We start from the raw sequence: 110,054 nt of genomic DNA on the forward strand, positions 1-110,054 counted from the left end.
CTCACTACGTTAACCGATTTTCCCGGCGACTCATAATCGAGTCCTTCGGGAATAAATTCCGGACATGCCGAAACCCGAACCCGTTGGGGAAGATCGATCGGTGGTGAGTGGATGGCCGCTCCGGGGTGCCTCGAACAGCAGGCCCGGCTCTTGCGGCTCGGTCGAGATTAGGCGCATCAGTCCCCGGAGTCAAGTCCTCCTCCGGCGCGGCGTGTGAGCCCGGTAGGGGCTCACCGTGGGATCGCCGTCGACCCAGAAGCGCCATGGGTGCTGGGCTCCGTCACCCCCCACTCCGGTGCGCGGGCCGCTGCGTACCTGGTCGGCGGGGACGGGGATGCCGGTGAGTACGGACAGAGGGGACTCGGGGCCGGCGCAGGCGTCGGTGCCGTCGAGAGTCCGGTCGACATCGAGCGCGGTGGCCAGGCGGGCGGGACCCTTGGCCAGTTCCTTGTCGTACCGGGCCGAGATTCGGCGTTTGCGGGCCAGATCCCGGCCCACTCGGATTTCGCCCGCTCGGAGCAGTACACCGCCGGCGGAGCCCTCGGGCCCGCAGACCAGGTTCAGGCAGTGCCACATGCCGTAGGTGAAGTAGACGTACGCATGGCCCGGGGGTCCGAACATGACCGCGTTGCGTGCCGTGCGGCCCCGGTAGGCGTGGGAGCCCGGGTCGGCTTCACCCGCGTAGGCCTCCACCTCGGTGAGGCGGAGTTCGATGGGGCCGTCGTCCGTCATACGTACCAGGGTGCGGCCGAGCAGGTCCGGGGCGACCTCCAGTACGGGGCGGTCGAAAAAGTCCCGCGGCAGCGGCGTACGGTCGGGGCTCTCGATCATGTCGTACGAGCGTAGTGGGGAACCGGTTACGGTCGTCGCGCGTATGCGCGTATGTATGGGGTCAGGATCCGAAAAGGAGTGATCATGGGGTTCAAGAAGCTGCTCGCGAGCCTGGGCGCCGGTGGGGCGTCCGTGGAGACGGTGCTCATCGAGGCGAACGTGGTGCCCGGTGGGGTCGTACAGGGTGAGGTGCGGATCCAGGGCGGTTCGGTGGACCAGCAGATCGAGGGGCTTTCGGTCGGTCTGCAGGCGCGCGTCGAGGTCGAGGGCGGCGACCAGGAGGTGAAGCAGGACATCGAGTTCACGAAGGTGCGGCTCGGTGGAGCCTTCCAGGTGAAGGCCGGGGCGGTGCACGCGGTGCCGTTCGGGCTGGAGATCCCGTGGGAGACGCCGGTCACGAACATCGCGGGTCAGCACCTGCACGGCATGGACATCGGTGTGAGGACGGAGCTGGAGATCGCCCGGGCGGTGGACTCCGGGGACCTGGACCCGATCAATGTGCACCCGCTGCCGGCGCAGCAGGCCATTCTGGACGCCTTCATCCAGCTCGGCTTCCGATTCAAGAGCGCGGACATGGAGCGAGGGCACATCCGCGGGACGCGGCAGCGGCTGCCGTTCTACCAGGAGATCGAGTTCCTGCCGCCGCAGCAGTACCGGGGGCTGAACCAGGTCGAGCTGACGTTCGTCGCCGACGAGCGCGAGATGGACGTCGTGCTGGAGATGGACAAGAAGCCGGGCCTGTTCAGTGAGAGCAGCGACTCCTACCGGGCGTTCAAGGTGGGGCTGAACGACTTCCAGAACACCGACTGGGCCGCCTACCTCAACCAGTGGCTCGCCGATGTCGGTGGCCGCCGTAACTGGTTCTAGTCTCGGGAGACCCGGGTCGACCGGGTAGGACACAGGACAGGCGAAATCGGAGGTTCACAAGTGGCCGAGGGGAAGAGGGCGCCGCTCCCTCACGACTTTCATCCGCCGGTGCAGTCGTTCACGGTGGTGAGTGAAGATGTGGCGCCGGGGGCTGTGCTGTCGGACGCACAGGTGTACGCGGAGGGGAACACGTCGCCGCATCTGCGGTGGGAGGGGTTCCCGGCCGGGACGAAGAGCTTCGCCGTCACGTGCTTCGATCCGGACGCTCCGACCGGGAGCGGGTTCTGGCACTGGGTGCTGTTCGACATCCCGGCGTCGGTCACCGAGTTGCCGGCGGGTGCGGGCAGCGGGAAGTTCGAGGGGCTGCCCGCGGGTGCGGTGCACGTCCGCAACGACTACGGGTCGAAGGACTTCGGTGGGGCGGCTCCGCCCGCGGGTGAGAACCACCGGTATGTGTTCACCGTGTACGCGGTGGACACGGAGAAGCTGGGGCCCGACGCGGACGCTTCGCCGGCCGCGATCGGGTTCAATCTGCGGTTCCACACGCTGGGTCGGGCGCAGCTGATCGGGGAGTACGAGTCCCCGGCGTAGGGCTGCCGTTCGCTTTTTGTTTGCCCGCTTCTGGTCTTGGAGAGATCAGGAGCGGGCATTTTTATTGCGTTGTCCAACCCGGCGCGCCCGGCCAGAGTTGATCCAAGCCCGCCAGGGGGGTGGGCCGGCACACGGGAGGTGGGCACAAATGCGGGACACGCTGGTACTGAACGCGAGCTTCGAGCCGCTGTCGACGGTGACACTCAACCGTGCGGTGGTGCTTGTGCTGCAGGACAAGGCTGTGGTGGAGCAGGAGCATCCCGAGCTGCGTGTGCGGGCCGCCCGGGTGGAGCTGCCGGTACCGCGGGTGATCAGGTTGTGCAGGTATGTCCGGGTGCCGTTCCGAAGACAGGCCCCGTGGTCGAGGCGGGGTGTGCTGGTACGGGACCAGCACCGGTGCGCGTACTGCGGTGGGCGCGCGACGACCGTGGACCATGTGGTGCCGCGGGCGCAGGGTGGTGGCGACAGCTGGCTGAATACGGTGGCGTCCTGCGCGGAGGACAATCACCGCAAAGCGGACCGTACGCCGGAGCAGGCGGGGATGCCGTTGCTGCATGAGCCGTTCGTGCCGTCGCCGGCGGACGCGATGCTGCTGGCGATGCGGGCCGGTGAGCGGTCCGCGTTGCCGGAGTGGCTCGCGCAGTCGGCGGCCGCGTAGTCGCCGCCGGAAGCAAGGCCCCCGTGGGTCCGGAAGCCCGTCTCAGGTCGAGGCGGGCTTCTTGCGCGTGGGGCGCGGGACGAGGTCGCCACCGCAGTTGGGGCAGATGTTCCGCATGGCCGTCGTACAGGTCTGGCAGAAGGTGCATTCGTAGCTGCAGATGTAGGCGGCCGCGGTCGGGGGTGTGGCCGCCTCGCACCGCTCGCAGATCTCGCGCATCTCCAGTGCCATGGGTCAGTCCCTCGTGAGAAGTTGAATGATCGCGAGGATACCAACGGTGATGATCACTGCGCGCAGGAGCGTCGGGGGCAGTCGGCGGCCGACTTTCGCGCCGATCTGGCCGCCGATGGTGGAGCCGACCGCGATGAGGAGTACGGCCGTCCAGTTGAAGTGGGCGACGAAGAGGAAGAAGAGCGCGGCGATGGTGTTGACGACTGCCGCGAGGATGTTCTTGACGGCGTTGAGGCGCTGCAGGGTGTCGTTGAGCAGCATGCCCATGAGGGAGAGGTAGATGATCCCCTGGGCCGCGGTGAAGTAGCCGCCGTAGACGCTGGCGAGGAGGAGGCCGGCGAAGAGGAGAGGGCCGCCGTCGGGGTCCGTGGGGGCGCCTTCGCGCTCGCGGCGGCGCTGAACGGCCCGCGAGATGCGGGGCTGCAGGAGGACCAGCGTGAGCGCGAGGGCGACGAGCACCGGGACGATGGTCTCGAAGGCGGTGGAGGGCAGGAGCAGGAGCAGTATGGCTCCGGCGAGTCCCCCCGTGGCGGCCGCGATGCTCAGGCGCAGGACGCGGCGGCGCTGGCCGGTGAGTTCGGCGCGGTAGCCGATGGCGCCGCTGATGGAGCCGGGGATGAGACCGAGGGCGTTGGAGACGGTGGCGGTGACCGGTGGGAGGCCGGTGGCGAGCAGGACCGGGAACGTGATCAGCGTTCCCGAACCCACGATGGTGTTGATGGTGCCGGCGCCGATGCCCGCGGCGAAGACGGCGAGCATCTCCCAGGTCGTCACGGTGTGCCCCTTGCCTCGTGCATGATGCGTGCGTACAGGATCGGTGCTTGATGCACTGATCATGCACGAAGGCGGGGTGCGTCAGTCGACGGGGGGTTCCTCGCGTCGCTGCGCCGGGGGGCGCTCCTTGCCGTTGCCGGAGGTGTTGAAGCCGGGGGCACCGCTGCCGAGGTTGCCGAAGGCGCCGGAGAGGCCCTTGAGGGCGTCGCCGATCTCGCTGGGGACGATCCAGAGTTTGTTGGCGTCGCCTTCGGCGATCTTCGGGAGCATCTGGAGGTACTGGTAGGAGAGCAGCTTCTGGTCGGGGTCGCCGGCGTGGATGGATTCGAAGACCGTGCGGATGGCCTGGGCTTCACCTTCGGCGCGCAGGGCGGCGGCCTTGGCCTCGCCTTCGGCGCGGAGGATCGCGGACTGCTTCTCGCCTTCGGCGGTGAGGATCTGCGACTGGCGGATGCCTTCCGCGGTGAGGATGGCGGCGCGCTTGTCGCGGTCGGCGCGCATCTGCTTCTCCATCGAGTCCTGGATGGACGTCGGGGGCTCGATGGCCTTCAGTTCCACGCGGTTGACGCGGATGCCCCACTTGCCGGTGGCCTCGTCGAGGACGCCGCGGAGGGCGGCGTTGATCTCCTCGCGGGAGGTGAGGGTGCGCTCCAGGTCCATGCCGCCGATGATGTTGCGGAGGGTGGTGACGGTGAGCTGCTCGATCGCCTGGATGTAGCTGGCGACTTCGTAGGTCGCGGCGCGCGCGTCGGTCACCTGGTAGTAGATGACGGTGTCGATGTTGACGACCAGGTTGTCCTGGGTGATCACCGGCTGGGGCGGGAAGGGCACGACCTGTTCGCGGAGGTCGATGCGGTTGCGGATCGAGTCGATGAACGGGACGACGATGTTCAGGCCCGCGTTGAGGGTGCGGGTGTAGCGGCCGAAGCGCTCGACGATGGCGGCGCTGGCCTGCGGGATGACCTGGATCGTCTTGATCAGGGCGATGAAGACCAGCACCACCAGGATGACCAGGACGATAATGACTGATGGCATCGTGTTCCCCGTGCCCTTCGCTGCCGGTTGTTTTCGATGATCGAGTTTCCCAGACGGCGGAGTGTCGTGTGCGCCGTTCCGTGGGGTTGACCGGGTTCCGTCACTAGCGGTGCGTCACATGACGACGGCGGTCGCTCCGTCGATCTCGACGACGTCGACCCGGGTTCCCGGTTCGAAGGCCAGGTCCTCGTCGAGGGCGCGGGCCGACCAGACCTCGCCGGCGAGCTTGATCCGGCCGCCGCTGCCGTCGACCCGTTCCAGTACCACGGCTTGGCGCCCTTTCAGGGCGTCGACGTTGGTGGCGAGTTGGGGGCGTGCGTCGCGGTGGCGTGCGGCGATGGGGCGTACCACGGCGATGAGGGCGACGGAGACAGCGGCGAAGACGACGACTTGGGCCACCACGCCCAGGCCGAGAGCCGCGGTGAGGGCTCCGGCGATCGCTCCGACGGACAGCATTCCGAATTCCGGCATCGCGGTCAGGACGAGGGGGATGCCGAGTCCCACCGCGCCGATCAGCCACCAGACCCATGCGTCGATGTCCACATGGTCATGGTAGGACCGGGGGTCCGTTCGCCGACAGGGCGCGGTGGGGGTGGTTGTGGGTCAGCCGAGGGGGAGGCCCTGGGCGGTGTAGCGGTCGCCGACGTGCTCGACGACCAGCGGCAGGCCGAAGCAGTGGGAGAGGTTGCGGGAGCTGAGTTCCATCTCGATGGGGCCTGCGGCGAGGACCTTGCCCTGACGGATCATCAGGACGTGGGTGAAGCCCGGCGGGATCTCCTCGACGTGGTGGGTCACCATGATCATGGAGGGGGCGTAGGCGTCGCGTGCGAGGCGGCCGAGGCGGCGGACGAGGTCCTCGCGGCCGCCGAGGTCGAGGCCGGCGGCGGGCTCGTCGAGGAGGAGGAGCTCGGGGTCGGTCATGAGCGCGCGGGCGATCAGGGTGCGCTTGCGCTCTCCCTCGGAGAGGGTGCCGAACTTGCGGTTCAGGTATTCGGTCATGCCGAGACGGTCGAGGAAGGCGCGGGCGCGCTGCTCGTCGACCTCGTCGTAGTCCTCGTGCCAGGTGGCGGTCATGCCGTACGCGGCGGTGAGGACGGTCTGCAGGACGGTCTGGCCCTTGGGCAGCTTCTCGGCCATGGCGATGCCGGCCATGCCGATGCGCGGGCGCATCTCGAAGACGTCGACCTTGCCGAGCTGGTCGCCGAGGATGCGGGCGGTGCCGCGGCTCGGGAAGAGGTAGCTGGACGCGACGTTGAGGAGGGTCGTCTTGCCGGCGCCGTTGGGGCCGAGGATGACCCAGCGCTCGCCCTCCTTGACCGACCAGGAGACCTCGTCCACCAGAGCGCGTCCGTCGCGGACCACGGATACGTCCACCAGCTCCAGTACATCGCTCATGAGCGTTGTGTCTCCCCTTGCGGTCGAGTCTCGTCGTCGCTCGCGCCTGTGGGCGCGGCTCCCAGGGGAAAACCTACGCCACCGGTGGGGCGGACCGGCCACCTAGGGTGGGGGCATGCTTGTCGAACCACGTTCAGGACGGTTGGCCGCATGGGGGAACGCCCTGCTGGCCGGGTTGGTGTCACCGGATGAGGCCGTGCTCGCGATCGTCGCGGACGACGCGGTGCACCGGGTGGAGGGGCTGCCGGGCGAGGCGGGGCCGGTCGGGCTGACGCTGGCGCTGGGGCGGTTGCGGTCGCTGGGGGTGACGGGATGGCGGGTGGCGCTGCCGGCACCGGGTCACCCGCTGGGGCTGAGCGGACCGCCGGAGTTCAACGCGCGGGCGCTGGAGGCCGAGGAGGCGGTCGTCGGGTACGGGGCGGCGTTCGGCCTGGTGCCGGAGGTGTACGAGGCGGGGCCGGCCGGGGACGTGCACGTGGAGGTCGTCTGGCACTGCCTTCCGGTGCGGGAGGCGCCGCCGGCGGACGTGCCGGCGCTGGGTGAGGCGGAGCGGGAGCTCGCGGAGGCGCTGCGGGAGGCGACGTCGGTGCTGACGAAGCTGGACGTGGCGGCCTCGGGGCCGGTGGCGGAGGCGGCGCTGGACGCCTATCGGGCGCGGGCGCACGCGGGCCGTGAACTCCTGGCGCCGGGATACCCGCCGCGTGCGGTGCGGGTGCTGGAGCTCGCTCAGCGGGTGGGTCTGCTGATCTCGCTGGCGTACGAGAACGGGCACGGTGGGGCGGTGAGCTCGTCGGAGATCGCGGCGCGGGCGGAGGCGCTGCGGCCGGTGGAGCGGGTGGCGCGGCGGGCGCAGGTGGCGGCATTCAACGCGTATGTGGAGGAGCGGGAGCGGGAGGCGTAGGGGGCGAAAGGGGCGCGGGTCCGGGTCCGGGCGGAAAACGGACCGGCCCCCAGGAGCGCTGGGGGCCGGGCGGTTCGGTGGGCGTCAGTGGTTGACGCCTTCGTTCCCGAAGGCCGGGTTGGCGACGCCGATCACGCTGACGGTGTTGCCCACGACGTTCACCGGGACGTGGACCGGGGCCTGGATCAGGTTGCCGGAGCCGACACCGGGGGAGCCGATGGCCTGGCCGTCCGCGTGCGCGCTGGTCGCGGACGCGGCACCCGCGGCCGCGGCCACAAGCCCACCGGCGACCATGGTGACAGCAGCGGCCTTCTTCAGGGTCTTCACTTCAGGATCCTCCGTTGGCTATCGCTGCGGCGATCACCGCAGCACGCCATGGAGAACGGCGTCGCCCCGTCCAGGTTGCGCCGGACGGGTGACATACACACGACGGTATGAATCTCAGATCGGCAGACGACATTCCGGTTGACCGGCCGACGCGCCCGGCCGGCGGCTGCCGTGGGACCTCAGCCGGTCAGGCCGTGGCGCACGGCCCACAGCGCCGCCTGGGTGCGGTCGGCGAGGTCCAGCTTCATGAGGATGTTGGAGACGTGGGTCTTCACCGTCTTCTCGGAGAGGACCAGCGCGCGGGCGATCTCCCGGTTGGACCTGCCGTCGGCGATCAGGCCGAGGACCTCCCGCTCCCGGTCGGTCAGGGTGCCGCCGCGGCCGTTGCCGCCGTTCGCCTCGTCCTGTGAGAGCAGCGCCCCGGCCACCTCCGGCTGGAGCAGGACGTGTCCCGCGTGGACGGAGCGGATGGCACCGGCCAGCGCGTCCGGGTCGACGTCCTTGTACACGTATCCGGAGGCGCCCGCGCGGAGGGCGGGCACGACCGTACGCTGCTCGGTGAAGCTGGTGACGATGAGCACCTTGGCCGGGTTGGCCAGCTCGCGGAGCTTGCGGAGCGCCTCGATGCCGTCCATGCCGGGCATCTTCACGTCCATCAGGACGACGTCGGGCCGGAGCTCCTCCGCCCGGGCCACGCCCTCGGCGCCGTCACCCGCCTCCCCCACGACCTCTATGTCGTCCTGGACCTCCAGGAAGGTGCGCAGGCCACGGCGAACCACCTGGTGGTCGTCGACGAGCAGGACGCGGATCGTCTTGTCAGCCACCGGGGACCTCCATCTCGATCGTGGTGCCCTTGCCGGGCTCGGACTGCACGGTGAGGCTGCCGCCGACGCCACCGGCCCGGTCCCTCATCGAGACGAGACCCAGATGGCGGCCGGCCCGGCGGACGGCGTTCGGTTCGAAGCCCTTGCCGTCGTCGGTGACGCTCAGGTGCGCGCCCTGGCCGCGGCGAACCAGGGAGACGGCCACATGATCCGCCCCGGAGTGACGCAGCGCATTGTGCAGAGCTTCCTGCGCGACGCGCAGCATGGCCTCCTCCTGGGCGGCGGGCAGGGCCCGTATGCCGGAGCTGTGGAAGGTGACCCGCGCGCTGTGGGCCCGGTCGAGGACCTGGATCTGCGTACGGAGGGTGTTGACCAGGCCGTCCTCGTCGAGCGCGGCGGGGCGCAGCTCGACGACGGCGGCGCGCAGCTCGTCCGCGGCCTCGGCGGCGAGTACGGCGACCTGCTGGAGCTCACCCTTGGCGCGGGCCGGGTCCCGGTCGACGAGCGCGGCGGCGGCCTGGGCCGTGAGACGGAGGGAGAACAGCTTCTGGCTGACGGCGTCGTGCAGCTCGTGGGCGAGCCGGGAGCGCTCCTCGGCGATGGTCAGCTCACGGCTGCGCTCGTAGAGCCGGGCGTTGGTGAGGGCGATCGCGGCGTGCTGGGCGAGGATGCCGAGCAGTTCCTCGTCCTCGGCGGTGAAGCCGCAGCCGCTGTCCGGCCGGGCGCAGCGCTTGTTGGCGAGGAAGAGGGCGCCGATCGTCTCGTCGCCGTCCCGGACGGGCAGGCCCAGGAAGTCCGACATCTCGGGGTGGGCGGACGGCCAGCCCTCGAAGCGGGGGTCCTTGCGCACGTCGGCGAGGCGCTCCGGCTTCGCGTCGTGGAGCATCGCGGCGAGGATGCCGTGCTGCCGGGGCAGGGGGCCGATCGCCTTCCACTGTTCCTCGCTGACACCGTCGACCACGAACTGGGCGAAGCCGCCGTGGTCGTCGGGCACGCCCAGCGCGGCGTACTCCGCGTCGAGCAGCTCGCGGGCCGAGGCGACGATCGTCTTGAGGACGTCGCGCACCTCCAGGTGCCTGCTCATCGCCAGCAGGGCGGTGCTGACGGCGGAGAGGCCGGAGCGGGGTGGTCGATCGGTCATGCGTTCACGTTACCGGTGGGGGGTGACCGTCCGTATCCGACCGGGGACGGCCGGGCCCGGGACCGCGGACCTAGGTCCAAGTTCCCTGGTCGTCGGGGCGCTGGGACGAGGCGGCGGGGCGGTGCGCGGGCCGAGGCTGGGGACATCCGCAGAGAGGGGATGGAGTCATGGCTGTCGCGATCGTCACGGGTGCGTCCAAGGGGCTGGGGCGTGCGCTCGCCTCGGCGCTGGCCCGGGAGGGCTGGGACCTGGTGCTGGACGCCCGGTCGGGTGACGTGTTGAAGGAGAGCGCGCGGGAGGTGGAGGCGTACGGCACGCGCGTGGTGGCACTGCCGGGGGATGTCACGGACGCCGGGCACCGCGCGGAGCTGGTGGGTGCCGCGAGGGAACTGGGCGGGCTGGATTTGCTGGTGAGCAACGCCAGTGCGCTGGGCGCGCAGCCGCTGGTGCGGCTGGAGGCGCTGCCGGTGGCCGGGCTGCGGGCGGCGCTGGAGACGAATGTGGTGGCGGCGCTCGGCCTGGTGCAGGAGGCGCTGCCGCTGCTCCGGGCGAGTGCGGCCGGTGCGGTGATCACGGTCAGTTCGGACGCGGCCTCGGAGGCGTACGGCACGTGGGGCGGGTACGGGGCGTCGAAGGCGGCGCTCGACCAGCTGGCGGCGGTGCTGGGGGTCGAGGAGCCGGGGCTGCGGGTGTGGGCGGTGGACCCCGGCGACATGCAGACCGATCTGTACGCGGCCGCCGTCCCGGACGACGACGAACCGCGACCGGCTCCCGAGTCGGTGGTACCGGGGTTCCTGAGGTTGCTGGCGCGGCGGCCGGTGAGCGGGCGGTACGCGGCGACGTCGGCGGGGGTGGACGAGTGACCGCCGTGTGGGAGGCGCTGCGTGTGCCGGAGGAACTGTCCGCGCGGTTGCCCGCCGAGCAGCGCGGTACGGGGCGGGACGACGTGCGGCTGATGGTGTCGCGCGGGTCGGCCGTGTCGCACCACGCCTTCCGGGACCTGCCGGAGCGGTTGCGGGCCGGGGACGTGCTGGTGGTCAACACGTCGGCGACGCTGGCGGCGGCGGTCACCGGGCGGCTCGGGGAGGGTGCGGGTGGGGATCCGGTGGTCGTGCACTTCTCGACGCGCGGGGACGACGGGCGCTGGGCGGTGGAGCTGCGCGATCCGGACGGGCGGGGCAGCACACGCCCGCGTGCCGGTGGCCCGGCGGGCCTTGTCGTACGGCTGCCGGGCGGTGGCCGGCTCGTGCTGGAGGAGTCGCTGAGCACCGGGTCCGCGCGACTGTGGTGGGGGTCGGTGTCGGTGCAGGTGCCGGGGCTTCTGGCGCGGTACGGGCGGCCGATCCGCTACGGGTACACCGACCGGGACCAGCCGCTGTCGGCGTACCAGACGGTGTTCGCGGTGCCGTCGCCCGACGGGGCGGGTTCGGCGGAGATGCCGAGTGCCGCGCGGCCCTTCACCGCCCCGATGGTGGCGCGCCTGGTGAGCCGGGGGGTGCAGTTCGCGCCGATCACCCTGCACACGGGGGTGGCGTCGGCCGAGGCGCACGAGCCGCCGTACCCGGAGCGCTTCGAGGTGCCGGCGTCGACGGCGTGGCTCGTGAACGCGGCCCGCGCGGGTGGGGGCCGGGTGGTCGCGGTGGGGACGACCGCGGTGCGGGCGCTGGAGTCGGCGGCCGACGGGCGGGGGCTCGTGCGGGCGGCTTCCGGGTGGACGGACCTGGTGGTGACGCCGAAGCGGGGTGTGCGCGCCGTGGACGGTCTGCTGACGGGACTGCACGAGCCGGCCGCGTCGCATCTGCTGATGCTGGCGGCGATCGCCGGGACCGAGGCGCTGACCTGCGCCTATACCGAGGCACTACGCCGTCTCTACCTGTGGCACGAGTTCGGCGACGTCCATCTCCTGCTCCCGGAGGACAGCCCTCACAGTGCGCATTGCTGACGCAACTGGCGGTGAGACTGTTACACGCCTGATGTGAGCCCGCGCATAGGACCCAGATCACTTACGAAGCGGATTAGTGCTGGGACAAAAGCCGCATGAGTGCTGGTCGAGGGGGTGCGGGAGGGGTTTTGGGGGGCTTCGCCCACCCTCCTGATCCACTATGCGGCTTCGTACGTCACACCTTTGCCACAGGATTTTGCGGCCGCTAAGAATTGCAGCCGTTGCCCGCCGAGCAGGCGCAGCGCCACCCGGCCTGGCAACTCCCGCGATTCGAAGAGGTACGACTGCATGTCCGCGTTCAGCCGTCTCAAGAAGAACCACAAGATCTCCCTCGCCGGCGTTGCCACGCTCAGCGCCGCCGCCCTCGCCTTCTCCGTCGTTCCCGGCAACGACGCCGCCGCGGAGACCGAGCCGCAGGCTGTTGCCGCCGCCGCGCCGGTCGCCTTCGGCAGCACCCAGAACAAGCCGCTGCACCTCGGCCTGAACGAGCAGCAGACGGCCATCGAGCTGAAGGCCAAGGCCGACGCCGCCGCCAAGGCCCAGGCCGCCGCCAAGGCGAAGGCCGCCGCGGCCGCCAAGGCCAAGGCCCAGGCCGCCGCCAAGGCGAAGGCCGCCGCGGCCGCCAAGGCCAAGGCCGAGGCCGCCGCGAAGAAGCGCGCCGCCGCCAAGGCCGCCGCCAGCCGCGCCGCCGCCCGCAAGCCGGTCTACGCCAACAACCTGGACGGCTGGATCCGCGAGGCGCTCGACATCATGAAGAAGCACAACATCCCGGGTACCTACGAGGGCATCCACCGCAACATCATGCGGGAGTCCAGCGGTAACCCGAACGCCATCAACAACTGGGACATCAACGCCATCAACGGTGTTCCGTCGATCGGTCTGCTGCAGGTCATCAAGCCGACCTTCGACGCCTACCACGTCCCGGGCACCAAGCACAGCCAGTGGGACCCGGTCGCCAACATCGTCGCCGCCTGCAACTACGCGGCCGACCGCTACGGCTCCATGGACAACGTGAACAGCGCCTACTGAGGCATCCGGGCAACCTGACGGCCCAGCGCCTCAGGAGCTTCGAAACGCGGAAGGGCGGCACCCCGAACGGGGTGCCGCCCTCCGCGTCGTCCGCGTTACCGGCTCACTTGCGCATGACCTCGGGCTCGTGCCGGCGGAGCAGGCGCGCCACCGCGAAGCCGCAGGCGATGCCGATGAGCAGCAGGATGGTGATGTTCATGCCCCACTGGCCGGCCGTGTGCTCCCACAGCGGGTCCAGGTTGGTCGGGTCCTTCGGGTCCCACGGCGGCATGAGGTGGGCCAGGTCGAGCGTCGCGCCCGCGCCGGCGATGGCCCAGCGCGAGGGCATCAGCCAGGCGAACTGCTCCAGGCCGGGCGAGCCGTACACCTGGAACAGGATGCCGGTGAAGACGACCTGGACGATGGCGAACATGACCAGCAGCGGCATGGTCTTCTCGGCGGTCTTCACCAGCGAGGAGATGACCAGGCCGAACATCATCGAGGTGAAGCCGAGCGCGATGATCGTGACGCAGAGCTCGACGGCCGGCGGCATGATCAGGCCCTCTTCGGGCAGCTCGCGGGTGGCGAAGCCGATGGCGCAGATGATGACGCCCTGGATGGCCGTGATCACGCCGAGGACGATCACCTTGGACATCAGGTACGCCGAGCGGGACAGGCCGGTGGCCCGCTCCCGTTCGTAGATGACCCGTTCCTTGATCAGCTCTCGTACGGAGTTGGCGGCGCCGGAGAAGCACATGCCGACCGCGAGGATCAGCATGATCGTGCCGGCGTCACCGTTGAACCGGGACGGCGGCTTGGGCGGCGCGAGACCGAAGTCGGCGGGAATGACGACGGAGACCACGCCGAGGACGGCGGGCAGGATCACCATCAGGCCCATGAAGCCCTTGTCGGACGCGATGACCGACACGTAGCGGCGGATCAGGGTCCACAGCTGGGAACCCCAGCCCTGCGGCTTGGGCGGGCGGGCCATCGCCTGCTGCGGCATCTGGACCGGCTGCGCGGCGACGGCGTCGATGTCCGCGGCGTACATCTGGTAGTGCTGCGAGCCCTTCCAGCGGCCCGCCCAGTCGTAGTCGCGGTAGTTCTCGAAGGCGGAGAAGACGTCGGCCCAGGTGCTGTAGCCGAAGAAGTTGAGCGCCTCCTCCGGCGGGCCGAAGTAGGCCACCGACCCACCGGGCGCCATGACGAGCAGCTTGTCGCACAGGCCCAGCTCGGCCACCGAGTGGGTGACGACGAGGACCGTGCGGCCGTCGTCGGCGAGGCCGCGCAGCAGCTGCATGACGTCGCGGTCCATGCCCGGGTCGAGACCGGAGGTGGGCTCGTCCAGGAAGATCAGCGACGGCTTGGTGAGGAGCTCCAGGGCCACCGAGACACGCTTGCGCTGGCCGCCGGAGAGGGAGGTGACCTTCTTCTCCTTGTGGATGTCGAGCTTCAGCTCGCGCAGCACCTCGTCGATGCGGGCCTCGCGCTCGGCCTCGGCGGTGTCACCGGGGAAGCGGAGCTTGGCCGCGTAGCGGAGCGCCTTCTGGACGGTCAGCTCCTTGTGCAGGATGTCGTCCTGCGGAACCAGACCGATGCGCTGGCGCAGCTCGGCGAACTGCTTGTAGAGGCTGCGGTTGTCGTAGAGGACGTCACCCTCGTTGGCCGGGCGATATCCGGTCAGCGCCTTCAGGAGCGTGGACTTGCCGGAGCCGGAGGGGCCGATGACGCCGATCAGTGACTTCTCGGGGACGCCGAAGGTGACGTCCTTGAGGATCTGCTTGCCGCCGTCGACCGTGACGGTGAGGTGGCGGGCGGAGAAGGAGACCTCGCCGGTGTCGACGAACTCCTCGAGCTGCCCGCCGACGATCCGGAAGGTCGAGTGACCCACACCCACGATGTCGTTGGGGCCGATGAGGACGGAGCCGCCCTTGGCGATCGGCTGACCGTTGACGTACGTGCCGTTGTGGGAGCCGAGGTCGCGGATCTCGAAGCGGCCGTCGGGCGTGGCGTGGAACTCGGCGTGGTGGCGGGAGACCTGGAGGTCAGAGACGACCAGCTCGTTCTCCAGGGCACGGCCGATGCGCATGACGCGGCCGAGGGCGACCTGGTGGAACGTCGTGGGGCTGCGGTCGCCGTAGACCGGCGGAGCCCCCGCGGCACCGCCGTGGCCCGGGGCCTTCTGGGCGTACTGCTCGGCAGGGGCCGACTGCTGGTGCGGCACCTGCGGCTGGGCCTGCGGCACCTGGTGCGGTGCCTGAGGCTGCTGTTGCTGCTGCCAGCCCTGCTGCTGCGGGGCGGGCGCCTGCTGCTGTTGCTGCCAGGCCTGCTGCGGCTGCTGGGGCGGACCCTGGTGGGACTGCGCCTGCGGTGCGGCGGCCTGGGCGCTGTACGCACCGGCCTCGGCACTCGTGAGGCTCAGCCGGGGCCCGTCCGTGGCGTTGCCGAGGTGCACGGCGGAGCCGGGGCCGATCTCCATCTGGTGGATCCGCTGGCCCTGCACGTACGTGCCGTTGGTGGAGCCGTGGTCCTCGATGACCCAACTGCGGCCGCCCCAGGTGATCGTGGCATGGCGCCACGACACCCTGGCATCGTCGATCACCAGGTCCCCCTGCGGATCGCGTCCCAGGGTGTACGACCTGGACGGATCGAGAGTCCAGGTCCTTCCATTCAATTCCAGTACGAGTTCCGGCACTCCATGCCCCACTAGTTGTCCCCCGAGTGACTCCCGTCGCGGGGAGTCTAGGGATGGTGAACATCGGGGGGAACTATTTCAGGCCCGGTCCCGGAACGGAAAGTCGGGCGGTGCGAAGACAGCGCGCCGGCGAACGGGCGCCCTCACTTCGCCGTGCTTCCGCGTGCCGTTGACGGAGGAGAAATGCGCCCGGAGAGTGGTAAGGGCCCATGAGTGCGTACGGATCATGCGCGAACAGGGCAACTCGGTATGGATCGGGGGGTCCTTGTGTACGCGAGTGGCGACGGCGTGAGCATTCGGTGGGGGGATGTGATCCTGGCCTCGATTGCCGCCGTGAGCTGGGCGCTGGTGGGCATGGCCGGTGCGGCGGCGCTCGGACTGCACCTTCTCGGGGCCGATACGGTGGGCGCGCTCGGGCCGATGACGGCCGCGGTGGTCGTGCTGGGCGTGGGCGGTTCGGTGACGCCGTCGGGCGATGTGTCCGCGTTCGGGCTGGAAGGTGCGGCGGCCGAAACGGCCGTCGACATCGCGCCACTGGGCGTGGGCCTGGTGGGGGCGTTGCTGCTGGCGTACTTCTTCCTGCGGTCGCTGCGGGGCGCGGGGCCGTTCATTTCGGGGAGTGAACTCGCCGCGCGCATGGCTGTTTTGGTGGTCCTGTTCGTGGGAGCGGTCGGCGGGCTGGCGTGGGCGGGTCACGACGTCATCACGATTGACGGGGCGTCGCTCGGACTGGAGGGGGTTTCCCGGGACGGGAGCGGCAGCGGTGGGGGCGGGGGCGGATCCGCGGACGGGTCGGGGGGCGGGGGGATCGAGATCCCGGGGTTCGGGGAGATACCGGGAATCGGGATTCCCGGGACCGGCGTTCCGGGCGTCGAGATCCCCGGGCTCGGTGACATCGGAGGACTCCTGCCGGACCGGATCGCGGACGTGGTGGACGCCAAGGCGTCGGTCGGTTTCACCGTGGACCTGGCGGACTCGCTCGCCGGGTCGCTGTACTGGGTGCTGGGTGTGCTCGTGATCGCGCTGCTGGTGTCCCGGCGCGCGCCGCTGCCCCCGGGGCGGGGATGGGACGCCGTACGGCGGCTGGTGCGTCCCGGCGTCTCGGCCCTTGTGACGGTGCTGGTGGTGGCCGTCGTCGCGGGGTACGCGGCGGCGGGGTACGCGGCCGTGGGCGACGAGCATCCCCGGCGGGTACTGGGCGCGGCGCTGCTGGGGGCGCCGAACGGAGTGTGGCTGGCGGTACAGCTGGGGCTGTTCGTGCCCTGGGAGGGCCGGGCGTCGGGAGCGCCGGCGCGGATGCTGCCCGATCCGATGGACGATCTGCTGAGCGTGTCCGCCACCGGACCGGTGACGGTGGCGAGGCTGGCCGAACTGGACCGCGCGGTGTGGCTGTTGGTGGTCGCGGCGGGCGTGATGATGCTGTGCGCGGGTGTCCTGACCGCGGCGCGAACACCGCGGGGCGGGGTGGGGGCGGTGGTGTTCGCGGGCCGGTGCGCGGTACGGCTGGGGGTGGTGACGGCGCTCGCGCTTCCGCTGCTCGTCCTCCTGACGAGGGTGTCGGTGGGGGCGTCGTTGTCCGTCCTGGGGGTCAACGCGTTCGACGCGGCCGTCGAGCTGCGCGGGGACGCGGCCATGGCGCTGCTGGTGGGCGCGGTGTGGGGCGGCGCGGCGGGCGGGGTGGGGGCGTTGCTGGCGTGCGGGGCGGGAGCGGCGGGCGAGTCGGCGCCGGAGCCGCTGCCCGCCGCGGCCGGTGCGGCGGTGTCCTGGGGGCCGGGCCCGTACACGCCGTCGATGCCGTACCGGCCGCCGAACCCGGACACGAACCCCTATCTGCGGGCACCCGACGGTATCCACGGGGCGCCCACGGTGGCCCGCCCCTGGGTCCCGCCGCCCCCGGCGCCACTGCCACCGCCGCGCGGTCCCGGACCCCGCCCGGAAGACGTCCCTCCGGACGGCCCGCCGCCACCCGGCCGCCCCCGCGGCTGGTAGCCCGCGCCCGTGCCCGGCGCGCGGGGGCTGACGCCCACGGTCACGCGGCCTCCTGGCGCACGTCCCCGCTCCCCCGCTCCCGGCGGCTCCGCGGAGCGAGGGCCGCAGAGTCGGACGGGTGAGGGCGCGAGCTCCGCTTCGGGGCCGGACAGGCCGGACAGGGAAGCGCCCGGGCCCCGGGTCCACCGCCTGCCGCCGTCCGCCGCTTGCCCGCCGGCCGGGACCGCCTCCCGGGGGCTGTCGGCCGGTCAAGGCCGGAGGTGGGCGACCGACGCAAGGCCGGCGGTGGGCGACCGACGCCACGGTCCGGCAGGCACGGGGCCGGTCAAAGCGCCCGCCGGCGCCCGGCCACGAGGCCGGCGCCACGGCGCGCGCTCGCCGGTGGACCCCGGCTCCGCGCGTACGGCCGCTACGCGCCGTGGGGCTCCCCCGTACCGGACGCCCAAGCGGGGGCCCGCCGGGGACCGCGCGGCCGTCGGGCCGGGCGGGCCGTGGGGCGGCAGCGCGGTCCCCCGCCGGTCAGGGGCGGGCACCCCGGGCCGGGGAGCGTCACCCGGCCCGGAGTGCCCGGAAGGGGGGCCGGGGAGCCCGCAGGCTTCGGCCGGCCCGGCAAGGGGGCGGCAGCGCGGTCCTCGGCTCTTCACGGCCGGGGCCGTGCAACCGGAACGGGGCCGCGCGCTGTTCGGCCGGCCGCCGCGAGGGGTCGTCTCAGCCGTCACCGCCGGGGGCTTGGGGCCATCACCCGACCCCGGAGAATCCGCAAGCCTGCACGGAGCCGCACCCCCTTCCGCCGATCCCGACGAGGGGCCACCAGCAGCGCCCTCAGCCCGTCACCGCAGAGGCCTGGAACCTCGCCCGACCCCGAAATATCCCCAAGACGGAACGGAGCCGCGCGCCCCTCCGCCGGTCGCGGCGAGCGGCCAGTGGCACGGCACTCAGCCGTCACCGCCGGGGGATTGGGGCCATCACCCCGCCTTGGAGTATCCGCAAGCCGGAACGGGGCCGCACGCCGTGCGGCCGGTCGCGGCGCGTGGCCGGCAGCACGCCCCCTCAACCGCCACCGCAGGGGCCTTGTGGCCATCGCCCCTCCCCGGGGAATCCGCAAGCCGTAACGGGGCAGCGCGCCCCTCCGCCGGTCGCGGCGAGCGGCCGGTGGTACGGCACTCGGCCGTCACGGCCGGGTCGTCGGGCATCGCCCGGCCCCGGAGTGTCCGGAAGGCGGGACGGGGGGCGCTGGTGGCGGGTGGGGCCGATACGGTGGGGGGACCATGAGCGCATCGCTGAACTCCGACGTTCCCACCCTTCTCGTCAAGATCTTCGGGAAGGACCGCCCCGGAATCACCGCCGGGCTGTTCGACACCCTCGCCGCCTACTCCGTCGATGTGGTCGACATCGAGCAGGTCGTCACCCGGGGCCGTATCGTCCTGTGCGCGCTCGTCACCGAGCCGGTGGGGGGTACCGAGGGTGAGCTGCGGGCCACCGTGCACAGCTGGGCCGAATCGCTGAAGCTGCAGGCGGAGATCATCTCGGGCACGGGTGACAACCGGCCGCGCGGTCTCGGGCGCTCGCACGTCACGGTGCTGGGGCACCCCCTCACCGCGGAAAACACGGCGGCCATAGCGGCCACGATCACCTCGACCGGCGGCAACATCGACCGTATCTTCCGGCTGGCGAAGTACCCGGTGACGGCCGTGGAATTCGCCGTGTCCGGTGCCGAGACGGCGCCCCTGCGCACCGCGCTCGCCACGCAGGCCCACGAGATCGGTGTGGATGTGGCGGTCGTGTCGGCCGGTCTGCACCGCAGGGCCCAGCGGCTGGTCGTCATGGACGTCGACTCGACCCTCATCCAGGACGAGGTGATCGAGCTCTTCGCGGCACACGCGGGCTGCGAGGACAAGGTCGCCGAGGTGACCGAGGCGGCGATGCGCGGGGAGCTGGACTTCGAGCAGTCGCTGCACGCGCGTGTGGCGCTGCTCGCGGGGCTTGACGCGTCGGTCGTGGAGAAGGTGCGGGCGGAGGTCAGGCTGACGCCCGGGGCGCGGACGCTGATCCGTACGCTCAAGCGGCTCGGCTACCAAGTCGGCGTCGTGTCGGGCGGCTTCACTCAGGTCACGGACGAACTCAAGATCCGGCTGGGGCTTGATTTCGCGTCGGCCAACACGCTGGAGATCGTGGACGGCAAGCTGACCGGCCGGGTCACCGGCGAGATCGTCGACCGGGCCGGCAAGGCGCGGCTGCTGCGCCGTTTCGCGGCCGAGGCCGGCGTCCCGCTCGCCCAGACCGTCGCGATCGGTGACGGCGCCAACGATCTGGACATGCTGAACGCGGCCGGGCTGGGCGTGGCCTTCAACGCCAAGCCGGTGGTGCGCAAGGCGGCCGACACCGCCGTGAACGTCCCGTTCCTGGACACGGTGCTGTATCTGCTGGGGATCACCCGCGAAGAGGTCGAGGCGGCGGACATCTCCGAGGTCTGACCCCGTCGACACGAAGGGCCCGGACACCGTGCGGTGTCCGGGCCCCGTCCGTGCGGCCGGTTCCGTGGGTCTCAGTCGTGCGGCGCCCAGTACGCCATCAGCCTGCCGACGCCGTGCTCCACCGATTTCCACGAACCGTTGAAGCCGACGACGGCGAACGCGGCCGCGGGGAACCCGCCGCGGTTCATCCGGGCCAGCGTGTCGCCCTCGGCCCCGCCCGCGAGCGCGTCGGCCAAGGCGTGCATGCCCGGGTTGTGGCCGATCACGAGGAGGTCGTTCACCTCGTCGGAGGTCTCGTTGAGCAGTGCGAGGAGCTCGCCGAGGGAGGCTTCGTACAGCCTCTCCTCGTACACGGTCTTCGGGCGCTTCGGCAGTTCCTGGACCGCCAGCTTCCACGTCTCGCGGGTCCTGACCGCGGTCGAGCACAGGGCCAGATCGAAGGTGATCCCGGTCTCGGCGAGTCGCCGGCCGGCCACGGGGGCGTCCATGCGGCCTCGGTCGGCGAGGGGCCGCTCGTGGTCGGACACCTGGGGCCAGTCGGCCTTCGCATGCCGCAGTAGCACGATCCTTCGGGGTGTATCGACGCTCATGCCCACCAGCTTCGCATGAAACGCGCCACGGGGCGCAGGGTGTTGACCAGCCGGACTTCAGCGGGAAAGGGCCTGCTGGACCTGTTCCAGGAGGCGGCCGACCGCCGGGTCGCCGCCTGTCGCATGCGCCTCACCCGGTCCGGTGATCAGGGCGAAGAGGGTGACGAAGGCGGCCACGGGCAGGGCGACGGCCCACCACGGCAGCCGTGCGCCGACGCCGGCGGTGCGGCCGGCACGGGTCCGGGTGTGCGTACGGGCCGCCATGGCCGCCTCCGTGGTCCGTCGGTGTGCTGTCGGGATGTCTCACACGCTACGGATCACATCCGGCCAGGCCCATCCGGCGGCCCACCCAGTTCACCCTGAGCCTGACCCCCTAAGGGATGGTGGGGTCTGCCCCACCCCCCGGCCGTCAGGGTGAGGCGATGGACGCGATGACTCCGATGACGACGCCGATCAGCAGCATCGCGCCGAGCACGCCGAGGAGCTTCTTCTGGCCGTTCTGGGGATTGGGTTCGAGCACAGGCATGGGGTCAGTGTCGCACCCCGGCCTCGTCCTCGACGGTCCGGTCCCGTCCCGCGAGTGTGCCGACCAGCATCTGCGGCACCATCAGCCCGGCCATGAGGGCGAGCGGAGTGCCCCAGCCCCCACTGTGCTGGTAGAGGACGCCGACCAGGAGCGGTCCGGGGATGGAGATGAGGTAGCCGACGCTCTGGGCGAAGGCGGAGAGGCGGACGACACCCGCGCCGGTGCGCGAGCGCATGCCGATCATGGTGAGGGCGAGGGGGAAGGCGCAGTTGGAGACGCCCAGCAGCAGCGCCCAGACCCAGGCCGCGGCGGCGGGCGCGAACCAGAGGCCGGCGTATCCGGTCAGCCCGCACAGGCCGAGGGCGACGACGATCGGCCCCTGGTTCCTCATCCGGGTGGCGAGCCGCGGGATGACGAACGCGAGGGGTACGCCCATGACCATGGTGACCGCGAGCAGCACGCCCGCGGTGCCCGCGGAGACCCCCGCGTCGCGGAAGATCTGCGGCATCCAGCCCATGGTGATGTAGGCGCCGGTGGCCTGGAGGCCGAAGAAGCAGGCGAGGGCCCAGGCGGTGCGGCTGCGGGTGATGCGGAGCGGCGCGGCCTCCGCGCCGCTGCCGGTCCCGGCCTCGCTCCCGGTACCGGTGCGGGTCCGCGTCCCGGCGCCACGGCCGGCGGCGGCCGCGGTGGTGCCGGTGCTCTTGCCGGCCCGCGTGGTGCCGGTTCCGGCGGGGACGCCGTCACCTTGGTCGCGGTTGCGGACGAGCGCGATCCAGGGCAGCAGGGCGAGCGCGGCGAGGACCGCCCACACGCCCAGGCCGGTGCGCCAACTGCCGCCGAGCGCCTCGGTCATGGGCACGGTGGCGGCGGCCGCCAGAGAGGTGCCGAGGGCGAGCGCCATGGAGTAGAGCCCGGTCATGCTGCCGACGCGGTCGGGGAAGTACCTCTTGACGATCACCGGCATCAGGACGTTGCTGACGGCTATGCCCATGAGCGCGAGCGCGCTGGCGGCGAGGAAGCCGGCCGTGCCGCCGGCGAAGGGGCGGACGAGCAGGCCGGTCGTGATCGCCGCGAGGCCGGCACAGACGACGGTGCCGGGGCCGAAGCGGCGGGCGAGGCGCGGCGCGGTGATGCCGAAGACGGCGAAGCAGAGCGGCGGTACGGAGGTCAGCAGGCCGGCCACGCTGCCGCTCATGTGGAGCCCGGCCCTGACCTCTTCGAGGAGCGCGCCGAGGCTCGTGATGGCGGGGCGGAGGTTGAGGGCCGCGAGGACGAGGCCGACGATCAGGAGCCGGGTGAGCCAGGCGGCCGGTTTCCGCGCCGGAGCCGGGGCATGAGTCGGTGCGTGGGCGGGGGCGTGGCTGAGGACCTGGGTCTGGGGCTCGTCGGACATGGGCCCCATCATAGAATCATGGGATGATTGGTTGTCCAATCTCGTACCATTGAACCGGCAGGTCTCGGACAAGGAGCACCATGGCGCTCAGCTCTCCCCGACGTTCCGCGCTCTCCGACCAGGTGATCGCCGAGCTGCGGAACCAGATCACCTCGGGCGAGTGGCCGGTCGGTTCACGCATCCCCACGGAACCGGAGCTGGTCGAGCAGCTGGGCGTGGCCCGGAACACGGTCCGCGAGGCGGTCCGCGCACTGGCCCACAACGGCCTGCTGGACATCCGGCAGGGCTCGGGCACCTATGTGATCGCCACCAGCGAGCTGGCGGGGGTGATGCACCGGCGCTTCGCGGGCGCCGACCCCCGGCACATCGCCGAGCTGCGTTCGACGCTCGAGTCGTCGGCCGCCCGGCTGGCCGCCGAGCGCCGCACCGAGCGCGATCTGCGGCAGCTGGACACGCTCCTCGCGCGGCGCGAGGAGGCGTGGGAGGGGGGCGACGCCGAGCTGTTCGTCACCGCCGACGCCACCTTCCACCTGGCCGTCGTGGCCGCCTCGCACAACGACGTGATGACCGAGGTGTACGCGGACCTGGGACATCTGCTGCGGGACTGGCTCCGCGACGACGTGGGCGGGGACCTGAGGCCGGAGAACCACATGGACCACGCGCGGCTGGTGGAGGCGATCCGCGCGGGTGACGCGGACGCGGCCGCCGCCGAGGCGGCCGGCTATCCGTTCATGTGTCTCAGGAAGCCCTCAGGGGCTGGTGACTGATCCAGGCCTTCCCGACCTCTTTCCAGCAGCGGCCGGTGAGCTCGGCGTAGGCGGTGGGGCCGATCGCCACGGGGGCGCTGTCGGAGTCGATGTCCCACCAGCGGGCGCACTCGACGTGCAGCCGGACGCGGTCCGTGTCCGGGTAGGGGTTGTGACAGTACGCGGTGACCCGGGATCCCTCGACCGACGTGCGGCACGAGGCCACCCGCTCACGCTCGTCGTGCCGGTCCTCGCCGGTGGCCCGGGCCGCCGCCCGGGCCTGCACTCCGGCGGTGGCGGCGGCTGCCGCCAGGAGGACCGAGGTGGCGACCAGGGCCGCCGTTCGGTGGTGCTTCGTACGCACAGCCACACCTCCTCCCCGACAACGGACACAAATATCCGTTCTGACCCAGTCTGCCGTGATCTCGCGGAGTCGACGACTCGGAGCGGTTCACCGGCCGCGGGGCCGGAACGCGCGGCCGGCGGGCACGACACCGGGCCCGGACGCACGAAAGCCGCGCACCCGTCCCCCGGACGGTGCGCGGCCTCGCGTCAGTGAAGGGCTCAGGCGCCCATGATGTGCACGCCGCCGTCGACGTGCACGATCTCACCGGTGGTCTTCGGGAAGAAGTCCGACAGCAGCGCGACGACACCACGGCCGGCCGGCTCCGGGTCGCTCATGTCCCACTCCAGCGGGGAGCGCTCGTCCCACACCTTCGCCAGGTCCGAGAAGCCCGGGATGGACTTGGCGGCCATCGAGCCCAGCGGGCCGGCGGAGATCAGGTTGCAGCGGACGTTCCGCGAGCCCAGGTCGCGGGCGAGGTAACGGCTGGTGGCCTCCAGCGCGGCCTTGGCCGGGCCCATCCAGTCGTACTGCGGCCAGGCGAACTGCGCGTCGAAGGTCAGACCGACGACCGAGCCGCCGTTCTGCATCAGCGGCAGGCAGGCCATGGTCAGCGACTTCAGCGAGAACGCCGAGACGTGCATCGCGGTCGACACGGACTCGAACGGCGTGTTGAGGAAGTTGCCGCCGAGCGCGTCCTGCGGCGCGAAGCCGATGGAGTGGACGACGCCGTCGAGGCCGCCGAGCTCCTCGCGCACCACGTCCTCGACGCGGGCCAGGTGCTCGTCGTTGGTGACGTCGAGCTCGATGACCTTGGCCGGCTTCGGCAGCTTCTTGGCGATGCGCTCGGTCAGGGTGGGCCGCGGGAAGGCCGTGAGGATGACCTCGGCGCCCTGCTCCTGTGCCACCTTCGCGGTGTGGAAGGCGATGGAGGACTCCATCAGCACACCGGTGATCAGGACGCGCTTGCCCTCGAGAATTCCGCTCATGTGAATCAGTGACCCATGCCCAATCCGCCGTCAACCGGGATGACGGCTCCAGTGATGTACGAGGCGTCGTCCGAGGCGAGGAAGCGGACCGCGGCCGCGATCTCCTCCGGCTTCGCGTACCGGGCGAGCGGCACCTGGGCGACGATGCCCGCGCGCTGCTCCTCGCTGAGCACCTTGGTCATGTCGGTGTCGACGAAACCGGGTGCGACGACATTGAACGTGATGTTGCGGGAGCCGAGCTCACGGGCGAGGGAGCGGGCGAAGCCCACCAGCCCGGCCTTGGAGGCGGCGTAGTTCGCCTGGCCCGCGGACCCGAGCAGACCCACCACCGACGAGATCAGCACGACGCGGCCCTTCTTGGCGCGCAGCATGCCGCGGTTGGCGCGCTTGACGACCCGGAAGGTGCCGGTGAGGTTGGTGTCGAGGACGGACGTGAAGTCCTCCTCGGACATCCGCATGAGCAGCTGGTCCTTGGTGACGCCGGCGTTGGCCACCAGCACCTCCACGGGACCGTGCTTCTCCTCGATCTCCTTGTAGGCCTGCTCCACCTGCTCGGCATCGGTGATGTCGCACTTGACGGCCAGGCAGCCCAGCTGCTCCAGCGCCTCCGGCGGCTCACCCGACCGGTATGTGAACGCGACCTTGTCGCCGGCCTCGGCGAAAGCGCGGGCGATGGCGAGGCCGATGCCCCGGTTACCTCCGGTGACGAGAACCGAGCGGCTCAACGGATCACCCTTTCCCATAGCGGTGTGGTACCTCGAAAACCTATCTGCCCGGTCCGTCGTACGGGGACGCGACCCCTGACAGTGGCGTAGGAGAGTCACTGTCGGGTCCCTACAGAAAGGGCTGGGCATTCACCCCCGCGGCGCGTCATGATCGGGGGCGACCGGTCTCATACGACAGGAGACAGCTGTGCCATCTGGGATCCATTCCCTCGACGAAGCCTTCACGGCGCTGCCGCTGCGGGCCCTCGCCGACGCGGCGCTCGCCCGGGCCCGGGCGCTCGGCGCCGAGCACGCCGATTTCCGCTTCGAACGGGTCCGCAGCGCCTCCTGGCGGCTGCGGGACGCCAAGCCCGCGGGCTCTTCGGACATCACCGACCTCGGATACGCGGTGCGGGTCGTGCACGGCGGGGCCTGGGGATTCGCGTCCGGCGTCGATCTGTCCATGGACGCCGCGGCCAGGGTCGCCTCGCAGGCCGTGGCGATGGCCAAGCTGTCGGCCCGGGTCATCGCCGCGGCCGGGTCGGACGAGCGCGTGGAGCTCGCCGACGAGCCGGTGCACGCCGACAAGACGTGGATCTCCTCGTACGAGATCGACCCGTTCACCGTGCCGGACGCCGAGAAGACCGGGCTGCTGACGGAGTGGAGCGAGCGGCTGCTGCGCGCGGACGGCGTGGCGCACGTCGACGCGTCGCTGCTCACCGTGCACGAGAACAAGTTCTACGCGGACACGGCGGGCACCGTCACCACCCAGCAGCGGGTCCGGCTGCACCCGCAGCTCACCGCGGTCGCCGTCGACGGGACGACCGGCGAGTTCGACTCGATGCGGACGATCGCCCCGCCGGTCGGGCGCGGCTGGGAGTACCTGACCGGCACCGGCTGGGACTGGGACACCGAGCTGGAGCAGATCCCTGAGCTGCTGGCCGAGAAGATGCGCGCGCCGAGCGTGGAGGCCGGGACGTACGACCTGGTGGTGGACCCGTCGAACCTGTGGCTGACCATCCACGAGTCGATCGGCCACGCCACCGAGCTGGACCGCGCGCTGGGCTACGAGGCGGCCTACGCCGGGACCTCGTTCGCCACCTTCGACCAGCTGGGGAAGCTGGAGTACGGCTCGTCGGTGATGAACGTGACCGGTGACCGGACCGCCGAGCACGGCCTCGCGACGATCGGGTACGACGACGAGGGCGTCCAGGCGCAGAGCTGGGACCTGGTGCGCAACGGCACCCTGGTCGGCTACCAGCTGGACCGGCGGATCGCGAAGCTGACCGGTCTCGGCCGGTCGAACGGCTGCGCCTACGCGGACTCGCCGGGACACGTGCCGGTGCAGCGCATGGCGAACGTCTCGCTCCAGCCGGAGCCGGGCGGGCTGTCGACGGAGGACCTGATCGGCGGCGTGGAGCGGGGCATCTACGTGGTCGGTGACCGGTCGTGGTCGATCGACATGCAGCGGTACAACTTCCAGTTCACCGGGCAGCGGTTCTTCCGCATCGAGAACGGCCGGCTGGCCGGTCAGCTGCGCGACGTGGCGTACCAGGCGACGACGACGGACTTCTGGGGCTCGATGGAGAAGGTCGGCGGCCCGCAGACGTACGTCCTGGGCGGCGCCTTCAACTGCGGCAAGGCCCAGCCCGGCCAGGTCGCGTCGGTCTCCCACGGCTGCCCCTCCGCCCTGTTCCGGGGCGTCAACATCCTGAACACGACGCAGGAGGCCGGCCGGTGATCGCCCGCCTCGACATCCACCGGGGGCCCGGGGGGCGCACCCCGGGCAAGCACTGTCTCAACACCACGCAGGAGGCGGGCCGATGAGCCCTGTGACCAAGCCGCACGAGATCGTCGAGCGTGCCCTGGAGCTGTCCCGTGCGGACGGCTGTGTGGTGATCGCGGACGAGCAGTCCTCCGCGAACCTGCGCTGGGCGGGCAATGCCCTGACGACCAACGGCGTCACCCGCGGCCGCACGCTCACCGTGATCGCGACCGTGGACGGGGCCCAGGGCACCGCGTCCGGTGTGGTGACCCGCTCGGCCGTCACGGCCGAGGAGCTGGAGCCGCTGGTGCGGGCGGCCGAGGAGGCCGCGCGGGGGGCCGGCCCGGCGGAGGACGCCCAGCCGCTGGTCGAGGGCGTGCCTGCGTCGCCCGACTTCGAGGACGCGCCGGCCGAGACCTCCTCGGCGGTCTTCGGCGACTTCGCGCCGGCGCTGGGCGAGGCGTTCGCCCGGGCCCGCGCGGGCGGCCGGGAGCTGTACGGGTTCGCGAACCACGAGCTGACGACGACGTACCTCGGTACGTCGACGGGGCTGCGGCTGCGGCACGACCAGCCGAACGGGACGCTGGAGCTCAACGCCAAGTCCCCGGACCGGTCGCTCTCGGCGTGGGCGGGGCGTTCCACCCGGGACTTCAAGGACGTGGACCCGGCGGCGCTGGACGGGGAGCTGGCACAGCGCCTCGGCTGGGCGGAGCGCCGTCTGGAGCTGCCCGCCGGCCGGTACGAGACGCTGCTGCCGCCGACCGCGGTGGCCGATCTGCTGATCTACCAGATGTGGTCGGCGGCGGCCCGGGACGCCGCGGAGGGGCGGACCGTCTTCTCCAAGCCGGGCGGCGGCACCCGGATCGGCGAGACGCTGTCGCCGCTGCCGCTGACGCTGCGCAGCGACCCGAACGAGCCGGGGCTGGAGGCCGCGCCGTTCGTGATCGCCCATTCGTCGGGCGACGACTCCTCGGTCTTCGACAACGGGCTGCCGCTCAGGCCGACGGACTGGATGCGGGAGGGCAGGCTGGAGCATCTGCTCACCACGCGGCACAGCGCGGGCCTGACCGGGCTGCCGGTGTCCCCGGGCATCAGCAACCTGGTGCTGGACGCCGGCGGCGAGCGGTCGCTGGAGGAGATGGTCGCCTCGACCGAGCGCGGGCTGCTGCTGACCTGCCTGTGGTACATCCGCGAGGTCGACCCGGCGACGCTGCTGCTGACCGGTCTGACCAGGGACGGTGTGTACCTGGTCGAGAACGGCGAGGTCGTCGGCGCGGTGAACAACTTCCGGTTCAACGAGTCGCCGGTGGACCTGCTGTCGCGGGCCGTCGAGGCGGGCCGTACGGAGCGGACCCTGCCGCGGGAGTGGAGCGACTGGTTCACCCGCGCGGCGATGCCGGCTCTGCGAGTGCCGGACTTCAACATGAGTTCGGTCAGTCGCGGGGTGTGACGCCCATAGACTGACCGGGCACGACCACATCGTTCAAGAAATCGTTCAAGGAGACACGACACCGTGACGGACATCGTCGACGAGCTGAAGTGGCGCGGGCTGTTCGCCCAGTCCACCGACGAGGACGCATTGCGCAAGGCTCTCGCGGACGGTCCCGTCACGTTCTATTGCGGCTTCGACCCGACCGCGGCGAGCCTGCACGTCGGGCACCTGGTGCAGGTGCTCACCGTCCGCCGGCTCCAGCAGGCCGGGCACCGGCCGCTGGCGCTGGTGGGCGGGGCGACGGGTCAGATCGGTGACCCGCGCCCGACCGCGGAGCGCACCCTGAACGATCCGCAGACCGTCGCGAACTGGGTGACGCGGCTGCGCTCGCAGATCGAGCCGTTCCTGTCCTTCGAGGGCGAGAACGCCGCGATCATGGTGAACAACCTGGACTGGACCGCGGGCATGAGCGCGATCGAGTTCCTGCGGGACATCGGCAAGCACTTCCGGGTGAACAAGATGCTCACCAAGGACTCGGTCGCCCGGCGGCTGGAGTCCGAGCAGGGAATCAGCTACACCGAGTTCAGCTACCAGCTGCTCCAGGGCATGGACTTCCTGGAGCTGTACCGGCGGTACGGCTGTGTGCTCCAGCAGGGCGGCAGCGACCAGTGGGGCAACCTGACCGCGGGGCTGGACCTCATCCACCGGCTGGAGCCGGACGCCACCGTGCACGCGCTGGCGACCCCGCTGATGACGAAGGCGGACGGCACCAAGTTCGGCAAGACCGAGGGCGGCGCCGTCTGGCTGGACCCGGAGATGACCACGCCGTACGCGTTCTACCAGTTCTGGCTGAACGTGGACGACCGGGACATCTCGAAGTACATGCGCATTCTCAGCTTCAGAAGCCGGGAGGAGCTCGAGGAGCTGGAGAAGCTCACCGCGGAGCGCCCGCAGGCCCGTACCGCGCAGCGTGCGCTGGCGGAGGAGCTGACGACGCTGGTGCACGGCGCCGACCAGTGCGCGGCCGTGATCGCCGCGTCGAAGGCGCTGTTCGGTCAGGGCGAGCTGGCGGAGCTGGACGGGGCCACGCTGGCCGCGGCGCTCTCCGAGCTGCCGCGCGCCGAGGTCACCGAGCTGGGCCAGGTCGTGGACCTGTTCGTGGAGGTCGGCCTGGCGCCGAGCAAGTCAGGGGCCCGTCGCACGGTGAAGGAGGGCGGCGCGTACGTGAACAACGTGAAGGTGACCGCCGAGGACGCGGTGGTGTCCGCCGGCGATCTGCTGCACGGGCGGTGGCTGGTACTGCGCCGGGGCAAGAAGAACCTGGCGGCGATCGAGGTCGTCGAGGGCTGATCCACTACGCACGGCGGCGGCCCGGGTGCATCGCACCCGGGCCGCCGCCGTGCGTAGTGGGCTCGAACAGGGGCCGCGCGCCGGGACCGGCCCGTCAGGCTCTGCGTCTACTGCCCCGCATCGACATGTACAGCCTGTCACCGACGGCGACGATCACGATCGCCGCCGCGAGCTGGAGCGCGTGCCTCCCCCAGTCGATCCCCTTGGTCTCGTCGATACCGAAGCCCGCGGCCATCGCGTTGCCCGCGACGCCGCCGATGATGCCGAATATGGTGACCAACCACAGGGGACTGTGCTGCCTGCCCGGCAGGATCGCCTTGGCGATCAGCCCCAGCACGAATCCCACGACAATCGCCCACAACCAGCTCATGGCTGCCTCCTCGGTACGGGTCGACATGAGCCGTCGCGTCAAGTCTCGGCCCATACCCCGTACGGCGCATGTCGGAGCGCCCGGTAGGCGCTGTACCCGGTGCGCGTATGCCCTGGTGGGAAGGGCCCCGCTCTCGAATGCGGCGGAGGGCGGGCGTACGGTGGAAGGAGGTCCGGGCCGGGGAGGGCCCGGCGCGGAGGTCGGACGGTGGAATGCGATGCGGAAGCGGCACGAAAACGAAGTCTTCCGGATCACCGGGGCCCGGCAGGGCCTGGCGGAGGACGTCCGCGGCCGGCAGCGGCGCTATGTGATCTCGATGTCGGTGCGCACCGTGGCGGTCATCGCGGCCGCGTCATTGTGGAACGTGGAGCGGCATGTGGCGATCGTGGCGCTCGTGCTGGGTGCCGTCCTGCCGTACGTGGCGGTGGTGATCGCCAACGCGGGCCGGGAGAGCGCGCCTTCGGCGCCGTCCACGCTCGTGCCGACGCCCCCGCCGATGCATCCCTTGCTTGATCCCGCGCCGCCCGCGGCGGAGGACGGTACGGAACGGGAGTCCGGGCCGCGGCCGGGCGGCAGACAGGAGCCGAGCTGATCCCCCGGACCGGTGCGGACAGCGGGGGCGGTTCGGGCCACCTCAAGAAAAGCTCAGATCAATCATGAAGTTCCGGTGCACCGTACCCCGTTACCCGTGACATACTTCGTAGCGCGCTCCGCATCCCCCGTCGGAGCGACGGACCGACGCCGGGCAGCTCCCCCCGTGGCTGCTCGGCGTCGCCTTTGTTGGGACATGTTGTGAGCGACGAGAACCACCCCACCTGTTCCGCCAAGGGCTGCCGTGCCGCGGCGGTGTGGGTGCTGGCCTGGAACAACCCCAAGCTGCACACGCCGGAGCGCCGCAAGACCTGGCTGGCGTGCGAGGAGCACCGCGCGCACCTGTCCCAATTCCTGGGCGTGCGCGGGTTCTTGAAGGATGTGGTGACGCTGGAGGCGTGGGAGTCCGCCGAGGGCGGGGCTCCGGGGCCGGCCGGGCGCTGACGCCCGGCCTCGCTCAGCCTCCGATGGCGGACATCGGGCGGTCGGGCTGGAGGAAGCTGGGGTCGTCCAGGCCCGATCCGGCCTTCTTGCCCCACATGGCCACCTTCCAGATCCGGGCGATCTCCTCGTCCGGGGCGTCGGAGCGCAGGGCGGCTCGCAGGTCGGTCTCCTCGCGGGCGAACAGACAGGTGCGCACCTGGCCGTCGGCGGTGAGGCGGGTGCGGTCGCAGGCCCGGCAGAAGGGCCGGGTGACGGAGGCGATGACACCGACGCGGTGCGGTCCGCCGTCGACGATCCAGCGCTCGGCGGGAGCGGAGCCGCGGGCCTCGTCGGGCTCGGGGGTGAGGGTGAAGCGGGTGCGCAGGGATTCCAGGATGTCCCCGGCGGTGATCATGCCGTCGCGCTTCCAGCCGTGCTGGGCGTCCAGCGGCATCTGCTCGATGAAGCGCAGTTCGTAGTCCTGGGCGACGGCCCAGGCCAGCAGGTCGGGCGCCTCGTCGTCGTTGAGGCCGGGCATGAGGACCGAGTTGACCTTGACGGGCGTGAGGCCGGCGTCCCGGGCCGCGGCCATGCCGTCCAGGACGTCCTGGTGGCGGTCGCGGCGGGTCAGGGTCTTGAAGACGTCGGGGCGCAGGGTGTCCAGCGAGACGTTGACCCGGTCCAGGCCGGCCGCCCGGAGGGCGGTGGCGGTGCGCTTGAGACCGATGCCGTTGGTCGTCAGGGACATCTTGGGGCGGGGCTCCAGGGCCGCGCAGCGCTCGACGATGCCGACGAGGCCGGGGCGCAGCAGGGGCTCCCCGCCGGTGAAGCGGACCTCGGTGACGCCGAGGTCGGTGACGGCGATGCGTATCAGCCGGACGATCTCGTCGTCGGTGAGCAGGTCCGGCTTGGCCAGCCACTGCAGGCCTTCTTCCGGCATGCAGTACGTACAGCGCAGATTGCACCGGTCGGTCAATGAAACACGCAGGTCAGTGGCGACCCGGCCGTAGGTGTCGATGAGCACTGTGGGCCCCCTCCCGCGGTTGTCCCGATCCGTACACCATGGAGCCTACGCGACACGTACGACGACGTCAGGGGCCATTGTGTCCAGGAGCGGCGCGGCCGCGTCGTAGGGAACTACAACGCGGCCGCCATCCGGTTTCGTAGGGTGATCCGGTCAGTGCGCTCCGACACCGGTGAGTGACTTGACCTCGAGCTCGGCGTACTTGCCCTTGTCGGGCTCCTCCTTGGAGAGCAGGGAGCCGAGCCAGCCGAGCAGGAATCCCAGCGGGATGGAGATCAGGCCCGGGTTCTCCAGCGGGAACCAGGCGAAGTCCAGCTCGGGGAACATCGAGCTGGGCTTGGAGGAGACGACCGGTGAGAACAGGACGAGCGTCACGGACGCGACGAGGCCGCCGTAGATGGACCACAGGGCGCCCTGGGTGGTGAACCTCTTCCAGAACAGGCTGTAGAGGATGGTCGGCAGGTTGGCCGAGGCTGCGACCGCGAAGGCCAGGGCCACGAGGCCGGCGACATTGAGGTCACGGGCCATCGCGCCGAGGGCGATGGAGACGACGCCGATGAGGACGGTGGCCCAGCGGGCCGCGCGGACTTCCTCCTTCTCGGTCGCCTGCCCCTTGCGGATCACATTGGCGTAGATGTCGTGGGCGAAGGACGACGAGGACGCCAGGGTGAGGCCGGCGACGACGGCGAGGATGGTCGCGAAGGCGACCGCGGAGATCACGGCGAGGAGGATCGCGCCGCCCGGCGAGTCGGCTCCGCCGCCGATCTCCAGGGCGGCGAGCGGGGCGGCGGTGTTGCCGGCCTTGTTGGAGGCGATGATGTCGCCCGGCTTCAGCAGGGCGGCGGCGCCGAAGCCGAGGACGATCGTCATCAGGTAGAAGGCCCCGATGATGCCGATGGCCCAGTTGACGGACTTACGGGCGGCCTTGGCGGTGGGCACGGTGTAGAAGCGGATCAGGATGTGCGGGAGGCCCGCGGTGCCGAGGACCAGGGCGATGCCGAGCGAGATGAAGTCCAGCTTCGAGGTGCCGGTGGCGCCGTACTTGAGGCCCGGCTCCAGGAAGGCGGAGCCCTTGCCGCTGTTGGACGCGGCGGTGCCGAGCAGGTCCGAGAGGTTGAAGTTGAACTTCAGCAGGATCAGGAAGGTGATGAGCAGGGTGCCCGCGATGAGCAGGACGGCCTTGACCATCTGCACCCACGTGGTGCCCTTCATGCCGCCGATGGTGACGTAGACGATCATCAGTACGCCGACCAGGGCGACGATCGCGATCTTGCCGGCGTCGCTGGTGATGCCGAGGAGCAGGGAGACGAGGACGCCGGCGCCCGCCATCTGGGCGAGCAGGTAGAAGATCGACACGACGATCGTGGAGGTTCCGGCCGCGGTCCGGACGGGCCGCTGGCGCATCCGGTACGCGAGGACGTCGCCCATGGTGTAGCGGCCGGAGTTGCGCAGGGGCTCGGCGACGAGCAGGAGGGCGACGAGCCAGGCGACCAGGAAGCCGATGGAGTAGAGGAAGCCGTCGTAACCGAACAGGGCGATCGCGCCGGCGATGCCGAGGAAGGACGCGGCGGACATGTAGTCGCCGGAGATGGCGAGACCGTTCTGGAAGCCGGTGAACTGGCGTCCGCCCGCGTAGAAGTCGGAGGCGCTCCTGGTCTGGCGGCCGGCCCAGACGGTGATGCACAGGGTGGCGACGACGAAGGCACCGAAGAGGGTGATGATCAGCGGGCGGTGTTCCGAGGCGCCGGATCCGGCGGCCAGCAGGGCGGTGGTGTGGACGGCGGTCATGCGTCGGCCTCCATACGGGACTTGATGGCTTCCGCCTTGGGGTCGAGCTTCCCGGCCGCGTGCCGTGAGTAGAACCAGGCGATGAGGAACGTAGTGGCGAACTGGCCGAGGCCGAGGACCAGGGCCACGTTGATGTTGCCGAAGACCTTGGTGCCCATGAAGCCGCCCGCGTAGTTCGACAGCAGGACGTACAGCAGGTACCAGGAGATGAAGGCGAGGGTCAGCGGGAAGGCGAAGGTGCGGTGGGCGCGGCGCAGTTCGCCGAATTCCGGACTCTCCTGGACCTCCACGTACGACTCGGTCGTGGGCTGGGGGCGGGCGTCCGGACCGCCCGGGGGCGGCGGTGCATCGGTAGTCACGGCAACTCCTCGCGACGCGGGTGCGCTGGGCTTGGACATGGGGGACCTCATGGGTGGGGGCGGCGGTGCTTCTCCCCTGACAACGTCACGGAGTGCGGGGCGAAGCGGTTCACCACCGGCGCTTTCTCCTTACGACGTGTCCTTCGGCGTTCCCTCGTCCTCGCTGAAGTGCCGCCAACTCATTGATGAGCCGGGATGATCGGCGATAGCTTCGCTCGTCATGTACCCGCCCGCGCACGCCCTGTGTGCGGGCGGCCGTCACGGATGATGTGGAGACCCCATGGCTCATCTGGTGTCCGGACGCGGGCGCATACGCGCGCTGCCCGCCGGTCTGGCGCTCACGGCGTCGCTCGGTCTGTTCCCGGCGGGGGCGGCGTCGGCCGCCCCGGTGGACGAGGCCCCGGCCGTGGTCACGGCGAACGGCCCGAAGATGACGTACGTCGTGAACGTGCGGGGCGGCCGGTCCACGGCCGCTTCGGTGAAGGAGGCGATAGCCGAGGCCGGCGGCACGATCGTCATCGCGTACGACCAGATAGGCGTGATCGTCGTCCACTCGCGGAATCCGGGCTTCGCGCAGCGCATCCGCGAGGCGCGGGGCGTGGAGTCGGCCGGTGCGACACGGACCGCTCCCCTGGCGGCGCAGAGCAGTGCCGACCTGGAGGCGGAGCAGCCGCTGACCGCCGCGGAGGCGCGGGCCGCGACGGCGAGGGCGGCGGTGTCGTCCGCGGACGACGATCCGCTGCAGCCGCTGCAGTGGGACCTGCCCGCCATCAAGGCGGACCAGGCGCACCGGCGCACGCTGGGCAGCCGCGATGTCACGGTGGCCGTGCTGGACTCGGGGATCGACGACACCCACCCGGACATCGCGCCGAACTTCGACCGGGGCGCGTCGGCCAGCTGCGTGGGCGGTGCGCCCGTGCAGAACAACGCGTGGCGGCCGGAGGCCAAGGAGAGCGACCACGGTATGCACGTCGCGGGCACGATCGCGGCGGCGAAGAACGGGGTCGGTGTCACGGGTGTCGCCCCGGGTGTGAAGGTCGCCAGTCTGAAGGTGGCCGAGCCGGCGACCGCCCTGTACTACACGGAGGCCGTCGTCTGCGGCTTCGTGTGGGCGGCCGAGCACGGCGTGGATGTGACCAACAACAGCTATTACACCGACCCCTGGCTGTTCAACTGCAAGACCGACGACGACCAGAAGGCCTTGGTGGAGGCCGTGACCCGGGCTTCGCGGTACGCGGAGCGCAAGGGGGTCGTGAACATCGCCGCGGCGGGCAACTCCCGGATGGACCTCGCCGCCGAGACGATCGTCGACAGGACCAGCCCCAACGACACCACCCCGGTCGAGCGGGTGATCAACACCCGTGACTGCGTGGATCTGCCGTCGCAGTTGCCGGGGGTCGTGACGGTTTCGGCGACGGGCGCGAAGGGCTGGAAGGCCTCGTACTCGAACTACGGGCTCGGGGTCGTGGACATCACGGCGCCGGGCGGCGACTCGACGGCGTACCAGCCGCCGGAGGCCCCGGCGACCAGTGGGCTGATCCTGTCGACGACGTTCCGCGGCGGGCACACCTACGTCTACAAGGGCGGGACGTCCATGGCGGCGCCGCACGTCGCCGGTGTCGCGGCGCTCATCAGGTCCGCCCGTCCGTCCGCTTCGCCCGCGCAGGTGAAGGCGCTGCTGTACGCCCGCGCCGACGACATGGCGTGCACCGACCCGTACGACATCAACAAGGACGGCACGGTGGACGCGGTGTGCGAGGGCACGACGGGTGACAACGGGTTCTACGGCCGGGGCATGGTCGACGCCCTGGACGCGGTGCGCAGGTAGCGATCCGGCGGATGCCCGCATGAACGGACCGGTGGGGGTCCCGGGCGCGCGTGACGTCCGGGACCCTTCCCGCGAGTGGCACTCAGTGCCATAGTGCGGGTATGACATCTCCACTCGCCTCCGGCACCGCCCAGGCATGGGCGGCACTGGGTGCCAATCCCGCTCTGCTCGACCTGGTGTCCTACGGCGGTCCGTCCGGCGGGCTGCCGGCCCGGCTGCCCGTGATGGAGCTGGCGCGGGCCACCGTCGCGGTGTGCTCCCTCGCGGCCGCCGAGCTCCTCGCCGTGCGGACGGGGCGGGCCGTGCCGCGGGTGCGGGTCGACGACGAGGCCGTCGCGACGGCGTTCCTCAGCGACCGGCTGGTGCGGGTGGACGATCGGGCGTGGTCGACGTTCGCGCCGCTGTCCCGGTTCTGGCGGGCGTCCGACGGCTGGGTCCGTACGCACGCCAACTACCCGCACCACCGGGCCAGGTTGCTCGCCGCGCTCGGGGTGTCCGAGGACGCCGGTGACAAGGCGGTGGACGCGGTGGGCCGGGCGATCGCGGGGCGTACCGCACGGGAGGTGGAGGAGACCGTGTACGCGGCGGGCGGCCTGGCCGTGGCGGCGCGCGGCCCCGGGGAGTGGGCCAGGAGCGAGCAGGGCGGCCTGGTCGCCGGGCAGCCGTTGCTGACGACGGCCCGCGTCGGCGACGCCGCGGACCGGGTGCTCGGTGACGCCGCGCTGCCGTGCGCGGGGCTGCGGGTGCTCGATCTGACCCGGGTGCTCGCCGGGCCGGTCGCCACCAGGACCCTCGCGCTGCTGGGCGCGGACGTGCTGCGGATCGACGCCCCGCAGCTGCCGGAGAGTCAGGAGGCCCACAACGACACGGGGATGGGCAAGCGCTCGACCACCCTGGACCTGGCCGGCACCGCCGGGCGCCGGACGTTCGAGGAGCTGCTCGACGAGGCGGACGTCGTCGTCACCGGTTACCGGCCCGGCGCCCTGGACCGGTTCGGGCTGACGCCGGAGGCGCTCGCCGGGCGCCGCCCCGGTCTCGTGGTCGCCCAGCTGTCCGCGTGGGGCCGCTACGGGCCGTGGCACGAACGGCGCGGTTTCGACAGCCTGGTGCAGGTGGCCACCGGGATCGCGGAGCTGGAGGGCTCGCCCGGCGCGCCCGGCGCGCTGCCCGCCCAGGCACTCGACCACGGCACCGGCTATCTGCTGGCGGCCGGGGTGCTGCGCGCCCTGACCGAGCAGCACCGCGCGGGCGGCACCCGGCTGGTCCGCCTGGCCCTGACGCAGACCGCGCACTGGCTGGTCAACGACCTGGCTCCCGCCCCGGGCGAGGACGGCGGCTTCGACGCCGGGCGCCGGCTGACCGAGACCGGCAGCCCCATGGGCCGGCTGCGGCACGCACTGCCGCCGGTGTCGTACGAGGGAGGCCCGGTGAACTGGGCGCGCCCGCCGGGCCTGTGGGGCACGGACGCCCCGGTCTGGACCGGGGCCTGACGGGGCCGGGGGCGCCGTGCGTCAGGCCGACGCCGCCGCTCCACGGACCGCCCGGGGGCGGACGGCCGTGGCAGCGAGCACACCAGTGGCCAGCAGGTACTGGGCAGCGGCGTACGTCAGCATGATCCAGAAGTCGGGCACGGGCGGCTGCGGCCAGTCGGCCACTCCGGTGGCGATGAGGGTGTCGGAGATCAGGAACAGCGCGCCGCCCACGCCCGCGACGAGGCCCGGGGCGCTCGACCGGTACGCCATGGCGGTCAGTAGCGCCGCGTAGCCGGCGACGGGGACGCGCAGGTCGGCGGGGAGGTCGGGCCACAGGAGGACGACGGTGCCGACGAGAGCGGCGCCGTAGACCGCGGCGAGGACCGGCGGCGTACGGGCCCGCCCGAACAGCACCAGGTAGCAGACGTGACCGGCGGCGAAGGAGCCCATGCCGACGAGGAAGGCCCACTCCGCGTCGGACAGCAGGAAGACGTCGCCGCCCCAGCCGAAGAGCAGCGCCGCGATCAGCGGCCCCGGGGCGCCACGCACGGCCGCGTACGCCGCGAGGAGCGGCATCAGCAGCGGCTTGGCGATCAGGTGTCCGGTCTCCGAGCCGGCGAGGAGCGAGCCGAGGTCGGCGGTGACGGCCACGGCGAACGCGGCGATCAGCCCGCGGGCGAGCCGCCCGTGCGGGGCGGTGGCGTCCGGGCTCACGCGGCGCTCTCCGGGGCGGCCGGGCCGGGGCCCGTCTTCGGGGGCCCGGGCTGCCAGCCGGGGCCGCGGAAGATCCGGCCGGCGCGTTCCCGCCAGCTGTCGGCCGCGGCGATGTCGCGGGCGATGGCGACGTACTCGTGGGTGGCGACGCGCAGCGGGTTGTAGGTGTCGATGTTCTTGGTGAGGCCGAACACGGGCCGCTCGGTCTCCGGAGTGAAGGATCCGAACATCCGGTCCCAGATGATCAGGATGCCGCCGAAGTTGCGGTCGAGGTAGCCGCCCTGCGAGGCGTGGTGCACACGGTGGTGCGAGGGGGTGTTCAGGACGTACTCGAAGGGCCGTGGCAGCTTGTCGATCCGCTCGGTGTGCACCCAGAACTGGTAGACGAGGTTGGCCGACGAACAGAAGGCGAGGGCCGCCGGGTGCACGCCGCAGGCGATCAGCGGCACGTAGAACGGCCAGACCGTGAGCGACGTCCAGGGCTGGCGCAGCGCGGTGCTGAGGTTGAACTTGCGGCTGGAGTGGTGGACGACGTGGCAGGCCCACAGGATCCGGATGACGTGGTGGCCGCGGTGGGACCAGTAGTAGAAGAAGTCCTGGGCGAGCAGCATCAGCGGGATCGTCCACCACAGGACGGGCACACGCGCGGGGGTGAGCTCGTAGATCGCGGTGTAGATCGCGACGATCGGGATCTTCCACAGGAAGTCGAAGACGAGGCTGCCGAGTCCCATACCGATGCTGGTGGCGGCGTCCCTGGTCTCGTAGCCGGCGGCGTCCTCGTCGGGATGCAGTCGGTAGCTGACCACTTCGAGGACGGTGAGCAGGACGAACGCGGGTATGGACCAGAGCACGACATCGGGCAGGTTCGGCGGCATGCGAGCACCGTAGAGGGGTCCTTCGGGGCTCGGCTAGGGGTTGTTACCCACAAGTATGCGAGACGAGTTGTCAGCGGCTTTTGGTGACTTCCGCCAACCGCGTCGTCGCACATACGCTTCATGCTCCGCCCCAGGCGCCCCCCGGGAGGCACACGTGCAGGGAATCGAGATCGTCCTCGCCCGCCTCGCGGGCACCGTGGCCGGCGCGGTCGCCAAGTCGCTGCTGAAGCCGCCTACCGGTGCCGGAGAGGTCGAGGGCAGGGTGCGCGCGCTCGGGCGGCCCACGACACCGGACCGGCTGGCCCGGGTGCTGGGCGGGCGCCTCGCGGAGGCCTACCCCGCGCTGCCGGAGCACGAACGGCTGGCGGCGGTCGAGGCCGTGCGGGACACGTTCGCCCGGGCGGGCGAGATCGACGCCCGGCGGTTGTTCGCGCTCGGGCTCGACCCGGCCCGATTACAGAGCGAGTTGCTCCGGCCGCCGGCCGGACTGAGCCAGGGCGCGCTGGCCCTGTACGAGGAGTTGCTCGGGCTGTGCTGTGCCCATGTGGTCGAGCAGTTCACCGCGCAGCCCACGTTCGCCGCGCGGGCGGCGGTGGAGAACACGCGGCGGAGCACCCTCACCCATGAGGCGGTCGAGGAACTGCGGGACCGGCAGGAGGTCCGTCCCGAGGCCGCGGCGCTCGCGTTCGAGCAGCGGTACGCCGACTACGTGGCCGAGACGCACTCCCGGCTGGAGCTGTTCGGGCTGACCCTGGGCCACGTCCACAACGAATGGCCCCTCGACACCGCCTACATCAGCCTCAGCATGAGCGGTGAGCGCTCCCCCGCGCACCGGGAGGGCACCCGGCTGCCCCGTACCGGCCAGACCTCCGTCAAGGCCGAGCAGGCGCTCGCCGGGGCGGACCGGCTCCTGTTCCGGGGCCCCGCCGGCTCCGGCAAGAGCACGCTCGTCCAGTGGATCGCCCTCAACGCCGCCCGCCGCAGTTTCGGCTGGGAACTCGCCGACTGGAACCAGTGCGTGCCCTTCGTCCTGCGGCTGCGGGCCTTCACCTCCTCGGGAGCGCTGCCCATGCCCGAGGACTTCCTGCGGGCGACGGGCGTGCCGCTGCACGGTTCGGCGCCCGACGGCTGGGTGGAGTCGCTCCTCGCGAGCGGCCGCGCGCTGGTCCTGGTCGACGGTGTCGACGAGGTGCCGATGCGGCTGCGCCGCCGCACCGAGCAGTGGCTGCGCTCCCTCATCACCGCCTTCCCCGAAGCGCGTTACGTGGTGACGACCCGGCCGTCCGCCGTGCCCGAGGACTGGCTGTCGGGGCAGGACTTCGTCGCGCACTCCCTGTTGCCCATGGCACGCGACGTGATCCGTGCCTTCATCACCCACTGGCACGACTCGGCCCGCCAGGAGTGCGACACCGACGAGGAGCGGGAGCTGCTCGACACCTACGAACGCTCGCTGAACCAGGCCGTCACCACCCGGCGCGACCTGGGCCGGCTGGCCACCAGCCCGCTGATGTGCGCGCTGCTGTGCGCCCTCAACCGGGACCGCAGGATGCAGCTGCCGCGGGCCCGCAAGGAGCTGTACGACGCGGCGCTGGAAATGCTGCTGGTGCGGCGGGACACCGAGCGCGAGATCACCGGCGTGGAGGGTGTCCGGCTCACCCGCGACGAGCAGACGGTGCTGCTGCAGCGGCTGGCGTACTGGCTGATCCGCAACGGGCAGGTGGAGGCGGACCGGGCGGACGCCGTCGCCATGATCGACGAGTGGCTGGCGGCCATGCCCCAGGTGCGGGAGCAGGGGGACGCCTCGCAGGTGTACTTCCACCTGTTGATCCGCAGCGGGCTGCTGCGGGAGGCGGTGCCGGGTGCGGTGGGCTTCGTCCACCGCACGTTCCAGGACTACCTCGGCGCCAAGGCGGCCGTCGAGCAGCGGGACTTCGGGGTGCTGGTCCGCCACGGCCACGACGACCAGTGGGACGACGTCGTGCGGATGGCGGTGGGGCACGCGCGCGTGGACGAGCGTTCGTCGCTGCTGCGCAGGCTGCTGAGCCGCGCCGACCGCACCCAGCGCCACCGCCACCGGCTGGTGCTGCTGGCGGCGGCGTGCCTGGAGCACGCGCCGGAGCTGGACCCCGCCGTACGGGCCGAGGTGCAGGCGAGAACCACCGGTCTGCTGCCGCCGCGCTCGCTGGAGGAGGCGGAGGAGCTGGCCAAGGTGGGCGAGCTCGTCCTGGAACTGCTGCCGGAGCCGGGAGGCCTGGGCGACGAGACGGCGGCCGCCGTGGTCCGCACGGCGGCGCTGGTCGGGGGCGACGCGGCGATGGAGGTGATCGCGCGGTTCCGGGAGGACACCCGGACGCCGGTCGCCCTCCAGGTGTCCCACGCCTGGGGGGCGTTCGACACCGAGCGGTACGCCCAAGTCGTCCTGGCGGACCGGGCGTGGACCTCGTCGTACCTCCACGTCCGTACCGCCGAGCAGCTGCGGGCGCTGAGCTTCACCCCGCGCGAGCGGCGGGTGCATCTGACCGGCGCGTTCCCCGACCTCACCCCGCTGCACGCGCTCGACGGCCCGGAGTGGCTGTTCTTCCACAGCAATCCGGCGCTCGACGACCTGACGCCGCTCGGCGGCTTCGCTGGGCTGACGACGGTCGGTTTCGAGCAGTGCCGCACGCTGCGCGACCTGTCGCCGCTGCCGACCGCGCTGCTGGAACGGCTCTATCTGCACGACATGGCGCAGGAGCTGCCCCTGGAGCCGCTGGCCGCCATGCCGGCCCTGCAGCACCTCTCGCTCAACTACCGGCTGCCGGTGGGCGGGATCGGCGAGCTGCCCGTGGGGCCCGGTCTCACCACGCTGATCCTCCAGCGGAACACGGGCGCCGTCCCGCTGGACGGCATCGAGAGGTGGGAGCGGTTGCGGCATCTGTCGCTGTCGGGTGAGCGGCAGGCGGCCGGACTGCCCCGCCTGGGCGGCATGTCCCACCTGCGGAACCTGCACATCCAGTGGCAGGAGCGGCTGGACCTGAAGCTGGTCGCCCCACTGCGGGAGCTGCACCATCTGAACATCTCGCACTGCCGGGTCGTGGAGGGACTGGAACATCTGCGGGAGCTGCCGTACCTGACGTCGCTGGACCTGTGGCGGTGCGGTTCGGCCGACCGGCCCGTCGACCTCGGTCCGCTGAGCGGTCTGAGCACGCTGACGGTGATCCTCAACGACGATCTGCCCGTCACGGGCGACTTCCCGCCGGACCGGATCATGCGGCGCAGCTCCAGTTTCTGAGCCGGCCGGCGCCGCCGGGGGCCGCCGGGAACCGGCCCGGGACGGGCCGTCACACGCCGACGGCTCCGAGGAGCGATCCAGCGGCGTGGGTCACGCCCATGGCCAGCGCCCCGCCTCCCATGTTCCGCAGGACCGCCGGCCCGGCGGGCGCCGCGCCGAGGCGGGCGCTCCACCAGCCGGTGAGGGACAGGGCGGCGAGGACGGACAGGACGGTGACGTAGAGCCGCACCGACGCGGGCGGCAGGACGATCGCCAGCAGCGGCAGCAGGGCGCCCACGGTGAAGGCGAGGAAGCTCGCGCCCGCCGCGTGCCAGGGGTTGGTGAGCTCGTCGGGGTCGATACCCAGCTCCACGCGCGCGTGGGCGCGCAGGGCGTCCCGCGCGGTGAGCTGCTCGGCGGCCTCGCGGGCGACGTCCGGGCTGAGGCCGCGCTCCGCCAGCAGGTCGCTGAGCTCCTCGAGTTCGGTCTCGGGCTGTTCGCGCAGCTCCCGCTTCTCCTCGGCGAGCGCGGCCTTCTCCGAGTCCCGCTGGGTGGACACCGAGACGTACTCGCCCGCGGCCATCGACAGGGACCCGGCGAGCAGCCCGGCGAGGCCCGCCGTGAACAGCGTCGAGCGGGAGTCGGTCGCACCGGCGACGCCGACGACGAGGCCGGCGGTGGAGACGACCCCGTCGTTGGCGCCGAGCACCGCGGCCCGCAGCCAGTTCAGGCGGGCTCCGAGGGCACCGCCGTGGGTCTCGTCGTGGTCCGGCTGCCGGGCTGCGTCAGTCACCCGGGGAGGGTCTCACCCCTTCCGTCACCACACACGGACCGACCCGCCCGGGGCGAACGCCGGGCCGGCGGCGCCCGCGGGGCCTCCTTCAGCGGTGCGGCGATCTCGGCGGCGGTGGGGCCGTGGACGGCCGGGAGCCGGTCGAGGACACCGGGTTCGAAGCCGTGGGCACGGGCCGGTTGCCGCCGGTCGTCACCGCGACCTCCTGACGCGGCAGGCCCCCTGTGCCGGCGATGCGGAGAGCTCCGCGGGAGTACGGCGTCGCGCCCTCGTCGTGCGGGTAGCGGCAGGCCCCCGTGACGTACGGGCGCTCGGGGGCGGTCTGTTGGCGCCCCGGAAGCCCCCGGCCCCGGCCCCGGCACCGGCACCGGCACCGGCACCGGCACCGGCCGCGAATAATCCGGTGGCCCGCCGTACGGACGTTCCCTAGAGTCGTTCGCACGCGGGGACGGCTCCGCAGGCGTGCTTCCTTCTCCCTTTCTTCCGATGACAGCTGTAGCGCGCTCACTCTCCGTCCCCGCCTCACTCTTCCCACCGTCGCCGGGTTCCCAGGGGGATCTGTTTGTCCGTGTCGTCGCCGCTGTCGTCCGTGCTGCTCCGCCGCCTCCGCAAGGTCTACGTCGACGGGGCCGGGCCCCGCCCCGGCGACGCGCCGACCGGCCCCGGGCTCGTCGCCCTCGAAGCCGAGCTGCTGGACCGCGGGTTCGCCCCGACGGCACGGCTGCGCGCCGCACTCGCCTGGCAGGGACCGGCCGGACTCGCCGACACGGGCAAGGACCTGCTGCGCCGGATCGACGCCGAACTGGGCGCCGACCGCACCCACATGCCGCTCTTCCGCAGCTTCCCGGCCTCCGTCCCCGACGACACCCTCCAGCTCTTCGTGGACCGTGTCTTCACCCTGCTTCTCCAGTGGCCCGCCCAGCCGTGCGTGCTGTGCGGCACGGTCGGCAGCGTCCACGCCGTCTCGCCCTGCGCCCATCTGGTGTGCCGCACCTGCTGGGACGGTGCCGACTACGCGGGCTGCCCGATCTGTCACCGCCGTATCGACCCGGCGGACCCCTTCCTGCGTCCGGCCCGGGTCCGCAACTCGCCCGGGACGACCGGCGGTCCGCTGCGCCTGCTGGACCTCGGCACCGACCGGTCCGCCGATGCCGCCGATGCGCTGCGCTCCCTGCTCGCCCGGCGTACGCCCCTGCCCCCGCGGGACCGCGACGACCTGAAGATCCTGCTGGCGCACGGGCCCGCGGCGCTGGACCGGCTGCCCGACGAGATTCCGGTGCGGGAGACGAAGGCGCTGCTCCTGGGCACCCTGCTGCTCGACGCGCGTACCCGGGAGGCGGTGCTCCCGCTGCTCGACAGCCGGCTGACCACCGCCACCGACGTGCTGCGGCTGATGGTCGTCTGGTCGGGCGGCGAGCCGGACCTGCTGGACCCGCGCCGCTTCCGTTCGCTGCCGCGCGTTCTGCGCCGCCGGCTCCTCGCCGTGCTGGACGGGCTGCCCGCCGAGTCGCTCGTCGAGGACGTGCTGCGGCACCCGGTCCGCTGGAAGCGGGCCGCGGAGGTCCTCCATCCTTACGAGCGGCCGGGCGACCACCCGAAGGCGGCGCTCGCGTTCGCGGTGCTGCGGGCCACCGACACCTCGGCGGTCCCGTTCGGCAAGATGCTGCTGCGCACGGCGGCCGAGCACTCCGGGGCGGTACGGATCGACGGCACCCGTGTCCGGGCCCACACCTGGTCCGGCCGGGTCGAGGAGGCGCTGCGGGCCGGGGACACCTCCGCCGCGCTCGACCTGCTCGTGGAGCGCCCGGGCGAACTGCTGCGCCGCCTGGACCACCTGCTGCGGCTGCACGGCCCGAAGGGCTTCGACGGGGCGCTGTCCGCGCGGTTCGCCACGGCGCTGTGGGGGGCACTGCCCGGAGCCGGGCCGGGCCCGCTGCTGGCCGCGCTCGGCCGGCTGAGGGAGCGCCACCTCCCCGGGGAGCGGCGGGTGTTCTTTCCGCGCGGCCGGGTGACCCACTCGTACACGATCGACGACACGCGCGCGCCCCTGCCGGCCGCGCTCACCGAGCGCATCTGCGGACTGCTGGAGGCCGAGGCGCTGCGCCGGCTGTCCACCGCTCCCCGCCACCGGACGGCCGTGCTCGACGCGCGTCTCGCGGGGCTGGCCGTCCCCTCCGCGGAGGGTGCCACGGCCACGTCGCTGGTGTCGGTGCCGCGCGGCAGCAGCCAGCCGCTGCCCCGGGGTGAGGTCCTGCGGATGTTCCTGCACTGGACGGAGCCGCCGAGGACCCGGGTGGACCTGGACCTGTCGGTCGCCCTGTACGACGCCGACTGGCGGTTCCTGGGGCTGTGCGACTACACGCACCTGGTGTTCGGGAGGCGGGCCGCCGTCCACTCCGGCGACCTGACGTCCGCGCCCGCCCCGGACGGGGCGACCGAGTACGTGGACCTGGACCTGGTCGCGCTCGCCGACTCGGGTGTGCGGTTCGCCATGCCCGTCGTTTTCAGCTTCAACGACATCCCCTTCGACCGGCTCGTCGACGCGTTCGCCGGTTTCATGGCGCTGGACTCCCGGGACGGCAGGACCTCGGCCTACCACCCGAGGACCGTGCGCCAGCGGTACGACCTGGCCGACGAGTCCCGTGTCCACGTGCCGATGCTGATGGACCTGAAGGAGGGCACGTTCCTGTGGACGGACCTGCACCTTCCGCCCTCCGTGTCCTCGGGGGGACACCACAGCGTGGGCCGGCACAGCGCGGATCTGGGGAGGATCGGCAGGGACGTGTTCCAGTACTTCACGGCGGGGCGCGCCACACTGTGGGACCTCGCGGTGTGGCACGCGGCGGCGCGGGCGGAGGAGACCGTCGTCGTCCGCAGCGACGAGCTCTGGTACTACACGCGCCGGCTCGGTGAGACGACCGACGGCTATGCCCGGCGTATCCGTACGAATCGGTCGCCGGACGCACGGCGGCGGGCCGCGGACCCGGCGGCGCTCGCCTCCGCCGCCGCGAGCGGGAGGCATGTGCTGCTCGCTCTGGTGGACGGGACGGTCGCGCCGGAGGGCGCGTCGGGCAGCGTCTACCGGCTGCTGCCCGGGCCGGTCGACGGCTGCGGACTGGAGCAGTTGTCCGCGGGCGACCTGGTCGCCCTGCTCGGCTGACGCCCCAACTCGCCCGCCGGGCGGGGCCGTCGGGAGCGCCGCGTCAACACGCGGCCCCCGTGGGGGGATGCCCGGGGGCGGCGATGTCAGTGGCGGCCTCTATTCTCAGTGACCATGCTCGACGACCGTACGACAGCAGCACCGTGGCCGACCGCCTACCCGCAGGGGTACGCGGTCGTCGACGTGGAGACCACCGGCCTCGCCCGCGACGACCGGATAGTGTCGGCTGCCGTCTACCGGCTGGACGCCCAGGGGAATGTGGAGGACCACTGGTACACGCTGGTCAATCCCGAGCGTGATCCGGGTCCGGTCTGGATCCACGGACTGACCAGTGACGTGCTGGAGGGTGCGCCGCTCTTCCCGGACGTGGCCGAGGAGTTCTCCGCGCGACTCGACGGCCGGGTGCTCGTCGCGCACAACGCCCTCTTCGACTGGTCGATGATCTCCCGGGAGTACGCGCGGGCGAAGCAGGCGGCGCCCGTGCGGCAGCGGCTGTGCACGATCGCGCTCGCCAAGGAACTGGCGCTGCCGCTGCCCAATCACAAGCTGGAGTCACTGGCGGCGCACTTCGGCGTGGTGCAGCAGCGCGCGCACAACGCGCTGGACGACGCGCGGGTACTGGCGGAGGCGTTCCGGCCGAGCCTCCACGCGGCGGCCGAGCGGGGTGTCCGGCTGCCGCTGCTGGAGTGCCGGCAGCTCACCGAATGGGTGTCCGCGCCGGCGGCGCCGCGCATCGGGTACCAGGCGCCGTACGGGCGGAACAGCTGGCGCCCGTCGCGCAAGCGGCCCGCGTGCCCGTATCCGAACCCCGGGCGCTACGAAGCGGACAAACCGCTCAAACAGGGCATGCGGGTGGCGTTTTCGGGTGACACCTCGGTCGACCGTGAGCTGCTGGAGGACCGGGCCGTCGAAGCGGGGCTGCACGTCGCCTCCAGTGTGTCCCGGCTGACGAGCCTGCTGGTCACCAACGACCCCGGGGCGTCGACGTCGAAGACGGTCAAGGCCAAGTCGTTCGGCACCCCGATCGTGGACGAGGCCGCGTTCACCCAACTGCTGCGGGACGTGGCCCCGGCAGCCGAGTCAGCAGACGGGTGACGGGCACGCCCCCGCCGGGCGTTTCGCCACCCGTTCCTCCCCCGCGCACCGCACCCTGTGGCGCATGGCACGTTGTGAGGTCTGCGGAAACGACTACGGCATGTCCTTCGAGGTGCACGCGCAGGGCGCGGTGCACGTCTTCGACTGCTTCGCCTGCGCCATCCACCGCATGGCGCCCATCTGCGAACACTGCCGGGTCCAGATCATCGGCCAGGGCGTCGAGGTCGACGGCCAGTGGTTCTGCGGCGGGCACTGCGCCCGCGCGGAGAAGGGCCAGGTGGGCATCGTCGACAAAGTGTGATCCGCGGCCCGCACCCGCCCCCCGCCCCGAACACCCCATGGCCCGAGTTGTACGGTCATGGGGTGTACCGCTTCCTGTTGTCCCGGCAGTGGGTGATCCTCACCCTCATCGCCCTCGTCCTCATCCCCGTGATGATCGAGCTGGGCTTCTGGCAGTTCCACCGGCACGAGCACCGGGTCGCGCAGAACGGCCTGATCGCGGACAACCTGCGGGCGGAGCCGGTTCCGGTGGCGGAGCTCACCTCCCCGGGGCACACCGTCCCCCGCTCGGACTACTGGCGCCGGGCCACCGCGACCGGCACGTTCGATCCCGCCCACGAGGTCGTCGTACGCCGCCGCACCAACGCCGACGACAAGGTCGGCTTCTTCGTCCTGACCCCGCTGGTCCTCGCCGACCAGAGGGTGGTCCTGGTCAACCGGGGCTGGGTGCCGGCCGCCGCCGACCAGATGTCCTTCCCCGAGGTGCCGCCCGCGCCGAAGGGCACGGTCACCGTCACCGGCCGCCTCAAGGCCGACGAGACCACCGGCGCGAGCGGCATCAAGGACCTCAGCGGCCTGCCGCCGCGCCAGGTCATGCTGATCAACGGCGAGCAGCAGGCCAGGATCCTTGGCCGGCAGGTGCTCGGCGGCTATCTGGAGCAGACGGCTCCCGAGCCCGCCGGGGGCACCCCGGAGCTGATCCCCGAGCCCGACCACGACTCCATCGGCCCGCACATGGCCTACGCGGTGCAGTGGTGGCTCTTCGCGGCCGGTGTCCCGGTCGGCTGGGTGGTGCTCGTCCGGCGGGAGAAGCGCGACCGCGAGGCCGCGGCCGCCGAGGCGGCGGGTTCCCCGGCGGAGCCCGAGCCCGCCTCGGCCTGACCGCACTGCTTAGCGGCCCGCCGGTGCGGGAACACGCCAGAGCGTGACCCAACGCATCGACGACTACGCTCTCATCGGCGATCTGCAGACCGCGGCCCTGGTGGGCAAGAACGGCTCGATCGACTGGCTCTGCCTGCCGCGCTTCGACTCGGCGGCCTGTTTCGCCGCGCTGCTCGGCGACGAGGACAACGGTCACTGGCGGATCGCCCCGGCCGGCGCGAAGAACTGCACCCGCCGCGGGTACCTGGGCGACTCCCTCGTTCTGGAGACCGTGTGGGAGACCCGCACCGGCACGGTCAGGGTCCTGGACTTCATGCCGCAGCGCGACCAGGCCCCCGACGTCATGCGGATCGTGGAGGGTGTCACCGGCAGCGTGGAGATGGCGTCGGTGCTGCGGCTGCGCTTCGACTTCGGCTCGATCGTGCCGTGGATGCGCCGCTCGGACGGCCACCGGGTGGCCGTCGCGGGGCCCGACTCCGCGTGGCTTCGCAGTGAGCCGGAGGTCAAGACGTGGGGTCAGCAGTTCAGCACCTGCTCGTCGTTCACCGTGGGGGCGGGCGAGAAGGTGGCGTTCGTCCTCACCTGGCACCCGTCGCACCACCCCCGTCCGGCGCTGGTCGATCCGCACGAGGCGCTGGAGCACACGCTGGAGGACTGGAAGTCGTGGGCGGCGCAGTGCACCTATGAGGGGCCGTACCGCGAGGCGGTGCTGCGGTCGCTGATCACGCTGAAGGCACTGACGTACGGCCCGACGGGCGGGATCGTCGCCGCGCCGACGACCTCGCTGCCGGAGGACATCGGCGGCGTGCGGAACTGGGACTACCGGTACTGCTGGCTGCGCGACTCGACGCTGACACTGGGCGCGCTGCTGTCGGCCGGCTACCTGGAGGAGGCGGAGGCCTGGCGGAACTGGCTGCTGCGGGCGGTCGCCGGTGACCCCGCCGACCTCCAGATCATGTACGGGCTGGCCGGTGAGCGGCGGCTCCCGGAGACGGAGCTGCCCTGGCTGCGCGGGTACGCCGGGTCGCGTCCGGTGCGCACGGGGAACGCGGCGGTGCACCAGCTGCAGCTCGATGTGTACGGGGAGGTCATCGACTCCCTCTACCTGGCCCGCGAGGCGGGGCTGGCGGGCGAGAAGCACGTGTGGAACCTGCAGCTGAGTCTGCTGGGCTTCCTGGAGTCGACCTGGCGGCAGCCCGACGAGGGGCTGTGGGAGGTGCGCGGACCGCGCCGTCACTTCGTCCACTCCAAGGTGATGGCGTGGGTGGCGGCCGACCGGGCGGTGCGGATCCTGGAGGAGGACCCGTCGCTGCGCGGGGATGTGTCGCGCTGGCGGCGGATGCGGGACGAGGTGCACCGCGATGTGTGCGAGAAGGGTTACGACCCGGAGCGGAACACCTTCACACAGGCGTACGGCTCCAAGGACCTGGACGCGGCGACGCTGCTGATCCCGCGCGTCGGCTTCCTGCCGCCGGACGACCCACGGGTGGTGGGAACGGTGGACGCGGTGCGCCGTGAGCTGAGCCACGACGGCTTCATCCGCCGGTACAGCACGGCAGGAGCGTCCGTCGACGGCCTGCCGGGGGACGAAGGAACGTTTCTCGTCTGCTCCTTCTGGCTGGCCGACGCCCTGCGGATGACCGGCCGCCCCCAGGAGGCGAGAGAGCTGTTCGAACGGCTGCTGCCGCTGCGCAACGACGTGGGTCTGCTGGCGGAGGAGTACGACCCGGTCGGCGGCCGGCAGCTGGGCAACTTCCCGCAGGCGTTCAGCCACATCGGCCTGGTGGGGACCGCCCTCGCGCTCGCGCGGGACGAGGCGGCAGGATAGGCCCATGGATCTTGGACTGAAGGACCGTGTGTATGTCGTGACCGGCGCCTCCCGCGGACTGGGCAACGCGACGGCCCGGGCGCTGGTGGACGAGGGCGCGAAGGTCGTCGTGGCGTCGAGGGACGAGAAGTCCGTCGCCCGGGCCGCCGCCGCGCTGGGACCGGACGCCGTGGGGGTCGCCGCGGACAACGCCGACCCGGCGACCGCGGGGCGTCTCGTCGAGGAGGCCCGGTCCCGCTTCGGCCGCTTCGACGGCATCCTGATCAGTGTGGGCGGCCCGGCGGCGGGGTCCGCGGCGGACAACACCGACGAGCAGTGGCGGGCGGCGTTCGAGTCGGTGTTCCTGGGTGCCGTGCGGATGGCCCGGACCGCGGCGGCCGAGCTGTCCGAGGGCGGCGTCATCGGCTTCGTGCTCTCAGGTTCGGTGTACGAGCCGATCCCTGGCCTGACGATCTCCAACGGCCTGCGCCCCGGCCTCGCGGGCTTCGCCAAGTCGCTCGCCAACGAGGTGGGGCCGCGCGGCATCCGGGTCGTCGGACTGCTCCCGGGCCGTATCGACACGGACCGGGTGCGCGAGCTGGACGGGCTGTCCGGCGACCCGGAGGCGGCGCGCGCGACGAGCTCGGCCCGCATCCCGCTGCGCCGGTACGGCACCCCGGAGGAGTTCGGCACCACGGCCGCGTTCGTGCTCTCGCCGGCGGCGTCCTATCTGACGGGCGTGATGATCCCCGTCGACGGCGGCAGCCGGCACGGCTTCTGACGGCCTTTCTCAGGAGACGCGGTGCGGCTGCCGGCGCGTCGGGCGGAGGCGGGCCTCGGTGGGGAGCGCCGCCAGCCCGGCCGACTCACGGGCGTGCACCAGCGCCCCGTCGGTCAGACGTGTCAGTGCCTCCCGCGGTGAGGCGTGGGCCTCCAGCGTCAGCAGGATCCGCGCGGCCGGCGCCATACGGCGGCCGGTCAGCCGGACACGGGCGCGCGAGACGCCCTCCACCGCCGCGGCCTCGTCCTCCACGGCCCCTTCGAGCGCCCGCCCGCGCAGCACCGCTTCCTCGCCGTCACCACTGTCGACGAGCACTTCGGCCAGCCGGTGCCGGCGGAACTGGGCGAACAACCACCCCAGGGCGAACAGCACCAGCAGCGCGAGCACGGCGATGACGACGGGCCACCACCAGCCCTCGTCGCGCCAGCGCTGCCGGCCCGAGTCCGTGAGCAGAACGGCGTCGGGGCCCTGCCACGGCCACCACGACGGCACGTCCAGGTCCAGCCCCGCGGCGGCGACGGCGCCGCCGACACAGATCAGCACCAGTCCCGCCAGGGCGAGCAGTACCCGGTTGACGCTCCTCAGCACTCCGCTCATGCCCTTACCTCTTCTTCGCCGGGCGGAAGACGTGCAGGGACACCGTGGGCGGCGCGGCGAGGCCGAGCTCCCGGACGGCGCCGGCCAGAGCACGGTCCAGGTCCGCCCGGACGTCGTCGAGTTCGCGGAAGTGGGCCACGGCCCGGACCGTGGCCTTGGTGCGCCTCGCCCGTACGCGCGCGGACTGCACTCCCGACACCTCCAGGGCCCGGTCGCGCAGGACGACCTCCACCGCCTCACGGCCGAGACCCGCGCGCACCGGGGAGGAGTCGCGCCGCATCGGGAGGAGGGAGCGCAGTCCGGGCGTGGCGGCCAGCACGACCAGCCACACCCCCAGCAGGACCGCGACACCGGCGCCCACCAGCACCCACACGTCGTCGAGCGGCCGGGTGGCCAGTTCGCCGGCGAGGGAGCGGCGCCAGCGCATACCGGGCCGGCCGGCCCGGACCGCGGCGACGTCGTAGAGCAGCAGCCCCGCGCCGGCGAGCACCACGAGAGCGAGAAGCGCGGCCGGGACGCGCCGTACCGACCAGAAGCGCCGGGCCTGTCCGGGCGGCTCTTCGGGCGGCGGCTCGGTCTCCCCGTCGGGCACGGGAGCGGGTCCGCGAACCGGCCCGCCCTCACCCTCGTCCCTGTCCTTGGCCCCGTCCTCGCTCATCGCACCCTCCCCCGGCCCTCGGCGGACGCGTACGGCGAGTGCAGCCGTTCCACGTGGACCGCCACCTCCGGTACCTCCATGCCTGCCAGCGATTCGACGCGCCGGACGACCCGGGCGCGTACCGCACGGCACTGGCCGCCGATGTCGGAGGGGTAGCCGAGTTCGACGGTGACCCGTACGCGGGCGGTGTCCCGGTGGACCACGACGGAGGCGTGCGGCGCCCCGCGACCGGCGGGGGCACCGTGGAGCGCCTCCCGTGCCGCCTGTACGGCGATCTTGGCCACGACCCGGTCGGCGACGGTGGTCGCCCCGCGTTCCGCCGGCGCGATCCGGCCCGCGTCCCCCACCGCCGTCACCGCCGCCGGTCGTCGCGCTGGCGGCTCCGGAAGAAGTCTCCGGGCTCCAGATCACCATCGGCGAACCGGCCCACCACGAGGCCGACCGCGCCCAGGGCGGCGACCAGCAAGAACGCCCCGAAGCCGCCGAAGTACCCGGCGAAGCCGAGACCCATCCCGGCCCACAGGCCGACCATCGCCATGCTCATCGTCCGCTCCTCTCGCAGCCTCACCCGTCGTCAGCGCAGCCGTACGGCTGCTACTGCAGACGGGTCTCCTGCTCCTCGTCCTCTTCCTCGGGCAGCTTCACATCGCTCACCGCGATGTTGGCCTCGACGACCTCGAGGCCCGTCATGCGCTCCACGGCGGAGATGACGTTCTCGCGGACCGCGCCGGCGACATCGGCGATGGAGACGCCGTAATCGACGACGATCTCCAGGTCGAGCGCCGTCTGCACTTCTCCGACCTCGGCCTTCACACCGCGCGAGACGCTGGGGCGGCCGCCCGGGACACGGTCGCGCACGGCGCCGAAGGTGCGGGACAGACCGCTGCCCATGGCGTGGACGCCGACGACGTCGCGGGCGGCCAGGCCGGCGATCTTCTCGACCACGCCGTCGGCGATGGTGGTGCGGCCGCGCGTGGCCGGGTCTCCGCCACCGCCGGTCCGCTTGGTCACGGAGGTCTTACCGGTCTCCTCGGCCCTGGGGCCCTTGCTCTGTGCGGTGTCGCTCATCGCCGTTTGCACCTTCCGGGCGGGTTTGGACTCCGATGGCCACATTAGGCGGGGTTGCGCGGTCCTGCGCCGGGGATACGGCAGGCTGGAGCAATGACGACGGCTGACGGATGGGCCACCGAAGTACGGCGCCGGCTCGGCCTGGGCCGGCTGCTTCCCCTGGGTGGTGCGGCGGACGGGGCCTGGCTGGCGGAGCGGGCGGCGCAGGCGGTGCTGCGCCGGGCGGCGGCACGGGTACCGGGGGTGTCACCGGGGCGGCTGCGGGTCGGCCCGGCCGGTGTGGAGCCGGAGCAGGAGCCCGTGGAGCCGGTGTTCCCGCCGCCTCCGGGGGCGCTGCCGCCCGGCGCGCTGCGTGTGGAGGCGGAGTTCGCGGCCGAGGTCGCGGCGGCGGCGGACGCGCCGCTGCCGGATCTGGCGCAGCGGCTGCGTACGGCGCTGCTGGCCGCGTCGGAGGAACGACTGGGCCTGGTGGTGGGCGAGGTCGACCTGCGGGTGACGGCCCTGCTGGAGGGCGCCGCGGAGACCGCCGCGGAGACCGCTCCCCCGCTCGCGGATTCGCCGGAGCCGGCTCGTCCACCCGGGGGAACCGCCCCGGCCGCGACGGACCGGGTGGCGCGGGCGGCGGCGTCCGCGCCGGGGGTCGCCCATCTCACCGCGGCCCTGGGCGCGCCGGTCCACCGGGCCGCCGGTCATCTCCGGATCGAGCTGGCCACGGCACCCGGCCACCGTGCCCTGGACGTCGCTCTCGCGGTCCGTACCGCCGTCGGTGGCACGCTCCCGGTGACGGTCCTGGTCACCGATGTGCTCGAGGAGCCGCCCGGACAGCGGTGAGGGGGCCTTGCCGTCAGTCGGCGAGGCCCGCGAGGTCGCGCAGGCGACGGGCCTGGGCGGCGCGCTCGGCGACGCGCTGCTCCTCGTAGCCGCGGTCCTGGGCGCCACGCAGCAGCGCCTTGGTCTCGATGACGGCGTCGCGGGGGGCGGACAGCAGGGCGCCCGCGAGGTCACGCACGGCCGCGTCGAGTTCCTCGACGGGCACCACGAGGTTGGCCAGGCCGATGCGCTCGGCCTCCTCGGCATGGACGAACCGGCCCGTGGCGCAGATCTCCAGCGCGCGGGCGTATCCGACGGCCGCGACGAGCGGATGCGTGCCGGTCAGGTCGGGGACGAGGCCCAGGCTGGTCTCACGCATGGCGAACTGCACGTCCTGCGCGACGACCCTGAGGTCGCAGGCGAGGGCGAGCTGGAAGCCCGCGCCGATCGCGTGTCCCTGGACAGCGGCGATCGACACGACGTCATTGCGCCGCCACCAGGTGAATGCCTCCTGGTACTCGGCGATGACCGCGTCGAGCTCCTCGTCGGAGCCGCGCGCCAGATCGAGGAACGACGGCTCACCGTCGAAGCCTTCCGGCGTGAACGCCTGCCGGTCGAGACCCGCGGAGAAGGACTTGCCCTCACCGCGCAGCACCACGACCCGCACGTTGCCCGGCAGCGACTGCCCGGCCTCCACGAGTGCCCGCCACAGAGCGGGCGACTGCGCGTTGCGCTTGGCCGGGTTGGCCAGGGTCACCGTGGCAACGGCGTCCTCTACGGTCAGCCGTACGCCGTCCTTGTCGAACACGTCGAGGACAGAGTCGATCGAGGTCATGGGGCGCCTCCGGGTCCGGTGCACTGAGACGTGCGACGAGGTCGCACGACCTGGTAAGTGACTGCACAGTAACCACCCGGCCGACCTGACGTCCCCCCGGGCCCCATGTAAGAGCCCGGGGAGAGATCGACCGGGTGGCCCCTGCCGGAACCGGTGGGCCAAACGAGTCGCGCTCGGTATCAGGCCGAAGCGGCCTTCTTCCCTCGCGTCGCTCCGCCACGTCCACGCAGCGTGACTCCGGACTCGCTGAGCATCCGGTGGACGAATCCATAGGATCGGCCCGTTTCCTCGGCCAATGCCCGGATGCTCGCACCGGAGTCGTACTTCTTCTTCAGGTCTGCCGCGAGCTTGTCGCGCGCGGCGCCGGTCACCCGGCTGCCCTTCTTCAGAGTCTCGGCCACCCGTGCCTCCTCATGGGAAGTGCGCTCTGGACTCTCATGATCACCCCTCTGGGGCTTCATGGCCACCCATTCGACAAGGTCTGTGCCACAAGGTTTCGCCGCGGCGCCGCCGGCGCTCGGGCTCCGGCCATCGGCGCGGCGCGAGCGCGGGCGCGAAGTACCAGGTCAGCGCGGGGCAGGGAACGACGGCGCGGCGCGGCCCCGGAAGGCGGGAATCCGCCCGGTGCCACGCCGCGATATGAGACGCGCTCACTCAGATGATGGATCACACGTAAGCCGAATGATCCATGGGGAGATGATCAGGCGAGGGCGACCAGGTCCGCGTAGTCCGCGCCCCACAGGTCCTCGACCCCGTCCGGCAGCAGGATGATGCGCTCCGGCTGGAGGGCGTCGACCGCCCCCTCGTCGTGCGTGACGAGGACGACCGCGCCCTTGTAGGTGCGCAGTGCGCCGAGGATCTCCTCGCGGCTGGCCGGGTCGAGGTTGTTCGTCGGCTCGTCGAGGAGCAGCACGTTCGCCGAGGACACCACGAGGGTCGCGAGCGCCAGACGGGTCTTCTCGCCGCCGGAGAGGACACCGGCCGGCTTGTCGACGTCGTCACCGGAGAAGAGGAAGGAACCGAGCACCTTGCGGACCTCGACGAGGTCCATGTCCGGCGCGGCGGAGCGCATGTTCTCCAGGACGGTGCGGTCCGGGTCGAGGGTCTCGTGCTCCTGGGCGTAGTACCCGAGCTTGAGGCCGTGACCGGGGGTGACCTCGCCCGTGTCCGGCTGCTCGACGCCGGCGAGGAGCCGCAGCAGGGTGGTCTTGCCCGCACCGTTGAGGCCGAGGATGACGACCCTGGAGCCCTTGTCGATGGCGAGGTCGACGTCGGTGAAGATCTCCAGGGAGCCGTACGACTTGGACAGGCCCTCGGCGGTCAGCGGGGTCTTGCCGCAGGGCGCGGGGTCCGGGAAGCGGAGCTTGGCGACCTTGTCGGAGACCCGGACCTCTTCGAGGCCGGCCAGCAGCCGCTCGGCGCGACGGGCCATGTTCTGCGCGGCGACGGTCTTGGTGGCCTTGGCCCGCATCTTGTCGGCCTGCGAGTTGAGGGCGGCGGCCTTCTTCTCGGCATTGGCGCGCTCGCGCTTGCGGCGCTTCTCGTCGGCCTCGCGCTGCTGCTGGTAGAGCTTCCAGCCCATGTTGTAGACGTCGATCGTCGACCGGTTGGCGTCCAGGTAGAAGACCTTGTTGACGACCGTCTCGACGAGGTCGACGTCGTGGGAGATGACGATGAAGCCACCGCGGTACGTCTTGAGGTAGTCGCGCAGCCAGACGATCGAGTCGGCGTCGAGGTGGTTGGTCGGCTCGTCGAGGAGCAGGGTGTCGGCGTCCGAGAAGAGGATGCGCGCGAGTTCGACGCGGCGGCGCTGACCGCCGGAGAGCGTGTGCAGCGGCTGGCCGAGGACGCGGTCGGGCAGACCGAGTGCGGCGGCGATGGTGGCGGCCTCGGCCTCGGCGGCGTACCCGCCCTTGGTGAGGAACTCGGTCTCCTGGCGCTCGTACTGCTTGAGCGCCTTCTCGCGGGTGGCGCCCTGGCCGTTGGCGATCCGGTCCTCGTTCTGCCGCATCTTGCGGATCAGCACGTCGAGGCCGCGGGCGGAGAGGATGCGGTCGCGGGCGAGCACGTCGAGGTCGCCGGTGCGCGGGTCCTGCGGGAGATAGCCGACCTCACCGGAGCGGGCGATGTTGCCGGCGGCGGGGATGCCTTCGCCCGCGAGGCACTTGGTGAGCGTGGTCTTGCCGGCACCGTTGCGGCCGACCAGACCGATGCGGTCACCCTTGGCGACGCGGAAGGAAGCGGACTCGATGAGAACGCGGGCGCCGGCGCGCAGCTCGATGCCGGAAGCGGTGATCACGGACAGACTCCAGGGCGATATGGACGGCGGAAGGACGGCTGGTGCGGTGGCTTCGACGCCGGTCTATTGCGCGGGGAGAATGGCCATGCGGCCAGTCTAACGGGCACCTGCAACTGCTTTTCGGCCACGATCGGCCCTCGGCGGGCCCGGCGGGGGCTCCCGTCCCCTCCGCCTTGCCGGGTTCCGAACAGGCGATGTGGCCCGTCGCAACACGTTCCGCCGAAGTTCCGCCCGGACGAGTGCTTGCGGGGCCGTTGTCGGTGGGCGGTGCCAGACTGGGAGCCAACTGAGAGCCGGATCACAATCGTGGAAGGGCGATCGGCATGGCGGACGTACCGAGCATCTACCCGACGATTCTGTACGACGACGCGAAGGCGGCCATCAGGACGCTGAAGGAAGCCTTCGGGTTCACCGAGGTGAGTGTGTACGAGGGGGAGGACGGCAGCGTCGTCCACTCCGAGCTGGCCTGTGGGAACGGCATGGTGATGCTGGGCTCCAAGGGCGGCGAGGGGGTCTTCGCCAAGGCCATGGCGGGGGCCGGTCCGGTCGGTGTCTATGTGGTCGTCGAGGACGTGGACGGGCACCATGCTCGCGCGGTGGAGCACGGGGTGGAGATCCTGATGCCGCCCACGGACCAGGACTACGGCTCGCGGGACTACATGGCGCGGGACGCCGAGGGGAACGTCTGGAGCTTCGGGACGTACGCCCCCGGCGCCTCGGGGTAGCCGTCGGCGGCTGCCACCGCACGCGGTGGGCGGTCAGGCGCCTCCGGTGTGCACCTGGAAGGCGGCCCGGCGCACCGCCTTGGCGAGGGCGGGGTCGGGGTGCGCGGCCGCGAGGGCGACCAGGACCTGCACGGTGCGGGGGTGGCCGATCGCCCGGACCTCGTCGAGCAGAGCGGGCACGGTGCCCTGGACGGCGGATTCCAGGTGGCGGACGAGCAGGCTCGCCTCACCGTGGTCGGCCACGGCCGCCGCGGTGTCGACCCACAGCCATGTGGCCTCTTCGCGGGTGAGCACGTCAGGGGCCTCGTCGGGGTCCGCGCCCTCGTGCTCGGCGAGCCAGAGCAGGGCGTAGGGGCGCAGTGAGGCTTCCCGCGCGGCGGCGCGCACCTCGGCCTCGGCCGCGGCGCCGACGACCCGGAGGGCCTCGAAGGCCAGGCCGCGCAGCAGCGCGTCCTCGCCCCTGGCGACGGCGAGCAGTTCGGCGACGGCCCTGCCGACGGGTCGGGCGGCGAGCCAGGCGCGGTACTCGACGCGGGCCGGGCCGGGGGTGAGGCGGGCGCAGCCGCGCAGCATGTCCTCGGCGGACTGCTCGATGTTGCCCGCGGGGCTCTGCGCGGCGACGCAGATCTGCTCCAGCTTGACCCACACCGCCCAGTTGCCGAGCGGGGTGAGGGTGGCGTGGCGGCCGTCCAGGGTGAGCGCACCGACGTCGGCCAGGCCCTCCAGGGCCCAGTCGAGCAGAAGGGAGACGGAGACCGGGTCGGGCAGCGGGTGGGGCTGGGGGCCGGTGGGCACCTCGCAGCGCTCCTCGCGCAGTTCCGCGACGCGCTGCTGCAGCAGGTCGAGGAGGGCCGGGACGGGCACAGGACCGGCCGACAGCTGGAGGAGGGAGAGCACCTGGGGGACGGCCTCCACGACCTCGGCGACCGCCGCGGGCGCGACGTCCCCGGGCGCAGGGTGGACCAGCGACCAGGCGTCGAAGAGGGCCACCCAGCCGCGCAGGACGGCCGAGTCGTCACGGTCCCAGGCACGCAGCCGCCAGCCGGGGCGGGCGGTGTCGCCGTGGAGTTCGACGAGACCGGCGAGACGTGCCCTGTCCCAGCCGGCACGCACCTGCTGCGGTGTCAGCTCCAGTGCGGCGGCCGCCCGTTCCTGGGCGGAGGTGGCGTCGGGGGCGCGGTCGACGGCCGCCCAGCGGGCGATCCGGACGGCGTCCGCGAGGACGGTCCTCGCCTGGCGGGCCAGCTCCGCGGGGGGCGGTGTGCCCTCCGGCGGCCGCGGCGCCGGCCTGGTACGCCGGGTCGTCACAGCCCGTCGGGCCGTGGTCAGGGGCCTCGGACGGACGAGTCGGAGTCTGGAGTTGCGCGCCAATTGCTCATCAGGCTTTCGAGACGTCACGGGGGCAGTCTTCCCGCTGACGGCCCGAAAGCCCAAACGGAATGCGGTTTGCCGGACGCGGAGGACGGTCCGTGGGCTACATGAGGGGGGTGAGGAAGCGCCGGAGGGCCTCTTCGTACCGGTGGGGGTCCGCGTTCCACATGGCCGCGTGCGGGGCGCCCCGGACGGTGTGAAGGGTGACCAGGTCGGGACGGCGTGCGGCGAGTTCGCGTGAACCGTCCCAGGAGGCGATGTGGTCGTCGGGACCGTGGAAGATCAGGGTCGGGACGCGTACCCCGTCCGGGTCGGCGGCCTCGGCGAGGCGGTCGGCGTGCGGACCGGTCCTGCCCTGGGCGGCGCGGACGGCGAGCGGCAGCAGGGCGCCGGGGACGCGCCGGGCGGAGGCCAGGGCGCGCAGGGTGGCTTCCCAGTCCAGGACCGGCGAGTCGAGCACGAGCCCGCCGATGCGGTCGCGCAGGCCGCTGTTGGCGGCGGCGTGCAGGGCCATCGAGGCGCCGGTGGACCAGCCGTGCAGGATGACGCGTTCGGCGCCGGACCGCACGGCGTGACGGATCGCGGCGTCCAGGTCGCGCCATTCGGAGTCGCCGAGGTGGCCGAGGCCGTCGGGCGAGCGGGGCGCTCCCTCGTCGCCGCGGTACGCGAGGGCGAGCACCGGGAGCCGCCGGCCGTGCAGGAACCGCATGAGGTTCATGGTGTGCTCGCGGCCGGTGCCGATGCCGTGCACGACGATCACCCAGGTGGTGCGGGGCGCCGGGAGGAACCAGGCGGGCAGGGTGCCCAGTTCGCCGGTGATCTCGATGTCGTGGTGTTCGAGGCCCAGCGCTTCGAGGGGGGTTCCGGTGTAGAGCTGGGGGGTGAGCCGGACGCGGTCGCCGGCTTCCATGCTCCCCCGGTCGACCAGGCGGCGCACGACGGTGTCGACGGAGTGCGGCACATCCGTGAGGACGGGGCCGACGACGGCGTGGGCGTCGGGGCCCTCCAGGCCGTAGAGCCCCGGGCGCAGGGCGGCCAGGCAGCGGGTCAGGGCGACCCGGCCGTCTCCCACGGAGTGCACGGTCAGCCGTGGCTCCCCGGGCAGCGGATGGCCGGGCGGCACGTTGAGCGCGGTGCTGCTGGCGTATCGGCCGGCCGCGATCGTGGCCGCGCCGACACCGATCAGGGTGGTGACGGCCGCTGCCGTCGCTGTAGCCGGGCGCACCGTTCCAGTGTCGTCGCGGCGGCGCGGCCGTGCCAGTGGACGCCCGGCCGCCGGGTGACCGGGCGGAAGACCGCCGGTGTGCTCCGGCGGCCTCCGGGCGCTCCCGGCGCCCCGGGGCGCCATGGGGCTCAGGGGCGGGGGCCGTAGCCGCGCAGCTTCTCCGCGGCGGCGTCGAGCTCTGCCGGGGACAGCAGGCTGGGGGTGCGGCCGGGGACGGAGGTGGCCGTGAGCCAGACCTTGCACATCCATTCGAGCTGGGCGGTGCGGTCGTAGGCCTGGTCGAGCGAGTCCCCGTAGGTGACCGTCCCGTGGTTGCGGAGCAGACAGCCCGTGCGGCCGTCGAGCGCGTGCAGCATGTTCTCCGCCAACTCGTGTGTGCCGTAGAGCGCGTAAGGGGCGACACGGACGGGACCGCCGAGGATCGCGGTCATGTAGTGGACCGGCGGGAGCTCGGTGACGAGCGTGGAGACGGCGGTGGCGTGAATCGCGTGGGTGTGCACGACGGCCCGGGCCCCGGTGCGGCGGTAGATCGCCAGGTGCATGGGCAGTTCGCTGGTGGGGGCCAGCTCGCCGCGCACCCGCCGTCCGCCGAGGTCGACGGCCACGGTGTCGGCGGGGGTGAGCCGGTCGTAGGGCACGCCGCTCGGGGTGACGAGGACGAGATCGTCCACGCGAACCGACACGTTTCCCGAGGTCCCGACGACGAGGCCGTCCGTCACAGTCCGGCGGGCGGTGGCGACCAGCTCGTCCCACGCCTGTTCGATCGCGTCCTGCTTCATGCCCCGATCATGTCAGGCCGGGCCCGCGCTGCCGTGGCCGGGAACGACGGACATGACAGGACCTTCCCGTAGCCCCAGGGATATTTGTCATGCACGTCGCCATCAGGGGGAAACAGTGGCTCGTCATCACAAACCGCCCTGCCGTCGTGCGCGGAACCGGGCCGCCGGCCGTGCCCGCGTCCGGGCCCGTCTGCCGGCGGGCTCCGTCGCCGCCCTGACCATCGGGACCCTGATGACCGCGCCGACCGGTGCGTCCGTGTCGGTCGCCGGTCCGGTTCGCCGGGGAGTCCGCCCGCCGGCTGGTCGTACTGGACCTGCTGGCAGTGCGACGACGGGGGCGGGGAGCTGCCGGGTGACCAAAATCTCTTCAACGGCTCGATGAGCCGCCTCAGAGGGTTCGCGGGCCGCCGCCGAGGCGGCCCGCGGGCCCGCGGGGAGACGAAGCGGAATGCCCGGACCCTGTTGGTGACACCGCCCCGCCCGACCCAGTTCACCTTCCGTTCACTCAGGTTGCCTACGTTCGGCGAACCACTGACGTCGAACGATTGCCTGGGTAAATGGAACACATCACGCTGCTGCTCGCCATTGTGGTCGTGACAGCTCTCGTGTTCGATTTCACGAACGGTTTCCATGACACGGCCAACGCGATGGCGACGACCATCTCGACCGGCGCGATGAAGCCCAAGACGGCGGTGGCCATGTCCGCCGTTCTCAACCTTGTCGGCGCGTTCCTGTCCGTCGAGGTCGCCAAGACGATCTCCGGCGGGATCATCAACGAAGAAGGCATCAGAACCGAGGTCATCTTCGCGGCGCTCGTCGGCGCCATCCTGTGGAACCTCCTGACCTGGCTGCTGGGCCTGCCGTCCAGTTCCTCCCACGCCCTGTTCGGCGGCCTGATCGGCGCCGCGGTGATGTCGGCCGGCTTCTCGGCCGTCAACGGCGGGACGATCGTCACCAAGGTCCTCATCCCGGCCGTGGCCGCACCCGTGGTCGCCGGCGTCGCCGCGCTCTTCGCCACGAAGCTGACCTACCGGATCGGCAGCAAGGCCGACGACAAGGCCACCTCCAAGGGCTACCGCGCCGGCCAGATCGCCTCCGCCGGCCTGGTCTCGCTCGCCCACGGCACGAACGACGCGCAGAAGACGATGGGTGTCATCACCCTGGCCCTGGTCACCGGCGGTGTCCTGGCCCCCGGCTCGAACCCCCCGATGTGGGTCATCGTCTCCGCCGGCGTGGCCATCGCGCTCGGCACGTACCTGGGCGGCTGGCGCATCATCCGCACCATGGGCAAGGGCCTGACCGACCTCCGGCCGCAGCAGGGCTTCGCCGCCCAGACCAGCGCCGCGACCGTCATCCTGGCCTCGTCGAACCTCGGCTTCTCGCTCTCCACCACCCAGTCCTGCTCCGGCGCCGTGATGGGCGCGGGCCTCGGCCGCAAGGGCGGCGTGGTGCGCTGGTCGACCGCGACCCGCATGTTCGTCGCCTGGGGCCTGACCCTGCCGGCCGCGGGCCTGGTCGCCGCCGGCGCCGAATTCCTCACCCAGCAGGGCCCCTGGGGCGTCGCCGCCGTCGCCGTGCTCCTGGTCGCGGGCTCCGCCGCCATCTGGGTCGCGTCGCGCCGCAAGCCGGTCGACCACACCAACGTGACCGACGACGAGATCGCCGAGCCGGCCGGTGTCGTGACCGCCGCCATCGCGGCCGTCACCCCGCCGCCCACCGCCGCCGCCACCGCCGAGGCGCCGGACCTGAAGACCACCATCCCGGCACCGGCCCCGGCCACCGCCGCGACCGACCCGGCCCCGACCGCCGCGGTGTAAGGAAAGAATCCAGCATGAAGATCGACTGGGCAGCTCTCGGCTCCGTCTTCGGCGTGAGCCTCGTCGTCACCGTCGCCCTGGTGGGCCTGTTCACCCTCGGCATCGTCGGCCTCTCCAAGCAGGAGGCGGCCACCGCCCAGGGCGGCTCGGCCACCCTGGCGCGCACCGGCGCCTACGCCTGCTTCGCTCTCTGCGCGGCCGCCGTGGCGTTCGGGATCTACTTGATCGTCGTCTGACGCCGCGCGCCCCGGCGCGCCCCGTTTCACCCGCGCCCCCGGAACGCTCCAGTCGTTCCGGGGGCGCCCTTGTGTCCCCGGCCCGGCCCGCACCGCACCGCGCTGATCACCTTGCTATGGTCTGCGTCACACAGGGACCACTCTCGAAAAGACATGTGTCATACTGGCGTACTTCAGAATAGATAGCGTCCGCACTACCTATGCCTGTTCCGCGCCTGGCGAATCGACAGCACCCCTGGCCGCCGACGAACAGCGAGGAAGAAGGAACGCCACCATGACCAGGGACGTCGACCCGAGCCTGAACCGCCGCAAGCTCCGCATCGAGCTGCGCAAGGCCCGCGAGGCGGCCTCCCTCACCCAGCGCGACGCCGCCCAGGGCCTGGAATGGTCCCTTTCCAAACTGATCAGGATCGAAGCCGGCACGGTCAGCGTCTCCGTCACGGACCTGCGGGCCCTGCTCCAGCAGTACGGCGTCACGGAGCCCGCACTGGTCGCCGACCTGGAGCAGGCCGCGCGCGGCTCCAAGGGCCAGTCCTGGTGGGCGGAGTACAGCGACTTCCTCAACCCGCAGTTCGCGCAGTACCTCGGGTACGAGAGCGCGGCCACCACCCTGCGCTCCTTCCAGCCCGTCACCTTCCCCGCGCTCCTCCAGACCGAGGACTACGCGACGGCGCTGCTCACCGACCGGGCCGAAGGCAGCGAGCTGCGCCGCGCGGTCGAACTGCGCACCACCCGCCAGGAGCGGATCTTCGACGCGGTGGACGGCCCCGAGACGTACTTCGTCGTCGACGAGTCCGCCTTCCACCGGCACATCGGCGGCCCCGCCGTCCTGCGCCGCCAGCTGCAGCACGTCAAGGAACTGGCGGCACACCCGCGGGTGACCCTGCAGATGCTGCCGTTCACCGCCGGCGCCCGCTTCGGCACGTCGACCCCGTTCACGCTCCTCACCTTCAAGGACGACGACGATCTGCTCTATCTGGAGAGCCCGGCCGGCAGTCTCGCCAACCGCGACGACCTCGCCCTCATCGCGCGCTACCAGGAGACCTTCGCCGACCTGAACAACATCGCGTACGACGGCGATCGCTTGACGGCACTGATCGACGAGCTCATCGCAGGGCTGAGCACCGGCTGATCCCGGGGCGGACGGCTCCGGGCGGGACCAGGGAGGGCCGAAGGTGGTCTTCGAGTGGCGTGAATGGTGGGGAAGGCTCCGTACGGCCAGGTCGGTCGAGGTGAGAGACGCCGCGGACGGTTCCGGCTGGGCAGCCGGGGACGGTTCCGCCGGGGCAGCCGCGGACGGTCCCGCCGGGCCACCCGCGCCCTCCGGCCCGGCCGGACCGGATCAGCCCGCGGACGAGGGCGTCGACGACGCCCTGCTGAAGGCGTACGGCCTGCGGGACCCGGAGTGGACGGACGCGCTCGTCCGGCTGGAGACGGCACGCCGGGACGGGGAGATACGGCTGCGGAAGGTGCCCCTGCTGATGGGGGCCGCCTGCGGCAGCCTGCTCTTCCTCTCCCTGGCCCTGGCCGTCCACACCGCGTCGACGCTGCGCGTCGCGTTCGCCGGCTCGCCGGTGTGGACGGCCGCCGTCGGCATCGCCGGGGCGTCACTGATCAGCGTGGTCGCCGCGCACGTCGGCCGGTCCCTCGGCACGGGCGCCGCGCAGGTCCCCGCTCCGGCGGCGGCTGACGACGGGGCTAGGAGTGCCGCTTCCCGGCCACCGGGAGAACCCGGTCCAGGGCCCGGGAGCGGACCGTGACCGGGGTGAAGCCCCACCAGAATCCGGCGGCCACCGCCAGCAGGGCGCTGACCGCCAGCCAGACCACCAGACGTGTCTCGGGCTCGGGCACGAGCAGGGCGAAGAGGGCACCCACGCCCACGGCGACGGTGCCCGACACCATGCCGTACAGCCCGAGCGCACCGGCCGCCGTCCACCGTGATCCGCCGGCCCCGGCCGCTCCGGGCCCCTCCGTGACGGACCTCCTGGGCGCGTCGCCCATCTGCCCACCTCCCGTACGCGGGGCGGAACATCACGCACCGCCGTCGGGCGGTGACACGATCCCCGTCAGGAAACCACGCCAGGTCGCGGCGGGGAAGACCAGTACGGGCCCCCACGGGCGCACGGAATCGCGCACGGCGACCCGGTGTTCCCCGCGCGCCACCTCGACGCATGTGCTCCCGGTCTCGTCGGAATAGCTGCTCTTGCGCCACATCGGCGACTTGCGCGCCAGGGACTCCGGCGCCCTCCCCGCGGACGGCTCGCCGTCGACCACACCGACCTCCTCCTGCTCGAGTGTCAGCGCCCCGACGTCGACTCATCTCGACACACCCCAGCGCACCACATCAGGGTCGTGTATCCCCGCACGAAACACCCGATGTCGCCCGTCGGCGCTCTGTTGTTCGGTTTTCGTAGGACAGTGTTCCCACCTTAGGAAGGCGGAAGCGCGCGCCGTAGGCGCAAACCGGCCCCGGTGTGGGCCTCGGCACACCGTCCCGTCGCAGGTCAAGGGCGAGTTGACGGGCATTCGCGGGGCGTGGTGGACTGCCGGGGCCATTTACGGCGGCAGAAGAGGAAGCCGGTGAGAATCCGGCGCGGTCCCGCCACTGTCACCGGACGTGCGGAGCACGCATGTCCGGGAGCCAGGAACTCTCGCCGCCGGTCACGTCGAGCCAGGGCGCGGACCCTGAGTGAGGACATCGCACCATGCCCGGCTGCGCCCATGCCGCTGCTTCCTGCGCGTTCGCCCATGCCCTTCCCTGCCCACCGGTGGGGCGAACCGATGCGCGGTGACTCCGTCTTCGCCTGCGGCGCGGCCACCGGGCTCGCCGTCGACCTGCTTCTCGGTGATCCCCGCCGCGGACACCCGGTGGCCGCTTTCGGCCGGGCTGCGGGTGGTGTGGAGAGCGTGTTGTGGCGCGACCACCGCGGCTGGGGTGCGCTGCATGCCCTGGTGTGCGCCGGTGGCGCGGCGGGGGCGGCCGCACTGGCCGCGCGCGCGGTGCGCGGCCGGGCCGGGGGCGCCGCATCCGTCGCGCTGACCGCCGCGTCCGTCTGGGCCGTCGTGGGCGGTACGACGCTGGGGCGGGAGGCCCGCGCGATCGGCGGGGCCCTGGCAGCCGGCGACGCGGAGGTGGCGCGTGAGCGGCTGCCGCATCTGTGCGGGCGCGATCCGCAGGCGCTGGACGAGGCCGGGATCGCGCGTGCGGTCGTGGAGTCGGTCGCCGAGAACACCTCGGACGCAGTGGTCGGTGCGCTGGTGTGGGGTGCGCTCGCCGGAGTACCGGGCCTGGTCGGCTTCCGGGCGGTCAACACCCTGGACGCGATGGTGGGCCACAAGTCGCCGCGCTACCGCCGGTTCGGCTGGGCGTCGGCCCGGCTGGACGATGTGGCGGGCTGGCCGGGTGCCCGCCTGACGGCCGCGCTCGCGGCGGTCGCGGGCGGTGACCCGCGCGGGGCGGTACGCGCCTGGCGCGCGGACGCCGCCGGGCACCCGAGCCCCAACGCGGGCCCGGTGGAGGCGTCGTTCGCGGGCGCGCTGGGGGTACGACTCGGGGGGACCCTGTCGTACGGCGGCCGGGTCGAGCACCGGCCCGTGCTCAACGGGGTCGGCCGGGACGTGGAGGTCGGGGACATCGAACGGGCGGTGCGGCTATCGCGCCGGGTGAGTGCCCTCGCGCTGGCCGTGTGCGTGGGCGGGCGGCTGGCCTTCGGGGCCATGAAGCGGAGGCGTACATGAGTGGGGGGCTGCTCGTCGCGGGCACCACGTCCGACGCGGGCAAGAGCGTCGTCACGGCGGGCATCTGCCGGTGGCTGGTCCGCAGGGGCGTGAAGGTCGCCCCGTTCAAGGGGCAGAACATGTCCCTCAATTCGTTCGTCACGCGCGAGGGCGCGGAGATCGGGCGCGCCCAGGCCATGCAGGCACAGGCGGCCCGCGTCGAGCCGACGGCGCTGATGAACCCGGTCCTGCTGAAGCCGGGCAGCGACCGCTCCAGCCAGGTCGTGCTGATGGGCAAGCCGGTGGGTGAGCTGAGCGCCCGGGGGTTCTTCGGGGGGCCGAGTGGGTCGTCCCCAGGGAAGATGCTGCACGGTGGCCGGCAGCGTGAGCTGTTCGAGCCGGTGATGGCCTGCCTGGAGGAGCTGCGGCGCTCGTACGACGCGGTGATCTGCGAGGGCGCGGGCAGCCCGGCGGAGATCAATCTGCGCCGCACCGACATCGTGAACATGGGCATAGCGCGTGCCGCGCGCTTCCCCGTCGTCGTGGTCGGCGACATCGACCGGGGCGGGGTCTTCGCGCAGTTCTTCGGTACGACGGCGCTGCTGGCACCCGAGGACCAGGAACTGGTCGCGGGCTACCTTGTCAACAAGTTCCGCGGCGACGTGACCCTGCTGGAGCCGGGTCTGGACATGCTGCACGGGCTCACCGGGCGCCGCACGTTCGGCGTCCTGCCGTACGCGCACGGTCTCGGGATCGACGAGGAGGACGGACTGCGGGTGTCCCTGCGGGGAACCGTGCGCGAGTCCGTGGTCGCGGCGCCCGTGGGCGAGGACGTGCTGCGCGTCGCCGTCTGCGCCGTACCGCTGATGTCGAATTTCACCGACGTGGACGCGCTGGCCGCGGAGCCGGGTGTGGTCGTGCGGTTCGTCGACCGGCCCGAGGAGCTCGTCGACGCGGATCTGGTGGTCGTGCCGGGCACCCGCGGCACGGTCGGGGCGCTGGAGTGGCTGCGCGAGCGGGGCCTGGCCGGCGCGCTCGCGCGGCGCGCGGCCGAGGGCCGCCCGGTCCTCGGCATCTGCGGCGGTTTCCAGGCGCTGGGCGAACACATCGAGGACGAGGTGGAGTCCCGGGCCGGTGAGGTCGCGGGGCTCGGACTGCTGCCGGTGCGGGTGCGGTTCGCCCGCGAGAAGACCCTGGCGCGCCCGGTCGGCGAGGCACTCGGCGAGCGGGTCGAGGGGTACGAGATCCACCACGGCGTCGCCGAGGTGCTGGGCGGCGAGCCGTTCCTGGACGGCTGCCGGGTCGGGGCCGTGTGGGGCACCCACTGGCACGGGTCGCTGGAGAGCGACGGCTTCCGCCGCGCCTTCCTGCGCGTCGTGGCCGCTGAGGCCGGCCGCCGCTTCGTCCCGGCGCCGGACACGGCGTTCGGCGCGCTGCGCGAGGAGCAGCTGGACCGGCTCGGCGACCTGATCGAGGAACACGCGGACACCGACGCGCTCCTGAGGCTCGTCGAACAGGGCCCGCCGGCCGGCCTTCCCTTCATCGCACCCGGAGCACCCGAACACCCCGGAGCACCTTCATGAGCACTGCACCCCACTATCCCTTCACCGCGATCGTCGGTATGGACGATCTGCGGCTCGGGCTGCTGCTGAACGCGGTGTCCCCGGCCGTCGGCGGTGTGCTCGTCCGCGGGGAGAAGGGCACCGCGAAGTCGACGGCCGTGCGGGCCCTCGCGGCGCTGATGCCGGACGTCGAGGTGGTCGCCGGCTGCCGCTTCTCCTGTGCGCCCGCCTCCCCCGACCCGGCGTGCCCGGACGGGCCGCACGAGGTCGCGCCGGGCGTGGCGCGACCCGCCCGGATGGTGGAGCTGCCCGTCGGCGCCTCGGAGGACCGGCTCGTGGGCGCCCTCGACATCGAGCGTGCCCTGGCGGACGGGGTGAAGGCCTTCGAGCCCGGCCTGCTGGCGGACGCGCACCGCGGTGTGCTCTACGTCGACGAGGTCAACCTCCTCCACGACCACCTCGTGGACCTGCTGCTCGACGCGGCCGCCATGGGCGCGTCGTACGTGGAGCGCGAGGGCGTCTCGGTGCGGCACGCGGCCCGCTTCCTGCTCGTCGGGACGATGAACCCCGAGGAGGGGGAGCTGCGGCCGCAGTTGCTCGACCGGTTCGGGCTGACCGTCGAGGTGGCCGCGTCGCGCGAGCCGGACCAGCGGGTCGAGGTGGTACGGCGGCGGCTCGCCTACGACGACGACCCGGCCGCGTTCGCCGCGCGCTGGGCGGACGAGGAGGCGGCGCTGCGGGCGCGGATCGTGGCCGCCCGGGAACTGCTGCCCGCCGTGAACCTGGGTGACGCGGCGTTGCGCCAGATCGCGGCGACGTGCGCCGCGTTCGAGGTGGACGGCATGCGGGCGGACATCGTCATGGCCCGTACCGCGACGGCTCTGGCCGCCTGGGCCGGGCGCACGGACGTCACGTCGGACGACGTCCGGCAGGCGGCGCTGCTGGCGCTGCCGCACCGGCGCCGGCGCAACCCGTTCGACGCGCCGGGCCTGGACGAGGACAAGCTGGACGAGACGCTGGAGGAGTTCGGCGGCGGGGACGACGAGCCGGACCCCGACCCGGGCCCGGACGGCGGTGGGGACGGCGGTGGGGATGGCGGTGGCGGCGGTGTGCCGCCGCAGAGTGGTGCTCCGGAGGACTCCGCCGCGCCACAGGCCCCTGACACGCAGGCCGCGCCGGAGGCGCCGGCCGACGCGGAGCAGGCGCCCGCCCCCGCCGGCGGCGCGTCCGCCTCCCCCGCCGGACAGGCCGCCGTGGCGGCCGCCGAGCCGTTCCGTACGAAGGTGCTGAGCGTGCCCGGCCTCGGCGAGGGCGCGGCCGGGCGCCGTTCGCGCGCGCGTACCGAGCACGGCCGGACGACCGGTGCGCGCCGGCCGCGGGGTGCGCTGACCAAGCTGCACCTGGCGGCGACCGTGCGGGCGGCCGCGCCGCACCAGCGCGCCCGGGGCCGGTCCGGGCCCGGTCTCGTCGTCCGGCGTGATGATCTGCGCCAGGCGACCCGGGAGGGCCGGGAGGGCAATCTGGTGCTGTTCGCGGTGGACGCCTCGGGTTCGATGGCGGCCCGGCAGCGGATGAGTGCCGTGAAGGGAGCCGTGCTGTCGCTGCTGCTGGACGCCTACCAGCGGCGCGACAAGGTCGGGCTGGTCACCTTCCGCGGCTCCGCCGCCGAGGTGGCTCTGCCGCCGACGTCGTCGGTGGACGCCGCGGCGACGCGGCTGGAACAGCTGCCGACGGGCGGCCGGACGCCGCTGTCGGCGGGTCTGCTCAAGGCCCACGACGTACTGCGGGTGGAGCGGCTGCGCGATCCGTCGCGCCGGCCGCTGCTGGTGGTCGTCACGGACGGCCGGGCGACCGGCGGCCCCGAGCCGCTGAAGCTGGCCGCCCGCGCGGCCGGACTGCACGCCGCCGAGGGCACCGCGTCGGTGGTGCTCGACTGCGAGACGGGGCCGGTACGGCTGGGGCTGGCCGCGGAGCTGGCCCGTCAGCTCGGCGGCACCGTCGTCACACTCGACGAACTGCGCGCGGACTCCATCGCGGGTCTGGTCAGGGACGTCCAAGCAACGAGGAGGGCCGCATAATGCCGCAGGGACAGCCGACCGTCGTACCGCAGGACGGTCTGACCACCCGCCAGCGCCGCAACCGGCCGCTGGTGATGGTGCACACGGGCGTGGGCAAGGGGAAGTCGACCGCCGCGTTCGGGATGGCGCTGCGCGCCTGGAACCAGGGCTGGCCGGTCGGGGTGTTCCAGTTCGTCAAGTCGGCGAAGTGGAGGGTCGGCGAGGAGAACGCGCTCAAGGCGCTGGGCGAGACCGGCAAGGGCGGCACGGTCGACTGGCACAAGATGGGAGAGGGCTGGTCCTGGATCCAGCGGCCGCCGGCCGAGGGCGAGCAGTCGCACGAGGACAAGGCCCGCGAGGGCTGGGAGCAGGTCAAGCGGGACCTCGCCGCGGAGAAGTACACGTTCTACGTCCTGGACGAGTTCGCCTATCTGCTGCACTGGGGCTGGATCGACACCGCCGAGGTGGTCGAGGTGCTGAGGAACCGGCCGGGCACCCAGCACGTGGTGATCACCGGCCGCAACGCGCCGGCCGAGCTGTGCGAGTTCGCCGACCTCGTCACCGACATGTCCAAGGTGAAGCACCCGATGGACGCCGGTCAGAAGGGCCAGCGGGGCATCGAGTGGTAGCACGTCTCGTCATCGCGGCACCGTCGTCCGGCGCGGGCAAGACCACCGTGGCGACCGGCCTGATGGCCGCGTTCGCCTCGCGGGGGCTCGCGGTGTCCCCGCACAAGGTGGGGCCGGACTACATCGATCCGGGCTACCACGCGCTCGCCACCGGCCGGCCGGGCCGCAACCTCGACGCGTACATGTGCGGCACGGAGCTGATCGCGCCGCTCTTCGCACACGGCGCGCGCGGCTGCGAACTGGCCGTGGTCGAAGGGGTGATGGGCCTCTACGACGGTGCCGCCGACCAGGGTGAGCTGGCCTCGACGGCGCAGGTCGCCAAGTTGCTGAAGGCACCGGTGGTGCTGGTGGTGGACGCCTCGTCGCAGTCCCGGTCGGTGGCGGCGCTGGTGCACGGCTTCGCGTCGTGGGACCCGGAGGTGCGGATCGGCGGGGTGATCCTCAACAAGGTCGCCACCGACCGGCACGAGCATCTGCTGCGGGAGGCGCTCGGGGAGTCGGGCGTGCCGGTGCTGGGGGTGCTGCGGCGGGCCCCCGCGGTCGCCACGCCGTCCCGGCACCTGGGTCTGGTGCCGGTCGCCGAGCGGCAGGCCGCGGCGGTGGAGGCGGTGGCGGCGCAGGCCGAGCAGGTGCGGCAGGGCTGCGACCTGGACGCCCTGCTGGCGCTGGCGCGCAGCGCACCGGAGTTGCGCACCGAGGCGTGGGGCGCCCTGGGGGCCGCTGCGGCCGGGCACACCCCGGCCGCCGGCCCGCGGTGGCGGGACGAGGCCGGCCGGGGGCCGGTCGTCGCCGTCGCGGGCGGGGCCGCGTTCACGTTCTCCTACGCCGAGCACGCGGAGCTCCTGGCGGCGGCGGGCGCCGAGGTCGTCACCTTCGATCCGCTCCGGGACGAGACGCTGCCCGAGGGGACCTCGGGGCTGGTCGTCGGCGGCGGGTTCCCCGAGATGTACGGGGAGGCGCTGTCGGCCAACGAGCCGCTGCGCAAAGCGGTCGCCGAACTCGCCGCGTCGGGCGCGCCGATCGCCGCGGAGTGCGCCGGGCTGCTCTATCTCGCGCGCTCGCTGGACGGGAGGCCCATGTGCGGGGTTCTCGACGCCGACGCGCGCATGTCGGAGCGGCTCACGCTGGGGTACCGCGACGCGGTCGCGGTGAGCGACAGTCCGCTGGCGGCGGCGGGTACGCGCGTGCGCGGCCACGAGTTCCACCGCACGGTCGTCGAGCCGGGCGCGGGCTCGCTGCCCGCGTGGGGGCTGCGGCAGCCGGAGCGGCGCGTGGAGGGCTTCGTCCAGGGCGGTGTGCACGCGAGTTATGTGCACACCCACTGGGCGGCGGTGCCGGAAACGGCGCGGCGGTTCGTGGAGTTCTGCGCACGGTGATGCTGGTCGTCGGGGTCGGAGCCGGGCGGGGGGTGTCGGCGGACGAGGTGCTCGGGCTGGTCGAGGAGACCCTCCGGGATGCCGGGCTGACGGCGGCCGACGTCGTGGCACTGGCGACCGTCGACACCAAGGCAGACGAACCCGGCATCGTGGCGGCCGCGCAGCGGATGGGGGTGCCGCTGTGGACCCGTCCGGCGGCGGAACTGGCCCGCGTTGACGTGCCGCACCCGTCCGCCGCGGTGGCGGGCGCCGTGGGGACGCCGTCGGTGGCGGAGGCGGCGGCGCTGGCGTCCGGCGGCGAGCTGGTCGTACCGAAGCGGCGGGCGGCGGGCGGGGTGCGGGTGACCTGCGCGGTCGCCCGCGGGCGGTTGTTGAACATGGGACGGGGGTACATCGGTGGGGAAGCGGCGTTGACAGCACCGGCCGCTCCGGAGTCTTTAGACAGGGAGCGACAGTGATGCCGAGCGTGACCCGCTGGGCACCTCTTGTCCGGGCAGGCCGCCACGGGCGGTCCGCCGTTCACCCCCCACTTCCACCCACCCGATGGCGGCCATGCATACCCACACTGACACCCACGATCTGCGGCATCACGGTGACGCGGAGGTCCGGGACGAGAAGCTGACCGATCTGGCGGTCAATGTCCGTACGAACACGCCGCCCGAGTGGTTGCGGGAGCGGATCGCGGCCTCGCTGACCGGGCTGGCCGCGTATCCGGACGGGCGGGCGGCCCGGGCCGCCGTCGCCGAGCGGCACGATCTGGCGCCGGAGCGGGTGTTGCTGACGGCGGGGGCGGCCGAGGCGTTCGTGCTGCTGGCGCGGGCGTTGCCGGTGCGGCGGCCGGTGGTGGTGCATCCGCAGTTCACCGAGCCCGAGGCGGCGCTGCGGGACGCCGGGCACGATGTGCGGCGGGTGCTGCTGCGGGAGGAGGACGGATTCCGGCTCGACCCGGCGGCGGTGCCGGAGGACGCCGATCTGGTCGTGGTGGGCAATCCCACCAACCCCACGTCCGTGCTGCACCCGGCCGGGGAGCTCGCCCGGCTGGCCCGGCCGGGCCGGACGCTGGTGGTGGACGAGGCGTTCATGGACGCCGTGCCGGGCGAGCGGGAGGCACTGGCCGGCCGGACGGACGTGCCGGGGCTCGTGGTGCTGCGCAGCCTCACCAAGACGTGGGGGCTGGCGGGTCTGCGGATCGGCTACGTGCTGGCCGAGCCCGCGACGGTGGCGGCCCTGGAGAAGGCACAGCCCCTGTGGCCGGTCTCGTCGCCCGCGCTCGCGGCGGCGGAGGCGTGCATGTCGCGGGCGGCGCTGGCGGAGGCGGAGCACGCGGCGCACCGGATCGCGGTGGAGCGCGCCCATCTGCTGGCCGGGCTCGCCGAGTTCGAGGAGGTGCGGGCGGTGGCGTCGGCGGAGGGACCGTTCGTGCTGATCCGCATCGAGGGCGCGGACGTGGTGCGCGAGCGGCTGCGCGCGCTGGGCTTCGCCGCCCGCCGCGGCGACACCTTCCCCGGCCTCGGCCCCCAGTGGCTCCGGCTGGCGGTCCGCGACCGGGCGACGACGAACCGTTTCCTTCAGGCGCTGGACCAGGCGCTGGTGATGGCGGGATGGGCGCGCGGGCCGGGCCGTCAGTCCTAGGGCGTGTCACGCCCCAGGACGCTCTCCCGGGCGGAACGGGCGGGTCCGGCCCGCCCGGGACGGTGGGGTCAGTCGCGGGCCGCGCGGGCGCGACGGGTGAGGGTCAGCGCGACGATGCCTCCGGCGACGAGCCCCAGGGCCCCGCCCGCGAGGTACGGGGTGGCCGAACTGCCGCCCGTCTCGGCGAGGTTGGCCTCGGCAGGTGCGGTCTCGCCGGTCTGGGGGCGGACGCCGGTGTCGGTGGCGGGCTTCCGCGGTGCCGCGGGGGACTCGCAGGTGGCTTCCGCGAGGGTGACGGTGCCGGTGACCTCGGCGACGTTCAGCTTGAGGGGGTTCACCGAGACCTTGAGGCCCAGGGCGGTGGCGGCGGCCGTGCGGGTGGTGGTGTGGGTGTTCGACAGGTCGAGCGTGACCTGGCCGACGCCCGGGACGTCGACCTTGGTCGGGCCGCCGGCCGAAAGCGTCACCTTCTTGCCGAGGACGGTGACATGGCCGAGGAGATTCGATTCGGCGACCGGTCGCCGGCCCGCTTCGCAGACCGCCGTGGAGGTGACCTTCTCGACCTGGATCAGCGACAGCAGGGGCAGTCCGGGAACATGCACGGTCGCCTTGGCGAGGTTGGCGGTTCCCTCGGCCCGGTGGCGGTCGGCGGTGGCCCTGGCGGTGGCCACGTCGGCGCGCAGCACACTGACCGGCCTGCCCCCGTCGACGCCGTCGAGTTCGACGGTCAGGGCGGTCTTGTCGGCGCTCGCCGGGGCCTCGACCTCATTGAGCGTGGCCTTGAGCGGGACGTTGACGGTCTTGTTGAGCAGGGAGACGTCCAGGCCGGTCCGCAGGACGACCGCGGTCGCCCGGCCGTCGCCCGTACCCCCGGTGGCGTGCGCGGCGGGGGCGGCGAGGACCGCGGGGCCGGCGGTGAGCACCAGGGCGGCCGTCGCCGCGGCGGAACGGCGTACGGACGCACGGCTGACGGGGACACGGACGGTGTTGCTGTTCAAGGTGGCGGAACCCCCACAGGAGACAACGGCTCGCCGGACACACTCACGGGGAACACATGAGCGGCGGCGACTGGGACACCGGAATCCTGGCGCACGGAGAGTGAACTCGTGGACACCTGAAGTGAGTTCACCCCAAAGTGGGGTTTCCGCGTGTGCTTTCGATTCCTGCGGCACGGTGGTGCGCGCGAGCCCCGCGGGTCACGCGCAGGGGCATCGCCTCCGTCCGGAGCTGTGACATGACGTGACGTGAGGCACCCTTGGGTGAAGAGGTGGCGACGAGAGTGAGCATCGAGGTCTACCGGGACGACTGGGGCATCCCGCATCTCCGGGCGGACGACGCACACCGGCTCGCCTTCGTGCAGGGCCGCACCACCGCCCTGGACCGAGCCCGGCAGCTGGAGGTGGAGCGGCATCGCGCCCGGGGCACCACGGCGGCCTTCCTCGGCGCCGGGGCCGTGGAATGGGACACCTTCGCCCGCCGCACCCGGCTGGCCGACACGGCCCGCCGGTGCTACGCGGCGCTCGACGCACCGTCTCGCGCCCTGGGCCGCCATGCCCGACGTCGGCGAGGAGTGGCCGGGGCTGGACGGCGACCACGACTGCGTCCTGTCCACGTCCAGCGTCCCGGGTCTGACCGACCTCAGCGCCCGCGGCCCGGCCGCCCGGTACGTGTGGGACCTGGCGCGGCGCGAGGACAGCCTGTGGGTCGTGCCCCTCGGCGCCTCGGGCGTTCCGGGCCACCCGCACGAGCGCGATCAGCTGGCCCTGTGGCTGCGGGGCGGACTCGTCCCCGTCGTCACCGACTGGAGCCGGCTCACCGAGGAGCGGCACGACCACGCCTGAGCCGACGGCCGCCGTCCGGTCCGGCCCAGGGCGTTTCCTTCGGATCGCGCCGGGCTCGTGAGCCGCCCTGGCACGCGCGGCCGCCGCGTCGCCGTCGTCGCCCATGCCCCCGTGGCCCTCCGGGCACGGGAGGCGCCCCCACCGCAGTGGCTTCCCCTCCGCCCTGCGTCCGCGCGCACCGGAAGCCGCACATCCGGCCCGGCCCGATCCGGAGGAAGCGCCCTCGGGCGTGGCCCGGTGGATCATGCTGGGCCCACGACGCTGATCCAGCCCGATCCACCGGACACCCGCTAGCCGGTCGGCCGGCCGTTGAGGATCACCCGCCGCGGGGCGGCCAGGACGCGGACGTCGGCGCGGGGGTCCTCGTCGTAGACGACCAGATCGGCCGGGGCGCCCTCGTCCAGGGCGGGCCGCCCCAGCCAGGCCCTCGCTCCCCAGGTGGCCGCCGACAGGGCCCGCAGCGGCGGGATGCCGGCCCGGACGAGCTCCGCGACCTCGGCGGCGACCAGGCCGTGTGCCAGGGAGCCGCCCGCGTCGGTGCCGACGAACACCGGGATGCCGGCGTCGTAGGCCGCGCCCACGGTGTCGTACCGGCGCTCGTGGAGCCGGCGCATGTGGTCGGCCCAGCGCGGGAACTTGGCCTCTCCCCCGTCGGCGAGCCGCGGGAATGTCGCGATGTTGACCAGCGTCGGCACGATCGCGACCCCGCGCTCGGCGAACAGCGGGATGGTGTCCTCGGTCAGGCCGGTCGCGTGCTCGATGCAGTCGATACCCGCCTCCACCAGGTCCCGCAGCGAGTCCTCGGCGAAGCAGTGCGCGGTGACCCGCGCGCCCAGCCGGTGCGCCTCGGCGATGGCCGCCTCGACCTCGGCGCGCGGCCAGCAGGCCGACAGGTCCCCGAGGCCCCGGTCCAGCCAGTCGCCGACGAGCTTGACCCAGCCGTCGCCGCGCCGCGCCTCCCGGGCGACGTAATCGACGAGGTCGGCCGGCTCGATCTCGTGCGCGTAGTTGCGGATGTAGCGCCGGGTGCGGGCGATGTGGCGGCCCGCCCGGATGATCTTCGGGAGGTCGTCGCGGTCGTCGATCCAGCGGGTGTCGGCCGGTGAACCGGCGTCACGGATCAGCAGGGTGCCCGCGTCCCGGTCGGTCAGGGCCTGCTTCTCGCTGGTGGCCGCGTCGACCGCGCCGTGGGCGTCCAGGCCGACGTGGCAGTGGGCGTCGACCAGTCCGGGCAGCGCCCAGCCCCGTACCGTCCTGACGTCCTGGGCGAGGGCGGGCCGGTCGAAGGTGATCCGCCCGTCGACCACCCAGAGTTCGTCCCGGACGTCCTCCGGGCCGACGAGCACCCGGCCCTTCACCCGCAGCACCACGTGATCGCTCATTCCTGCACTGTACGAGGGGCACCGCTCGGGGGACGAGGGGGGCCGTCGACGAGGCTGGGTAACCTCGGCGGTTGACCGGTCACCCGACGCGTGAGACGGAAGAGAGCACCCCGTGAGCCACCCCCTCCTCGACCTGGCCCCGCTGACCGCCGACCGCTTCGCGGCGATCGAGCGCCGGGTGGCCGCACTGCTCTCCACCGAGCGGAACGTGGTCATCACCCAGGGGGAGGCGCTGCTGCCACTGGAAGGCTGCATCAGGGCCGCGGCGCACCCGGGTTCGACCGCGCTGAACGTGATCACCGGCCCGTACGGGCAGACGTTCGGCGGCTGGCTGCGCGACTGCGGGGCGACGGTCGTGGACCTGGAGGTGCCGTTCCACACGGCGGTGACCGCCGAGCGGGTCGAACGGACGCTGGCGGAGCACCCGGCGATCGACTTCGTGTCGCTGGTGCACGCGGAGGCGGCGACCGGGAACACCAACCCGGTCGCGGAGATCGGCGAGGTGGTGCGGGCGCACGGCGCGCTGTTCCACCTGGACGCGGTGGCGTCGATCGGGGCGGAGCCGGTCCTCCCGGACGCCTGGGGCGTCGATCTGTGCGTCATCGGTGCCCAGAAGGCGATGGGCGGGCCGGCGGGCGTCTCGGCGGTGTCGGTGAGCGAGCGTGCCTGGGAGCGGTTCGCGGCGAACCCGGCCGCGCCGCGCCGCTCGTACCTCTCGCTCCTCGACTGGAAGGAGCGCTGGATCGACGGTGGCCGCAAGGCACTGCTGCACGCGCCGGCGCAGCTGGAGATGCTGGCCCTGGAGGCGTGCCTGGAGCGGATCGAGGCGGAAGGCCTCGACGCCCTGATGGCCCGGCACGCGTCGGCCGCCGCGGCCACCCGGGCCGGCGCGCTGGCGCTGGGCGGCGGCGTCGAGCCGTACGTGCGCGAGGCGAAGGAGGCCGCTCCGGTGGCGACGACGCTGCGCCTCCCGGCCGGCGTGGACGCGTCCGCGCTGGTGGCGAAGGCGCTTGCCGCCGACCCGGCGCTGCCCCTGGCCGCGGTAACGGGAGGGGCGGCGCGCAGCGCCTCCGTCGAGGGCGGTGGTGGGAGCGGGGCGGGCGGCACGCCGGCCGGGGAGCTGATCCGGGTCAACCACTACGGCGCGGACGCCACTCCGGGTGCCGTCCGGTCGTCCCTGACTGCCCTGGGTACGGCGCTCCGCGAGACCGGGGCGAAGGTCGACCTGGCCGGTGCCGGCCGGGCGGCCGACGGGATGTGGGGCTGACTGACCGACAGGGCGTCCAGCAGCGCCCGGACCGCCGGGGTGAGCGGTCCCGGCGGCGTGGCCAGGGAGACCGGGACCGCGAGGTCCGGAAGGGTGTGGAAGACGATCCGGCCGGCCGGCGGAAGGCCGCCGACCGGGTAGAACACGGTCCAGGACGGCTCCGGGGCGGCGGCGAGCTCGGTGAGGGTGTCCTGGAGCGTGGTGAACGGCGGCCCCGGGGTCCAGTGCGGGAGCAGCCGGGTGATCAGGTCGTGGAAGGCCGGGTTGGCGGCGCGCGGGGCGAGACGCAGGGGCAGGGCCGCGAGCCGGTCGAGGGCCGGCGGCTCGTCGCCCGTGAGGCCGAGGGCCGCGGCGTGGGCCGCGGGCACCGCCGCGATCAGCGGGTCGCTCCACAGCGGGTGGAGGGCGACGCCGTCCGCGTGTTCCACGGTGCGGACCAGGGCCGCGTCGAAGGTCCCGGAACGCACCGCCGCGAGCCGGGCCTCCTGGGGCGCCCGTTCCAGGCGTACCCGTAGTCCCGGGCGGCCGGCGGCCAGGGTGTCGAGGGCGCGGTAGACCCGGTCCGCGAACGCGCGGGTGGTGCCGAGCCGCACGAGGCCCTCCGTGCCGGCGGCTATGCCGTCCGCGGTGTGCCGGATCCGCGCGGCGGCGGCCAGCGCGGCGCGCGCCTCCGGCAGCAGCCGCTCCCCGGCCGCGGTGAGGCGCACATGACGGGTCGAGCGGTCGAAGAGCCGCAGCCCCAACTCCCGCTCCAGCCTCGCTATCTGCTGGCTCACCGCCGCCTGGACGATGTGCAGCCGCTCGGCGGCCCGGCCGAAGCCGAGTTCCTCGGCGACCGCGACGAAATACTCCAGCTGACGCAGCTCCACTCCTGGTCCCCCACCCATCACCGTTGATGATCACTGTGGTCGTCAACTGCTTCTTGGCCGCGACTTCTTCCCCACATGTACTTGTTCCGGGGCGCGCACGGCGCCCAAACGCATGTACGGGCAGGGAGGCCTGAATGACTCATCCGGTGGTGCGGGCGGTGCGGCGGAGACGGTCGAGTTGCCGTCGGGAGCGGTGTTCCGGCTGCTGGCGGACAGCAGCGCGACGGCGGGTGCGCTGGGCGCGAACCGGCTGACGCTGCCCGCCGGCGCGGAGGGTGCGAAGCCCCGCCGGCACCTGAGGTCCACCGAGTTCTTCCACGTGCCCGGCGGAACGCTGGAGGTGCTGCTGGGCTCCGAGGTGGTGACGGCGACGCCGGGGGACCTCGTCGTCGTGCCTCCCGGACTGGTGCACGCCTTCGGGGCGGCGCCGGGGGACGGCGCGGATCTGCCGGCGGTGGTGACACCTGGGGTGGAGCGGTTCGGATACTTCCGCGCGCTCGGGCGGATCGCGCGGGGCGAGGAGAAGCGCGCGGGCCTGCTCGCGCGGCAGGAACGCTACGACGTTCACTTTGCCGAAACCGAGAATTGGCGGTGATTCCAGGGATATGTTTTTCTATACATCCGGGGCGAGTAGCTTCCCGCATTCTTCTGCCCCGTTTCCCCAAGCCTAAACGTAAAGATTTCGGTAGGGGCTCGCGCACAATTCAAGGCCGCGTCAAGGCGGTTACTGCAATGTGACCGACTCCACACAGTGCCTGTTTTGCGGGGTAATATCCGGGCAAATCACATCGGTTTCGCGCGTACGTGATAACACATTGATGCGGACCTCCCAACCCTTCACCCCGATGCAATTTCAGAATTTGCTGGGTAAGTTCAATCCGCATGACTGCCGCACAAGCAGACCTTGCACGTGCCCGAAACGAATTCACCGGAGCGATTGCCGTGGACGCGCCCCGGGTGGAGGACGGCGCCGCCATCTGGCGTATCGCCCGCGACTCCGAGGTGCTCGACCTGAACTCCTCGTACAGCTATCTGCTGTGGTGCCGGGACTTCGCCGCGACCTCCCTGGTCGCACGTGGCCCCGACGGTGAGCCGATCGCGTTCGTCACCGGATACGTCAGACCGCAGCGCCCCGAGACGCTCCTGGTCTGGCAGGTGGCCGTCGACCAGGGCCACCGCGGCCGGGGGCTCGCCGGGGTGCTGCTGGACGCGCTGGCCACACGTGTGGCCGCCCGCGGCATCCACACGCTGGAGACCACCATCACCCCCGACAACACGGCCTCCGACCGGCTCTTCACCTCCTTCGCCGAGCGCCGGGGGGCGTCCCTGGAGCGCGAGGTCCTCTTCGACGGAGGGCTGTTCCCCGAGGGGACCCACCAGCCCGAAGTGCTGTACCGCATCGGCCCCATCGCCTCCTGACACCCCCACCCCCACCGAGGAGACCCGCTGTGACCATCACCCCGCCCGCCCTGAGTGTCTTCGAGACCCTGGAGTCGGAGGTGCGCAGCTACTGCCGCGGTTGGCCCGCGGTGTTCGACCGCGCGCAGGGCGCCCGCCTCACCGACGAGGACGGACACACGTACCTGGACTTCTTCGCCGGCGCCGGATCGCTCAACTACGGGCACAACAATCCCGTGCTGAAGCGCGCGCTGCTCGACTACCTGGAGCGCGACGGCATCACCCACGGCCTCGACATGGCGACGACCGCGAAACGCGCCTTCCTGGAATCCTTCCAGAACGTGGTGCTGCGGCCGCGCGACCTGCCGTACAAGGTGATGTTCCCCGGCCCGACCGGCACCAACGCGGTCGAGGCGGCGCTGAAGCTGGCGCGCAAGGTGAAGGGACGCGAGGCGATCGTGTCGTTCACCAACGCCTTCCACGGCATGTCGCTGGGCTCCCTGGCCGTCACGGGCAACGCGTTCAAGCGCGCGGGTGCCGGCGTCCCGCTGGTGCACGGCACACCGATGCCGTTCGACAACTACCTCGACGGCCGCGTCCCGGACTTCCTGTGGTTCGAGCGGCTCCTGGAGGACCAGGGCTCGGGCCTCAACAAGCCGGCCGCCGTGATCGTCGAGACCGTGCAGGGCGAGGGCGGCATCAACGTGGCCCGGCCCGAGTGGCTGCGCGCGCTGCGAGAGCTCTGCGACCGCCAGGACATGCTGCTGATCGTCGACGACATCCAGATGGGCTGCGGCCGCACGGGCGCCTTCTTCTCCTTCGAGGAGGCCGGTGTCACCCCGGACATCGTCACCCTCTCGAAGTCCATCAGCGGCTACGGGCTGCCCATGTCGCTGTGCCTGTTCAAGCCGGAGCTCGACATCTGGGGCCCGGGCGAGCACAACGGCACCTTCCGCGGCAACAACCCCGCCTTCGTCACCGCCACCGCGGCGCTGGACACCTACTGGGCCGACGGCCAGATGGAGAAGCAGACCCTCGCCCGCGGCGAGCAGGTCGAGCAGGCCCTGCTGGCGATCTGCGACGAGAACTCCGCCTACGGCGCCCACTACCGGGGCCGCGGCCTGGTCTGGGGCCTGGAGTTCGCCGACAAGGAGCGGGCGGCCGCCATCTGCCGGCGCGCCTTCGAGCTGGGGCTGCTGCTGGAGACCTCGGGACCGCAGAGCGAGGTGGTCAAACTGCTGCCGCCGCTGACCGCCACGCCCGACGAGCTGGACGAGGGGCTGCGCACGCTGGCCCGATCCGTCCGAGAGACCGCCTGAACCCCGTTTCGAACAAGGGAGTTGCACCACAGTGATCGTCCGATCGCTCAAGGACATCGAGAACACCGAGCGCCATGTGAAGGCGGCGTCCGGCACCTGGGAGAGCAAGCGCATCGTGCTCGCCAAGGAGAAGGTCGGCTTCTCGCTGCACGAGACCGTGCTGTACGCGGGGACCGAGACGTCGATGTGGTACGCCAACCACATCGAGGCCGTGCTCTGCGTCGAGGGCGAGGCCGAACTGACCAACGACGAGACGGGCGAGTCGCACTGGATCGAGCCGGGGACGATGTACCTGCTCGACGGCCATGAGCGGCACACCCTGCGCCCGAAGACCGATTTCCGGTGCGTGTGCGTCTTCAACCCTCCCGTCACGGGACGGGAGGACCACGACGAGAACGGCGTCTACCCGCTGCTGACCGAGGAGGGCTGAAATCCGATGACCGCAACCACGCTGCAGGACCTGTACCCGACCCGAGGCGCGTCCGAGGTCGTGACGCCCCGGCAGGACCCGGTCGTCTGGGGGCGGCTCACCCCGGAGCTGGAGTCGTTCGAGCGTGACGGCTTCCTCGCCGTCGACCGACTCATCTCGGAGGACGAGGTGGCGGTCTACCGGGCCGAGCTGGAGCGCCTGATCGCCGACCCGGCCGTCCGCGCCGACGAGCGTTCGATCATCGAGCCGAAGTCGCAGGACGTGCGGTCGGTGTTCGAGGTCCACCGGATCAGCGAGGTCTTCGCGCGGCTCGTCCGTGACGAGCGGGTCGTGGGCCGGGCGCGCGAGATCCTCGGCTCGGACGTGTACGTCCACCAGTCGCGGATCAATGTGAAGCCGGGCTTCGGTGCGTCGGGCTTCTACTGGCACTCCGACTTCGAGACCTGGCACGCGGAGGACGGGCTGCCGCGCATGCGGACGGTGTCCGTGTCGATCGCGCTGACCGAGAACCACGACACCAACGGCGGCCTGATGATCATGCCCGGGTCGCACCGGACGTTCCTGGGCTGCGCGGGCGAGACGCCGAAGGACAACTACAAGAAGTCGCTGCAGATGCAGGACGCGGGCACGCCCTCGGACGAGGCGCTGACGAAGTTCGCCGACGCGCACGGCATCCGGCTGTTCACCGGCAAGGCCGGCTCGGCGACCTGGTTCGACTGCAACGCCATGCACGGCTCGGGCGACAACATCACCCCGTTCCCCCGGAGCAATGTCTTCATTGTGTTCAACAGCGTGGAGAACACCGCGGTGGAGCCGTTCGCGGCACCGGTCCGCCGGCCGGAGTTCATCGGGGCACGGGACTTCACGCCGGTGCGGTGAACTCCAGCCGGGGGTCCGGGGGGCGCCCCCCGGGAAAACACAGCATCGGGACACGGGACTTCACGCCGGTCCGGTGAGCTCCACGCCGGGGGTCCGGGGTCGCCCCCCGGGAAAACACAGCATCGGGACACGGGACTTCACGCCGGTGCGGTGAGCTCCACGCCGGTGCGGTGACGCGCGGGCGTGGGGGGCGGGGCGGGACCGGGTGGGTCCCGCCCCGTCCGTTTCACCCGGCGGCCAGCGCCGGATAGTCGGTGTAGCCCCGGTGGTCCCCGCCGTAGAAGGTGGACTGGTCCACCGCGTTGTACGGGCCGTTCGCCTTCAGCCGGGCCGGCAGGTCCGGGTTGGAGATGAACAACTGGCCGAAGGCGATGACGTCGGCCGTGCCGTTCTCGACCAGCGTCAGGGCGTCCGCGCCGGTCGGGCCCTCCGTGGCGGGGTTGAGGACGAACGTGCCGGAGAACCGCTTGCGCAGTTCGACGGTGATGTCACGGGCGCCCGGTGCCTCCCCGACGTGCAGGTAGGCGATTCCGAGCGGCTCCAGGGCCTGCACCAGCGCGACGTAGGTCTCCTCGGGGTCGGACTCCTCGATGTCGTTGAAGACGTTTCCGGGCGAGACGCGCAGGCCGGTGCGCTCGGGGCCGATCTCGGCGGCGACCGCCTCGACGACCTCGACGGCGAAGCGGATGCGGCCCTCGACGGAGCCGCCCCACGCGTCGGTGCGCCGGTTGGAGCCGGGCGCGAGGAACTGGTGGATGAGGTAGCCGTTGGCGCCGTGCAGTTCGACGCCGTCGAAGCCGGCGGCCAGGGCGCGCCGCGCGGCGGCGGCGTAGTCGGCGACGGTGGCACGCACCTCGGCGTCGGTGAGTTCGCGCGGGGTGACGAAGTCCTTGGGGCCCTCGGGCGTGTAGACCTGGCCCCTGGCGGCGACGGCGGAGGCGCCCACCGGGTGAAGGTCGCCCGGCTGGTCGGCGATCAGGTCCGGGTGACCGATGCGGCCGGAGTGCATGAGCTGGGCGAAGATCCGGCCGCCCGCGGCGTGCACCGCGTCGGTGACCTTGCGCCAGCCGGCGACCTGCGCGTCGGTGTGCAGTCCGGGGGTGTCCGGGTAGCCCTGGCCCACCGGGGAGGGCTGGATGCCCTCGGTGATGATCAGTCCGGCCGACGCGCGCTGGGCGTAGTACTCCACGGTGAGGTCGGTGGGCACCCGGTCGGCGTCGGCCCGGCTGCGGGTCATGGGGGCCATCGCGATGCGGTTGGCGAGCCGCGTGCCGGCCAGGTCGATGGGGTCGAATGCGGTGGTCATGAATGCCTCCGGCGATCTGTGGCCGACCAATAATGGGTCGGCCAATCTTTTGGCCGCTGTCACTGTAACCCATTCATTGGCCGACCAAGGTAAAATGGTGGTGCGCAGCCGACCCCGAGGAGTTCCCGATGCCCGCCCACCGCTCCGAGACCGGGGCAGAGCCCTTCTGCACGCCCGAGAAACTGCCCTCCGCGGCGCGCGGCGGCCCGGTCAGCCACAGCATCGCGCGGGTCGCCCGGCTGCACCGCATCGCGGCGGGCAAGTTCCTCAAGGCCGCGGGGCTCTACCCCGGCCAGGAGTACCTGATGATGTGGCTCTGGGACGCCGGGCCGGTGCGCCAGTCCGAGCTGATCAAGGCCGTGGATCTGGATCCGTCGACGGTGACCAAGATGCTTCAGCGCCTGGAGCAGTCGGGGTACGTGCGCCGCTCCCCCGATCCGGCCGACCGGCGCGCGGTGCTCGTCGAGGCGACCCCCGCCAGCTGCGCCCTCCACACCGAGGTGGCGAACGCCTGGGCCGGCCTCGAGGAGCACACCCTGGCCGGCCTGGACCCGGAGGAGCGGGCGACCCTGGCCCGGCTGCTCGGCAAGGTCGAGGCCGGCCTCTGCGGCGAGGCTGCGGCCTGCCCTCAGCCGCCGAGCACGTCCAGCGCCCGCTCGACGTCGGCGGCCGTGTTGTAGAGGTGGAAGGACACCCGGAGGTTGCCCGCACGGGCGGAGACGATGACACCCGCGTCGGCGAGTTCCCGCTTCCGCCCGCCGAGGCCGGGCACGGCGACGATCGCCGAGTCGCCCGGCACGGTCTCGTGACCGAGGCCGGCCAGCCCCGCGCGGAAGCGGGCGGCCAGCGCGGTGTTGTGGACGTGCACCGCCTCGACGCCGATCTCCTCCAGCAGCGCCAGGGACTGTTCGGCCCCGTGGTACGCCAGGAAGGCCGGCGGCTCGTCGAACCTGCGCGCGGAGGCCGCGAGCCGTTCGACGGGGCCGTACGGGCCCGCGTCCAGATCGTCGGCCGCCATCCAGCCGGCGTGGACGGGCACGAGTGACTCCTGGGCCTCCTCCCCCACCGTGAGGAAGGACGCGCCGCGGGGGCACATCAGGTACTTGAAGCCACCCGTGACGGTGTAGTCGTACGCGCCGGCGTCCAGCGGCAGCCACCCCACCGCCTGCGTGGCGTCCAGCAGCGTCCGGGCGCCGTGCGCGGCGGCGGCCGTGCGCACCGCCGCCAGATCGGCGACCCGGCCGTCCGCGGACTGCACGGCCGAGAAGGCGACGAGCGCCGTCCCCGGCCGTACGGCGCCCGCGAGCTCATCCAGCGGCACGTACCGCACCTTGAGGTCGCCACGGACGGTGAACGGTGTGATGACTGAGCTGAAGTCGCCCTCGGCGCAGAGCACTTCGGCGCCCGGCGGCAGGGAGTTCGCGATCAGCCCGACATGGACGGAGACCGTGCCGCCGACGGCGACCCGGTCCTCGTGCACCCCGACCAGCCGGGCGAACGCGGCCCGCGCGGCGGTGACGGCCTCGAAGCTCCCGGCGCCGTCCGGACGGCCCGCGGCCGTCGCCTCCGCCAGCTCCTTGACGGCCCCGACGGTCCGGCGGGGCAGCAACCCACAGGTAGAGGTGTTCAAATACGTCTGCGCGGGCGCGAACTCGGCGCCTCCGAGAGGGATCTCCATGGCCACACCCTGACTTCGGTGCACCAGCCCGTCAATGACGCCCGGCGTGCACGGCGCAGTCGCCGTCCGCGTCGCACGAGGCCCCGCCGGCCGGTGCGCCGGCGTCCACGGGCGGGATCGCGCGTCCCTGCCAGGCCTGTTCCAGTGCCTGTGTGAAGACCTCGGCGGGCTGTCCGCCCGAGACGCCGTAGCGCCGGTCGAGCACGAAGAACGGAACCCCGGTCGCGCCGAGCCCGGCGGCCTCGCGCTCATCGGCGCGCACGTCCTCGGCGTACGCCTCCTCGTCGGCGAGCACGCTCCGCACCTCGTCCTCGGCCAGCCCGGCCTCCACACCGAGCCGCACGAGCACCTCGCTGTCGAAGACCGACCGCTCCTCGGCGAAGTTCGCCCGGTAGGCCAGGGTCAGCAGTTCGTCCTGCCGGCCACGCGCCTTGGCCAGGTGCAGCAGCCGGTGGATGTCGAACGTGCTCCCGTGCTCCCGCCCCTCGGTCCGGTACCCCAGGCCCTCGGCCCGCGCGTTGGAGGCGACGTGCTCCTCCATGGCCCGCGCCTCCTCGCGGGTGCGCCCGTACTTCTCCGCCAGCATGTCGATCACCGGCGCGATGTCCCCCTTGGCCCGGTCGGGGTCGAGCTCGAAGGACCGGTGCACGACCTCGACCTCCTCGTGGTGCGCGAACGCCGCGAGCCCCTTCTCGAAGCGGGCCTTGCCGATGTAGCACCACGGGCAGGCGATGTCGCTCCAGATCTCGACGCGCATGTGTCTTCGTTTCTCCCGGTCGTGAGCCGCGCGCGGCTCCAGGGGCCGGGCTACGGTGCGGAGGCCTCCTCCGCCCGCACCTCAACGCGAGGGAGCGATTCCGCATTCCGCGGACCGCGGGCGTGTGAGGGGGGTAACGGTTCCCCCCGGAGAGCCCCGGGTGCCGCGATCGCGGCGGCTACCAGCCGAAGCGCCGGTCGACGAGGGTGGCGAATTCCTCGAAGGTGAGGACCTGGTCGCCGTTCTGGTCGGCGGCGTCGAAGAGCGCCGCGGAGGCGTCCGCGTCGCCCACGGCCCAGAAGGGCAGGTCCCCGTTCGCCGCGAGGGACGGGCCCTTCGCGCGGAGGGCGGAGATCACCTCGAAACGGGTGAGGACGCCGTCGTGGTCGAGGTCGAGCGCGTCGAACAGTTTCCGGGCCTTCTCGCTCATGGCGTGGTCCTTTCCCCTGGGGCCGGTGGCGCTGCCAGCCTATGCCCGGCCCGCACGCGGCCGGTCCGCAGGCCGTCCCGCAGGCGGCCGGTCCGCAACCGGCTGTCGCGCAGGCGCGTACCCCGGGCGACGAGGCGCTTCCGGCACCCGCGCAACTCGGACGGGGTGATGCGGGCACGCTGGCCACCGCTGGTGATCAGCGCGTTCACCGGGGTCATCGGGTCCGCGGCCATCGCCTTGGCCAGCAGGACGCCGGCCACCAGCGGGAGCAGCACCCCGGCCAGCGCCGTGCCGGTGGTGGTGACCTGCGCCAGTCGCGGGCGGCGCGGTACCTCGGGAATCTTGCGCCCTTCGGAGATCATGCGCCCATTCGATCAACGCCGGCCCCGGCCGGGCATGCGGCAAGGTACTCATCCCGTGCTGCCGCCGTACTCATGGTTCCCCGCGCGCCCTGCGTCCTCGTACGCCCGTGCTGTGGTGTCCTGGTGCCGATGCGAAAGATCATCCTGTTCATGTCGGTGTCCCTCGACGGCTACTTCGAGGGCCCGGACCACGAGATCGACTGGCACCTGGTCGACGACGAGCTGCACCAGTACTTCAACGACGAGATCCGGGCGTTGGGCGCCCTGCTCTCCGGCCGTGTCACCTACGAGCTCATGGCCGGGTTCTGGCCGACCGCCGACGCCGACCCGACCGTCTCGGAAACCATGGCGGAGTTCGCCGGGATCTGGCGGGACATTCCGAAGATCGTCTACTCCAGGACGCTGGAGCGGGCGGACTGGAACACCACGATCGTCCGGGACGTCACCGTCGACGAGGTCATGGCGCTCAAGGACCGGCCCGGCGGGGACCTGGGGCTCGGTGGGGCCGCTCTCGCCGGGGTGTTCATGGAGCATGATCTGATCGACGAGTACCGCGTCTTCGTCCACCCGGTGCTGATCGGGCGGGGCCATCCCCTTTTCCCGGTCCGGGACGGCAGGACCGCCCTGCGGCTCGCCGCCACCCGGGCCTTCGGCAACGGGGTCGTCATGCTCCGGTACGAGCGTCCCCGCGACGGCCGCACCGCTCACAGTTGACGGGACGGCCCGCCGGTGTGGGTCGGCGGGCCGTCGCGGTGGGGCTGCGCGGAGGGCGCGGGGTCAGCCGCGGTGCTTGGTGCTGTGGGCTTTCTTGCTCGCCGGGGCGCTGCCCCCGCCGGTGTTGAGGTCGGAGTCCAGGGTGCTGATGGAGCCCAGGACGGGAAGCTCGGGCAGCTTGGGGCCCGCTGCAGCCTCGGCCTGGGCGGGAGTGATGAGGGCGGTGACCACACCGGTGGCGAGGGAGGCGAAGGCGGCCATGGTTCGTTTCTTCATGCTCTCCTCAACGGCCGGGGCGGCCAGGGGTCACCCTCGGCCGCGACGCACCCCTCTCCCGGCCCTGTCAGGACTTGCGTGCGACGTAATAGCTGTTGAGCGGATCCCCCTCGATCGACCGGACGTCGACCTGGGTGAAGCCCGCTTCCGCCAGCATGCGGCGGGCGGTCTGTTCGCCCCAGGCCGTGCCGAGTCCCGCGCCGCCGGTGCTCAGCGACGTGGTCATGCAGTAGAAGACGGAGAAGCCGAACAGCGAGGGTCCGAACGGGTGCCCGATGTTCTCCTCCAGCCTGCTCGACGCCGCGATGTCCACCATGAGGAAGACACCGTCGTCGCGGAGCGCGTCGGCGACGGCCGTGAGGGTCTGCTGCGGCCGGGCCAGGTCGTGGATGACGTCGAACGCGGTGATCAGGTCGTAGCTGCCGGTGATCTCCGTCGAGTCGGCGACCGTGAGCCGGACGTTGTCCAGGGAGAGCCGTGCGGCCTCCGCGCGGCCCGCCTCGATACCCGGTTCCGAGCGGTCCAGGCCGTGGAAGCGGCTGCGCGGGAAGGCCCGGGCGAGGACGACGGGGGCGTGGCCCTGACCGGTGCCGACGTCCAGGACGTCGATGCCGTCCCGGAGGCGCTCCGTCAGCCCGGGGACCAGGGGGACGATCAGGTCGACGAGCGCGGCGTCGAAGACGCGCGCGGATTCCTTCGCCATGAGGGCCTGGAAGCGCGGATAGGCGCTGTAGGGGACGCCGCCGCCCTCCCGGAAGGCGGTGATCACCCGCTGTTCGACCTCACCCATGAGACCGATGTAGGGCATCATCCCGGCGAGGTTGTCGGGGCCCGCGGCGGTGGTGAGCGAGGCGGCGTGCTCGGGCGGCAGCGCGTAGCGGGCTCCGACCGGTTCGTACTCCACGACCCCGCCCACCACCATGCCGCCGAGCCACTCGCGCACATAGCGCTCGTCGAGATCCGCCGCCCCGGCGATGTCGGCGCTGGTCGAGGGCGGCAGCCTGCTCAGTGTGTCGAAGAGGCCGGTCTGGTGCCCGACGCTGATGAGGACGGCGAGCGAGCCCTTGTTGAGCACATCGACCATGAGGTCGGCGAACGCCTGCTGCCGTGGGGGCGGGGGCTCCGATGCCATGGTCCCTCCAGGGGTTAATGAGAAGAAAGGGGATGATCTGCCCCTTTCTGCTCACGGTACGCCGACAGGAGAGGGGTCCCGCGAACCGGTGACGGTGAGGCGGTTCGTGCCCCTGGTGGCCGCGCCGCCGGGTCGGGCCGCCCTGCCCCTGGTGCCCCGCCGCGGGTCAGGCCGGCCTGCGGTACCGGCCCGGGCCGTACCGTGCCGTACTCGCGCTCGAAAGCGGGACCTGTCGCGGGGAACCGGCCCGCGCCGAGGGTCGCCGACCCGGCGAGTCGGGCCCCGATCGGCTCGGCACGCTCGCCGGCCCGCGCCGTTCGGCGACAGTCCGGAGGAAGGGCGAGGGCAGCGCGCCGCGGGCCGGCACGCGGAGGGCGGGCCGGCACGCGGAGGGCGGGCCGCGGGGGCGTACGACACCGTCGGCGTCATCGACCGCGGCCTCCGGCGCACCCCGGCTTCCCGGTGCGGGAGTCCACACTCCAGAATTGGGCCGCTGACACCGCGCCGCCGTCCTTGCGGACTCCGGCCGCTGTTCCTCCCCCACGGCCGTTCGGTATTCTGAACAGCGTTCCTGATGATGAATGAGCTGGACGTTGTTCACGGGCGTTCCCGTGTCACAGGAGGGGCGAGGGCGCATGTCAGCTGCCGAATCCGGAGCGCACGTCAAGTCCGCGGTGCGCACGGTGGAACTGCTCGAGTACTTCGCGGGCCGCCCCGGCATGCACTCCCTGGCCGCCGTGCAGGAAGCGGTCGGGTACCCGAAGTCCAGCCTCTACATGCTGCTGCGGACACTGGTGGAGCTCGGCTGGGTGGAGACCGACGCCACCGGCACGCGGTACGGCATCGGGGTCCGCGCCCTGCTCGTGGGGACCTCGTACATCGACGGGGACGAGGTCGTGGCGGCCGCCCGGCCCGCGCTGGACCGGCTCTCCGACGACACCACCGAGACCATCCACCTCGCCCGCCTCGACGGCACCAACGTGGTCTACCTCGCCACCCGCCAGTCCCAGCACTACCTGCGGCCGTTCACCCGCGTCGGCCGCCGGCTGCCCGCCCACTCCACCGCGCTCGGCAAGGCGCTGCTGGCCACCCACAGCGACGAGCAGGTGCGCAAGATGCTCCCGGAGACGCTTCCGGCGCTGACCGAGCACACCATCACGGACCGCGAGAGGCTCATCGAGGAACTGCACGCCGTGCGCGAGCAGGGCTATGCCGTGGACCGCGAGGAGAACACCCTGGGCCTGCGCTGCTTCGGCATCGCCATCCCCTACCGCACGCCGGCGCGCGACGCGATCAGCTGCTCGGTCCCGGTCGCCCGGCTCACTCCGGCCCATGAACAGCTGATCAAGGACGCGCTGTTCGACGCCCGCGACCGCCTGACGCTGGCCACCCGGAGGCTCTGAGCGGCGGCGGCCCCCACCCGGCGGGCCCCCACCGGGTGGATCGCTTCTCCGCCGCGTGGCGGAGTGGGTTCGTCTCCCGGCAGGAGGTGGAAGGGACCCCGCGAACGGCAGCGTGGAGGCATGACACCGACACCGCTCGCCCGTCCCGTCCCGGCCGCGCCCGTGCCGCCCGCCACGACCGCCGCATCCGTCACGCCCGCCTGGCAGCCGCCCGGCAGGGCACGCCGGGTGCTGCGCGTCCTGGCCGCCGTCGCGTGCGTCCCCTACGTGGGGCTCAAGGTCGCCTGGGTCGCGGGCAGCCGTGTCGGCATCCCCGCGGGCAGTCCGCTGCTGGAGGACCGGGCGTTGATGGCCGCGGTCAACAGCGTGACCATCCTGATGGACGCGGCCGTCGTCGTACTGGCACTGCTGCTCACGCAGCGCTGGGGGATACGGGTGAGGGCCTGGCTGCTCGCCGTGCCGATGTGGGCGGCGACCGGACTGCTCGCACCGATCATGATCGGCTTCCCGCTCCAGACGATCACCTCACTGGCCGGCGGAGGCGGCGAGGGAATCGGCGCCGGCGAGAAGCCCTTCCTCGACGACTGGGTCTTCGGCGTCGTCTACGGCGGGTTCATCGTGCAGGGCCTCACGCTCGGCACCCTGTTCGTGCTGTATGCCCGGGACCGCTGGGGGCATGTGTGGCAGGGCCGGCTCTGCGGCGTCGAGCCGGCCGGAAGGCTCCGGCGGGTCGCCGCCGTGACCGCGTCGGCGCTCCTGCTGGCACCGGCCGTGGTGCACGCGATGTGGGCGGCCGGCTCGACGTGGGGGCTCTCCCCGTCCCGGATCGCCGGGCGCACCGGTGGCTACCCCGTCCTGGAAGGGCTGCAGGTCTGCTACGCGCTGGCCGCGGCGGCCGGCGTGCTGTTGCTGGTGTTCCGGCCGTGGCGCTCGCTGCCGGTGAAGGCGCCCCTGGCGGCCGCCTGGCTCGGGTCCGCCACGGTGGGCTGCTGGGGCGGCTGGATGGCGCTGGCGGCGCTGCTGCCGCAGACCGATCCCGACACCGCGCCCACGGTGGTCATGACCCTGACCTACGCTGGGGAAATGATCACGGGGACGATACTGGCCGTCTGTGTCGCGGCCTTCCTGCGGCGGCGCGCCGCGTGAAGGCTCTGCTGGTGGCGGTGCTGGGCCGCCGGGCCCGGCTGCGCTGGGCCCATCTCATCCTGGGTGGCGCGCTGTTGATGCCGTTCTGGATGGTGGGCTCGGTGGCCATGGCGCTGGTCGTGGGCTCCGAGGGCGGCGTCCTGTCGAACTCGGTGGCCGTGCAGTTCGGCGCGTACGCGATCGCCCTGCCGCTCGCCGCCGTCGTCGCGCTCTTCCCGCTCGCCCGGCCCATGTCGGTGTCGGTGGTGCGGACGCTGTGCGGGGTGCCGGCCGAGCTGTTCGCGGACAGCCCGGCGCGGACGCGCGCGGCCAAGGCCCGCACCGCGGCCTGGTTCACCCTGCATGTCGGAGTGGGTGGTCTGGTCAGCGGGGCGAGCCTGGCCCTGCCGCCGTTCGCCGTCATGCTGATGATGCTGCCGTTCTCGCGTTCGCTGCGCGAGGCCGAGGTCAGCCGCGCGTGGTCGCTGGACAGCGCCTGGTTGGTCTACGGCGGTGTGCCCCTCGGCCTCGTGCTGCTGCTGGCGCTCTCGGCCGTCGCCGCCGCCGCCGGCGCGCTGCTGGCCCGGCAGGCTCCACTGCTGCTGGGTCCGTCGCCCGAGGACCGGCTCGCGGCGGCCGAGCGGAGGGCCGCGGAACTGGCCGTACGCAACCGGCTGGCCCGGGAGTTGCACGACTCGGTCGGCCATGCGCTGAGCGCCGTCACGCTTCAGGCGAGCGCCGCCCGCAAGGTCCTGGACAGCGACCCCGGGTTCGTTCGGCAGGCGCTCGCGGCGATCGAGGAGACCACGCGCCGCACCGTCGGCGAACTCGACTCGGTCATCGGGCTGTTGCGGCAGGGTGAGGACGACGGCGAGCTGCCCGGGCCCGGTCTCGACGCGCTGGACGGGCTGCTCGCGGGGACGGCCGGGCTGAGGGTGTCCCTGAGCGTCGAGGGCGGGGAGCCCGGCGACGTGACCGGGCCGGTGTCGCGGGAGGCGTACCGGATCGTCCAGGAAGGCCTGACGAACGCGGTCCGGCACGCGGCCGGAGAACCGCTGTCGGTGCGGATCGCACTGCACCAGGAGGAGTTGGAGATCACCATGGAGAATCCGCTGCCCGCCGCTCCGGCGGTGGTCCGCCCCGGTGGCGGCCTCGGCCTGCGCGGCATAAACGAGCGGGCCCGGCTGCTGGGCGGGACCGCGCTGGCCGGCCCGGTGGACGGGATGTGGCGGCTCGCCGTCCGCCTGCCGCGGACGACGGGCGGTGCCCGGTGAACGCGGACCGGCCGATCCGCGTCGTCCTCGCGGACGACGAGCTGATGGTGCGTACCGCGCTCCGTGTGATCCTGGACGCCGAGCCCGACCTGGAGGTGATCGGGGAGGCGTCGACGGGAGCCGAGGCGGTGTCCGTGGTGCGCGAGCTGCGCCCCGACGTGGTCCTGATGGATGTGCGGATGCCGGAGATCGACGGCATCCGGGCCACCGAGCAGCTCCTCGCGTCGATGCCCGGGCCGCCGCGCATCGTGGTGGTGACGACCTTCGAGAACGACAGCTATGTGTACGACGCGCTGCGTGCCGGCGCGGCCGGGTTCCTGCTGAAGCGGGCGGCCGCCGAGGATCTGGTCGGGGCGGTGCGGCTGGTGGCGCGCAGCGACTCGCTGCTGTTCCCGGCGGCCGTGCGGGGCCTGGCCGCGGAGTACGGGCACCGGCGGGCGGCGCCCGTCCCGGCCTGGGTGGGGCGGCTGACCGACCGGGAGGCGGAGGTGCTGCGGCTGATGGCGACGGGCCTGACGAACGCGGAGATCGCCGGCCGGCTGGAGGTCGGCCCGGCGACGGCGAAGACCCATGTGGCGGCGGTGCTGGCCAAGACGGGGGCCCGGGACCGCACCCAGGCGGTGATAGCGGCGTACGAATCGGGGTTCATCACACCCAGCGGATGAACGTTTCCTGAGAAACGGGGCGTAACGGAACCCGGCCTCGGCGGTCGCTCGTCCTTGTGTGCGGGATGAACAAGACGATCAGAAGAGCCGCGGTCTTCTCCCTGCTGCTGGTCCTCGCCCTGCTGGTCCGGGCGACCTGGGTGCAGGCGTACCAGGCCAAGGCGCTCGCGGACGACAAGCACAACCGGCGGAACGTCATGGCGCAGTACGCCCGGCCGCTCGGGGACATCATCGTGGCCGGTTCGCCGGTCACCGGATCCAAGCGGACGGTGAGCGGTGACCTCGCGTACCGGCGGACCTACACCGAGGGCGAGCTGTACGCCGCGGTCACCGGGTTCGGCTCGCAGGCGTACGGCTCCAACCAGCTGGAGGGCATCTACTCCAAGGTGCTGGACGGGACCGACCCCCGGCTGAAGAACCCGTTCGACGCGCTCACCGGCAAGCAGGGCGAGCCCGGTGACGTCCTGACGACGATCGACCCGGCGGTGCAGAAGGCCGGGTTCGAGGCGCTGGGCGACACGAAGGGCGCGGCCGTCGCGATCGACCCGAAGTCCGGGAAGATCCTCGGCATGGTCAGCACCCCGTCGTACGATCCGTCGGCGATCGCCGGCTCGGCGGACGGCGCCGCCTGGCGGAAGCTGAACACCGACGAGGACAAGCCGCTGGTGAACCGGGCGATCCGGCAGCCGGTGGCGCCCGGTTCGACCTTCAAGCTGGTCGTCGCGGCGGCGGCGCTGGAGGACGGGCTGTACGACTCGGTCGACTCCGCGACGCGCAGCCCCGACCCGTACACCCTGCCGGGCACGCGGACGGTCCTGGAGAACGAGAACCCGTCCGCGCCGTGCGAGAACGCCTCCCTGCGCACGGCCCTGCAGTACTCCTGCAACAACGTCTTCGCGAAACTGGCGGTCGACCTCGGGCAGGACAAGGTCAGGGCGACGGCGGAGAAGTTCGGCTTCAACGACGCCGAGCGGGACGTGCCGGTGCGGGCCTACGCGAGCGTCTACCCGAAGGACATGGACAAGCCCGGCACGGCGCTGACCGGCATCGGCCAGTTCGACGTGACGGCGACCCCGCTGCAGATGGCCATGGTCTCGGCGGCCATCGCCAATGACGGGGTGCTGTCACCGCCGCACATGGTGTCCGAGGTGGTGGACGCCGACGGCAACACACTGGAGAAGCCCGGCGACGAGGACGGCACGAGGATCGTCTCCTCCGCCACCGCCGAGCAGTTGCGCAGCGCGATGGTCACCGTCGTCGAGGACGGCACCGGCAGCAACGCCGCCGTGCGGGGCGCGGAGGTCGGCGGCAAGACGGGTACGGCGCAGCGCGGCGTGGACAACAGCGAGAAGCCGTACGCCTGGTTCACGTCGTACGCCAAGGACGCGGCGACCGGCGAGGAGGTCGCCGTCGCCGTGCTCGTCGAGGACTCGAACGCCCGGCGGGCCGAGGTCAGCGGCAACGGCCTGGCGGCGCCGGTGGCACAGAAGATGATGGCGGCGGCGCTGAAACCGTCCCGCTGAACAGGGCGGCAGGAGGCCCCCGGTGGGCGGGGCCGCGGCGGCGCACGGTATGCAGGGGCGATCATCCGCTGCGTATGGAGGACTGACCCGTGCGGCCGCTGCCCCGCCCCCGTTCCCTGTCCGGCTGGACCATAGCCGTCTTCGGACTGCTCGCCACGGCAGTCGGCGCGGTCGGCCTGATCGACCCGGACGCGCTGCTCACGCTCATGGGCTTCGGGCCCGTACCGGGTGCCGGGCGCGCGGAGGGGGATCACACCCTGGTGTTCCTGACGGCGTCCTCGATGGCCGCGGTCAACATGGGTGTCTACTACGTGCTCGCGGCCCTGGCCGACTGGAAGGCCTTCTTCCGCTGGACGGTGCCGTTCCGGCTGCTGACCTGTGTGGTGTTCACGGGCGCGGTGCTCTCCGGGCGCGCTCCGGCCGGGTTCCTGGGCGTCGGCCTGTGGGAGGGCCTGGGCGCGCTCGTCACGGGGCTGGCGCTGCGCCACGAGGGGCGGCGTAGGGCGGCGGAGCGGCTCAGCGGCCAGGAATAGGGCAGGTGCCCGATCCTCACGGCCCTCCTCAGTCCTCAGGCTGTGCGCATGGCACAGGGACTGAAACGGGTCCTCCGGGACCGGAACGCGGGACTTTATCTGTCGGGGGTGGTCGTCTCCGGCTTCGGCTCGGCCGGCATGTGGCTGGTCGCGGGCGTCTGGGTCAAGTCCCTGACGGGCTCGGACAGTCTGGCGGCACTGACCTTGTTCGCCATGTGGGCGCCCGTACTGGCCGGTCCGGTGCTCGGCACGCTCGCCGACCGGATGCGGCGCCGGCCCCTGCTGGTGCGGACGAATCTCGGCATGGCCACGCTGCTGCCGGTACTGCTGCTGGTCGACTCGGCGGAGGGCGTGTGGCTGGTGTGGGCCGTGCTCTTCGTCTACGGGGTGAGCGGCACCGTGCAGGACGCGGCGGAGGCGGCCCTGGTGCCCGGCACGATCGGCAAGGAGCTGCTCGGCGACTTCAACGGGCTGCGGATGACCGCCAACGAGGGCATGAAGCTGGTCGCGCCGCTGTCGGGGGCGGGGCTGTACACCGCGTGCGGACCGGCGTCGGTGATCCTGCTGGACGCGGCCACGTTCCTGCTGGCGGCGGGCATCTTCGCGCTGCTGCGGGTGCGGGAGGACCGGCCCGCACTCCGGGAACGGGGCGCGGCGCGGGGTGCGTCCGAGGTCATGGAGGGGGCGCGGTTCCTGTGGCGGTCGGCGGCACTGCGACCGCTGGTCGTGGCGGGCGCCGCCACCATGGGGCTCGCGGGAGTGAACGGCGCGGCGATCTACGCGCTGAACGACCGTGTGCTGGGGCACGCGCCGTCGTTCGTGGGCGTGCTGTACGCGGTGCAGGGTGCCGGCTCGGTCCTGGTGGGCGTGGCGGCCGGGCCGCTGATGCGCGGGCTCGGCGACCGGTTCTTCCTCGCCGGAGGCATCGCGCTGTTCGCCGTGGCGGTGGGTCTGCGGGCGCTGCCGTACGACGTGACGGCCCTCCTGGCCGGCGGCCTGATCGGGGCGGGGCTGCCGTGCGTGCTGATCTCGGTGCTGACGGCGGTGCAGCGCGAGACGCCGGACGCGGTCCTGGGCCGTACCGCGGCCACCGCGAACACGTTGCTGTTCGTCCCCAACACGCTGGCGCTGGCACTGGGCGCGGCATTGGTCGCGGTCGTGGACGTGCGCATCCTGCTGCCGCTGCTGGCGGTACTGGGACTGGCGGTGGCGGCGGGGCTGCTCGGCGCACGCAGCGCGGTGCCGCGGTGACGGCCGCCGGGTCGGTTCCGGGAGCGAGTCCCTCGTGGTACGGGCGCGGTTCCGTGACGCCGCGATCCGCGCGTCGGCCGCGTCGGCCGCGCATGCACCGGTGGGCGCCGCCCGTGCCGCCGGCGACCGCGCGCCGGCCGCCGGGACGGTGCGGACACGGGCATGCGCCGCGAACGGCGGGAGCGCCGTGTCGGCGCGGCCTCCCGTGCGGAGCGGCACGTGCCGGTCGGCGACGGTCGGGATGTGCACCGGATCGACGCCGCCGCGTCAGTGGCGGCTCGTGCCGACCGGGCGGTGCGGGGCGCCCACGGGCAGCGGCCACCGGAGGCGTTGACGACGGATGGCCCGGGCGTTCGGTGCCGGGACGGGAGTGGGGGCGAGGGCGACCCGGCCGGGGAAGCCGGGTCCGGGGCTTCGAGCGCTGCGGCCCGCCTCCCGTGGGCGTCGCCGGGTGGCCGCTCCCCCGCCTCGTACGGGGCGGGGGCGTGTCCGGCCCCGCGAACGGGATCGGGCGGGCGGTCGGCCACGGGCGGGTCGCCGTCGGCCTCCCGGGGGTGGGCCGGGGCCGGGGCCTCACCGTCCGGCTCGGAGCAGCGCGCGGCCGCGTTCGACGATCCCGGCGAGTTCCTCGATGTGGGCGGGGGCCGGCTCGCTGAGCGGCGGGCGCACTTCGCCGACGTCGAGACCGCCCAGCCGCACCGCCGCCTTGACGAGCGAGACGGCGTATCCGCCGCCCCGGGCGCGCAGTTCGGCGAACGGCCGGTAGAAGCCGTCGATGAGCCGGTTCACGGTCGCGTCGTCGCCGCTGTGGAAAGCCGTGTGGAAGGCGAGGGCGATGTCGGGGGCGAAGCAGAAGACGGCGGAGGAGTAGAGCGTGACCCCGATGCCCCGGTAGGCGGGACCGGTCAGTTCGGCGGTGGGCAGGCCGTTGAAGTAGAGCAGGTCGAGGCCTTCGGCGCGGACGGCGCTGACGATGCGCTGCATGAGGGCGAGGTCTCCGTGGCCGTCCTTGAGGCCGGTGACGCCTTCGGTACGGGCCAGCTCGACGACCGTCTCCGGGGTGAGGATCGCGTTGTCGCGCTGGTAGACGATGACGTCGAGCGAAGTGGCCCGGGCGAGGTCGGTGTAGTGGCGCAGGAGTCCTTCCTGGCCTGCGACGACAAGATAGGGCGGCATCGCGAGGAGCCCGTCGGCACCGGCCTCCTCGGCCAGCCGCGCATATCTGATCGCGAGCGCCGTGCCGTACCCGGCGCCGGCCACGACCGGCACCCGGCCGGCGGTCTCCTCTACCGCGGCGGCCACACACTCCCGGAACTCCTCGGGGGTGAGGGCGTGGAACTCGCCGGTGCCGCAGCACGCGAAGACCGCGGCGGCGCCCGCCTCGATCCCGTCGCGCACATGCGCGCGGAACACGTCGAGGTCGAGGGCGCCGTCCGGTCCGTAGGCGGTGACGGGGAAGAACAGCGGGCCGTCGAGCCGGCCGGCCGGCGGGGCAGAGGTCACGGGCGCTCCCTGAGCACGCTTCGTGCACACCAACCTCGTGCACACATACGATCAGTGTCCATATTCATGAACACCGTGCACGCTAGACCCGCCATCGAGGCAGGTCAAGGCGGAAACCCGTGGCCCGCAGGCCGAGTTGGGCCGGAACGGCGTCACCCCCGCCGCACTTGACGCTGCGGGAGCCCGCTCCCTAGCGTGCCCACGCATGTGAATGAGGTCCACGCAGCTGAAGTACCGGTTGAACGAGACCCGCCGTCGCCGCGCCCCACCGAGGAGACACCGCCCATGCCCGCTCCCCGTACCGTCCTGCTCACCGGCGCCGCCGGAGGCATCGGCACCCTGATGCGCGGGCTGCTCCCCGCGTACGGCTACGCGCTCCGTTTCTTCGACGTCGCCCGGATCGAGGGCGAGCCGGAAGCGATCACCGCCGACCTCGCCGACAAGGAGGCGCTGCGCGAGGCCGTGCGGGGCGTCGACGCGATCATCCACCTCGCGGGCATCTCGCTGGAGGCGCCGTTCGAGAAGATCCTGCGCGCCAACATCGAGGGCACGTACCACCTCTACGAGGCGGCGCGCGAGGAAGGCGTCCGGCGGATCGTCTTCGCGTCCAGCAACCACGCCGTCGGCTTCACCCCGCGCCCGCGCGGGAGCACCCCCGCTGATCCGGGCGCGCTCGTCCCGGTGACCACACCGCACCGCCCGGACACCTTCTACGGCCTGTCCAAGTGCGTCGGCGAGGACCTGGCCCAGCTCTACTGGGACCTGCACGGCCTGGAGACCGTCTCGGTGCGGATCGGCGCCTGTTACATGGAGCCCACCTCGGTGCGGATGCTGTCGATGTGGCTGAGCCCGGGCGACGGCGCCCGGCTGTTCCACGCCGCCCTGACCGCCGAGGACGTCGGGCACACCGTGGTGTACGGCTCGTCCGCCAACACCCGCCTCTGGTGGGACCTGTCCAGTGCCCGCGCCCTCGGCTACGAGCCCCGGGACGACTCGGAGCAGTACGCCGGAAAGCTCGTCGCGGAGCAGGGAGAGCTGGACGACACCCACCCCGACTACGCCCATCTGGGCGGGCACTTCACCACCCACCCGCCCCAGTGGCCGCACTGACCCCCAGGGTGGCCCGCGGGGGCGACGGCGACACGGGGCCGGCCAGGCCAAGCGGGGGGAGCCGGCCGGGCCCCGGTCGCGCGGGCGCGGTGAGTACCACCGACGCACTCCGTCGACGCGGCACACCGCGTCGGTGCGCCCGCGTCATCCGACCATAGGAGCCGCGCGCCCCGGCGCCGATCCGCCGAACGCGGCCCCTGTCCCCATTGCGCGGCGGCTCGGCGGCGCGGGGCTCACGCGGCCGAGTGCGCGGCGCACGCTCATGGGCGGTCAGCCGCCCCTGAGCGTCCGTGAAGGTGCCTCCCCGAACCGCTCCCGGTACTGCGCGGCGAACCGCCCGAGGTGGGTGAAGCCCCAGCGCCACGCCGCCTCTCCGACCGTCAGCGCCCCCGGTTCGCCCCGCTTCAGTTCCTCCCGGACCCGGCCGAGCCGCACGTCCCGCACGTACGCCATCGGTGACATGCCCACGTGCGCGCGGAACGACTCCTGCAGCCGGCGCGCGCTCACCCGGGCGATCGCGGCCAGCTCGCTGGTGGTGAAGGGATGCTCGGGGCGTTCCCGGACCGCGTCCATGACCCGCTTCACCGGCGCCGGCCGCAGCGGTCCCCGGGGCCGCTCCAGGCTCTCGCGGTACGGATGCTCCAGGGCGAGCAGCAGTCCGTTGAGCAACGCCTCCTGAAGGGGGCCCGCCAGCAGGGGGTGCAGCGACGGGGCGTCCTCTCCGTCCGCCCGCGCGGCCACCGACCGCGCGAGGCGCACCCAGTCGCGCCCCGCCCCGCGGGAGACGTCGAGCCGGGGGGCGAACGCCAGGGTGCCGGTGAGCGGCCTGCCCAGCAGCGCCTCGAGCCGGCGCCGCAACGCGTCCCGGTCCACCTTCACCGCCAGCAGCAGGCAGTCGCCGCCCCACCGCTCCAGCGACGCCGCGCCCACCGGGTCGAACACCGCGGCCTCGCCCGCCGTCGCCGTTCCCGAGGCCCGCCGGCCCTGGCGCCACTCGACACCGCCCGTGAGCGGCGTGTCGATCTGGTAGGCGCCCAGCTCCGCGCAGCGCAATCGGACGTCCGCGCCGCAGCTCAGCTCCCCGATGGTCAGGGCGCCGAACGACACGGTGTCGAACCGTGCCGAGAAGTCGGGTTCCCCCGCCACCACGTCGAAGGAGCTCGCGTAGTACCGCCTGCGTATCTCCTGACGCGCCTCGTCCACGTCCTCGGTGCGGAAAGTTCTGCCTGCCACAGAGGGGAACGATAGGTGACCTCCGGCGGCGTCACTCCGGCGACGGCCCGTGCCCGTCACCGGAGTGGCGGAAGGTAAGGGAACGGCAAAGCGCCCCCGGTCGTTACCCCTGGCATGACAGCTATGACCCCCGGCTCGAACATCCCTCTCACCGTCCCCCGGGTGGCGGTGGACGTCGCCGCCCCGGTGCGGCTCGACGTATCGGGCCTGCTGCTCACCGCCGACGGCAAGGTGCGCTCCGACGACGACTTCATTTTCTACAACCAGCCGGCCGGCCCCGGCGTCACCTACCGCTCCGGCGGCGGCACGGCGCCCGACGCGATCATCGTGGACACGGCCGCCGTCCCGCCGGGCATCGAGAAGATCGTCGTCACCGCGAGCCCGGACGCCGCGGGACAGACCTTCCAGGGCATCGAACCGACCGCCACCATCCGCAATGCCGACGACGGCGGCGTGCTCGCCACCTTCACCCCGCCCCGGCTGGGTACCGAGACCGCCCTGGTCGTCGTCGAGGTGTATCTGCGCAACGGCGCCTGGAAGGCGCGCGCGGTCGGCCAGGGGTACGCCAACGGGCTGGCCGGCATCGCCACCGACTTCGGCGTCTCGGTCGAGGAGGAGCCGGCCGCCGCCGCACCGGCCCCGGCCCAGGTACCCGCGGCTCCGCCGGCCCCGCCCACCCCGGCCGCCGCACCGGCGGACCCCCGGACCGCCGCGCCCGCCCCCGCGGCCCCGCCCGCCGCTCCCCAGGCCGCGGGCGGGAAGATCAACCTGGACAAGGGCCGCGTCAGCCTCCAGAAGAACCAGACGGTGTCGCTGGTCAAGGGCGGCCGTCCGCTGCTCTCCCAGGTCAAGATGGGCCTCGGCTGGGAGCCCGCGTTCCGCGGCAAGGACATCGACCTGGACGCCTCGGTGATCGCGTACGGCCCGCAGCGCAACCACCTGGACAGCTGCTACTTCGGCAAGCTGTCCATCCTGAACGGCGCCATCAAGCACTCCGGCGACAACCTCACCGGCGAGGGCGCGGGCGACGACGAGGTCATCGTCGTGGACCTGGGCAGGCTGCCCGCGGACGCGACCGGGCTGGTCTTCACGGTCAACTCCTTCTCCGGCCAGAAGTTCACCGAGGTCGCCAAGGCGTACTGCCGGCTGATGGACGCCGCGACCGGGGAGGAGCTCGTCCGCTTCGACCTCACCTCCGCCGAGCCGCAGACCGGCGTGATGATGGCCAAGCTCATCAAGCAGTTCTCCGGTGAGTGGGAGATGACCGCCATGGGCGAGTTCGTGAAGTCGCGGACCGTCCGGGGCATGGTGAAGCCGGCCGCCCAGGCTCTGTGACGGCCGGCCCGCCCCCCGGAGGTGCCGGGCGTCCTGGCCACGGACGCCCGGCCTCCCGGGCCTCACAGGCGGGCGCGGCCTCCCGACCTCAGCGGCGGGGCGTGCGCCGCCAGGGGCCGGTGATGGCGAAGAGGATGCCCGGCGTCTGCATGCTCGCGTAGAGCGTCGTTCCGTCGGGCGAGAAGACGACCCCGGTGAACTCGCTGTCGTTCAGCTCGTTGCGGGCGATGGGGTAGGTGCGGCCGCTCTCCGTGGCGCCGAACAGGTGCTGCACGCCCTCGCCGTCCTCGGCGATGACGAGGCCGCCGTACGGGGAGACGGTGATGTTGTCCGGACCGTCGAACCCGCCCTCCCGCCTCGGGTCCGGATTGACACCCAGCAGCACCTTCAGGGTGAGGGTGCGGCGCTTGGGGTCGTAGAACCACACCTGCCCGTCGTGCGCGGCGCCCGGACTCTCCGCACGAGCGTACGAGGAGACGACGTAAGCGCCGCCGTCCGCCCACCACATGCCCTCCAGCTTGCGGGCGCGGGTGACGTCGCCGGCGCCGAACTGCTCGCGCACGTCGACGGTCCTGGCGTCCCGGTCCGGAACCTCCACCCAGTCTACGCCGTAAACCGTGCCGATCTTCGTGGCCCGCGACAGGTCGTCCACGAACCGGCCGGCCTTGTCGAAGCACTTGGGCGCCTGCAGGACACCCGCGTCGTCGGCGAGCGTGCGCAGCCGGCCGGCGCCGTGCTTGAAGCCGTGCGGCGGGACCCAGCGGAAGAACAGTCCGTTGGGCCGCGAGGCATCCTCGGTCAGATAGACGTGGCCGCGCTTGGGGTCGATGACGACGGCCTCGTGGTCGAAGCGGCCGAACGCCTTGACGGGCCGGGGCGCACGGTTGGCACGCCGGTCGTACGGGTCGACCTCGAAGACGTACCCGTGGTCCTTGGTCATACCGTTCTCGCCGGCCCGGTCGGAGTTCTCCTCACAGGTCAGCCAGGTGCCCCAGGGGGTACGGCCGCCCGCGCAGTTGGTGGACGTGCCCGCGATACCCACCCATTCGGCGGTACGGCCGTCGCGATGCGTCTCCACCACCGTGCAGCCGCCCGCCGCGGCCGGGTCGTAGACCAGCCCTTCCGTCAGCGGTACCGGATACTGCCACTTCGACCGGGGGCCCTTCAGCTCATGATTGACCACCAGGAGCGTGACACCGCGCGCGCCCTCGAAGGTCGCCGCGCCGTCGTGGTGGGAAGGCGTGAACTCGCCCGATTCCAGCCTGGTGACACCGCTGTGCGTGAGTACCCGGTACGAGAAACCGGCCGGCAGCCCGAGAAGGCCCTTCGGGTCGTCGGCGAGCGTGCCGTACCCCAGGCGCTCGGGGGCGTCGCCCGGGGCGCCGTCCCCCACCGCGCCGGGATCGCCACCGCGCCCGTTCGCCGGAACGGCGGGATCGTCCGCCGCGAGGGCGCCCGGCGCGGTGGCGAGCGCCCCGACGGCACCGGTGAGGGCGACACCCGCGCCCGTGAGGGCGGACTGTCGGGTGAACTCTCTGCGGGTGAGCGGCATCACGGTCTCCCTGACTCGGCCAATGGACGGGCATACGTTCGCCCTCACGTATAAACGGCAGTTGAACGCCGAAAGACATGGAACTACCGCGAGAGGCCGCCTCCGATGAACCTGCCTGCCACCGGGCGCCGTGTCCTGGTCAGCGGAGCGTCCCGGGGACTGGGCCGCGCGGTCGCCCGGGCCTTCGCGGCGAACGGCGACCGGGTCGCCGTGCACTACGGATCGCGCGCCGAAGAAGCACGACAGACCCTCACGTCCCTGCCCGGCACGGGGCACGTGCTCGCCGGGGGCGACCTCACCGGCCCGGAGGGGGCCGCGGCCGTCATGGACACGGCGGTGTCCGGGCTCGGCGGGATCGACATCCTCGTCAACAACGCGGCGGTCAATGTGCGCCACCCCGTCGACGAGACACCCTACGAAGAGTGGGTGGAGACATGGCGGCAGCACGTGGCCGTCAACCTGCTCGCCACCGCGAACCTCAGCCATCTCGCGGCCCGCAACATGATCGCGCAGGGCACGGGCGGACGGATCGTCAACATCGGCTCACGCGGCGCGTTCCGCGGCGAGCCCGACCACCCCGCCTACGGCGCGACCAAGGCCGCGGTCCACGCGCTGGGCCAGTCCCTCGCGGTGTCCCTCGCCCCGCACGGCATCGCCGTCTCCTCCGTCGCCCCCGGCTTCTTCGAGACCGAACGGGTCGCGGACCGGCTGACCGGCCCGGAGGGCGAGGCGATCCGCGCACAAAGCCCCTTCGGCCGTGTGGGCACGGCGGAGGAGGTCGCGGCGGCGGTGCTGTGGCTGTCGTCGCCGCAGGCGGAATGGTCCTCGGGCACGATCCTCGACCTCAACGGCGCGTCCCACCTGCGGTGAGCCCGCCCCCACCGGCGTGGCGCCTGCCTGCGGGCGCGCCTTCGAACAGGGCACGGCACCTGCCGGCGGGTGGGGCCCGCCGGCGGGTGGGGCCCGCCGGTGGGTGGGGCCTGCCGGCGGGTGGGGCCTGCCGGCGGGTGGGGCCCGCCCGTTTCCGGGCGCGGTGCCGTACCTGCCGGCGGGTGGGGCCCTCCTGTTTCCAGCGCGGGTGCCATACCTGCCGACGGGTGGGCCCGCCCGTTTCCGGGCGCGGTGCGGTACCTGCCGGTGGGTGGGGGGCGTGGCCCCTCCGGGCTCGACTCCTCGGGGCCGGCGGCCTGAGCTCCCTTGTAGGGGAGCCGCTTCCCGGCCGCCAACCCCTGCGGGGACGACCCCCTGCACGGCCCCACCCCGGCGCCGCATGCCGGTGCGGCTCGGTTCCTGGTTGGGGCCCGCCGCTCCGGTTGGCGGCTGGGTGCACCCGTTGTGGGCATGCGTTCCGCCTGGGGCGGAACGGGTGGGCACAACGGACCATGGCCCGCAGACGAACAGGGGTCCGGGGCGGAGCCCCGGGGGTGGCCCGCACCTTGCGGGTGTGGTGACCCGGGGTCGGGGCGGAGCCCCGGGGGTCAGGCTCCTCGGGAGCGGGACTTGAAGGCAGCCTTGCGGGCCTCCTTCGCAACCCCCTTGTCCCGGTGCAACCGCCCCATCGCCTCCAGCACCTCCGGAGTCGCCGGGTGCTCCACCTTCCACGCCGCGTCGAAGAACCCGCTGTGCTGGCCCGTCAGGCCCTCCACGAGGTCCTGGAGTTCCTCCAGGTCGCCGTCCGCGTCGAGCTGCGCGGCGATCGTGTCGACGGCCAGCCAGAAGATCATCGACTCCGGCGGCGGCGGTACGTCGGACGCGCCGCGCTCGGCGAGCCAGACTCGCGCGAGGCCGCCGAGTTCCGGGTCGTCGAGGACCTCGCGCACCGCGGGTTCGGCGGCCGGGCCGACCAGGGAGAGCGCCTGCTGGCAGTGGAGGCGGCGCAGCGGCGAGCCCGCGTCGGAGCCCTTCGCGGCGGCGAGGAGCTCCCGGGTGGCGGGCAGCGGCTCGCGCCGGGCGAGCCACTGTTCGGTCTCCGCGCGGGCCGACACCTCGGGGAAGCGCGCGAGGCCGTCGAGCAGCACGTCCGCGCCCTTGTCGGCCAGGTCGCCGACGGCCGGCGCCTCCACCCCGGCGTCCAGCAGGCGTGCGCGGACGCCGTACAGGCCGAGCGGGGTGAGCCTGACCATCCCGTACCGCGTCACGTCCTCGTCGTCGACGGGCGGTTCGGGCTCCTCGCCCTCCTCGGCCATCAGGGCCTCGTCGACGGGCTCGTACTCGACGAGCCCGATCGGCTCAAGCACCCGGAACTGGTCGTCCAGCCGCATCATCGCCTCCGACACCTGCTCCAGGATGTCGTCGGTGGGTTCGCCCATGTCGTCGGGGACGATCATCGACGCGGCGAGGGCGGGCAGCGGTACCGGCGCGTCCCCCGCGCCGCCCTCGGTGACGGTGAGCAGGTAGAGGTTGCCGAGGACGCCGTCGAGGAAGTCCGCCTCCCGCTCGGGGTCCCAGTCCAGTCCGTCGAGGTCGAGTTCGCCGTTGTCGCCGATGACGTCGGCGAGGTCGTCCAGCAGCGGCGCGGTGGCGTCGGCGAACACCGTCTCCAGTCCGTCCAGCCAGATGGCCAGGACGTCCTGTGGCGAACCGCCGGTGACCAGGGGGAGGTTCTCGCCGGCCTTGGCGGTGCCGTCGGTGTCGTCCTCGGGGTCTTCGACGTCGACGAGGCGGGTGTCGACCGCGACCCGCCACGCCTCGCTCGCGAACGCCGCGCCGTCCTCGTCCGGTTCGAGCCCCAGTGCCTCGGCCGCGGCGGGGAGTTGCTCGTCGACGAGCTCGCCGCCCGCGCCGACCCTCGTCCCGGGCCCCGCCCAGCGGGCGAGTCGGACGGCCCGCGCGAGCAGCGGGGTGGCGAGCGCGGCCCGCGCCAGCTCCGCGTCCGAGTGCAGCCGTACCGGCGGCAGGGTGGGGCGGTCTCCGGGCATGTGGGGTCTCTCCTCGGGAGGTGCGTGGTCAGGCGGCCCCCAGCGTAGACGCAATTGGGCACATGACCGGCAGTTCATGTACCGGTCAAGCTCCGTGCATTCGTTGACCCTTGACAAGTTGCCCGCTCACACAAGACATTGACGCGCGTAGATCAATCCTTCGATCCTCCAAGCCCCCCCGGAGCTTTCTGATGCCTTCCTCCATACCGAGAACCGCCGCCGTCTCGACGGTCGTGGCCGCCGCGCTCGCGGCCGGCCTGCTCGCCGGCTCCTCCTCCGCCGCCGCGGCGGAGGTCCGCATCCACGACATCCAGGGCACCACGCGCGTGTCCCCTCTCGTCGGGCAGCAGGTCACCGGTGTCACCGGCATCGTCACGGGTGTACGGACGTACGGCTCGAAGGGCTTCTGGTTCCAGGACACGCAGGCCGACGAGAACCCGGCCACCAGCGAGGGCGTCTTCGTCTACACCGGCTCGGCCCCGACCGTCGCGGTCGGCGACGCCGTCTCGGTCGCGGGAACGGTCACCGAGTACATCCCGGGCGGCACTTCCTCCGGCAACCAGTCGCTCACCCAGATCACCAAGCCGACCGTCACCGTGGTCTCCTCCGGCAACCCGGTGCCCGCGCCCGCGACGATCTCCGCGCGCACGGTGCCGGGCACGTACACGCCCGCGGGCGACCCGGCCGCCGGCGGCTCGATCAACGGGCTGACACTGCAGCCCGGTTGCTACGCCCTGGACTACTACGAGTCCCTGGAGGGCATGAACGTCCGCATCGGCTCCTCGCGGGTCGTCGGCGCCACCGACCCGTACTCCGAGCTGTGGGTCACGGTGAAGCCGCGCGAGAACGCGAATCGCCGCGGCGGCACGGTCTACGGCTCGTACACCGCGCAGAACACCGGCCGGCTGCAGATCCAGTCGCTGACGCCGACCGCGCAGACGCCGTTCCCCAAGGCGAACGTCGGGGACCTGCTGACCGGGACGACCGAGGGCCCGCTGGACTTCAACCAGTTCGGCGGCTACACCCTGACCGCCCGTACGCTCGGGACGGTCGCCGACCGCGGGCTGAAGCGCGAGACCACCGAGCCGCAGAAGCGCGGCGAGCTCGCGGTCGCCACGTACAACGTGGAGAACCTCGACCCGTCCGACCCGCAGGGGAAGTTCGACGCGCTGGCCAAGGCCGTGGTGGAGAACCTGGCCTCGCCCGACATCGTGGCCCTGGAGGAGATCCAGGACAACAACGGCGCCAAGAACGACGGCACGGTCGCCGCCGACGAGACGCTGAAGAAGTTCGCGGACGCGATCGTCGCGGCGGGCGGCCCGGCGTACGCGTGGCGCTCCATCGACCCGGTGAACAACAAGGACGGCGGGGAGCCCGGCGGCAACATCCGCCAGGTGTTCCTCTTCAACCCCGAGCGGGTGTCGTTCACCGACCGCGCGGGCGGGGACGCGACGACCGGGATCGGTGTGGTGAAGGGAGAGAAGGGCGGCGCCGCCCTGAGCGCCTCCCCCGGCCGGATCGACCCGGCCGACACCGCCTGGGACAACAGCCGCAAGCCGCTCGCCGGCGAGTTCACCTTCCGCGGCCGGACCGTCTTCGTGATCGCGAACCACTTCGGCTCGAAGGGCGGTGACGAGTCGCTGGTCTCGCACCACCAGCCGCCGAACCGCTCCTCCGAGGCCAAGCGACTGCTGCAGGCCACGTCCGTCAACGCCTTCGTCAAGGACATCCTGGCCGTCCAGAAGAACGCCGACGTGGTGGTGCTCGGCGACATCAACGACTTCGAGTTCTCCGGGACCACCAAGGCGCTGACGGACGGTGGCGCGCTGCACGCGGCGGTCAAGTCCCTGCCGCGGTCCGAGCGCTACTCGTACGTGTACCAGGGCAACAGCCAGGTTCTGGACCAGATCCTGACCAGCCCGTCGATCCGCGACTTCGAGTACGACAGCGTGCACATCAACGCGGAGTTCGCGGAGCAGAACAGCGACCACGACCCGCAGGTGCTGCGTTTCCGCCCGTAGCCCCCGCCTTCACACGCCCGCGCTCATGCTGAGCGCGGGCGTGTACCGGTTGACGCGGCTGCGGAGCAGGCCGGGGTGGTTCTGCACCCGGCGCCACTGCTCGGTCTGTGAGCCGACCCCGTTCCCGGGCGCGGCGAGCGCGTCGATGTGGTGCTGGGCGGTC

Annotated in this window: 106 protein-coding genes, 5 pseudogenes and 1 riboswitch (1 of these 112 running past the window's edge); of the genes and pseudogenes, 58 read left to right on the forward strand and 53 right to left on the reverse strand. The window is 72.5% G+C overall.

Going from position 1 to position 110,054, the window contains the following annotated elements:
• Window positions 1–189: 189 nt before the first annotated feature.
• Complete coding sequence (locus ACY34K_RS00005; protein ID WP_462741437.1) at window positions 190–831, reverse strand: DNA-3-methyladenine glycosylase; 642 nt, start codon at window positions 829–831, stop codon at window positions 190–192.
• 84 nt (window positions 832–915) lie between these two features.
• On the opposite strand from ACY34K_RS00005, the gene ACY34K_RS00010 reads away from it, so the two are divergent.
• The 3 genes from ACY34K_RS00010 to ACY34K_RS00020 all read left to right on the forward strand — a co-directional run bounded on the left by ACY34K_RS00010 (window position 916) and on the right by ACY34K_RS00020 (window position 2,947).
• On the forward strand, window positions 916–1,698 hold the full coding sequence (locus tag ACY34K_RS00010; protein ID WP_462741440.1) for a sporulation protein: 783 nt from the start codon (window positions 916–918) through the stop codon (window positions 1,696–1,698).
• Between the two features lie 60 nt (window positions 1,699–1,758).
• Window positions 1,759–2,289, forward strand: coding sequence for a YbhB/YbcL family Raf kinase inhibitor-like protein (locus tag ACY34K_RS00015; RefSeq protein WP_462741443.1), 531 nt, complete (start codon window positions 1,759–1,761; stop codon window positions 2,287–2,289).
• A 148-nt stretch (window positions 2,290–2,437) separates the two neighbouring features.
• Window positions 2,438–2,947 (forward strand): HNH endonuclease, encoded by a 510-nt coding sequence (locus tag ACY34K_RS00020; RefSeq protein ID WP_462741446.1) that lies wholly within the window; start codon window positions 2,438–2,440, stop codon window positions 2,945–2,947.
• A 42-nt stretch (window positions 2,948–2,989) separates the two neighbouring features.
• Here ACY34K_RS00020 and ACY34K_RS00025 read toward each other — a convergent pair whose 3' ends face one another.
• The 5 genes from ACY34K_RS00025 to ACY34K_RS00045 all read right to left on the reverse strand — a co-directional run bounded on the left by ACY34K_RS00025 (window position 2,990) and on the right by ACY34K_RS00045 (window position 6,382).
• Window positions 2,990–3,178 carry a DUF1272 domain-containing protein gene (locus tag ACY34K_RS00025; protein ID WP_462741448.1) on the reverse strand — a complete coding sequence of 63 codons (189 nt, stop codon included), beginning with the start codon at window positions 3,176–3,178 and terminating at the stop codon, window positions 2,990–2,992.
• 3 nt (window positions 3,179–3,181) lie between these two features.
• A complete protein-coding gene (locus ACY34K_RS00030) occupies window positions 3,182–3,952 on the reverse strand; it encodes a sulfite exporter TauE/SafE family protein (protein ID WP_462741451.1) in 771 nt (256 codons plus the stop codon).
• An 81-nt stretch (window positions 3,953–4,033) separates the two neighbouring features.
• Entirely contained in the window at window positions 4,034–4,987 is a 954-nt protein-coding gene (locus ACY34K_RS00035) for an SPFH domain-containing protein (RefSeq protein WP_462741454.1), read from the reverse strand.
• A gap of 114 nt (window positions 4,988–5,101) precedes the next feature.
• Window positions 5,102–5,530, reverse strand: a complete 429-nt coding sequence (locus tag ACY34K_RS00040) for an NfeD family protein (RefSeq protein ID WP_462741457.1) — start codon at window positions 5,528–5,530, stop codon at window positions 5,102–5,104.
• A gap of 60 nt (window positions 5,531–5,590) precedes the next feature.
• Window positions 5,591–6,382 (reverse strand): ABC transporter ATP-binding protein, encoded by a 792-nt coding sequence (locus ACY34K_RS00045; protein ID WP_462741460.1) that lies wholly within the window; start codon window positions 6,380–6,382, stop codon window positions 5,591–5,593.
• Between the two features lie 115 nt (window positions 6,383–6,497).
• Here ACY34K_RS00045 and ACY34K_RS00050 point away from each other — a divergent pair, with 115 nt between their 5' ends.
• On the forward strand, window positions 6,498–7,283 hold the full coding sequence (locus ACY34K_RS00050; RefSeq protein ID WP_462741463.1) for a hypothetical protein: 786 nt from the start codon (window positions 6,498–6,500) through the stop codon (window positions 7,281–7,283).
• A gap of 84 nt (window positions 7,284–7,367) precedes the next feature.
• On the opposite strand, the gene ACY34K_RS00055 is transcribed toward ACY34K_RS00050, so the two are convergent.
• From ACY34K_RS00055 to ACY34K_RS00065, 3 genes are all read right to left on the reverse strand, one after another.
• A complete protein-coding gene (locus ACY34K_RS00055; protein ID WP_462741467.1) occupies window positions 7,368–7,610 on the reverse strand; it encodes a chaplin in 243 nt (80 codons plus the stop codon).
• A gap of 179 nt (window positions 7,611–7,789) precedes the next feature.
• Window positions 7,790–8,434: a response regulator gene (locus ACY34K_RS00060; protein ID WP_462741470.1), complete on the reverse strand. Its 645-nt coding sequence runs from the start codon at window positions 8,432–8,434 to the stop codon at window positions 7,790–7,792.
• Entirely contained in the window at window positions 8,427–9,575 is a 1,149-nt protein-coding gene (locus tag ACY34K_RS00065; protein ID WP_462741473.1) for a GAF domain-containing sensor histidine kinase, read from the reverse strand. Before ACY34K_RS00065 ends, ACY34K_RS00060 begins: the two co-directional genes overlap by 8 nt.
• 167 nt (window positions 9,576–9,742) lie before the next feature.
• Between ACY34K_RS00065 and ACY34K_RS00070 the strand changes: the two genes are divergently transcribed.
• From ACY34K_RS00070 to ACY34K_RS00080, 3 genes are all read left to right on the forward strand, one after another.
• Window positions 9,743–10,438 (forward strand): SDR family NAD(P)-dependent oxidoreductase, encoded by a 696-nt coding sequence (locus ACY34K_RS00070; protein WP_462741476.1) that lies wholly within the window; start codon window positions 9,743–9,745, stop codon window positions 10,436–10,438.
• The gene (locus ACY34K_RS00075) at window positions 10,435–11,517 is read left to right on the forward strand and encodes an S-adenosylmethionine:tRNA ribosyltransferase-isomerase (RefSeq protein ID WP_462741478.1); all 1,083 of its coding nucleotides are present in this window, start codon (window positions 10,435–10,437) and stop codon (window positions 11,515–11,517) included. The genes ACY34K_RS00070 and ACY34K_RS00075 overlap by 4 nt, the downstream gene beginning before the upstream one ends.
• A gap of 288 nt (window positions 11,518–11,805) precedes the next feature.
• Window positions 11,806–12,546 (forward strand): transglycosylase SLT domain-containing protein, encoded by a 741-nt coding sequence (locus tag ACY34K_RS00080; RefSeq protein ID WP_462741481.1) that lies wholly within the window; start codon window positions 11,806–11,808, stop codon window positions 12,544–12,546.
• Window positions 12,547–12,649: 103 nt separating this feature from the next.
• Here ACY34K_RS00080 and ACY34K_RS00085 read toward each other — a convergent pair whose 3' ends face one another.
• On the reverse strand, window positions 12,650–15,232 hold the full coding sequence (locus tag ACY34K_RS00085) for an ABC transporter ATP-binding protein/permease (protein WP_462741484.1): 2,583 nt from the start codon (window positions 15,230–15,232) through the stop codon (window positions 12,650–12,652).
• A 237-nt stretch (window positions 15,233–15,469) separates the two neighbouring features.
• Between ACY34K_RS00085 and ACY34K_RS00090 the strand changes: the two genes are divergently transcribed.
• A complete protein-coding gene (locus ACY34K_RS00090) occupies window positions 15,470–17,209 on the forward strand; it encodes a streptophobe family protein (protein WP_462741487.1) in 1,740 nt (579 codons plus the stop codon).
• A gap of 1,268 nt (window positions 17,210–18,477) precedes the next feature.
• Window positions 18,478–19,683: a phosphoserine phosphatase SerB gene (gene serB, locus ACY34K_RS00095; protein WP_462741490.1), complete on the forward strand. Its 1,206-nt coding sequence runs from the start codon at window positions 18,478–18,480 to the stop codon at window positions 19,681–19,683.
• Between the two features lie 71 nt (window positions 19,684–19,754).
• Here serB and ACY34K_RS00100 read toward each other — a convergent pair whose 3' ends face one another.
• The 4 genes from ACY34K_RS00100 to ACY34K_RS00115 form a co-directional block, all read right to left on the reverse strand.
• Entirely contained in the window at window positions 19,755–20,273 is a 519-nt protein-coding gene (locus ACY34K_RS00100) for a SixA phosphatase family protein (protein ID WP_462741493.1), read from the reverse strand.
• A 57-nt stretch (window positions 20,274–20,330) separates the two neighbouring features.
• Complete coding sequence (locus ACY34K_RS00105) at window positions 20,331–20,537, reverse strand: hypothetical protein (protein ID WP_462741496.1); 207 nt, start codon at window positions 20,535–20,537, stop codon at window positions 20,331–20,333.
• A gap of 145 nt (window positions 20,538–20,682) precedes the next feature.
• Entirely contained in the window at window positions 20,683–20,799 is a 117-nt protein-coding gene (locus tag ACY34K_RS00110) for an SGM_5486 family transporter-associated protein (RefSeq protein WP_462741499.1), read from the reverse strand.
• Between the two features lie 4 nt (window positions 20,800–20,803).
• Window positions 20,804–22,192, reverse strand: coding sequence for a CynX/NimT family MFS transporter (locus ACY34K_RS00115; RefSeq protein WP_462741502.1), 1,389 nt, complete (start codon window positions 22,190–22,192; stop codon window positions 20,804–20,806).
• An 80-nt stretch (window positions 22,193–22,272) separates the two neighbouring features.
• Here ACY34K_RS00115 and ACY34K_RS00120 point away from each other — a divergent pair, with 80 nt between their 5' ends.
• The gene (locus ACY34K_RS00120) at window positions 22,273–22,959 is read left to right on the forward strand and encodes a FadR/GntR family transcriptional regulator (protein ID WP_462741505.1); all 687 of its coding nucleotides are present in this window, start codon (window positions 22,273–22,275) and stop codon (window positions 22,957–22,959) included.
• Here the strand turns inward: ACY34K_RS00120 and ACY34K_RS00125 are convergent.
• The 3 genes from ACY34K_RS00125 to fabG all read right to left on the reverse strand — a co-directional run bounded on the left by ACY34K_RS00125 (window position 22,931) and on the right by fabG (window position 24,995).
• On the reverse strand, window positions 22,931–23,302 hold the full coding sequence (locus ACY34K_RS00125; protein ID WP_462741508.1) for a hypothetical protein: 372 nt from the start codon (window positions 23,300–23,302) through the stop codon (window positions 22,931–22,933). The genes ACY34K_RS00120 and ACY34K_RS00125 overlap by 29 nt on opposite strands.
• Window positions 23,303–23,502: 200 nt before the next feature.
• Window positions 23,503–24,270 (reverse strand): enoyl-ACP reductase FabI, encoded by a 768-nt coding sequence (gene fabI, locus ACY34K_RS00130; protein WP_462741511.1) that lies wholly within the window; start codon window positions 24,268–24,270, stop codon window positions 23,503–23,505.
• Window positions 24,271–24,275: 5 nt separating this feature from the next.
• Window positions 24,276–24,995 carry a 3-oxoacyl-[acyl-carrier-protein] reductase gene (gene fabG, locus ACY34K_RS00135; protein ID WP_462741514.1) on the reverse strand — a complete coding sequence of 240 codons (720 nt, stop codon included), beginning with the start codon at window positions 24,993–24,995 and terminating at the stop codon, window positions 24,276–24,278.
• A gap of 199 nt (window positions 24,996–25,194) precedes the next feature.
• On the opposite strand from fabG, the gene ACY34K_RS00140 reads away from it, so the two are divergent.
• The 3 genes from ACY34K_RS00140 to tyrS all read left to right on the forward strand — a co-directional run bounded on the left by ACY34K_RS00140 (window position 25,195) and on the right by tyrS (window position 29,521).
• Window positions 25,195–26,715: a TldD/PmbA family protein gene (locus ACY34K_RS00140; RefSeq protein ID WP_462742703.1), complete on the forward strand. Its 1,521-nt coding sequence runs from the start codon at window positions 25,195–25,197 to the stop codon at window positions 26,713–26,715.
• An 82-nt stretch (window positions 26,716–26,797) separates the two neighbouring features.
• Window positions 26,798–28,189 (forward strand): metallopeptidase TldD-related protein, encoded by a 1,392-nt coding sequence (locus ACY34K_RS00145; RefSeq protein ID WP_462741517.1) that lies wholly within the window; start codon window positions 26,798–26,800, stop codon window positions 28,187–28,189.
• Window positions 28,190–28,252: 63 nt separating this feature from the next.
• Window positions 28,253–29,521, forward strand: a complete 1,269-nt coding sequence (gene tyrS, locus ACY34K_RS00150) for a tyrosine--tRNA ligase (RefSeq protein ID WP_462741520.1) — start codon at window positions 28,253–28,255, stop codon at window positions 29,519–29,521.
• 94 nt (window positions 29,522–29,615) lie between these two features.
• Here the strand turns inward: tyrS and ACY34K_RS00155 are convergent, their stop codons facing one another.
• The gene (locus tag ACY34K_RS00155; protein WP_462741522.1) at window positions 29,616–29,891 is read right to left on the reverse strand and encodes a GlsB/YeaQ/YmgE family stress response membrane protein; all 276 of its coding nucleotides are present in this window, start codon (window positions 29,889–29,891) and stop codon (window positions 29,616–29,618) included.
• A gap of 217 nt (window positions 29,892–30,108) precedes the next feature.
• On the opposite strand from ACY34K_RS00155, the gene ACY34K_RS00160 reads away from it, so the two are divergent.
• Both ACY34K_RS00160 and ACY34K_RS00165 read left to right on the forward strand, forming a co-directional pair.
• Entirely contained in the window at window positions 30,109–30,483 is a 375-nt protein-coding gene (locus tag ACY34K_RS00160) for a DUF3099 domain-containing protein (RefSeq protein ID WP_462741525.1), read from the forward strand.
• 200 nt (window positions 30,484–30,683) lie between these two features.
• On the forward strand, window positions 30,684–30,926 hold the full coding sequence (locus ACY34K_RS00165) for a hypothetical protein (protein ID WP_462741527.1): 243 nt from the start codon (window positions 30,684–30,686) through the stop codon (window positions 30,924–30,926).
• A 13-nt stretch (window positions 30,927–30,939) separates the two neighbouring features.
• Here the strand turns inward: ACY34K_RS00165 and moaA are convergent, their stop codons facing one another.
• The 3 genes from moaA to ACY34K_RS00180 form a co-directional block, all read right to left on the reverse strand.
• Window positions 30,940–31,929: a GTP 3',8-cyclase MoaA gene (moaA, locus tag ACY34K_RS00170; protein ID WP_462741529.1), complete on the reverse strand. Its 990-nt coding sequence runs from the start codon at window positions 31,927–31,929 to the stop codon at window positions 30,940–30,942.
• Window positions 31,930–32,082: 153 nt separating this feature from the next.
• Window positions 32,083–33,717 (reverse strand): solute symporter family protein, encoded by a 1,635-nt coding sequence (locus tag ACY34K_RS00175; RefSeq protein ID WP_462741532.1) that lies wholly within the window; start codon window positions 33,715–33,717, stop codon window positions 32,083–32,085.
• Complete coding sequence (locus ACY34K_RS00180) at window positions 33,714–34,076, reverse strand: DUF485 domain-containing protein (protein ID WP_462741535.1); 363 nt, start codon at window positions 34,074–34,076, stop codon at window positions 33,714–33,716. The genes ACY34K_RS00175 and ACY34K_RS00180 overlap by 4 nt, the downstream gene beginning before the upstream one ends.
• Before the next feature lie 280 nt (window positions 34,077–34,356).
• On the opposite strand from ACY34K_RS00180, the gene ACY34K_RS00185 reads away from it, so the two are divergent.
• Window positions 34,357–35,904 carry a S8 family serine peptidase gene (locus tag ACY34K_RS00185; RefSeq protein ID WP_462741538.1) on the forward strand — a complete coding sequence of 516 codons (1,548 nt, stop codon included), beginning with the start codon at window positions 34,357–34,359 and terminating at the stop codon, window positions 35,902–35,904.
• 101 nt (window positions 35,905–36,005) lie between these two features.
• The gene (locus tag ACY34K_RS00190) at window positions 36,006–37,394 is read left to right on the forward strand and encodes a CoA transferase (protein WP_462741541.1); all 1,389 of its coding nucleotides are present in this window, start codon (window positions 36,006–36,008) and stop codon (window positions 37,392–37,394) included.
• Window positions 37,395–37,415: 21 nt separating this feature from the next.
• On the opposite strand, the gene ACY34K_RS00195 is transcribed toward ACY34K_RS00190, so the two are convergent.
• Complete coding sequence (locus ACY34K_RS00195; protein WP_462741543.1) at window positions 37,416–38,090, reverse strand: lysoplasmalogenase; 675 nt, start codon at window positions 38,088–38,090, stop codon at window positions 37,416–37,418.
• Complete coding sequence (locus tag ACY34K_RS00200) at window positions 38,087–38,965, reverse strand: sterol desaturase family protein (protein ID WP_462741546.1); 879 nt, start codon at window positions 38,963–38,965, stop codon at window positions 38,087–38,089. The genes ACY34K_RS00195 and ACY34K_RS00200 overlap by 4 nt, the downstream gene beginning before the upstream one ends.
• 154 nt (window positions 38,966–39,119) lie before the next feature.
• Between ACY34K_RS00200 and ACY34K_RS00205 the strand changes: the two genes are divergently transcribed.
• Window positions 39,120–42,236, forward strand: a complete 3,117-nt coding sequence (locus tag ACY34K_RS00205; protein WP_462741548.1) for an NACHT domain-containing protein — start codon at window positions 39,120–39,122, stop codon at window positions 42,234–42,236.
• Window positions 42,237–42,285: 49 nt separating this feature from the next.
• Here ACY34K_RS00205 and ACY34K_RS00210 read toward each other — a convergent pair whose 3' ends face one another.
• Complete coding sequence (locus ACY34K_RS00210; RefSeq protein ID WP_462741551.1) at window positions 42,286–43,008, reverse strand: VIT1/CCC1 transporter family protein; 723 nt, start codon at window positions 43,006–43,008, stop codon at window positions 42,286–42,288.
• 568 nt (window positions 43,009–43,576) lie between these two features.
• On the opposite strand from ACY34K_RS00210, the gene ACY34K_RS00215 reads away from it, so the two are divergent.
• The 6 genes from ACY34K_RS00215 to ACY34K_RS00240 all read left to right on the forward strand — a co-directional run bounded on the left by ACY34K_RS00215 (window position 43,577) and on the right by ACY34K_RS00240 (window position 51,012).
• Window positions 43,577–46,168, forward strand: a complete 2,592-nt coding sequence (locus ACY34K_RS00215) for an MXAN_6230/SCO0854 family RING domain-containing protein (protein ID WP_462741554.1) — start codon at window positions 43,577–43,579, stop codon at window positions 46,166–46,168.
• 108 nt (window positions 46,169–46,276) lie between these two features.
• Window positions 46,277–47,263, forward strand: coding sequence for a DEDDh family exonuclease (locus tag ACY34K_RS00220; protein WP_462741557.1), 987 nt, complete (start codon window positions 46,277–46,279; stop codon window positions 47,261–47,263).
• 64 nt (window positions 47,264–47,327) lie between these two features.
• Entirely contained in the window at window positions 47,328–47,564 is a 237-nt protein-coding gene (locus ACY34K_RS00225) for a hypothetical protein (RefSeq protein WP_078887695.1), read from the forward strand.
• A gap of 62 nt (window positions 47,565–47,626) precedes the next feature.
• Window positions 47,627–48,424 (forward strand): SURF1 family cytochrome oxidase biogenesis protein, encoded by a 798-nt coding sequence (locus ACY34K_RS00230; protein ID WP_462741561.1) that lies wholly within the window; start codon window positions 47,627–47,629, stop codon window positions 48,422–48,424.
• A 43-nt stretch (window positions 48,425–48,467) separates the two neighbouring features.
• On the forward strand, window positions 48,468–50,252 hold the full coding sequence (locus ACY34K_RS00235; protein WP_462741564.1) for a glycoside hydrolase family 15 protein: 1,785 nt from the start codon (window positions 48,468–48,470) through the stop codon (window positions 50,250–50,252).
• Between the two features lie 4 nt (window positions 50,253–50,256).
• Window positions 50,257–51,012, forward strand: a complete 756-nt coding sequence (locus ACY34K_RS00240; RefSeq protein ID WP_462741567.1) for an SDR family oxidoreductase — start codon at window positions 50,257–50,259, stop codon at window positions 51,010–51,012.
• A 9-nt stretch (window positions 51,013–51,021) separates the two neighbouring features.
• Here the strand turns inward: ACY34K_RS00240 and amaP are convergent, their stop codons facing one another.
• Genes amaP through ACY34K_RS00265 form a run of 5 tightly spaced genes read right to left on the reverse strand, consistent with a single transcriptional unit; the run spans window position 51,022 to window position 53,335 of the window.
• Window positions 51,022–51,609, reverse strand: a complete 588-nt coding sequence (gene amaP, locus ACY34K_RS00245) for an alkaline shock response membrane anchor protein AmaP (RefSeq protein WP_462741570.1) — start codon at window positions 51,607–51,609, stop codon at window positions 51,022–51,024.
• A gap of 4 nt (window positions 51,610–51,613) precedes the next feature.
• A complete protein-coding gene (locus tag ACY34K_RS00250; RefSeq protein ID WP_462741573.1) occupies window positions 51,614–52,267 on the reverse strand; it encodes a DUF6286 domain-containing protein in 654 nt (217 codons plus the stop codon).
• Complete coding sequence (locus ACY34K_RS00255; protein WP_462741576.1) at window positions 52,264–52,623, reverse strand: Asp23/Gls24 family envelope stress response protein; 360 nt, start codon at window positions 52,621–52,623, stop codon at window positions 52,264–52,266. The genes ACY34K_RS00250 and ACY34K_RS00255 overlap by 4 nt, the downstream gene beginning before the upstream one ends.
• Entirely contained in the window at window positions 52,620–52,811 is a 192-nt protein-coding gene (locus ACY34K_RS00260; RefSeq protein ID WP_462741579.1) for a hypothetical protein, read from the reverse strand. The genes ACY34K_RS00255 and ACY34K_RS00260 overlap by 4 nt, the downstream gene beginning before the upstream one ends.
• Window positions 52,812–52,861: 50 nt before the next feature.
• Window positions 52,862–53,335 (reverse strand): Asp23/Gls24 family envelope stress response protein, encoded by a 474-nt coding sequence (locus ACY34K_RS00265; RefSeq protein WP_462741581.1) that lies wholly within the window; start codon window positions 53,333–53,335, stop codon window positions 52,862–52,864.
• A 93-nt stretch (window positions 53,336–53,428) separates the two neighbouring features.
• On the opposite strand from ACY34K_RS00265, the gene ACY34K_RS00270 reads away from it, so the two are divergent.
• Window positions 53,429–54,166: a hypothetical protein gene (locus tag ACY34K_RS00270; RefSeq protein ID WP_462741584.1), complete on the forward strand. Its 738-nt coding sequence runs from the start codon at window positions 53,429–53,431 to the stop codon at window positions 54,164–54,166.
• A 13-nt stretch (window positions 54,167–54,179) separates the two neighbouring features.
• Here ACY34K_RS00270 and ACY34K_RS00275 read toward each other — a convergent pair whose 3' ends face one another.
• The 3 genes from ACY34K_RS00275 to abc-f all read right to left on the reverse strand — a co-directional run bounded on the left by ACY34K_RS00275 (window position 54,180) and on the right by abc-f (window position 57,279).
• Window positions 54,180–54,980 carry an enoyl-CoA hydratase/isomerase family protein gene (locus tag ACY34K_RS00275; protein WP_462741587.1) on the reverse strand — a complete coding sequence of 267 codons (801 nt, stop codon included), beginning with the start codon at window positions 54,978–54,980 and terminating at the stop codon, window positions 54,180–54,182.
• A gap of 179 nt (window positions 54,981–55,159) precedes the next feature.
• Window positions 55,160–55,381, reverse strand: coding sequence for a helix-turn-helix domain-containing protein (locus tag ACY34K_RS00280; RefSeq protein WP_006123601.1), 222 nt, complete (start codon window positions 55,379–55,381; stop codon window positions 55,160–55,162).
• Between the two features lie 299 nt (window positions 55,382–55,680).
• Window positions 55,681–57,279, reverse strand: a complete 1,599-nt coding sequence (abc-f, locus tag ACY34K_RS00285; RefSeq protein ID WP_462741604.1) for a ribosomal protection-like ABC-F family protein — start codon at window positions 57,277–57,279, stop codon at window positions 55,681–55,683.
• Between the two features lie 323 nt (window positions 57,280–57,602).
• Between abc-f and ACY34K_RS00290 the strand changes: the two genes are divergently transcribed.
• Window positions 57,603–58,004: a VOC family protein gene (locus ACY34K_RS00290; RefSeq protein WP_462741607.1), complete on the forward strand. Its 402-nt coding sequence runs from the start codon at window positions 57,603–57,605 to the stop codon at window positions 58,002–58,004.
• A 33-nt stretch (window positions 58,005–58,037) separates the two neighbouring features.
• Here the strand turns inward: ACY34K_RS00290 and ACY34K_RS00295 are convergent, their stop codons facing one another.
• The 3 genes from ACY34K_RS00295 to ACY34K_RS00305 all read right to left on the reverse strand — a co-directional run bounded on the left by ACY34K_RS00295 (window position 58,038) and on the right by ACY34K_RS00305 (window position 61,379).
• Window positions 58,038–59,402 (reverse strand): hypothetical protein, encoded by a 1,365-nt coding sequence (locus tag ACY34K_RS00295; RefSeq protein ID WP_462741610.1) that lies wholly within the window; start codon window positions 59,400–59,402, stop codon window positions 58,038–58,040.
• Window positions 59,403–59,478: 76 nt separating this feature from the next.
• Window positions 59,479–60,600: an alpha/beta hydrolase gene (locus ACY34K_RS00300; RefSeq protein WP_462741613.1), complete on the reverse strand. Its 1,122-nt coding sequence runs from the start codon at window positions 60,598–60,600 to the stop codon at window positions 59,479–59,481.
• A gap of 128 nt (window positions 60,601–60,728) precedes the next feature.
• A complete protein-coding gene (locus ACY34K_RS00305; RefSeq protein ID WP_462741615.1) occupies window positions 60,729–61,379 on the reverse strand; it encodes a class II aldolase/adducin family protein in 651 nt (216 codons plus the stop codon).
• A gap of 282 nt (window positions 61,380–61,661) precedes the next feature.
• Here ACY34K_RS00305 and ACY34K_RS00310 point away from each other — a divergent pair.
• The 4 genes and pseudogenes from ACY34K_RS00310 to ACY34K_RS00325 form a co-directional block, all read left to right on the forward strand.
• Window positions 61,662–61,781, forward strand: a pseudogene (locus tag ACY34K_RS00310) (hydrolase); the annotation flags it as partial.
• Window positions 61,782–61,936: 155 nt separating this feature from the next.
• Window positions 61,937–63,196: an anion permease gene (locus ACY34K_RS00315; protein WP_462741618.1), complete on the forward strand. Its 1,260-nt coding sequence runs from the start codon at window positions 61,937–61,939 to the stop codon at window positions 63,194–63,196.
• 14 nt (window positions 63,197–63,210) lie between these two features.
• Window positions 63,211–63,432 (forward strand): hypothetical protein, encoded by a 222-nt coding sequence (locus ACY34K_RS00320; protein WP_462741621.1) that lies wholly within the window; start codon window positions 63,211–63,213, stop codon window positions 63,430–63,432.
• Window positions 63,433–63,706: 274 nt separating this feature from the next.
• Entirely contained in the window at window positions 63,707–64,564 is an 858-nt protein-coding gene (locus ACY34K_RS00325; protein ID WP_462741624.1) for a helix-turn-helix domain-containing protein, read from the forward strand.
• Window positions 64,565–64,774: 210 nt separating this feature from the next.
• Here ACY34K_RS00325 and ACY34K_RS00330 read toward each other — a convergent pair whose 3' ends face one another.
• From ACY34K_RS00330 to ACY34K_RS00340, 3 genes are read right to left on the reverse strand one after another with little or no spacing between them, the layout of a single operon-like run.
• Window positions 64,775–65,086: a hypothetical protein gene (locus ACY34K_RS00330; protein ID WP_462741626.1), complete on the reverse strand. Its 312-nt coding sequence runs from the start codon at window positions 65,084–65,086 to the stop codon at window positions 64,775–64,777.
• Window positions 65,087–65,130: 44 nt separating this feature from the next.
• A complete protein-coding gene (locus ACY34K_RS00335; RefSeq protein ID WP_462741628.1) occupies window positions 65,131–65,433 on the reverse strand; it encodes a hypothetical protein in 303 nt (100 codons plus the stop codon).
• 30 nt (window positions 65,434–65,463) lie between these two features.
• A complete protein-coding gene (locus tag ACY34K_RS00340) occupies window positions 65,464–65,706 on the reverse strand; it encodes a DUF397 domain-containing protein (RefSeq protein WP_462741631.1) in 243 nt (80 codons plus the stop codon).
• A 248-nt stretch (window positions 65,707–65,954) separates the two neighbouring features.
• A riboswitch (cobalamin riboswitch) is annotated at window positions 65,955–66,102 on the forward strand.
• A gap of 111 nt (window positions 66,103–66,213) precedes the next feature.
• Here ACY34K_RS00340 and ACY34K_RS00345 point away from each other — a divergent pair.
• From ACY34K_RS00345 to cobC, 7 genes and pseudogenes are all read left to right on the forward strand, one after another.
• Window positions 66,214–67,170, forward strand: coding sequence for a cobalamin biosynthesis protein (locus ACY34K_RS00345; RefSeq protein ID WP_462742706.1), 957 nt, complete (start codon window positions 66,214–66,216; stop codon window positions 67,168–67,170).
• A complete protein-coding gene (locus tag ACY34K_RS00350; RefSeq protein WP_462741634.1) occupies window positions 67,167–68,732 on the forward strand; it encodes a cobyric acid synthase in 1,566 nt (521 codons plus the stop codon). Before ACY34K_RS00345 ends, ACY34K_RS00350 begins: the two co-directional genes overlap by 4 nt.
• Window positions 68,729–70,789 (forward strand): putative cobaltochelatase, encoded by a 2,061-nt coding sequence (locus ACY34K_RS00355; protein WP_462741637.1) that lies wholly within the window; start codon window positions 68,729–68,731, stop codon window positions 70,787–70,789. The genes ACY34K_RS00350 and ACY34K_RS00355 overlap by 4 nt, the downstream gene beginning before the upstream one ends.
• Window positions 70,789–71,397: a cob(I)yrinic acid a,c-diamide adenosyltransferase gene (gene cobO / locus ACY34K_RS00360; RefSeq protein ID WP_462741640.1), complete on the forward strand. Its 609-nt coding sequence runs from the start codon at window positions 70,789–70,791 to the stop codon at window positions 71,395–71,397. The genes ACY34K_RS00355 and cobO overlap by 1 nt, the downstream gene beginning before the upstream one ends.
• The gene (locus tag ACY34K_RS00365; RefSeq protein ID WP_462741643.1) at window positions 71,391–72,773 is read left to right on the forward strand and encodes a cobyrinate a,c-diamide synthase; all 1,383 of its coding nucleotides are present in this window, start codon (window positions 71,391–71,393) and stop codon (window positions 72,771–72,773) included. The genes cobO and ACY34K_RS00365 overlap by 7 nt, the downstream gene beginning before the upstream one ends.
• A pseudogene (locus ACY34K_RS00370) lies at window positions 72,773–73,138 on the forward strand (cobalamin biosynthesis protein); the annotation flags it as partial. The gene ACY34K_RS00365 and the pseudogene ACY34K_RS00370, both read left to right, overlap by 1 nt.
• A gap of 187 nt (window positions 73,139–73,325) precedes the next feature.
• On the forward strand, window positions 73,326–74,405 hold the full coding sequence (cobC, locus tag ACY34K_RS00375) for an Rv2231c family pyridoxal phosphate-dependent protein CobC (protein WP_462741646.1): 1,080 nt from the start codon (window positions 73,326–73,328) through the stop codon (window positions 74,403–74,405).
• A gap of 68 nt (window positions 74,406–74,473) precedes the next feature.
• On the opposite strand, the gene ACY34K_RS00380 is transcribed toward cobC, so the two are convergent.
• On the reverse strand, window positions 74,474–75,403 hold the full coding sequence (locus tag ACY34K_RS00380; RefSeq protein WP_462741649.1) for an SCO1860 family LAETG-anchored protein: 930 nt from the start codon (window positions 75,401–75,403) through the stop codon (window positions 74,474–74,476).
• Between the two features lie 281 nt (window positions 75,404–75,684).
• On the opposite strand from ACY34K_RS00380, the pseudogene ACY34K_RS00385 reads away from it, so the two are divergent.
• Both ACY34K_RS00385 and ACY34K_RS00390 read left to right on the forward strand, forming a co-directional pair.
• Window positions 75,685–75,865, forward strand: a pseudogene (locus ACY34K_RS00385) (penicillin acylase family protein); the annotation flags it as partial.
• Window positions 75,866–75,922: 57 nt separating this feature from the next.
• Window positions 75,923–76,246: pseudogene (locus ACY34K_RS00390) on the forward strand (penicillin acylase family protein); the annotation flags it as partial.
• Between the two features lie 290 nt (window positions 76,247–76,536).
• On the opposite strand, the gene ACY34K_RS00395 reads toward ACY34K_RS00390, so the two are convergent.
• Window positions 76,537–77,628: an amidohydrolase family protein gene (locus ACY34K_RS00395; protein ID WP_462741652.1), complete on the reverse strand. Its 1,092-nt coding sequence runs from the start codon at window positions 77,626–77,628 to the stop codon at window positions 76,537–76,539.
• Window positions 77,629–77,740: 112 nt separating this feature from the next.
• Between ACY34K_RS00395 and ACY34K_RS00400 the strand changes: the two genes are divergently transcribed.
• Window positions 77,741–78,895 carry a pyridoxal-phosphate-dependent aminotransferase family protein gene (locus ACY34K_RS00400; RefSeq protein WP_462741654.1) on the forward strand — a complete coding sequence of 385 codons (1,155 nt, stop codon included), beginning with the start codon at window positions 77,741–77,743 and terminating at the stop codon, window positions 78,893–78,895.
• 68 nt (window positions 78,896–78,963) lie between these two features.
• Here the strand turns inward: ACY34K_RS00400 and ACY34K_RS00405 are convergent.
• A pseudogene (locus ACY34K_RS00405) lies at window positions 78,964–79,782 on the reverse strand (LysR family transcriptional regulator); the annotation flags it as partial.
• 94 nt (window positions 79,783–79,876) lie between these two features.
• On the opposite strand from ACY34K_RS00405, the gene ACY34K_RS00410 reads away from it, so the two are divergent.
• From ACY34K_RS00410 to thpD, 5 genes are all read left to right on the forward strand, one after another.
• Window positions 79,877–80,359 carry a cupin domain-containing protein gene (locus ACY34K_RS00410; protein WP_462741657.1) on the forward strand — a complete coding sequence of 161 codons (483 nt, stop codon included), beginning with the start codon at window positions 79,877–79,879 and terminating at the stop codon, window positions 80,357–80,359.
• 287 nt (window positions 80,360–80,646) lie between these two features.
• Window positions 80,647–81,183, forward strand: a complete 537-nt coding sequence (ectA, locus tag ACY34K_RS00415) for a diaminobutyrate acetyltransferase (RefSeq protein WP_462741661.1) — start codon at window positions 80,647–80,649, stop codon at window positions 81,181–81,183.
• Window positions 81,184–81,212: 29 nt separating this feature from the next.
• On the forward strand, window positions 81,213–82,481 hold the full coding sequence (gene ectB, locus ACY34K_RS00420; RefSeq protein WP_462741664.1) for a diaminobutyrate--2-oxoglutarate transaminase: 1,269 nt from the start codon (window positions 81,213–81,215) through the stop codon (window positions 82,479–82,481).
• Between the two features lie 31 nt (window positions 82,482–82,512).
• A complete protein-coding gene (locus ACY34K_RS00425; protein WP_462741667.1) occupies window positions 82,513–82,911 on the forward strand; it encodes an ectoine synthase in 399 nt (132 codons plus the stop codon).
• 6 nt (window positions 82,912–82,917) lie between these two features.
• A complete protein-coding gene (thpD, locus tag ACY34K_RS00430; protein WP_462741669.1) occupies window positions 82,918–83,790 on the forward strand; it encodes an ectoine hydroxylase in 873 nt (290 codons plus the stop codon).
• Window positions 83,791–84,016: 226 nt separating this feature from the next.
• Here the strand turns inward: thpD and ACY34K_RS00435 are convergent, their stop codons facing one another.
• Entirely contained in the window at window positions 84,017–85,096 is a 1,080-nt protein-coding gene (locus ACY34K_RS00435) for an alkene reductase (protein ID WP_462741672.1), read from the reverse strand.
• Between the two features lie 128 nt (window positions 85,097–85,224).
• Here ACY34K_RS00435 and ACY34K_RS00440 point away from each other — a divergent pair, with 128 nt between their 5' ends.
• Complete coding sequence (locus tag ACY34K_RS00440) at window positions 85,225–85,776, forward strand: MarR family winged helix-turn-helix transcriptional regulator (RefSeq protein ID WP_462741675.1); 552 nt, start codon at window positions 85,225–85,227, stop codon at window positions 85,774–85,776.
• On the opposite strand, the gene ACY34K_RS00445 is transcribed toward ACY34K_RS00440, so the two are convergent.
• The 4 genes from ACY34K_RS00445 to ACY34K_RS00460 form a co-directional block, all read right to left on the reverse strand.
• Window positions 85,725–86,774: an aminotransferase class V-fold PLP-dependent enzyme gene (locus ACY34K_RS00445; protein WP_462741678.1), complete on the reverse strand. Its 1,050-nt coding sequence runs from the start codon at window positions 86,772–86,774 to the stop codon at window positions 85,725–85,727. The two genes, ACY34K_RS00440 and ACY34K_RS00445, sit on opposite strands and share 52 nt — an antisense overlap.
• A 31-nt stretch (window positions 86,775–86,805) precedes the next feature.
• Window positions 86,806–87,531 (reverse strand): DsbA family oxidoreductase, encoded by a 726-nt coding sequence (locus ACY34K_RS00450; RefSeq protein WP_462741680.1) that lies wholly within the window; start codon window positions 87,529–87,531, stop codon window positions 86,806–86,808.
• A 178-nt stretch (window positions 87,532–87,709) separates the two neighbouring features.
• Window positions 87,710–87,961, reverse strand: coding sequence for an EF-hand domain-containing protein (locus ACY34K_RS00455; RefSeq protein WP_462741683.1), 252 nt, complete (start codon window positions 87,959–87,961; stop codon window positions 87,710–87,712).
• Window positions 87,958–88,323, reverse strand: a complete 366-nt coding sequence (locus ACY34K_RS00460) for a hypothetical protein (RefSeq protein ID WP_462741686.1) — start codon at window positions 88,321–88,323, stop codon at window positions 87,958–87,960. The genes ACY34K_RS00455 and ACY34K_RS00460 overlap by 4 nt, the downstream gene beginning before the upstream one ends.
• Before the next feature lie 129 nt (window positions 88,324–88,452).
• On the opposite strand from ACY34K_RS00460, the gene ACY34K_RS00465 reads away from it, so the two are divergent.
• Complete coding sequence (locus ACY34K_RS00465) at window positions 88,453–89,037, forward strand: dihydrofolate reductase family protein (RefSeq protein WP_462741688.1); 585 nt, start codon at window positions 88,453–88,455, stop codon at window positions 89,035–89,037.
• A 63-nt stretch (window positions 89,038–89,100) separates the two neighbouring features.
• On the opposite strand, the gene ACY34K_RS00470 is transcribed toward ACY34K_RS00465, so the two are convergent.
• Together ACY34K_RS00470 and ACY34K_RS00475 are read right to left on the reverse strand one after the other, a co-directional pair.
• Window positions 89,101–89,313 (reverse strand): hypothetical protein, encoded by a 213-nt coding sequence (locus ACY34K_RS00470; RefSeq protein ID WP_462741691.1) that lies wholly within the window; start codon window positions 89,311–89,313, stop codon window positions 89,101–89,103.
• A 67-nt stretch (window positions 89,314–89,380) separates the two neighbouring features.
• Window positions 89,381–90,445: a class I SAM-dependent methyltransferase gene (locus tag ACY34K_RS00475; RefSeq protein ID WP_462741693.1), complete on the reverse strand. Its 1,065-nt coding sequence runs from the start codon at window positions 90,443–90,445 to the stop codon at window positions 89,381–89,383.
• A gap of 635 nt (window positions 90,446–91,080) precedes the next feature.
• On the opposite strand from ACY34K_RS00475, the gene ACY34K_RS00480 reads away from it, so the two are divergent.
• The 7 genes from ACY34K_RS00480 to ACY34K_RS00510 all read left to right on the forward strand — a co-directional run bounded on the left by ACY34K_RS00480 (window position 91,081) and on the right by ACY34K_RS00510 (window position 98,219).
• Window positions 91,081–91,848, forward strand: coding sequence for an IclR family transcriptional regulator (locus tag ACY34K_RS00480; RefSeq protein ID WP_462741696.1), 768 nt, complete (start codon window positions 91,081–91,083; stop codon window positions 91,846–91,848).
• A gap of 120 nt (window positions 91,849–91,968) precedes the next feature.
• Complete coding sequence (locus ACY34K_RS00485) at window positions 91,969–92,994, forward strand: hypothetical protein (RefSeq protein WP_462741699.1); 1,026 nt, start codon at window positions 91,969–91,971, stop codon at window positions 92,992–92,994.
• Window positions 92,991–94,247 (forward strand): sensor histidine kinase, encoded by a 1,257-nt coding sequence (locus tag ACY34K_RS00490; protein WP_462741702.1) that lies wholly within the window; start codon window positions 92,991–92,993, stop codon window positions 94,245–94,247. Before ACY34K_RS00485 ends, ACY34K_RS00490 begins: the two co-directional genes overlap by 4 nt.
• 14 nt (window positions 94,248–94,261) lie before the next feature.
• Complete coding sequence (locus tag ACY34K_RS00495; protein ID WP_462742708.1) at window positions 94,262–94,912, forward strand: response regulator transcription factor; 651 nt, start codon at window positions 94,262–94,264, stop codon at window positions 94,910–94,912.
• 65 nt (window positions 94,913–94,977) lie between these two features.
• Complete coding sequence (locus ACY34K_RS00500; RefSeq protein ID WP_462741705.1) at window positions 94,978–96,435, forward strand: peptidoglycan D,D-transpeptidase FtsI family protein; 1,458 nt, start codon at window positions 94,978–94,980, stop codon at window positions 96,433–96,435.
• 89 nt (window positions 96,436–96,524) lie between these two features.
• Complete coding sequence (locus ACY34K_RS00505; RefSeq protein ID WP_462741708.1) at window positions 96,525–96,968, forward strand: hypothetical protein; 444 nt, start codon at window positions 96,525–96,527, stop codon at window positions 96,966–96,968.
• A gap of 48 nt (window positions 96,969–97,016) precedes the next feature.
• Window positions 97,017–98,219: an MFS transporter gene (locus tag ACY34K_RS00510; RefSeq protein WP_462741711.1), complete on the forward strand. Its 1,203-nt coding sequence runs from the start codon at window positions 97,017–97,019 to the stop codon at window positions 98,217–98,219.
• A gap of 573 nt (window positions 98,220–98,792) precedes the next feature.
• Here the strand turns inward: ACY34K_RS00510 and ACY34K_RS00515 are convergent.
• On the reverse strand, window positions 98,793–99,722 hold the full coding sequence (locus ACY34K_RS00515; protein ID WP_462741714.1) for a 5-dehydro-4-deoxyglucarate dehydratase: 930 nt from the start codon (window positions 99,720–99,722) through the stop codon (window positions 98,793–98,795).
• A 285-nt stretch (window positions 99,723–100,007) separates the two neighbouring features.
• Between ACY34K_RS00515 and ACY34K_RS00520 the strand changes: the two genes are divergently transcribed.
• Window positions 100,008–100,832 carry an NAD-dependent epimerase/dehydratase family protein gene (locus tag ACY34K_RS00520; RefSeq protein ID WP_462741717.1) on the forward strand — a complete coding sequence of 275 codons (825 nt, stop codon included), beginning with the start codon at window positions 100,008–100,010 and terminating at the stop codon, window positions 100,830–100,832.
• Window positions 100,833–101,102: 270 nt separating this feature from the next.
• Here the strand turns inward: ACY34K_RS00520 and ACY34K_RS00525 are convergent, their stop codons facing one another.
• Window positions 101,103–102,065 (reverse strand): AraC family transcriptional regulator, encoded by a 963-nt coding sequence (locus tag ACY34K_RS00525; protein ID WP_462741719.1) that lies wholly within the window; start codon window positions 102,063–102,065, stop codon window positions 101,103–101,105.
• A 114-nt stretch (window positions 102,066–102,179) separates the two neighbouring features.
• Here ACY34K_RS00525 and ACY34K_RS00530 point away from each other — a divergent pair, with 114 nt between their 5' ends.
• Window positions 102,180–103,400, forward strand: a complete 1,221-nt coding sequence (locus ACY34K_RS00530) for a TerD family protein (RefSeq protein WP_462741721.1) — start codon at window positions 102,180–102,182, stop codon at window positions 103,398–103,400.
• An 88-nt stretch (window positions 103,401–103,488) separates the two neighbouring features.
• Here ACY34K_RS00530 and ACY34K_RS00535 read toward each other — a convergent pair whose 3' ends face one another.
• Window positions 103,489–104,952 carry an alkaline phosphatase PhoX gene (locus tag ACY34K_RS00535; RefSeq protein ID WP_462741724.1) on the reverse strand — a complete coding sequence of 488 codons (1,464 nt, stop codon included), beginning with the start codon at window positions 104,950–104,952 and terminating at the stop codon, window positions 103,489–103,491.
• A 105-nt stretch (window positions 104,953–105,057) separates the two neighbouring features.
• Here ACY34K_RS00535 and ACY34K_RS00540 point away from each other — a divergent pair, with 105 nt between their 5' ends.
• Window positions 105,058–105,822: an SDR family NAD(P)-dependent oxidoreductase gene (locus ACY34K_RS00540; RefSeq protein WP_462741727.1), complete on the forward strand. Its 765-nt coding sequence runs from the start codon at window positions 105,058–105,060 to the stop codon at window positions 105,820–105,822.
• 608 nt (window positions 105,823–106,430) lie between these two features.
• Here ACY34K_RS00540 and ACY34K_RS00545 read toward each other — a convergent pair.
• The gene (locus ACY34K_RS00545; protein WP_462741731.1) at window positions 106,431–107,870 is read right to left on the reverse strand and encodes a hypothetical protein; all 1,440 of its coding nucleotides are present in this window, start codon (window positions 107,868–107,870) and stop codon (window positions 106,431–106,433) included.
• A gap of 191 nt (window positions 107,871–108,061) precedes the next feature.
• Here ACY34K_RS00545 and ACY34K_RS00550 point away from each other — a divergent pair, with 191 nt between their 5' ends.
• Window positions 108,062–109,891 (forward strand): endonuclease/exonuclease/phosphatase family protein, encoded by a 1,830-nt coding sequence (locus ACY34K_RS00550; protein ID WP_462741734.1) that lies wholly within the window; start codon window positions 108,062–108,064, stop codon window positions 109,889–109,891.
• Window positions 109,892–109,900: 9 nt separating this feature from the next.
• On the opposite strand, the gene ACY34K_RS00555 is transcribed toward ACY34K_RS00550, so the two are convergent.
• Window positions 109,901–110,054 carry the 3' end of an antibiotic biosynthesis monooxygenase gene (locus tag ACY34K_RS00555; RefSeq protein ID WP_462742711.1) on the reverse strand. Its footprint extends 551 nt past the window's final position, so 154 of the gene's 705 nt are visible here — the last part of the coding sequence; its start codon lies off the right edge, out of view — the gene reads right to left on this strand; it ends in the stop codon at window positions 109,901–109,903.

Source organism: Streptomyces sp. STAM6 (genome assembly GCF_054963715.1).

Bases quoted from the DNA above. Each gene is read 5' to 3' on its own strand.
- ACY34K_RS00005 (WP_462741437.1), bottom strand. From the start codon at position 831: ATGATCGAGAGCCCCGACCGTACGCCGCTGCCGCGGGACTTTTTCGAC.
- ACY34K_RS00010 (WP_462741440.1), top strand. From the start codon at position 916: ATGGGGTTCAAGAAGCTGCTCGCGAGCCTGGGCGCCGGTGGGGCGTCC.
- ACY34K_RS00020 (WP_462741446.1), top strand. From the start codon at position 2,438: ATGCGGGACACGCTGGTACTGAACGCGAGCTTCGAGCCGCTGTCGACG.
- ACY34K_RS00025 (WP_462741448.1), bottom strand. From the start codon at position 3,178: ATGGCACTGGAGATGCGCGAGATCTGCGAGCGGTGCGAGGCGGCCACA.
- ACY34K_RS00035 (WP_462741454.1), bottom strand. From the start codon at position 4,987: ATGCCATCAGTCATTATCGTCCTGGTCATCCTGGTGGTGCTGGTCTTC.
- ACY34K_RS00045 (WP_462741460.1), bottom strand. From the start codon at position 6,382: ATGAGCGATGTACTGGAGCTGGTGGACGTATCCGTGGTCCGCGACGGA.
- ACY34K_RS00050 (WP_462741463.1), top strand. From the start codon at position 6,498: ATGCTTGTCGAACCACGTTCAGGACGGTTGGCCGCATGGGGGAACGCC.
- ACY34K_RS00065 (WP_462741473.1), bottom strand. From the start codon at position 9,575: ATGACCGATCGACCACCCCGCTCCGGCCTCTCCGCCGTCAGCACCGCC.
- ACY34K_RS00070 (WP_462741476.1), top strand. From the start codon at position 9,743: ATGGCTGTCGCGATCGTCACGGGTGCGTCCAAGGGGCTGGGGCGTGCG.
- ACY34K_RS00080 (WP_462741481.1), top strand. From the start codon at position 11,806: ATGTCCGCGTTCAGCCGTCTCAAGAAGAACCACAAGATCTCCCTCGCC.
- ACY34K_RS00090 (WP_462741487.1), top strand. From the start codon at position 15,470: ATGGATCGGGGGGTCCTTGTGTACGCGAGTGGCGACGGCGTGAGCATT.
- serB (WP_462741490.1), top strand. From the start codon at position 18,478: ATGAGCGCATCGCTGAACTCCGACGTTCCCACCCTTCTCGTCAAGATC.
- ACY34K_RS00100 (WP_462741493.1), bottom strand. From the start codon at position 20,273: ATGAGCGTCGATACACCCCGAAGGATCGTGCTACTGCGGCATGCGAAG.
- ACY34K_RS00105 (WP_462741496.1), bottom strand. From the start codon at position 20,537: ATGGCGGCCCGTACGCACACCCGGACCCGTGCCGGCCGCACCGCCGGC.
- ACY34K_RS00110 (WP_462741499.1), bottom strand. From the start codon at position 20,799: ATGCCTGTGCTCGAACCCAATCCCCAGAACGGCCAGAAGAAGCTCCTC.
- ACY34K_RS00115 (WP_462741502.1), bottom strand. From the start codon at position 22,192: ATGTCCGACGAGCCCCAGACCCAGGTCCTCAGCCACGCCCCCGCCCAC.
- ACY34K_RS00120 (WP_462741505.1), top strand. From the start codon at position 22,273: ATGGCGCTCAGCTCTCCCCGACGTTCCGCGCTCTCCGACCAGGTGATC.
- fabI (WP_462741511.1), bottom strand. From the start codon at position 24,270: ATGAGCGGAATTCTCGAGGGCAAGCGCGTCCTGATCACCGGTGTGCTG.
- ACY34K_RS00145 (WP_462741517.1), top strand. From the start codon at position 26,798: ATGAGCCCTGTGACCAAGCCGCACGAGATCGTCGAGCGTGCCCTGGAG.
- ACY34K_RS00155 (WP_462741522.1), bottom strand. From the start codon at position 29,891: ATGAGCTGGTTGTGGGCGATTGTCGTGGGATTCGTGCTGGGGCTGATC.
- ACY34K_RS00160 (WP_462741525.1), top strand. From the start codon at position 30,109: ATGCGGAAGCGGCACGAAAACGAAGTCTTCCGGATCACCGGGGCCCGG.
- ACY34K_RS00175 (WP_462741532.1), bottom strand. From the start codon at position 33,717: ATGACCGCCGTCCACACCACCGCCCTGCTGGCCGCCGGATCCGGCGCC.
- ACY34K_RS00185 (WP_462741538.1), top strand. From the start codon at position 34,357: ATGGCTCATCTGGTGTCCGGACGCGGGCGCATACGCGCGCTGCCCGCC.
- ACY34K_RS00190 (WP_462741541.1), top strand. From the start codon at position 36,006: ATGACATCTCCACTCGCCTCCGGCACCGCCCAGGCATGGGCGGCACTG.
- ACY34K_RS00200 (WP_462741546.1), bottom strand. From the start codon at position 38,965: ATGCCGCCGAACCTGCCCGATGTCGTGCTCTGGTCCATACCCGCGTTC.
- ACY34K_RS00225 (WP_078887695.1), top strand. From the start codon at position 47,328: ATGGCACGTTGTGAGGTCTGCGGAAACGACTACGGCATGTCCTTCGAG.
- ACY34K_RS00240 (WP_462741567.1), top strand. From the start codon at position 50,257: ATGGATCTTGGACTGAAGGACCGTGTGTATGTCGTGACCGGCGCCTCC.
- amaP (WP_462741570.1), bottom strand. From the start codon at position 51,609: ATGAGCGGAGTGCTGAGGAGCGTCAACCGGGTACTGCTCGCCCTGGCG.
- ACY34K_RS00250 (WP_462741573.1), bottom strand. From the start codon at position 52,267: ATGAGCGAGGACGGGGCCAAGGACAGGGACGAGGGTGAGGGCGGGCCG.
- ACY34K_RS00260 (WP_462741579.1), bottom strand. From the start codon at position 52,811: ATGAGCATGGCGATGGTCGGCCTGTGGGCCGGGATGGGTCTCGGCTTC.
- ACY34K_RS00265 (WP_462741581.1), bottom strand. From the start codon at position 53,335: ATGAGCGACACCGCACAGAGCAAGGGCCCCAGGGCCGAGGAGACCGGT.
- ACY34K_RS00270 (WP_462741584.1), top strand. From the start codon at position 53,429: ATGACGACGGCTGACGGATGGGCCACCGAAGTACGGCGCCGGCTCGGC.
- ACY34K_RS00275 (WP_462741587.1), bottom strand. From the start codon at position 54,980: ATGACCTCGATCGACTCTGTCCTCGACGTGTTCGACAAGGACGGCGTA.
- ACY34K_RS00290 (WP_462741607.1), top strand. From the start codon at position 57,603: ATGGCGGACGTACCGAGCATCTACCCGACGATTCTGTACGACGACGCG.
- ACY34K_RS00305 (WP_462741615.1), bottom strand. From the start codon at position 61,379: ATGAAGCAGGACGCGATCGAACAGGCGTGGGACGAGCTGGTCGCCACC.
- ACY34K_RS00315 (WP_462741618.1), top strand. From the start codon at position 61,937: ATGGAACACATCACGCTGCTGCTCGCCATTGTGGTCGTGACAGCTCTC.
- ACY34K_RS00320 (WP_462741621.1), top strand. From the start codon at position 63,211: ATGAAGATCGACTGGGCAGCTCTCGGCTCCGTCTTCGGCGTGAGCCTC.
- ACY34K_RS00325 (WP_462741624.1), top strand. From the start codon at position 63,707: ATGACCAGGGACGTCGACCCGAGCCTGAACCGCCGCAAGCTCCGCATC.
- ACY34K_RS00335 (WP_462741628.1), bottom strand. From the start codon at position 65,433: ATGGGCGACGCGCCCAGGAGGTCCGTCACGGAGGGGCCCGGAGCGGCC.
- ACY34K_RS00345 (WP_462742706.1), top strand. From the start codon at position 66,214: ATGCGCGGTGACTCCGTCTTCGCCTGCGGCGCGGCCACCGGGCTCGCC.
- ACY34K_RS00350 (WP_462741634.1), top strand. From the start codon at position 67,167: ATGAGTGGGGGGCTGCTCGTCGCGGGCACCACGTCCGACGCGGGCAAG.
- ACY34K_RS00355 (WP_462741637.1), top strand. From the start codon at position 68,729: ATGAGCACTGCACCCCACTATCCCTTCACCGCGATCGTCGGTATGGAC.
- cobO (WP_462741640.1), top strand. From the start codon at position 70,789: ATGCCGCAGGGACAGCCGACCGTCGTACCGCAGGACGGTCTGACCACC.
- cobC (WP_462741646.1), top strand. From the start codon at position 73,326: ATGCATACCCACACTGACACCCACGATCTGCGGCATCACGGTGACGCG.
- ACY34K_RS00395 (WP_462741652.1), bottom strand. From the start codon at position 77,628: ATGAGCGATCACGTGGTGCTGCGGGTGAAGGGCCGGGTGCTCGTCGGC.
- ACY34K_RS00410 (WP_462741657.1), top strand. From the start codon at position 79,877: ATGTACGGGCAGGGAGGCCTGAATGACTCATCCGGTGGTGCGGGCGGT.
- ectA (WP_462741661.1), top strand. From the start codon at position 80,647: ATGACTGCCGCACAAGCAGACCTTGCACGTGCCCGAAACGAATTCACC.
- thpD (WP_462741669.1), top strand. From the start codon at position 82,918: ATGACCGCAACCACGCTGCAGGACCTGTACCCGACCCGAGGCGCGTCC.
- ACY34K_RS00435 (WP_462741672.1), bottom strand. From the start codon at position 85,096: ATGACCACCGCATTCGACCCCATCGACCTGGCCGGCACGCGGCTCGCC.
- ACY34K_RS00440 (WP_462741675.1), top strand. From the start codon at position 85,225: ATGCCCGCCCACCGCTCCGAGACCGGGGCAGAGCCCTTCTGCACGCCC.
- ACY34K_RS00445 (WP_462741678.1), bottom strand. From the start codon at position 86,774: ATGGAGATCCCTCTCGGAGGCGCCGAGTTCGCGCCCGCGCAGACGTAT.
- ACY34K_RS00450 (WP_462741680.1), bottom strand. From the start codon at position 87,531: ATGCGCGTCGAGATCTGGAGCGACATCGCCTGCCCGTGGTGCTACATC.
- ACY34K_RS00455 (WP_462741683.1), bottom strand. From the start codon at position 87,961: ATGAGCGAGAAGGCCCGGAAACTGTTCGACGCGCTCGACCTCGACCAC.
- ACY34K_RS00460 (WP_462741686.1), bottom strand. From the start codon at position 88,323: ATGATCTCCGAAGGGCGCAAGATTCCCGAGGTACCGCGCCGCCCGCGA.
- ACY34K_RS00465 (WP_462741688.1), top strand. From the start codon at position 88,453: ATGCGAAAGATCATCCTGTTCATGTCGGTGTCCCTCGACGGCTACTTC.
- ACY34K_RS00470 (WP_462741691.1), bottom strand. From the start codon at position 89,313: ATGAAGAAACGAACCATGGCCGCCTTCGCCTCCCTCGCCACCGGTGTG.
- ACY34K_RS00475 (WP_462741693.1), bottom strand. From the start codon at position 90,445: ATGGCATCGGAGCCCCCGCCCCCACGGCAGCAGGCGTTCGCCGACCTC.
- ACY34K_RS00480 (WP_462741696.1), top strand. From the start codon at position 91,081: ATGTCAGCTGCCGAATCCGGAGCGCACGTCAAGTCCGCGGTGCGCACG.
- ACY34K_RS00485 (WP_462741699.1), top strand. From the start codon at position 91,969: ATGACACCGACACCGCTCGCCCGTCCCGTCCCGGCCGCGCCCGTGCCG.
- ACY34K_RS00500 (WP_462741705.1), top strand. From the start codon at position 94,978: ATGAACAAGACGATCAGAAGAGCCGCGGTCTTCTCCCTGCTGCTGGTC.
- ACY34K_RS00510 (WP_462741711.1), top strand. From the start codon at position 97,017: ATGGCACAGGGACTGAAACGGGTCCTCCGGGACCGGAACGCGGGACTT.
- ACY34K_RS00520 (WP_462741717.1), top strand. From the start codon at position 100,008: ATGCCCGCTCCCCGTACCGTCCTGCTCACCGGCGCCGCCGGAGGCATC.
- ACY34K_RS00530 (WP_462741721.1), top strand. From the start codon at position 102,180: ATGACAGCTATGACCCCCGGCTCGAACATCCCTCTCACCGTCCCCCGG.
- ACY34K_RS00535 (WP_462741724.1), bottom strand. From the start codon at position 104,952: ATGCCGCTCACCCGCAGAGAGTTCACCCGACAGTCCGCCCTCACGGGC.
- ACY34K_RS00540 (WP_462741727.1), top strand. From the start codon at position 105,058: ATGAACCTGCCTGCCACCGGGCGCCGTGTCCTGGTCAGCGGAGCGTCC.
- ACY34K_RS00545 (WP_462741731.1), bottom strand. From the start codon at position 107,870: ATGCCCGGAGACCGCCCCACCCTGCCGCCGGTACGGCTGCACTCGGAC.
- ACY34K_RS00550 (WP_462741734.1), top strand. From the start codon at position 108,062: ATGCCTTCCTCCATACCGAGAACCGCCGCCGTCTCGACGGTCGTGGCC.